105 protein-coding genes, 2 tRNA genes and 2 pseudogenes (1 of these 109 cut by a window edge) are annotated in these 111,493 nt (G+C 62.6%); 53 read left to right on the top strand and 56 right to left on the bottom strand.

Annotated features, from left to right (window positions below; genetic code table 11):
* The 5 genes from J2Y48_RS03910 to J2Y48_RS03890 form a co-directional block, all read right to left on the bottom strand.
* Positions 1 to 266: the 5' end (the start) of a sugar ABC transporter permease gene (locus J2Y48_RS03910; RefSeq protein ID WP_310413027.1), read on the bottom strand. The gene continues 601 nt to the left of window position 1, outside the view; 266 of the gene's 867 nt are visible here — the first part of the coding sequence; the start codon lies at positions 264 to 266; its stop codon lies beyond the left edge, outside the window.
* 3 nt (positions 267 to 269) lie between these two features.
* The gene (locus J2Y48_RS03905; RefSeq protein WP_310413024.1) at positions 270 to 1,340 is read right to left on the bottom strand and encodes an ABC transporter ATP-binding protein; all 1,071 of its coding nucleotides are present in this window, start codon (positions 1,338 to 1,340) and stop codon (positions 270 to 272) included.
* 10 nt (positions 1,341 to 1,350) lie between these two features.
* Complete coding sequence (locus J2Y48_RS03900) at positions 1,351 to 2,427, bottom strand: ABC transporter ATP-binding protein (RefSeq protein WP_310413021.1); 1,077 nt, start codon at positions 2,425 to 2,427, stop codon at positions 1,351 to 1,353.
* 38 nt (positions 2,428 to 2,465) lie between these two features.
* Positions 2,466 to 3,983 carry a glycerol-3-phosphate dehydrogenase gene (glpD, locus tag J2Y48_RS03895; RefSeq protein WP_310413018.1) on the bottom strand — a complete coding sequence of 506 codons (1,518 nt, stop codon included), beginning with the start codon at positions 3,981 to 3,983 and terminating at the stop codon, positions 2,466 to 2,468.
* Between the two features lie 109 nt (positions 3,984 to 4,092).
* Positions 4,093 to 4,872 carry a DeoR/GlpR family DNA-binding transcription regulator gene (locus J2Y48_RS03890; protein WP_310413015.1) on the bottom strand — a complete coding sequence of 260 codons (780 nt, stop codon included), beginning with the start codon at positions 4,870 to 4,872 and terminating at the stop codon, positions 4,093 to 4,095.
* Between the two features lie 149 nt (positions 4,873 to 5,021).
* Between J2Y48_RS03890 and J2Y48_RS03885 the strand changes: the two genes are divergently transcribed.
* Positions 5,022 to 5,792, top strand: a complete 771-nt coding sequence (locus J2Y48_RS03885) for an SDR family oxidoreductase (RefSeq protein ID WP_310413012.1) — start codon at positions 5,022 to 5,024, stop codon at positions 5,790 to 5,792.
* Positions 5,793 to 5,926: 134 nt separating this feature from the next.
* Positions 5,927 to 6,283: a metalloregulator ArsR/SmtB family transcription factor gene (locus J2Y48_RS03880; RefSeq protein ID WP_310413009.1), complete on the top strand. Its 357-nt coding sequence runs from the start codon at positions 5,927 to 5,929 to the stop codon at positions 6,281 to 6,283.
* A gap of 12 nt (positions 6,284 to 6,295) precedes the next feature.
* Here the strand turns inward: J2Y48_RS03880 and J2Y48_RS03875 are convergent, their stop codons facing one another.
* Entirely contained in the window at positions 6,296 to 7,291 is a 996-nt protein-coding gene (locus J2Y48_RS03875) for an MDR family oxidoreductase (RefSeq protein WP_310413006.1), read from the bottom strand.
* A 100-nt stretch (positions 7,292 to 7,391) separates the two neighbouring features.
* Between J2Y48_RS03875 and J2Y48_RS03870 the strand changes: the two genes are divergently transcribed.
* From J2Y48_RS03870 to J2Y48_RS03845, 6 genes are all read left to right on the top strand, one after another.
* Positions 7,392 to 8,288, top strand: a complete 897-nt coding sequence (locus tag J2Y48_RS03870; RefSeq protein ID WP_310413003.1) for a LysR family transcriptional regulator — start codon at positions 7,392 to 7,394, stop codon at positions 8,286 to 8,288.
* 179 nt (positions 8,289 to 8,467) lie between these two features.
* Positions 8,468 to 8,944 (top strand): formate dehydrogenase subunit gamma, encoded by a 477-nt coding sequence (locus J2Y48_RS03865; protein WP_310413000.1) that lies wholly within the window; start codon positions 8,468 to 8,470, stop codon positions 8,942 to 8,944.
* Positions 8,941 to 10,497, top strand: coding sequence for an NADH-quinone oxidoreductase subunit NuoF (locus J2Y48_RS03860; RefSeq protein WP_310412997.1), 1,557 nt, complete (start codon positions 8,941 to 8,943; stop codon positions 10,495 to 10,497). Before J2Y48_RS03865 ends, J2Y48_RS03860 begins: the two co-directional genes overlap by 4 nt.
* Positions 10,498 to 10,513: 16 nt before the next feature.
* Positions 10,514 to 13,393 (top strand): formate dehydrogenase subunit alpha, encoded by a 2,880-nt coding sequence (fdhF, locus tag J2Y48_RS03855; protein ID WP_310412993.1) that lies wholly within the window; start codon positions 10,514 to 10,516, stop codon positions 13,391 to 13,393.
* Between the two features lie 15 nt (positions 13,394 to 13,408).
* The gene (gene fdhD, locus J2Y48_RS03850) at positions 13,409 to 14,251 is read left to right on the top strand and encodes a formate dehydrogenase accessory sulfurtransferase FdhD (protein ID WP_310412990.1); all 843 of its coding nucleotides are present in this window, start codon (positions 13,409 to 13,411) and stop codon (positions 14,249 to 14,251) included.
* Between the two features lie 10 nt (positions 14,252 to 14,261).
* On the top strand, positions 14,262 to 14,516 hold the full coding sequence (locus tag J2Y48_RS03845; protein WP_310412987.1) for a formate dehydrogenase subunit delta: 255 nt from the start codon (positions 14,262 to 14,264) through the stop codon (positions 14,514 to 14,516).
* 17 nt (positions 14,517 to 14,533) lie between these two features.
* Here J2Y48_RS03845 and J2Y48_RS03840 read toward each other — a convergent pair whose 3' ends face one another.
* Positions 14,534 to 15,088 (bottom strand): isoprenylcysteine carboxylmethyltransferase family protein, encoded by a 555-nt coding sequence (locus J2Y48_RS03840; protein ID WP_310412984.1) that lies wholly within the window; start codon positions 15,086 to 15,088, stop codon positions 14,534 to 14,536.
* Between the two features lie 225 nt (positions 15,089 to 15,313).
* Here J2Y48_RS03840 and J2Y48_RS03835 point away from each other — a divergent pair, with 225 nt between their 5' ends.
* Positions 15,314 to 16,192: an alpha/beta hydrolase gene (locus J2Y48_RS03835; protein ID WP_310412981.1), complete on the top strand. Its 879-nt coding sequence runs from the start codon at positions 15,314 to 15,316 to the stop codon at positions 16,190 to 16,192.
* A gap of 145 nt (positions 16,193 to 16,337) precedes the next feature.
* Here the strand turns inward: J2Y48_RS03835 and J2Y48_RS03830 are convergent, their stop codons facing one another.
* The 3 genes from J2Y48_RS03830 to rocF form a co-directional block, all read right to left on the bottom strand.
* Positions 16,338 to 16,814: a chemotaxis protein CheW gene (locus J2Y48_RS03830; RefSeq protein ID WP_310412979.1), complete on the bottom strand. Its 477-nt coding sequence runs from the start codon at positions 16,812 to 16,814 to the stop codon at positions 16,338 to 16,340.
* Between the two features lie 153 nt (positions 16,815 to 16,967).
* Positions 16,968 to 18,173, bottom strand: a complete 1,206-nt coding sequence (gene rocD / locus J2Y48_RS03825) for an ornithine--oxo-acid transaminase (RefSeq protein ID WP_310412977.1) — start codon at positions 18,171 to 18,173, stop codon at positions 16,968 to 16,970.
* Between the two features lie 16 nt (positions 18,174 to 18,189).
* A complete protein-coding gene (gene rocF, locus J2Y48_RS03820) occupies positions 18,190 to 19,122 on the bottom strand; it encodes an arginase (protein ID WP_405030152.1) in 933 nt (310 codons plus the stop codon).
* Positions 19,123 to 19,270: 148 nt separating this feature from the next.
* Here rocF and J2Y48_RS03815 point away from each other — a divergent pair, with 148 nt between their 5' ends.
* A complete protein-coding gene (locus J2Y48_RS03815) occupies positions 19,271 to 19,711 on the top strand; it encodes an Lrp/AsnC family transcriptional regulator (protein WP_310412972.1) in 441 nt (146 codons plus the stop codon).
* Between the two features lie 48 nt (positions 19,712 to 19,759).
* Here J2Y48_RS03815 and J2Y48_RS03810 read toward each other — a convergent pair whose 3' ends face one another.
* The 3 genes from J2Y48_RS03810 to J2Y48_RS03800 form a co-directional block, all read right to left on the bottom strand.
* A complete protein-coding gene (locus J2Y48_RS03810; RefSeq protein ID WP_310412969.1) occupies positions 19,760 to 25,510 on the bottom strand; it encodes a translocation/assembly module TamB domain-containing protein in 5,751 nt (1,916 codons plus the stop codon).
* A gap of 80 nt (positions 25,511 to 25,590) precedes the next feature.
* A complete protein-coding gene (locus J2Y48_RS03805; RefSeq protein WP_310412966.1) occupies positions 25,591 to 27,510 on the bottom strand; it encodes an autotransporter assembly complex family protein in 1,920 nt (639 codons plus the stop codon).
* A 279-nt stretch (positions 27,511 to 27,789) separates the two neighbouring features.
* Positions 27,790 to 28,041, bottom strand: coding sequence for a glycine zipper domain-containing protein (locus J2Y48_RS03800; protein ID WP_310412963.1), 252 nt, complete (start codon positions 28,039 to 28,041; stop codon positions 27,790 to 27,792).
* A gap of 431 nt (positions 28,042 to 28,472) precedes the next feature.
* On the opposite strand from J2Y48_RS03800, the gene J2Y48_RS03795 reads away from it, so the two are divergent.
* From J2Y48_RS03795 to hemA, 4 genes are all read left to right on the top strand, one after another.
* Entirely contained in the window at positions 28,473 to 28,961 is a 489-nt protein-coding gene (locus J2Y48_RS03795; protein ID WP_310412960.1) for a 2Fe-2S iron-sulfur cluster-binding protein, read from the top strand.
* 132 nt (positions 28,962 to 29,093) lie between these two features.
* Positions 29,094 to 31,445 carry a xanthine dehydrogenase family protein molybdopterin-binding subunit gene (locus tag J2Y48_RS03790; protein WP_310412958.1) on the top strand — a complete coding sequence of 784 codons (2,352 nt, stop codon included), beginning with the start codon at positions 29,094 to 29,096 and terminating at the stop codon, positions 31,443 to 31,445.
* Positions 31,446 to 31,459: 14 nt separating this feature from the next.
* Complete coding sequence (locus tag J2Y48_RS03785) at positions 31,460 to 32,254, top strand: xanthine dehydrogenase family protein subunit M (RefSeq protein WP_310412955.1); 795 nt, start codon at positions 31,460 to 31,462, stop codon at positions 32,252 to 32,254.
* 251 nt (positions 32,255 to 32,505) lie between these two features.
* A complete protein-coding gene (gene hemA / locus J2Y48_RS03780; protein ID WP_310412952.1) occupies positions 32,506 to 33,720 on the top strand; it encodes a 5-aminolevulinate synthase in 1,215 nt (404 codons plus the stop codon).
* A gap of 40 nt (positions 33,721 to 33,760) precedes the next feature.
* Here hemA and dxr read toward each other — a convergent pair whose 3' ends face one another.
* The gene (dxr, locus tag J2Y48_RS03775; RefSeq protein ID WP_310412949.1) at positions 33,761 to 34,954 is read right to left on the bottom strand and encodes a 1-deoxy-D-xylulose-5-phosphate reductoisomerase; all 1,194 of its coding nucleotides are present in this window, start codon (positions 34,952 to 34,954) and stop codon (positions 33,761 to 33,763) included.
* 185 nt (positions 34,955 to 35,139) lie between these two features.
* Here dxr and J2Y48_RS03770 point away from each other — a divergent pair, with 185 nt between their 5' ends.
* Both J2Y48_RS03770 and J2Y48_RS03765 read left to right on the top strand, forming a co-directional pair.
* Positions 35,140 to 35,856, top strand: a complete 717-nt coding sequence (locus J2Y48_RS03770) for an META domain-containing protein (RefSeq protein WP_310412946.1) — start codon at positions 35,140 to 35,142, stop codon at positions 35,854 to 35,856.
* 55 nt (positions 35,857 to 35,911) lie between these two features.
* On the top strand, positions 35,912 to 36,292 hold the full coding sequence (locus J2Y48_RS03765; protein ID WP_310412943.1) for a CAP-Gly domain protein: 381 nt from the start codon (positions 35,912 to 35,914) through the stop codon (positions 36,290 to 36,292).
* 52 nt (positions 36,293 to 36,344) lie between these two features.
* Here the strand turns inward: J2Y48_RS03765 and J2Y48_RS03760 are convergent.
* Both J2Y48_RS03760 and J2Y48_RS03755 read right to left on the bottom strand, forming a co-directional pair.
* Positions 36,345 to 36,421: transfer RNA gene (locus J2Y48_RS03760), tRNA-Arg, on the bottom strand.
* 115 nt (positions 36,422 to 36,536) lie between these two features.
* Complete coding sequence (locus J2Y48_RS03755) at positions 36,537 to 37,697, bottom strand: M20 aminoacylase family protein (RefSeq protein WP_310412941.1); 1,161 nt, start codon at positions 37,695 to 37,697, stop codon at positions 36,537 to 36,539.
* A gap of 171 nt (positions 37,698 to 37,868) precedes the next feature.
* On the opposite strand from J2Y48_RS03755, the gene J2Y48_RS03750 reads away from it, so the two are divergent.
* Together J2Y48_RS03750 and J2Y48_RS03745 are read left to right on the top strand one after the other, a co-directional pair.
* Positions 37,869 to 38,939 (top strand): D-alanyl-D-alanine carboxypeptidase family protein, encoded by a 1,071-nt coding sequence (locus J2Y48_RS03750; protein ID WP_405030163.1) that lies wholly within the window; start codon positions 37,869 to 37,871, stop codon positions 38,937 to 38,939.
* A 13-nt stretch (positions 38,940 to 38,952) separates the two neighbouring features.
* A complete protein-coding gene (locus J2Y48_RS03745; protein ID WP_310412935.1) occupies positions 38,953 to 40,113 on the top strand; it encodes a GTP-binding protein in 1,161 nt (386 codons plus the stop codon).
* A gap of 55 nt (positions 40,114 to 40,168) precedes the next feature.
* Here the strand turns inward: J2Y48_RS03745 and J2Y48_RS03740 are convergent, their stop codons facing one another.
* The 6 genes from J2Y48_RS03740 to J2Y48_RS03715 all read right to left on the bottom strand — a co-directional run bounded on the left by J2Y48_RS03740 (position 40,169) and on the right by J2Y48_RS03715 (position 44,887).
* Positions 40,169 to 40,621: a GNAT family N-acetyltransferase gene (locus tag J2Y48_RS03740; protein ID WP_310412931.1), complete on the bottom strand. Its 453-nt coding sequence runs from the start codon at positions 40,619 to 40,621 to the stop codon at positions 40,169 to 40,171.
* Positions 40,622 to 40,783: 162 nt separating this feature from the next.
* The gene (locus tag J2Y48_RS03735) at positions 40,784 to 41,029 is read right to left on the bottom strand and encodes a sulfurtransferase TusA family protein (RefSeq protein ID WP_310412929.1); all 246 of its coding nucleotides are present in this window, start codon (positions 41,027 to 41,029) and stop codon (positions 40,784 to 40,786) included.
* The gene (locus J2Y48_RS03730; protein ID WP_310412926.1) at positions 41,026 to 42,558 is read right to left on the bottom strand and encodes a L,D-transpeptidase family protein; all 1,533 of its coding nucleotides are present in this window, start codon (positions 42,556 to 42,558) and stop codon (positions 41,026 to 41,028) included. Before J2Y48_RS03730 ends, J2Y48_RS03735 begins: the two co-directional genes overlap by 4 nt.
* A 200-nt stretch (positions 42,559 to 42,758) precedes the next feature.
* Positions 42,759 to 43,712 carry an acetyl-CoA carboxylase carboxyltransferase subunit alpha gene (locus J2Y48_RS03725; RefSeq protein WP_310412921.1) on the bottom strand — a complete coding sequence of 318 codons (954 nt, stop codon included), beginning with the start codon at positions 43,710 to 43,712 and terminating at the stop codon, positions 42,759 to 42,761.
* A 75-nt stretch (positions 43,713 to 43,787) separates the two neighbouring features.
* On the bottom strand, positions 43,788 to 44,741 hold the full coding sequence (xerD, locus tag J2Y48_RS03720; RefSeq protein WP_310412919.1) for a site-specific tyrosine recombinase XerD: 954 nt from the start codon (positions 44,739 to 44,741) through the stop codon (positions 43,788 to 43,790).
* Positions 44,738 to 44,887 carry a hypothetical protein gene (locus tag J2Y48_RS03715; RefSeq protein ID WP_310412916.1) on the bottom strand — a complete coding sequence of 50 codons (150 nt, stop codon included), beginning with the start codon at positions 44,885 to 44,887 and terminating at the stop codon, positions 44,738 to 44,740. Before J2Y48_RS03715 ends, xerD begins: the two co-directional genes overlap by 4 nt.
* Positions 44,888 to 45,018: 131 nt before the next feature.
* Here J2Y48_RS03715 and J2Y48_RS03710 point away from each other — a divergent pair, with 131 nt between their 5' ends.
* From J2Y48_RS03710 to J2Y48_RS03700, 3 genes and pseudogenes are all read left to right on the top strand, one after another.
* A complete protein-coding gene (locus tag J2Y48_RS03710; protein ID WP_310412913.1) occupies positions 45,019 to 45,600 on the top strand; it encodes a shikimate kinase in 582 nt (193 codons plus the stop codon).
* 5 nt (positions 45,601 to 45,605) lie between these two features.
* Positions 45,606 to 46,736, top strand: a complete 1,131-nt coding sequence (gene aroB / locus J2Y48_RS03705; RefSeq protein ID WP_310412910.1) for a 3-dehydroquinate synthase — start codon at positions 45,606 to 45,608, stop codon at positions 46,734 to 46,736.
* 137 nt (positions 46,737 to 46,873) lie between these two features.
* Positions 46,874 to 47,584, top strand: a pseudogene (locus J2Y48_RS03700) (transporter associated domain-containing protein); the annotation flags it as partial.
* A 1-nt stretch (position 47,585) separates the two neighbouring features.
* Here J2Y48_RS03700 and J2Y48_RS03695 read toward each other — a convergent pair.
* The gene (locus J2Y48_RS03695) at positions 47,586 to 47,867 is read right to left on the bottom strand and encodes a BolA family protein (protein WP_310412907.1); all 282 of its coding nucleotides are present in this window, start codon (positions 47,865 to 47,867) and stop codon (positions 47,586 to 47,588) included.
* A gap of 120 nt (positions 47,868 to 47,987) precedes the next feature.
* Between J2Y48_RS03695 and J2Y48_RS03690 the strand changes: the two genes are divergently transcribed.
* From J2Y48_RS03690 to J2Y48_RS03665, 6 genes are all read left to right on the top strand, one after another.
* Complete coding sequence (locus J2Y48_RS03690; RefSeq protein WP_405030151.1) at positions 47,988 to 48,611, top strand: J domain-containing protein; 624 nt, start codon at positions 47,988 to 47,990, stop codon at positions 48,609 to 48,611.
* 61 nt (positions 48,612 to 48,672) lie between these two features.
* On the top strand, positions 48,673 to 49,671 hold the full coding sequence (cobS, locus tag J2Y48_RS03685; protein ID WP_310412904.1) for a cobaltochelatase subunit CobS: 999 nt from the start codon (positions 48,673 to 48,675) through the stop codon (positions 49,669 to 49,671).
* 18 nt (positions 49,672 to 49,689) lie between these two features.
* Positions 49,690 to 51,591, top strand: coding sequence for a cobaltochelatase subunit CobT (gene cobT / locus J2Y48_RS03680; protein WP_310412901.1), 1,902 nt, complete (start codon positions 49,690 to 49,692; stop codon positions 51,589 to 51,591).
* Positions 51,592 to 51,639: 48 nt separating this feature from the next.
* Positions 51,640 to 52,653 carry an esterase-like activity of phytase family protein gene (locus tag J2Y48_RS03675; protein ID WP_310412898.1) on the top strand — a complete coding sequence of 338 codons (1,014 nt, stop codon included), beginning with the start codon at positions 51,640 to 51,642 and terminating at the stop codon, positions 52,651 to 52,653.
* Positions 52,654 to 52,826: 173 nt separating this feature from the next.
* Positions 52,827 to 53,129, top strand: coding sequence for an adenylate cyclase (locus J2Y48_RS03670; protein WP_310412895.1), 303 nt, complete (start codon positions 52,827 to 52,829; stop codon positions 53,127 to 53,129).
* Positions 53,130 to 53,274: 145 nt separating this feature from the next.
* On the top strand, positions 53,275 to 53,712 hold the full coding sequence (locus tag J2Y48_RS03665; protein WP_310412892.1) for a cytochrome c: 438 nt from the start codon (positions 53,275 to 53,277) through the stop codon (positions 53,710 to 53,712).
* Between the two features lie 25 nt (positions 53,713 to 53,737).
* On the opposite strand, the gene J2Y48_RS03660 is transcribed toward J2Y48_RS03665, so the two are convergent.
* The 3 genes from J2Y48_RS03660 to rpmB form a co-directional block, all read right to left on the bottom strand.
* Positions 53,738 to 55,411 carry a Na/Pi symporter gene (locus tag J2Y48_RS03660; protein ID WP_310412889.1) on the bottom strand — a complete coding sequence of 558 codons (1,674 nt, stop codon included), beginning with the start codon at positions 55,409 to 55,411 and terminating at the stop codon, positions 53,738 to 53,740.
* A 214-nt stretch (positions 55,412 to 55,625) separates the two neighbouring features.
* Positions 55,626 to 56,267, bottom strand: coding sequence for a queuosine precursor transporter (locus J2Y48_RS03655; RefSeq protein WP_310412887.1), 642 nt, complete (start codon positions 56,265 to 56,267; stop codon positions 55,626 to 55,628).
* A gap of 111 nt (positions 56,268 to 56,378) precedes the next feature.
* On the bottom strand, positions 56,379 to 56,663 hold the full coding sequence (gene rpmB, locus J2Y48_RS03650) for a 50S ribosomal protein L28 (RefSeq protein WP_310412884.1): 285 nt from the start codon (positions 56,661 to 56,663) through the stop codon (positions 56,379 to 56,381).
* Positions 56,664 to 56,942: 279 nt separating this feature from the next.
* On the opposite strand from rpmB, the gene J2Y48_RS03645 reads away from it, so the two are divergent.
* Both J2Y48_RS03645 and J2Y48_RS03640 read left to right on the top strand, forming a co-directional pair.
* On the top strand, positions 56,943 to 57,722 hold the full coding sequence (locus J2Y48_RS03645; protein WP_310412880.1) for a DUF3108 domain-containing protein: 780 nt from the start codon (positions 56,943 to 56,945) through the stop codon (positions 57,720 to 57,722).
* Between the two features lie 24 nt (positions 57,723 to 57,746).
* Complete coding sequence (locus J2Y48_RS03640) at positions 57,747 to 58,643, top strand: EamA family transporter (protein ID WP_310412877.1); 897 nt, start codon at positions 57,747 to 57,749, stop codon at positions 58,641 to 58,643.
* A 25-nt stretch (positions 58,644 to 58,668) separates the two neighbouring features.
* Here the strand turns inward: J2Y48_RS03640 and J2Y48_RS03635 are convergent, their stop codons facing one another.
* Positions 58,669 to 59,091, bottom strand: coding sequence for a cupin domain-containing protein (locus J2Y48_RS03635; protein WP_310412874.1), 423 nt, complete (start codon positions 59,089 to 59,091; stop codon positions 58,669 to 58,671).
* Entirely contained in the window at positions 59,091 to 59,861 is a 771-nt protein-coding gene (gene gloB / locus J2Y48_RS03630; RefSeq protein WP_310412871.1) for a hydroxyacylglutathione hydrolase, read from the bottom strand. Before gloB ends, J2Y48_RS03635 begins: the two co-directional genes overlap by 1 nt.
* 91 nt (positions 59,862 to 59,952) lie before the next feature.
* Between gloB and J2Y48_RS03625 the strand changes: the two genes are divergently transcribed.
* Positions 59,953 to 60,732 (top strand): class I SAM-dependent methyltransferase, encoded by a 780-nt coding sequence (locus tag J2Y48_RS03625; RefSeq protein WP_310412868.1) that lies wholly within the window; start codon positions 59,953 to 59,955, stop codon positions 60,730 to 60,732.
* An 87-nt stretch (positions 60,733 to 60,819) separates the two neighbouring features.
* The gene (locus J2Y48_RS03620; protein WP_310412865.1) at positions 60,820 to 61,749 is read left to right on the top strand and encodes a prephenate/arogenate dehydrogenase family protein; all 930 of its coding nucleotides are present in this window, start codon (positions 60,820 to 60,822) and stop codon (positions 61,747 to 61,749) included.
* Between the two features lie 21 nt (positions 61,750 to 61,770).
* Here J2Y48_RS03620 and J2Y48_RS03615 read toward each other — a convergent pair whose 3' ends face one another.
* Complete coding sequence (locus tag J2Y48_RS03615; protein ID WP_310412862.1) at positions 61,771 to 62,766, bottom strand: DUF2125 domain-containing protein; 996 nt, start codon at positions 62,764 to 62,766, stop codon at positions 61,771 to 61,773.
* A 147-nt stretch (positions 62,767 to 62,913) separates the two neighbouring features.
* Between J2Y48_RS03615 and J2Y48_RS03610 the strand changes: the two genes are divergently transcribed.
* Positions 62,914 to 63,411: a gamma-glutamylcyclotransferase gene (locus tag J2Y48_RS03610; RefSeq protein WP_405030162.1), complete on the top strand. Its 498-nt coding sequence runs from the start codon at positions 62,914 to 62,916 to the stop codon at positions 63,409 to 63,411.
* A 9-nt stretch (positions 63,412 to 63,420) separates the two neighbouring features.
* On the opposite strand, the gene J2Y48_RS03605 is transcribed toward J2Y48_RS03610, so the two are convergent.
* Positions 63,421 to 64,212: a 1-acyl-sn-glycerol-3-phosphate acyltransferase gene (locus J2Y48_RS03605; RefSeq protein WP_310412856.1), complete on the bottom strand. Its 792-nt coding sequence runs from the start codon at positions 64,210 to 64,212 to the stop codon at positions 63,421 to 63,423.
* A 372-nt stretch (positions 64,213 to 64,584) separates the two neighbouring features.
* Between J2Y48_RS03605 and J2Y48_RS03600 the strand changes: the two genes are divergently transcribed.
* The gene (locus J2Y48_RS03600; RefSeq protein WP_405030161.1) at positions 64,585 to 65,601 is read left to right on the top strand and encodes an Ldh family oxidoreductase; all 1,017 of its coding nucleotides are present in this window, start codon (positions 64,585 to 64,587) and stop codon (positions 65,599 to 65,601) included.
* Between the two features lie 60 nt (positions 65,602 to 65,661).
* Here J2Y48_RS03600 and J2Y48_RS03595 read toward each other — a convergent pair whose 3' ends face one another.
* The 3 genes from J2Y48_RS03595 to ftsE all read right to left on the bottom strand — a co-directional run bounded on the left by J2Y48_RS03595 (position 65,662) and on the right by ftsE (position 68,208).
* On the bottom strand, positions 65,662 to 66,375 hold the full coding sequence (locus J2Y48_RS03595) for a YdcF family protein (protein WP_310412849.1): 714 nt from the start codon (positions 66,373 to 66,375) through the stop codon (positions 65,662 to 65,664).
* Positions 66,376 to 66,548: 173 nt separating this feature from the next.
* Positions 66,549 to 67,556 (bottom strand): ABC transporter permease, encoded by a 1,008-nt coding sequence (locus tag J2Y48_RS03590; protein WP_310412847.1) that lies wholly within the window; start codon positions 67,554 to 67,556, stop codon positions 66,549 to 66,551.
* Positions 67,549 to 68,208: a cell division ATP-binding protein FtsE gene (gene ftsE, locus J2Y48_RS03585; RefSeq protein ID WP_310412844.1), complete on the bottom strand. Its 660-nt coding sequence runs from the start codon at positions 68,206 to 68,208 to the stop codon at positions 67,549 to 67,551. The genes J2Y48_RS03590 and ftsE overlap by 8 nt, the downstream gene beginning before the upstream one ends.
* A 187-nt stretch (positions 68,209 to 68,395) precedes the next feature.
* Here ftsE and J2Y48_RS03580 point away from each other — a divergent pair, with 187 nt between their 5' ends.
* From J2Y48_RS03580 to J2Y48_RS03570, 3 genes are all read left to right on the top strand, one after another.
* Positions 68,396 to 69,085: a hypothetical protein gene (locus J2Y48_RS03580; protein ID WP_310412842.1), complete on the top strand. Its 690-nt coding sequence runs from the start codon at positions 68,396 to 68,398 to the stop codon at positions 69,083 to 69,085.
* Positions 69,086 to 69,249: 164 nt separating this feature from the next.
* On the top strand, positions 69,250 to 69,795 hold the full coding sequence (gene hpt / locus J2Y48_RS03575; RefSeq protein WP_310412839.1) for a hypoxanthine phosphoribosyltransferase: 546 nt from the start codon (positions 69,250 to 69,252) through the stop codon (positions 69,793 to 69,795).
* A gap of 135 nt (positions 69,796 to 69,930) precedes the next feature.
* Positions 69,931 to 70,290 carry a response regulator gene (locus tag J2Y48_RS03570; protein WP_310412836.1) on the top strand — a complete coding sequence of 120 codons (360 nt, stop codon included), beginning with the start codon at positions 69,931 to 69,933 and terminating at the stop codon, positions 70,288 to 70,290.
* 78 nt (positions 70,291 to 70,368) lie between these two features.
* Here the strand turns inward: J2Y48_RS03570 and J2Y48_RS03565 are convergent, their stop codons facing one another.
* The 4 genes from J2Y48_RS03565 to argH form a co-directional block, all read right to left on the bottom strand.
* Positions 70,369 to 72,987: a TIGR02302 family protein gene (locus J2Y48_RS03565; RefSeq protein WP_405030160.1), complete on the bottom strand. Its 2,619-nt coding sequence runs from the start codon at positions 72,985 to 72,987 to the stop codon at positions 70,369 to 70,371.
* 145 nt (positions 72,988 to 73,132) lie between these two features.
* Positions 73,133 to 74,401 carry a diaminopimelate decarboxylase gene (gene lysA, locus J2Y48_RS03560; RefSeq protein ID WP_310412830.1) on the bottom strand — a complete coding sequence of 423 codons (1,269 nt, stop codon included), beginning with the start codon at positions 74,399 to 74,401 and terminating at the stop codon, positions 73,133 to 73,135.
* Between the two features lie 13 nt (positions 74,402 to 74,414).
* Entirely contained in the window at positions 74,415 to 74,603 is a 189-nt protein-coding gene (locus tag J2Y48_RS03555) for an LPS translocon maturation chaperone LptM (protein WP_310412827.1), read from the bottom strand.
* Positions 74,604 to 74,719: 116 nt separating this feature from the next.
* Entirely contained in the window at positions 74,720 to 76,123 is a 1,404-nt protein-coding gene (gene argH, locus J2Y48_RS03550) for an argininosuccinate lyase (protein WP_310412824.1), read from the bottom strand.
* Positions 76,124 to 76,148: 25 nt separating this feature from the next.
* Between argH and tlpA the strand changes: the two genes are divergently transcribed.
* Complete coding sequence (gene tlpA, locus J2Y48_RS03545; protein ID WP_310412821.1) at positions 76,149 to 76,829, top strand: thiol:disulfide interchange protein TlpA; 681 nt, start codon at positions 76,149 to 76,151, stop codon at positions 76,827 to 76,829.
* A gap of 211 nt (positions 76,830 to 77,040) precedes the next feature.
* Here tlpA and J2Y48_RS03540 read toward each other — a convergent pair whose 3' ends face one another.
* From J2Y48_RS03540 to J2Y48_RS03485, 12 genes are all read right to left on the bottom strand, one after another.
* The gene (locus J2Y48_RS03540) at positions 77,041 to 78,063 is read right to left on the bottom strand and encodes a sulfate/molybdate ABC transporter ATP-binding protein (protein ID WP_310412818.1); all 1,023 of its coding nucleotides are present in this window, start codon (positions 78,061 to 78,063) and stop codon (positions 77,041 to 77,043) included.
* A gap of 2 nt (positions 78,064 to 78,065) precedes the next feature.
* Positions 78,066 to 78,956, bottom strand: coding sequence for a sulfate ABC transporter permease subunit CysW (cysW, locus tag J2Y48_RS03535; RefSeq protein WP_310412815.1), 891 nt, complete (start codon positions 78,954 to 78,956; stop codon positions 78,066 to 78,068).
* Positions 78,957 to 78,960: 4 nt separating this feature from the next.
* A complete protein-coding gene (cysT, locus tag J2Y48_RS03530) occupies positions 78,961 to 79,782 on the bottom strand; it encodes a sulfate ABC transporter permease subunit CysT (RefSeq protein WP_310412812.1) in 822 nt (273 codons plus the stop codon).
* Positions 79,783 to 79,856: 74 nt separating this feature from the next.
* Positions 79,857 to 80,840, bottom strand: coding sequence for a thiosulfate ABC transporter substrate-binding protein CysP (gene cysP / locus J2Y48_RS03525; RefSeq protein WP_310412809.1), 984 nt, complete (start codon positions 80,838 to 80,840; stop codon positions 79,857 to 79,859).
* A gap of 104 nt (positions 80,841 to 80,944) precedes the next feature.
* Positions 80,945 to 82,423, bottom strand: coding sequence for a sulfatase-like hydrolase/transferase (locus J2Y48_RS03520; RefSeq protein WP_310412806.1), 1,479 nt, complete (start codon positions 82,421 to 82,423; stop codon positions 80,945 to 80,947).
* 82 nt (positions 82,424 to 82,505) lie between these two features.
* Positions 82,506 to 83,384 (bottom strand): 3-hydroxybutyryl-CoA dehydrogenase, encoded by an 879-nt coding sequence (locus J2Y48_RS03515; protein WP_310412803.1) that lies wholly within the window; start codon positions 83,382 to 83,384, stop codon positions 82,506 to 82,508.
* A gap of 152 nt (positions 83,385 to 83,536) precedes the next feature.
* The gene (locus J2Y48_RS03510) at positions 83,537 to 84,466 is read right to left on the bottom strand and encodes an electron transfer flavoprotein subunit alpha/FixB family protein (RefSeq protein WP_310412800.1); all 930 of its coding nucleotides are present in this window, start codon (positions 84,464 to 84,466) and stop codon (positions 83,537 to 83,539) included.
* A 24-nt stretch (positions 84,467 to 84,490) separates the two neighbouring features.
* Complete coding sequence (locus J2Y48_RS03505) at positions 84,491 to 85,240, bottom strand: electron transfer flavoprotein subunit beta/FixA family protein (protein WP_310412797.1); 750 nt, start codon at positions 85,238 to 85,240, stop codon at positions 84,491 to 84,493.
* A gap of 175 nt (positions 85,241 to 85,415) precedes the next feature.
* Complete coding sequence (locus tag J2Y48_RS03500) at positions 85,416 to 86,201, bottom strand: rhomboid family intramembrane serine protease (RefSeq protein ID WP_310414273.1); 786 nt, start codon at positions 86,199 to 86,201, stop codon at positions 85,416 to 85,418.
* Positions 86,202 to 86,230: 29 nt separating this feature from the next.
* Positions 86,231 to 86,809: a cob(I)yrinic acid a,c-diamide adenosyltransferase gene (locus J2Y48_RS03495; protein WP_310412794.1), complete on the bottom strand. Its 579-nt coding sequence runs from the start codon at positions 86,807 to 86,809 to the stop codon at positions 86,231 to 86,233.
* 13 nt (positions 86,810 to 86,822) lie between these two features.
* Positions 86,823 to 87,026, bottom strand: coding sequence for a twin transmembrane helix small protein (locus J2Y48_RS03490; protein ID WP_310412792.1), 204 nt, complete (start codon positions 87,024 to 87,026; stop codon positions 86,823 to 86,825).
* Positions 87,027 to 87,198: 172 nt separating this feature from the next.
* Positions 87,199 to 88,044: an SDR family oxidoreductase gene (locus J2Y48_RS03485; RefSeq protein WP_310412789.1), complete on the bottom strand. Its 846-nt coding sequence runs from the start codon at positions 88,042 to 88,044 to the stop codon at positions 87,199 to 87,201.
* A 110-nt stretch (positions 88,045 to 88,154) separates the two neighbouring features.
* On the opposite strand from J2Y48_RS03485, the gene J2Y48_RS03480 reads away from it, so the two are divergent.
* Entirely contained in the window at positions 88,155 to 89,099 is a 945-nt protein-coding gene (locus J2Y48_RS03480; protein ID WP_310412786.1) for a YihY/virulence factor BrkB family protein, read from the top strand.
* Here the strand turns inward: J2Y48_RS03480 and gluQRS are convergent.
* Complete coding sequence (gluQRS, locus tag J2Y48_RS03475; RefSeq protein WP_310412783.1) at positions 89,043 to 89,966, bottom strand: tRNA glutamyl-Q(34) synthetase GluQRS; 924 nt, start codon at positions 89,964 to 89,966, stop codon at positions 89,043 to 89,045. The genes J2Y48_RS03480 and gluQRS overlap by 57 nt on opposite strands.
* Before the next feature lie 86 nt (positions 89,967 to 90,052).
* Between gluQRS and J2Y48_RS03470 the strand changes: the two genes are divergently transcribed.
* Both J2Y48_RS03470 and J2Y48_RS03465 read left to right on the top strand, forming a co-directional pair.
* The gene (locus J2Y48_RS03470; protein ID WP_310414270.1) at positions 90,053 to 90,697 is read left to right on the top strand and encodes a DNA-3-methyladenine glycosylase; all 645 of its coding nucleotides are present in this window, start codon (positions 90,053 to 90,055) and stop codon (positions 90,695 to 90,697) included.
* 123 nt (positions 90,698 to 90,820) lie between these two features.
* Complete coding sequence (locus J2Y48_RS03465) at positions 90,821 to 91,378, top strand: HNH endonuclease (RefSeq protein ID WP_192251134.1); 558 nt, start codon at positions 90,821 to 90,823, stop codon at positions 91,376 to 91,378.
* Positions 91,379 to 91,426: 48 nt separating this feature from the next.
* Here J2Y48_RS03465 and J2Y48_RS03460 read toward each other — a convergent pair whose 3' ends face one another.
* Both J2Y48_RS03460 and J2Y48_RS03455 read right to left on the bottom strand, forming a co-directional pair.
* Positions 91,427 to 91,942, bottom strand: coding sequence for a disulfide bond formation protein B (locus tag J2Y48_RS03460; RefSeq protein WP_310412780.1), 516 nt, complete (start codon positions 91,940 to 91,942; stop codon positions 91,427 to 91,429).
* A 16-nt stretch (positions 91,943 to 91,958) separates the two neighbouring features.
* Entirely contained in the window at positions 91,959 to 92,546 is a 588-nt protein-coding gene (locus J2Y48_RS03455) for a YqaA family protein (protein WP_310412778.1), read from the bottom strand.
* Positions 92,547 to 92,704: 158 nt separating this feature from the next.
* Between J2Y48_RS03455 and J2Y48_RS03450 the strand changes: the two genes are divergently transcribed.
* The 10 genes from J2Y48_RS03450 (at position 92,705) to J2Y48_RS03405 (ending at position 101,494) form a co-directional block, all read left to right on the top strand.
* A tRNA-Leu gene (locus J2Y48_RS03450) sits at positions 92,705 to 92,789 on the top strand.
* Between the two features lie 87 nt (positions 92,790 to 92,876).
* On the top strand, positions 92,877 to 93,494 hold the full coding sequence (locus J2Y48_RS03445) for a sugar ABC transporter permease (protein WP_310412775.1): 618 nt from the start codon (positions 92,877 to 92,879) through the stop codon (positions 93,492 to 93,494).
* Positions 93,484 to 94,386, top strand: coding sequence for a carbohydrate ABC transporter permease (locus J2Y48_RS03440; protein WP_310412772.1), 903 nt, complete (start codon positions 93,484 to 93,486; stop codon positions 94,384 to 94,386). The genes J2Y48_RS03445 and J2Y48_RS03440 overlap by 11 nt, the downstream gene beginning before the upstream one ends.
* 43 nt (positions 94,387 to 94,429) lie before the next feature.
* Positions 94,430 to 95,314, top strand: coding sequence for a xanthine dehydrogenase family protein subunit M (locus J2Y48_RS03435; RefSeq protein ID WP_310414268.1), 885 nt, complete (start codon positions 94,430 to 94,432; stop codon positions 95,312 to 95,314).
* Positions 95,311 to 95,832: a 2Fe-2S iron-sulfur cluster-binding protein gene (locus J2Y48_RS03430; RefSeq protein WP_310412769.1), complete on the top strand. Its 522-nt coding sequence runs from the start codon at positions 95,311 to 95,313 to the stop codon at positions 95,830 to 95,832. Before J2Y48_RS03435 ends, J2Y48_RS03430 begins: the two co-directional genes overlap by 4 nt.
* Positions 95,829 to 98,213 carry a xanthine dehydrogenase family protein molybdopterin-binding subunit gene (locus J2Y48_RS03425; RefSeq protein ID WP_310412766.1) on the top strand — a complete coding sequence of 795 codons (2,385 nt, stop codon included), beginning with the start codon at positions 95,829 to 95,831 and terminating at the stop codon, positions 98,211 to 98,213. Before J2Y48_RS03430 ends, J2Y48_RS03425 begins: the two co-directional genes overlap by 4 nt.
* Before the next feature lie 191 nt (positions 98,214 to 98,404).
* The gene (locus tag J2Y48_RS03420; RefSeq protein ID WP_310412763.1) at positions 98,405 to 98,806 is read left to right on the top strand and encodes a RidA family protein; all 402 of its coding nucleotides are present in this window, start codon (positions 98,405 to 98,407) and stop codon (positions 98,804 to 98,806) included.
* Between the two features lie 130 nt (positions 98,807 to 98,936).
* Positions 98,937 to 99,989, top strand: a complete 1,053-nt coding sequence (locus J2Y48_RS03415; RefSeq protein WP_310412760.1) for a sn-glycerol-3-phosphate ABC transporter ATP-binding protein UgpC — start codon at positions 98,937 to 98,939, stop codon at positions 99,987 to 99,989.
* A 99-nt stretch (positions 99,990 to 100,088) separates the two neighbouring features.
* Positions 100,089 to 100,544 (top strand): carbon monoxide dehydrogenase subunit G, encoded by a 456-nt coding sequence (locus J2Y48_RS03410; protein ID WP_310412757.1) that lies wholly within the window; start codon positions 100,089 to 100,091, stop codon positions 100,542 to 100,544.
* Positions 100,545 to 100,570: 26 nt separating this feature from the next.
* A complete protein-coding gene (locus tag J2Y48_RS03405) occupies positions 100,571 to 101,494 on the top strand; it encodes an NAD(P)-dependent oxidoreductase (RefSeq protein WP_310412754.1) in 924 nt (307 codons plus the stop codon).
* An 86-nt stretch (positions 101,495 to 101,580) separates the two neighbouring features.
* Here J2Y48_RS03405 and J2Y48_RS03400 read toward each other — a convergent pair whose 3' ends face one another.
* Both J2Y48_RS03400 and J2Y48_RS03395 read right to left on the bottom strand, forming a co-directional pair.
* On the bottom strand, positions 101,581 to 102,129 hold the full coding sequence (locus tag J2Y48_RS03400) for a recombinase family protein (protein WP_310412751.1): 549 nt from the start codon (positions 102,127 to 102,129) through the stop codon (positions 101,581 to 101,583).
* Between the two features lie 326 nt (positions 102,130 to 102,455).
* Positions 102,456 to 102,782: a hypothetical protein gene (locus J2Y48_RS03395; protein ID WP_310412748.1), complete on the bottom strand. Its 327-nt coding sequence runs from the start codon at positions 102,780 to 102,782 to the stop codon at positions 102,456 to 102,458.
* 96 nt (positions 102,783 to 102,878) lie between these two features.
* Between J2Y48_RS03395 and J2Y48_RS03390 the strand changes: the two genes are divergently transcribed.
* Entirely contained in the window at positions 102,879 to 103,310 is a 432-nt protein-coding gene (locus J2Y48_RS03390; RefSeq protein ID WP_310412745.1) for an aspartyl protease family protein, read from the top strand.
* A 183-nt stretch (positions 103,311 to 103,493) separates the two neighbouring features.
* On the opposite strand, the gene J2Y48_RS03385 is transcribed toward J2Y48_RS03390, so the two are convergent.
* Complete coding sequence (locus tag J2Y48_RS03385) at positions 103,494 to 104,861, bottom strand: hypothetical protein (RefSeq protein ID WP_310412742.1); 1,368 nt, start codon at positions 104,859 to 104,861, stop codon at positions 103,494 to 103,496.
* A gap of 338 nt (positions 104,862 to 105,199) precedes the next feature.
* Between J2Y48_RS03385 and J2Y48_RS03380 the strand changes: the two genes are divergently transcribed.
* Positions 105,200 to 108,379 carry a metallophosphoesterase gene (locus tag J2Y48_RS03380; RefSeq protein ID WP_310412739.1) on the top strand — a complete coding sequence of 1,060 codons (3,180 nt, stop codon included), beginning with the start codon at positions 105,200 to 105,202 and terminating at the stop codon, positions 108,377 to 108,379.
* A gap of 245 nt (positions 108,380 to 108,624) precedes the next feature.
* Here J2Y48_RS03380 and J2Y48_RS03375 read toward each other — a convergent pair whose 3' ends face one another.
* Positions 108,625 to 109,800 (bottom strand): integrase arm-type DNA-binding domain-containing protein, encoded by a 1,176-nt coding sequence (locus J2Y48_RS03375; RefSeq protein WP_310412736.1) that lies wholly within the window; start codon positions 109,798 to 109,800, stop codon positions 108,625 to 108,627.
* Positions 109,801 to 110,892: 1,092 nt separating this feature from the next.
* Between J2Y48_RS03375 and J2Y48_RS03370 the strand changes: the two are divergent.
* Positions 110,893 to 111,493 (top strand): annotated as a pseudogene (locus J2Y48_RS03370) (hypothetical protein); the annotation flags it as partial.

The following is a 111,493-nucleotide window of genomic DNA, read 5'->3' as shown; positions in this document are numbered from 1 at the left end:
AGCGCGATCAGGATGCCGAGCGGGATCTCGATCGAAAGGATGATGGCGGAGAAGAGCAGGTTGCGGCCGAGCGCCTGCCAGAAGCGATCGGAGTGCAGGATCTCGACGAACCAGTCGGTGCCGGCCCAGAAGAACTGGTTGTTGCCGAAGGTGTCCTGAACCGAATAGTTCACCACCGTCATTAGCGGGATCACGGCCGAAAACGCCACCAGCAGCAACACCGGCAGCACCATGAACCAGGCCTTGTTATTCCAGGTCTTTTCCATGGATCAGGCCTCCCTGCCGACGTGCCAGGAATTGGCGTAGATGTTGATGGCGGACGGATCGAAGCTAACGCGCGGATCGGCCGGGATCTCGCCGTCCTCGGGAACGACGATCGAGATCGGGTTGCCGGCAAATTCGGCGCGGACGATCTTCTGCCGGCCAATGTCCTCGACCTTATTGACGCGGACATGCATGCCCTCGCGCCCAAGCCGGACGAACTCCGGGCGGATGCCGAGTTCCGTCGTCGCGTTGGCGGCGACCTGCGGACGGAAGTCGAGCGCGATCGTGTCGGTGCCGATCGTCACGTTGCTGCCGTCGATCGTCGCCGGCAGCACGTTCATGCCGGGCGAGCCGATGAAGTAGCCGACGAAGGTGTGGCTCGGGCGCTCGAACAACTCCGCCGGCGTTCCGATCTGCACGATCTGGCCGTCATACATGACGACGACCTTGTCGGCGAAGGTGAGCGCCTCGGTCTGGTCGTGGGTGACATAGACCATGGTGAAGCCGAACTGGCGGTGCAGCTTCTTCAACTGCGAGCGCAGCACCCACTTCATGTGCGGGTCGATGACGGTCAGCGGCTCGTCGAACAGGATGGCGTTGACGTCGCTGCGCACCAGTCCACGTCCGAGGGAAATTTTCTGCTTCTGGTCGGCAGTCAGCCCGCGCGCCTTCTTCTTCGCCCAGCCGCCAAGGCCGGTCATGTCGATGATCTCGCGCACGCGCCGGTCGACTTCCGCTTCCGGGACGCCGCGATTGCGCAGCGGAAAGGCGAGATTGTCGTAGACCGTCATCGTGTCGTAGATGACCGGGAACTGGAAGACCTGGGCGATGTTGCGCTGTTGCGTGGACAGGTTCGTGACATCTCTGCCGTCGAACAGGATCCTGCCTTCGGAGGGTTGAAGCAGGCCCGAGATGATGTTCAAGAGCGTGGTCTTGCCGCAGCCGGAAGGGCCGAGGAGCGCGTAGGCGCCGCCGTCGTTCCACTCGTGATGGACTTCCTTCAGCGCATAGTCGGCCTCCGACTTCGGCTTTTCGCCGTAAGCGTGGCGGATATGTTCGAGATTGATGCGCGCCATGGCTTCCTCCTCACGCCGTCGCCGAGCCGGCGATGGCCCTGCCGTCCGGAGCGAACGCCATCAGGTGGCGCGTGTCGACATAGACGGTGATCTGGGCATCGGGCTCGATGTCGTGGATGCCGGGTGCGAGCATCACCCAGCGCGTGTCGGCGAATTCGACGTGGATGAAGCTCTCCGAACCGGCAATCTCCGAGATCGCGGTACGGACCGGCACCGGCGCGGCCACGGGCGTCTGGGGCGTGAGGGCCAGGTGATGCGGCTGGAAGGCGACGGTGCACGGCCCATCCGGGATGCCGGCGAGGTGCGCCGGCACCGGCAGGACCGTCTCTCCCTCGAGCACGAAATGACCGTTTGCCTTGATCAGCGCAAACGTGTTCAGCGGCGGATCGGCGAAGGTTTCGGCCGTGATCAAATCGACCGGGCGGCGATAGATATCGATGGTGGGAGCAAACTGGGTGATGCGCCCTTCCGACAGCGTTGCCGTGTTGCCGCCGAGAAGAAGCGCTTCGGACGGCTCGGTCGTGGCGTAAACGAAGATCGCTCCGGAGGCGGCAAAAATCTTCGGCAGTTCCTCGCGCAGTTCCTCGCGCAGCTTGTAGTCGAGGTTGGCGAGCGGCTCGTCGAGCAGGACGAGGCTGGCGTTCTTGACGATCGCGCGCGCCAGCGCGGTACGCTGCTGCTGTCCGCCGGAGAGGTTGAGCGGGGTACGATCGAGATAGGGGGTGAGCTTGAGAAGGTCGGCCGCCTTGCGCACTTCGCGATCGATCGTGGCGCGGTCGGCACCCTTGATGCGCATCGGCGAGGCGATGTTCTCGTAGACCGACATCGCCGGGTAGTTGATGAACTGCTGGTAGACCATGGCGACGCTGCGATCCTGCACGCGCATGCCGGTCACGTCCTTGCCGTCGAACCAGACGGAGCCGAAGCTCGGCTTGTCCAGGCCCGCCATGAGGCGCATCAGCGAGGTCTTGCCGGACAGCGTCGGGCCGAGCAGCACGTTCAGCGAACCGCGCTCGAGCACGAGGTTGGTGGGATGGATGTGCGTCTCCCCGCCCGCGACCTTCGTGATGTCTCTAAGTTCAAGCATTCATGTCTCCAACGTTCCCCCTGCCATCGGAATGCGCACTAGTTTGGTGCCTGCTCTGCCTTCACCATGTAGCTTTCGAGCGCCTCCGCTTCGTCGGCGCTAAGCTGCAATCCCCGCTTGGTGCGGCGCCACAGCACATCCTCGGCGTGCCGCGCCCATTCTTCCCGCATTAGCCAGCGAACCTCAAGTTCGTAAAGGTCGCAGCCGAAATGCTGCCCGAGGTCTTCGATCGACCTTGCTTCGCCAAGCATCGCGGCGGCACGCGTGCCGTAGAGGCGCACCAGCCGTCTCGCATGCGAGGGAGACAGAAAGGGGTAGGCGCGCGACAGTTTGCCGACTTCGGCGTCGAACGCCTCGACGCCAAAATCCCCGCCCGGCAGCCGCGAGACGGCTGTCCACTTTCCGCCTTTTTCGCCGATGGCCTCGCCGATCTTGTCGAGGGCGGCCTCCGCAAGCCGCCGATAGGTGGTGAGTTTGCCGCCGAAGACGTTGAGCAGCGGCGCCTGGCTACCGTTTCCATCGACCTTCAGCACGTAGTCGCGCGTGGCTTCCTGCGCCTTGCCCGCGCCGTCGTCGAACAAGGGACGGACGCCGGAATAGGTCCAGACGATGTCAGCCCTTGTCACCGGCTCGACGAAATACTCGCTTGCGGAACGGCAGAGGTAGTCGATCTCCTCGTCGCTGATGCGGACATCGCGCGGATCGCCGTCATAGTCGCGGTCGGTGGTGCCGATCAGCGTGAAATCATCCTGGTAGGGAATGGCGAAGATGATGCGCCCGTCTGGATTCTGGAAGAAGTAGGCGCGCGGATCGGAAAACTTCTTGCGGACGACGACGTGGCTGCCCTGGACGAGGCGGACATTGTGCACGTTGTTCTGTCCCAGCGCGCCGGCAAGCACCTTGTCGACCCAGGGGCCGCTGGCGTTGACGAGCATCCGCGCCCTGACCGTCTCCCGGGCACCGGAGGCGACGTTTTCGGTTTCCACGTCCCAGTGCCCGTTTTCGCGCCGGGCCGAGACGACGCGTGTGCCGACGCGAATGTCGGCGCCACGATCGGCGGCGTCGCGGGCGTTCAGCACCACAAGGCGCGCATCGTCAACCCAGCCGTCGGAATACTCGAACGCCTTGGTGAAAAGTTTCTTCAGCGGTTGCCCGGACGGATCGTGACGCATGTCGAGGGTACGCGTCGCCGGCAGCAGCTTGCGTCCGCCGATATGATCGTACAGGAAGAGGCCAAGGCGGATCAGCCAGGCCGGCCGGATGCCTCCCTTGTGATAGGGCAGCACGAAGCGCATCGGCCGGATGACGTGCGGCGCCATGGCCCAGAGCACTTCACGCTCCATCAGTGCCTCGCGCACCAGGCGGAACTCATAGTGCTCCAGATAGCGCAAGCCGCCATGGATGAGCTTGGTGGAGGCGGAAGAGGTGCCGGCGGCCAGATCCTTCATTTCGGCCAGCACGACGGAGTAGCCACGGCCTGCGGCGTCGCGCGCGATGCCGCAGCCATTGATGCCCCCGCCAATGACAAAAATGTCGCTGACCACTTCGATCGCCAAACGTTTTCCCTCTCAATTTCGCAACGCACAAATATACGCACTTGCGAAAGCCAGGAAAGTTAAAACGAAAATTTTTCGAATGTCAAACGAATGTGGAAGGAAGATCCGATCAGCCGCTCGCGTCGCCGGCGGACGTCTCGATCAGCCGCACGTCCTGGCTGGCGCAGATGTCGCGGATGTTGTCGAGCGGACACCGGTCGGTGATGAAGGTGTGCACCTGCGAAAGGTGGCCGATTCGCACCGGCGCGGTCCGCTCGAACTTTGTCGAATCGGAGACCAGGATAACGTGGCGGGCATTGGCGATGATCGCCTGCGCCACCTTCACTTCGCGATAATCGAAGTCGAGCAGGGCGCCGTCCTGGTCGATCGCGGACACGCCGATTACCGCATAGTCGACCTTGAACTGGCGAATGAAATCGACGGTCGCCTCGCCGACAATGCCGCCATCCGCGCCGCGCACGACGCCGCCGGTGATGACTACCTCGATCGAGGGGAAGCCGCGCAATTTATTGGCAACATTGATGTTATTGGTAATGACCATCAGTTCCCTGTGGTCGAGCAAGGCCTCGCTGACGGCTTCCGTGGTCGTGCCGATGTTGATGAAGAGCGAGGAGTTGTCGGGAATCATCGCTGCGGCTGCCTTGCCGATCGCCTGCTTTTCCGGGGCGGCGATCGATCGGCGTGCCTCGTACTTGACGTTCTCGTTGCCGCTAGGAAACAGCGCGCCACCATGAATGCGGGTCAGGGCCTTGTTGTCGCACAGATCGTTCAGGTCCTTGCGTATGGTTTGGGGGGTGACGGAGAAGCGGGCGGCGAGGTCTTCCACCAGCACCCGGCCTTCCGTCCTTGCAAGGTCCAGGATCTCTGCCTGGCGACCTGTCAGATACATCGATTCTCTCCTGCGCTTTCGTTTTTGTTCATCATATGCAAAAACGAAAGCGCTGCAATTCTCCTGCCGCGCGTAGTTGGTGTGCGCAGAAATATTTGTGATACTGGTGCGGTCACGTCCGGGGACCGCACACCGATTGGGAGATCGCCATGTTTCATCCGGCCTTGTTCAAGGGTGTTAACGTCGTCGTCACCGGGGCCGGGCGAGGCATCGGTCTCGAGGTTGCGCGCCAGTTCCTGGATTGCGGAGCGCACGTGCTGCTGCACGGCGGACGCGAGCCGCTTGCGGCCGTTCCGGACTTTCTCGAGGAGGCGCTCGAGGAGGCGCGGGCGCACATTGTCCACGCCGATTTCCTGACGTCGCAGGGCGTTTCCGAGGTTGCCCGCTATGCCGACAACCTCTTCGAGCAGGTGGATGTGCTGATCAACAATGCCGGCACGATGGTCGGCCGTTTTGCCGCCGATGCCTTGACCGACGAGCAATACCAGGCCGTGGTGCGGCTCAACCAGACGTCCGTCGTCGAGATGACCCGGGCGATGCTGCCGGCGCTGCGTCGCGCGACCAATGCCGCGATCGTCAATACCGTCTCGATCTCGGCGCTGACCGGCGGCAGCCCGGGCTCGGCGGTCTATTCGGCAACCAAGGCCTTCGTCTCGACCTACTCGAAGGCCCTGGCGCGCGAGCTTGCACCCGACGGCATCCGGGTCAACTGTGTCTCGCCGGGAACGATAGCGACCGATTTCCATGCGCGCTACTCGACGCCAGAGAAGCTGGAGGCGACGCGCAAGTCGATACCTCTGCAGCGTCTCGGAATGGCTCAGGACTGCGCGCCGGCCTATCTGTTTCTCGCCTCGCCCACGCTTTCGGGGTACATTACCGGGCAGGTGCTGGAGGTAAACGGCGGCCAACTGATCTGCTGATGCCAAACCGCAACGCTGCCGCGAAAAAGTAGCTGCCCGCCACGCGCTTCCCCCTTGCGCCATATTTCGCGTGCACCAGATCAAGTTGCGCGGGCGCCGTGGTTGGACGTGCCGATTTCGGGTCAGGAGGGCAGATGAAGCAGTTCATGAACCCTGGGGCGGATGACATCGCAACCGTCGACCTGTTCTTCGATCAGGCAAAGAAGGCCAGCCGCTTTCTGAAGGCGCTTTCCCACGAGACGCGGCTTCTGATCCTGTGCCTGCTGACGGAAGGCGAGAGGGCGGTCGGTGAGATCGAGGCGATCCTCGGTCTGCCGCAGGCTGTCGTCTCGCAACAGCTCGCCCGCCTCCGTCAGGATCAGATCGTTGTCACCCGCCGCGATGGCCGCCAGGTGTTTTACAGCCTCGCCGACGAGAATGTCAGCGCGATCATGGGCGCGCTCTACGAGACTTTCTGCCGGCCGATGGCCGCGCGTGAACGGGGCGCATGAGCTTTTGAAGGTCTATTTGCGGACGTCGATCACCGCCCGTCCGCGGATCTTGCCTTCGAGAATAGCCGGGCCGAGGGTCGGCAGATCGGCCAGCCCATATTCGGTGACCATGTCGTCCAGCTTGTCATGCGGCAGGTCGGTGACGATGCGGCTCCAGGCGTCGATCCGTTCATCGCGCGGGCGCATCACCGAATCGATGCCAACCAGACAGACGCCGCGCAGGATGAAGGGGATCACGGTGAAAGAGGGCACCGCCGCGCTGGCCGCAAGCCCGATCGAGGCGACGGCGCCGTCGTATTTCACCTGCTTGAGCACGCGCATCAGCATCTCTCCGCCCACCGAATCGATGGCGCCGGCCCAGCGTTCGGATTCCAGCGGCTTTGCGGACGCTTCGGCCAGTTCGGCGCGGTCGATAATCGTCTCGGCGCCAAGCTCGCGCAGATAGGCGGCCGCTTCTGGCCGGCCGGTGACGGCCGCGACGCGATAGCCGAGGCGGGCGAGAATCGCCACCGCGACCGAGCCGACGCCGCCGGCGGCTCCCGTCACCAGGATCTCGCCCTTGGGCGGCGACAGGCCGGCCTTCTCCAGGGCCATCACGGCAAGCATCGAGGTCAGGCCGGCGGTGCCGATCGCCATGGCCTCGCGCGTCGTCAGCTCATCCGGAAGCGGCACCAGCCAGTCGCCTTTCACTCTGGCGCGGCTGGCATAGCCACCCCACCAGGATTCGCCCACGCGCCAACCGGTCAGCACCACCTTGTCGCCGGGGAGATAGCGAGGGTCGCCGGATGACACCACCGTGCCGGCGAAATCGACGCCAGGCACATGCGGGAAGCTGCGCACCAGTCCGCCCTTGCCCGTAATGCAGAGCCCGTCCTTGTAGTTCAGCGTCGAATATTCGACTGCGACGGTCACGTCGCCGTCCGGCAGGCGGTCGTCCTGCAGGTCTTGCACAGACGCCGAGATCGCGCCGTCCTCGGCCTTCTCAACCAGGAGTGCTCTAAAAGTCATTGCCAGTTCCTCCGCCTGCCTTCTTTCTATATCCCCATTGCTTGGTCGTGCCAGCGTTCTTTTGTATGAGGGCAGGGCGGCAAGGTAGGGACGAGCCCCGATGATCGACAAGCTGGAATACTTCATAGCGCTTGCCCGAGAGCGGCACTTCGCGAGGGCGGCTGATGAGCTCGGCATTTCCCAGCCGACGCTGTCGGCGGCCATCCGCCAGTTGGAGGACCAACTCGGCGTCGTGCTCGTCAATCGTGGCTCCCGCTTCCAGGGGCTCACGCCGGAAGGTCAGCGTGTGCTCGAATGGGCGCGGCGCATCGTTGGCGACGCGCGCACCATGCGCGAGGAGATGCGGGCGGCGCGCAAGGGGCTCTCCGGTCACATCCGCCTGGCCGCCATCCCCACGACGCTTGCCATGGTTCCGCGCATCACCGCCCCCTTCCAGGAGAAGCATCCCGACGTCACCTTTTCCGTGCTCTCCGCCAATTCGCTGCAGATCCTCAGCCTCCTGGAGAACCTGGAGATCGACGCAGGTCTGACCTACCTGGAAAACGAGCCGCTCGGGCGCGTGACCAGCGTGCCGCTGCATGCGGAGCACTATCACCTGATCACCGCAAAGAACGGTCCACTGGCCGATCGCGATAGCGTGACCTGGAAGGACGTGGCCGACGTTAGGCTTTGTCTATTGACTTCCGACATGCAGAACAGGCGTATCATCAATCGTCATTTTGCCGAGGTCGGCGTGACAGCGCAGCCAACGCTCGAGTCAAATTCGATGATCGTCCTGTTCTCGCATGTCCGAACCGGGCGTTGGTGCAGTATAATGCCGCGAAATGTCGCGCTTTCTTTCGGTTTTCACGACGAGATCAAAATAGTTTCGATCGTCGATCCCGCCCCGCATCATCTCGTCGGTCTGGTTGCGACGCATCGTGAGCCATTCACGCCACTGGTATCGGCTCTGTTGCATGAGGCGCGGATTCTGGCTGAGCATGGGCTGGAACAATAGAAAAAAACTATCAAGTGACGGGATAGCCTTATTGACCCCTCCAGCCTTCCCTGAGAAGCTGTTTCGATAAGGGGTGGAGATCGACAGGGTTCCGTTCTTCCCCTTCGGTTTCAAGGCATTGGGCCCGATTTTCCGCTGCTTGGCAGGCGGCAGGCCTTTGTCATTCGGGAGGTCTGCGCATGAATCTGCACGTTTCCGGCGATGTCGGGACGAGAACATCGGCCATCATCGGCGCACTCAGGGAGCTCGAGGGCCCGCTGCTGCCGATCCTGCACGAGATCCAGGCGGAGTTCGGCTATGTCCCGCAGGAAAGCCTGCCGGTGATCGCCCGCGAGCTGAACCTGTCGCGCGCCGAAGTGCATGGCGTCGTCACCTTCTATCACGATTTCCGCGAACGTCCCGCTGGCCGGCACGTGCTGAAGCTCTGTCGCGCCGAGGCCTGTCAGTCGATGGGAGGTGACGCGGTCGCCGAAAAGATCAAGGCACTGCTCGGCATCGATTTCCATCAGACGACGTTGGACGGTGCGGTGACGCTGGAGCCCGTCTACTGTCTCGGTCTCTGTTCCTGCGCGCCGTCGGCGATGCTCGACGGCGAGGTGCATGGCCGCCTTGACGCCGCCGCTGCCGCTGAGCTCGTTCAGGAGGCGCGTCGATGACCGTCAAGATCTACGTCCCCCGTGACACGGCCGCCCTTGGGCTCGGCGCAAACAAGGTGGTGGCGGCCATCGAAACCGAAGCCGCGGCGCGCGGCCTCGATGTCGCGATCGTGCGCAACGGCTCGCGCGGCATGCACTGGCTGGAGCCGCTGGTCGAGGTTGTCGTCGATGGCGAGCGGATTGCCTATGGTCCGGTGAAGGCCTCCGACGTGCCCTCCCTGTTTGACGCGGGTTTTGTCTCCGGTGCGGCGCATCCGCTGTGCCATGGCTCGACGAAGGACATACCTTTCCTGAAGCAGCAGACGCGCCTGACCTTCTCGCGCTGCGGCATTACCGATCCGCTCTCGCTCGATGACTATCGCCGGTTCCGCGGCCTGACGGGCCTGGAGAAGGCGGTCGCCATGGCGCCGGCCGATGTCGTCAAGGAAGTCACCGACAGCGGCCTGCGCGGTCGCGGCGGCGCCGGCTTCCCGACCGGCATCAAGTGGAAGACGGTTCTCGACGCCGCCGGCGATCGCAAATACATCGTCTGCAACGCCGACGAGGGCGACAGCGGTACCTTCGCCGACCGCATGATCATGGAGGGCGATCCCTTTGTGCTGATCGAGGGCATGGCGATCGCCGGGCTCGCGGCCGGCGCCACCAAGGGCTACATCTACACCCGCTCCGAATATCCGCATGCGATCGCCATCATGAGCGAGGCAATCGAGATCGCCCGCAAGGCCGGCGTCCTCGGCCCGTCGGTGCTCGGCTCGGGCCGCGCCTTCGACATGGAGGTGCGCACCGGCGCCGGCGCCTATGTCTGCGGCGAGGAAACGTCGCTGCTGAACAGCCTCGAGGGCAAGCGCGGCGTCGTTCGCGCCAAGCCGCCGCTGCCGGCCCACAAGGGCCTGTTCGACTGTCCGACCGTCATCAACAATGTCATCTCGCTCGCCTCCGTGCCGGTCATCCTCGACCAGGGCGCGGCCTTCTACCGCGATTTCGGCATGGGCCGGTCGCGCGGCACGATCCCGATCCAGATCGCCGGCAACGTCAAGCACGGCGGCCTCTACGAGACCGCCTTTGGCCTGTCGCTCGGGGAGATCGTCGATCACATCGCTGGCGGTACCGCGTCGGGGCGGCCGGTCAAGGCGGTGCAGGTCGGCGGGCCGCTCGGCGCCTACTTCCCGCGCGCGCTGTTCGACACGCCCTTCGACTACGAGGCTTTTGCCGCCAAGGACGGGCTGATCGGCCATGCCGGCATCGTCGTCTTCGACGACACTGCCGACATGCTGAACCAGGCGCGTTTCGCCATGGAGTTCTGCGCCATCGAAAGCTGCGGCAAGTGCACGCCCTGCCGCATCGGCTCGACGCGCGGCGTCGAGGTGGCCGACAATATCGCCCGCGGCATCGAACCGGAGAAGAACCGCGAACTGCTCGCCGACCTCTGCAACACCATGAAGTTCGGCTCGCTCTGCGCGCTCGGCGGCTTCACGCCTTACCCGGTGATGAGCGCCATGACCCATTTCCCGGAAGATTTTTCACCCGCACCTGTCGTGCAGGCGGCCGAGTGAGGGAGGAGAAAAGCCAATGAACCTTATCAAGGAAATCGACTTCGGTACGCCCGCCTCCAAGTCGGAAAAAATGGTGACGCTAACGATCGACGGGCGCGAGATCACCGTGCCGGAGGGCACCTCGATCATGCGCGCCTCGATGGATGCCGGGATCGAGATCCCGAAGCTCTGCGCCACCGACATGGTCGATGCCTTCGGCTCCTGCCGACTCTGCCTCGTCGAGATCCAGGGCCGTGGCGGCATGCCGGCCTCCTGCACCACTCCGGTCGCACCCGGGCTCGTCGTCTCGACCCAGACGCCGCGGCTGAAGGATGTCCGTCGCGGCGTGATGGAGCTCTATATCTCCGACCACCCGCTCGACTGTCTCACCTGTGCCGCCAACGGCGACTGCGAGCTGCAGGACATGGCGGGGGCAGTCGGCCTGCGCGACGTCCGCTATGGCTATGACGGCGAGAACCACGTCAAGGCCCGCACTGACGGCGCCATCAACATCAAGTGGCAGCCGAAGGACGAATCGAACCCGTATTTCACCTTCGATCCGGCCAAGTGCATCGTCTGTTCGCGCTGCGTGCGGGCCTGCGAGGAAGTCCAGGGCACCTTCGCGCTGACGATCGAGGGCCGGGGCTTCGACAGCCGGGTTTCCGCCGGTATGCATGAGGACTTCGTTTCCTCCGAATGCGTCTCCTGCGGCGCCTGCGTGCAGGCCTGCCCGACGGCGACCCTGACGGAAAAGTCCGTCATCGAGATCGGCCAGCCGGAGCACTCGGTGGTCACCACCTGCGCCTATTGCGGCGTCGGCTGCTCGTTCAAGGCGGAGATGCGCGGCGAGGAACTCGTGCGCATGGTGCCGTGGAAGGACGGTCAGGCGAACCGCGGTCATTCCTGCGTCAAGGGCCGTTTCGCCTACGGCTACTCGACCCATAAGGACCGCATTCTCAACCCGATGGTGCGCGAAAAGATCACCGATCCCTGGCGCGAAGTGAGCTGGGAAGAGGCCCTGTCGCATGTGGCGAGCGAGTTCCGCCGCATCCAGTACCAGTATGGCCGCGATTCCATTGGCGGCATCACCTCGTCGCGTTGCACGAACGAGGAAACCTTCCTCGTGCAGAAGCTGATCCGCGCCGGCTTCGGCAACAACAACGTCGACACCTGCGCCCGCGTCTGCCACTCGCCGACGGGCTACGGCCTCGGCCAGACCTTCGGCACCTCGGCCGGCACGCAGAATTTCGATTCGGTCGAGGAGACCGACGTCGTCATCGTCATCGGCGCCAACCCGACCGACGGTCACCCGGTCTTCGGCTCCCGCCTGAAGAAGCGGTTGCGCCAGGGGGCGAAGCTGATCGTCATCGATCCGCGCCGCATCGATCTCGTCAAGGGGCCGCATGTCGAGGCGAGCTACCACCTGCCGCTGAAGCCCGGCACGAACGTCGCCGTGGTGACGGCGCTTGCCCATGTCATCGTCACCGAAGGGCTCTTTGACGAGACGTTCATCCGCGAGCGCTGCGACTGGTCGGAATTCGAGGACTGGGCGTCCTTCGTCTCCGAGGAGCGGCACAGCCCGGAGGCAGTCGAGGCGCTCACCGGCGTTTCGGCCGACCTCGTTCGCGGCGCGGCGCGGCTGTTTGCCACCGGCGGCAACGGATCGATCTATTACGGCCTCGGCGTCACCGAACACAGCCAGGGCTCGACCACCGTCATGGCCATCGCCAACCTCGCCATGGCGACCGGCAACATCGGCCGTCCGGGCGTCGGCGTGAACCCCTTGCGCGGCCAGAACAACGTGCAGGGCTCCTGCGACATGGGCTCGTTCCCGCACGAGCTGCCGGGCTACCGCCACATCTCCGACGATGCGACGCGCGAGATCTTCGAAAAGCTCTGGGGCGTGAAGCTCAACGAAGAGCCGGGCCTGCGCATCCCGAACATGCTCGACGCCGCCGTGGAAGGCACGTTCAAGGGCATCTACATCCAGGGCGAGGACATCCTGCAGTCCGATCCCGATACCAAGCACGTCTCGGCTGGTCTCGCAGCGATGGAATGCGTCGTCGTGCAGGACCTGTTCCTGAACGAGACGGCGAACTATGCGCATGTCTTCCTGCCCGGCTCGACCTTCCTTGAGAAGGACGGCACCTTCACCAACGCCGAACGCCGCATCAATCGGGTGCGCCGGGTCATGACGCCGCGCAATGGCTATGCCGACTGGGAAGTCACCCAGAGGCTCGCCCAGGCGATGGGTCTTGCCTGGAACTACAAGCACCCCTCCGAGATCATGGACGAGATTGCCGCGACGACGCCGAGCTTCGCGCTGGTGTCCTACGACTATCTCGAAAAGATGGGCTCGGTGCAGTGGCCCTGCAATGAGAAGCACCCGCAGGGTTCGCCGATCATGCACGTGGACGGTTTCGTGCGCGGCAAGGGCAAGTTCATCCGCACCGAATATGTGGCGACGGACGAAAAGACAGGGCCGCGCTTCCCGCTGCTTCTGACCACCGGCCGTATTCTCAGCCAATACAATGTCGGTGCACAGACACGGCGTACGGAAAACGTCGTCTGGCACGACGAGGACCGGCTGGAGATTCATCCGCACGACGCCGAGAACCGCGGCCTCCGCGACGGCGACTGGGTGCGGCTCGCCAGCCGCGCCGGTGAAACGACGCTGCGCGCGCTGATCACCGATCGCGTGGCGACCGGCGTGGTCTATACGACCTTCCATCATCCGGACACGCAGGCGAACGTCATCACCACCGACTTCTCCGACTGGGCGACGAACTGCCCGGAGTACAAGGTGACCGCGGTGCAGGTCTCGCCCTCTAACGGCCCGTCCGAATGGCAGGTCGAGTACGGCGAGCAGGCCCGCCAGTCGCGGCGGATCGCCGGCAAGCTGGAGGCGGCGGAGTAGGGTCGGGATGTGTCGATGACGCAATTCAGCACGACCACCAGGGTTCCCGAGCTGGCCCGGCGCGCCGGGCGGCTTGAGGAGCGGGCGCGCACTGTTCCTGAAGAGGTTCCGGTCGCCTTCACCTATCATGGCTCGACCCATGCGGTGATGATGGCAACACCGGGGGATCTCGAGGACTTCGCGGTCGGCTTCAGCCTGACGGAGGGCATCATCGCTGGTGCCGACGAGATCGAGTTGGTCGAAGTCGTTGCGGAAGAGAAGGGCATCGACCTGCAGATCCGCCTCGCCGACGCACAAAGCACGGCGCTGACCGCCCGCCGTCGCCATATGGCGGGGCCGGTCGGCTGCGGACTGTGCGGCATCGAATCGATCGAGCAGGCCGTTCGGGTGACGCCGTCGGTGCGGACGTCGGCGCTGGTGCTGACGCAGAGCGAGGTCGTCGAGGCCGTGCGCCTTCTGAACGGCCAACAACCTCTGCACATGGAGACGCACGCCGTCCATGGTGCTGCCTTCTTCGTTCCGGGTGAGGGGCTGATTGGCGTGCGCGAGGACGTTGGCCGGCACAACGCGCTGGACAAGCTCGCCGGTGCGGCTGCCCGCGCCGGCTATCGCGGCAGCGCGGGGGCGGTCGTCGTTACGAGCCGAGTCTCCGTCGAAATGGTGCAGAAGACGGCCGTCGTCGGAAGTCCCTTCATCATTGCCATCTCGGCGCCCACCGCGCTTGCCATCCGCACGGCCGAAGAGGCCGGTGTGACGCTGATCGCGCTGGTGCGCGGTGACGAGTTCGAAATTTTTACAGGCGCCGAGCGCGTGGTGTCGTCTTCGGGCGATGCCGGACGCCGGGTCGTCAACAGGTAGGAAACAGTTCATGTCGAACGAAGCAAAGCTGGTCCGCATGGCCAATCAGATCGCCACCTTCTTCCATTCCCAGCCAGGAGAGGACGGGCCGAAGGGGGTCGCCACCCATATCAACAAGTTCTGGGAGCCGCGCATGCGCCGCCAGTTCTTTGCGATCGTGGAAAATCACCGTGGCGAAGGGCTGGATCAGATGGTGCTCGACGCCGTGCCGCTGATTCGCCGCCCTCCGCCGCCCTCAGTGGGCAGCAACGCCTCCGGCGGCTGACGTCCGTTCCTTCCGGTCTATGCCCGGACCAGCTTCGGGATCAGGAAACCGGTCCGGCGGCGATAGGCCTCGTACTCGATCGCCAGCGGCGTGGCGGCGAACTTGCTTTCCTCGCCTTTCGCCGCGACAACGTAGATGACCACGAAGGCGAGCACCGGAAGGGCGGCCCACAGGGTCCAGGTCGCAATCGCCCACCCGGTCCAGAAGATGATGTAGGACGTGTAGAACGGGTGCCGTACGAGACGATACGGCCCGATCGTGACGAGGCTGTCCGGCTTGTCGGGGTCGAAGGCAAAGCGCAGACGGGCCTTGCGGGAAGCCGAAATCGCCCACCAGAAGAGCACTGTGGCCGCAACTTCGAGACCAAGGCCGACCAGTTGCGCGGCAACCGGCTGCTGCCGGCTCCAGAGGAGATAAAGAAAACAGAGTGTCGTCAACGTCACCGCGGCCGACACGACCTTCATGCCGGCCGGCATGCGCGGCGATGAAAAATGTCCGCGCAAAGACCACGTGTAGAAGCCGACGACGATGACGCTCACGCAGGTGACTGCGATATCCAGTGCTGTTTCCATTCCCCTGTCGGCGCTGCCGACCCCCTCTTGTACGGTATCGAACCATATCCGCGCTCGGACGCTGCCGCAATGCGGCTCGAAGATATCCGTACCGCGTAATCGTCGCCGCACCTCGCGTTTGGCGGCACCGCCGCGCCGCCAGCCTTAGCGTCTCGTTCATGATCGACGTGTATCCTCCGGGAGCGATTCCGCGCGGCGCGCGGCGTTCTCATCGGGACTTGGATGATGGTGTTCAACATTCGGACGATCGTGACCCGTCACGGAGCCGTGCGCTACAGCGACACGGGTGGGTCCGGATTCCCGATCCTGCTGATCCATGGCTCCAGCTTCTCCCGGCGGGTGTTCGAGAAGCAGTTCGACAGCGGGCTCGCCGGGCGCTGGCGGCTGATCGCCGTTGATCTGCCGGGGCATGGCGATTCGGAGGACGCACGCGATCCAAGGTCCGCCTACGCGGTCACCGGCTTCGCCGACTGCCTGGAGGAAATTGCCGAAGCCCTCGACCTGAAGCGGCTTGCCATTTTCGGCTGGTCGCTCGGTGGCCATGCCGCAATCGAGTGGATGAGCCGCAGCACGCGCATTCGCGGGCTGATGCTTTGCGGCGCGCCGCCGATGCCACGGGGACTGATCGGCATGTTCCGGGCCTTCCATCCGTCGCGGGATCTTCTTCTGACCTCGAAGCAGACCTTCAGCGAGCGTGATGCCGCGCGCTTTTCCTCGCTGTGCTTCGGGTCGGTCAAACCCGCCCCTTACCAGGATCTCGTCCTGCGAGCGGACGGCCTGGTCCGGTCGGTCTTTGCACAGAGTCTTGCGCGAGGGGACGGCGCCGACCAGCGACGCGCAGTCGAGACGGCGTCGATTCCGATCGCCATCGTGGCCGGGGCCGACGATCCTTTCGTAAAGCTTGGCTATCTTTCCGGGATTCACCTTCCGGGCCACTTTTCCGACGAGACTATCGTCATCGACGGTGCCGGACATGCGCCCTTCTGGGAGCGGCCGGACGTCTTCAATCCCATCCTCGACCGTTTCCTCGACACCGTCGCCGCCGATACGGCGTCTGCCTGGCAGGCGCACGTCCGCCGCGTGACGGCGCGCGCAAGGGGATAGCATTCCTAGCCCAGCGTTTCGACGCAGGACGAACGAGGTCGGCGTGCGCCCCGAAAATCGAGTGCCCGGAGCCCGTCCAAAACCTCAAAAGCCGCCTGATCTTTCAATCGGGCGGCTTCGGCAGATCAGGCTTGTGCTTTCAGGCTCAGGCCGCCATTTCCTCGACGTCGCGCTCCTTGAACATGCGCGCCAGGTTGAGGAAGCAGATCATGCCGTTTTCGTGGGCGATGATGCCCTCGGCATAGACCTTGTCGAAGGAGGTCGTGACTTCCGGAACGGGCTGGATCTGGTCGGCACGAATGGTGAGGATGTCCGACACACGATCGACGACGAGGCCGACCACCATGTTGTGCACCTCGGCGACGACGATGGCGCTCCGCTCGTTGGCCTCGGTGCTCTTCATGCCGAGCTTGTGGGCAAGGTCGATGATCGGAATGACGGTGCCACGCAGGTTCATGACGCCGATGACGTCGGGAGGCGAATGCGGAATCGGGGTCGATGGTGCCCAGCCGCGGATCTCGCGGATCGTGGTCGTCTTGACGCAGAATTCCTGATCATGCAGCCGGAAGGCGATGATCTCGAGGGTTTCGCCGGCGAAGCCGGCCGTGTTGAAGGTCGTCATGGGAAGTCGTGCCTCATCTAACCGCGCTGTATGGCTTGCAGGCGATGAGGATAACCTCGGCGAGGTTAAGGATTGCTCAACCGGCACGCCGACCCGCACGGGGCGGGCCGGCGTCATGGCGGCGGGGGATCTGGCGGAGTCCCGCTGCCACAGTCAGTCGCGCAGCACGGCTGCGAATTGGGCGACGGCCCAGTCGACCTGGTCGGCGTTAATGACGAGCGGTGGGGCGATTCGGATCGTGTCGCCGTGGGTGTCCTTGGCGAGGATGCCGCGCTCCTTCAGCGCCTCGCAATACTTGCGCGCACCGCCTGCGGCCGGGTCGAGCTCGACGGCGAGCATCAGGCCGCGGCCGCGCACCTCCTTGATGATGTTGGAGCGGATCTCGGTGAGACCCTTCTGGAAGCGTTCGCCCATGCGGGCGGCGTTGCCGATCATGTCCTCCTCGGTCAACACGCGGAGCGCGGCGCGGGCGATGGCGCAGGCGAGCGGATTGCCGCCGAAGGTCGAGCCGTGCTGGCCGGGTTTCAGCACGCCCAGGACCTCGCTGTTGGAGAGCACCGCCGAGACTGGGTAGAAGCCGCCGGACAGCGCCTTGCCGACCAGCGTCACGTCGGCCTCGATCTTCTCGTGCTCTTCGGCGAGCAGTTTTCCGGTGCGCCCGAGGCCGGTCTGGATTTCGTCCAGGATCAGGGTGATGCCATGCTTGGTGCAGAGCTCGCGCGCGGCGGCGAAATAACCGGCCGGCGGGATCAGCACGCCGGCCTCGCCCTGGATCGGCTCCACCAGGAAGGCAACGGTGTTTTCGGTGATCGCCGCCCGGAACGCGTCGATATCGCCGAAGGGCACGTGCTTGAAGCCGGGGGCGAACGGGCCGAAGCCTTCGCGTGCGTCCGGATCGGTCGAGAAGCCGACGATCCCCATGGTGCGGCCATGGAAGTTGTCGTTGCAGACGATGATCTCGGCCTTGTCCCTGGCAACGCCCTTGACCTCGTAGCCCCATTTGCGGACGGCCTTGATCGCGGTTTCCACGGCTTCCGCGCCGGAGTTCATCGGGAGGACCTTGTGCGAGCCGGTGAGGGACGCGATCTCCTCATAGAAGTGCGCAAGCTGGTCGTTGCGGAAGGCGCGTGACGTCAGCGTCAGCTTCTTCGCCTGTTCCACCATCGCCGCGAGAATCTTCGGGTGGCAGTGGCCCTGGTTGACGGCCGAGTAGGCCGAGAGGCAGTCGAGATATCGGTTGCCGTCCACGTCCCAGACATAGACGCCTTCGCCGCGGGAAAGCACGACGTCGAGCGGCTTGTAGTTGTGGGCGCCGAGCCGGTGCTCGGTTTCGATCAGGCTTGCGGTCGTGGGTGTCATCGGTTCCTCCGGATTGTCAGGCGCTGCGTGTCGGTCGATCGAGCACGCGGCGACCAAAAAGGCTTGCGGTCAGTTCGACAAGGATGCGGGCGCTCTTGCCGCGGTCGTCGAGAAACGGGTTCAGTTCGACGAGATCCAGCGAGGCGACGAGGCCGCTGTCGCAGAGCATCTCCATGATCAGGTGCGCCTCGCGGAAGGTGGCGCCGCCCGGAACGGTGGTGCCGACTCCCGGCGCGATCTCGGGGTCGAGAAAGTCGACGTCGAGGCTGACGTGCAAGAGCCCGTCGGCGCGGCGAACGGTGTCGATGATCTCGTGCATGATGCCGGCCATGCCCGTCTCGTCTACGGCGCGCATGTCGTAGACATTGACGCCGTGCTCGGCGATCTCCTCGCGCTCGCGCTCATCGACGGAGCGGATACCGACTTGGAAGACGTTCTTCGGGTCCACCAGCGGCCGGCCCGCGGCAAGGATCGGTGCGAACTCGGCCTCGCCGCAGAAGAAGGCGACCGGCATGCCGTGCATGTTGCCGGACGGTGAGGTCTCGGGTGAGTTGAAGTCGGCATGCGCATCGAGCCACAGCACGAACAGCGGCTTTCCGACGTCCTTGGCATGGCGCGCCATGCCGGAGACGCTCCCCATCGAGAGCGCGTGATCGCCGCCTAGGATCAGCGGAAACCGTCCGGCCCGGGCAGCCTCGTGCACCGCAGCGTCGAGCGCGCGCGTAAAGCCAGCCACCGTCTGCAGGTTGTTGGCGCGCGGGTGACTAGCGAGGTCGCGGGCCGGCAGTGGCTGCAGGTCGCCCTCGTCGACGATGGCGTGGCCGAGCTCGCCCAGCGTGGTATCGATGCCGGCGATCCTCAGTGCTGTCGGTCCCATGGCGGCGCCGCGGCGGCCGGAGCCTTCCTCGAGCGGCGCGCCGATCAGCGCGATGGTTTGCTTCTGTGCCATCATGTCCAGTCCCCGCAGAGCGTGCGTTCGTTCTTTCCGGTCCGGCCGGATTTGGTGCGATTATTGCCCTTCACCGCGTTGGCAAAAAGGGGATAAACTGACAAATAGAAGGCCGAAAACTGCATAATGAAAAGCAGGTGAGAGCAGAATGATAAGTCTGGACGATCTCGATCACGCCCTCATCAGCGCGCTTCGTCACAATGCGCGCATGCCGGTCTCGTCGCTGGCGGCAATGACCGGCACGTCGCGGGCGACGGTGTCGGCGCGGATCGACCGCCTGGTGCAGTCGGGCACGATCGCGGCGTTCACGATCCGCACCGGCGCTGAACTCAGTGGCAGCGGCGTTCGCGCGATCGTGATGATCGAGGTACTGGGGAAAATGGCAGACCGCGTGGCGGCGCAACTGCGCGGGCTACCGCAGGTCCGCGCTCTTCATTCGACCAATGGTCGCTGGGATTTCATCGCCGAGTTGGAGGACAAGGACCTTGGCACCTTCGACGAGACGCTGCGGCGCATCCGCCTGATCGACGGCATCAACTCGACGGAGACGAACATTCTCTTGAAGACGACCAAGAGCGTGCTCGCGTAGCGGCCCAGATAACGGAGGGCCAACTGCTCGCTGGACGAAGGTGCGCCTTCAATACTCCTTCTCATAGAATATCCCGGCGGCGCCGGCGCCGTTGCTGCCGGCTTCGCCGCGCAACTTTACGCCCTTGCCGATGTCCAGGTTGATCGCCGCCTTGCCGCCGCCGGTCTCCGGATCCTGCTTCAGTTCCAGATAGGTGCGGTCGTTCAGGTATTTGCCAGCCGATACCTGGGCCCGTCCCTGGGCGTCGGTGGTGATGTCGAGGTCGTCGATCCCGAGCCTGCTGCGAAGTCCGTTGAGCAGCGAACCGCCACCGCCGCCGCCGGCGAGATCGGCGACCGCTGCCGCGAGCTGGGCGATCTGGAAGGCGGAGAGGTTGTTCATCGAACGGCCAAAGATCAGGCGTGCCAGGATCTCGTCCTGTGGAAGGGCCGGCGACGAGGTGAAGGTGACGGACGGATTGTTGGCCGGCCCGGCGATGTTGATGTTGATTGTCGTGGCGCTGACGCTGGAGGTCGCGACAAAATTGATCGTCGGGACGAGGCCGCCGGTGAAGCCGATGTGGCCGCTCGTGAAATCGAGCCGCTTGGCAAGGATTTCCAATCGTCCGCGCAGCAGATCGAAGCCGCCGGAAACGATGGGACTGAGTGAGGTGCCACGCAGGGTCAGACTGCCGCCGAGTTCTGCGTTGATGCCGCGGCCGCGCACGAAAATCCGGCTCGGCGCATCGATCCGCAGGTCCAGCCCGATACCGCGCACTTCTCCGGAGCCGCCCCCCTGATCACCGCGGAGCGCTGCCGCCATCGCCTTGACGTCGGCCGGCGCGTTGCGATGCTTGATGTCGATCTCGGCAAGCGACCCCGGCAGTTGCTGCGGGATGGTAATGTTGGCTCGCCGGATCTCGATGCGGCCGCCGAGAACGGGGCTGGCGAGCAACGGTCCTCTGACCGTCAGCTCACCGGTGAGGTTGGCCGTCACCAGCCGGCCGTCGACATAGGTGACGTCGTTCAGCCTGATCGCCAGATCGGCCGGGAAATCGGACCCCGGGACGATGCCGATGGAACCGGTCGCGGAGATCTGGCCGCCGGTTGCGACGCGGCCGGTCAACTGCTGGATCACCGCCTGCCGGCCGTCGAGCACCACGCGGGCCGTCAGGTTTTCGATCGAGACATTGCGCCTCACATCGACCAGTTGGCTGCCGGAGGTCGTGATCGTGCCGGTGACGGATGGGCTTTTCGCAGGCCCCCTGACGGCGAGGTCGACCGTGGCATTGCCGGTCAGCATGAAGCCCTGCTGGGCGAGTGGCCCCTGCAGGAGTGCGAAGGGCAAGGTGCCGGAGACAGTCAGGTCGAGGGTCATATCGCCCGTGACACCCGCGGTACCGCCGCCCCTGAAAGCGAGCCCGTTCGGACCGGTGAGCCTCGTTTGAACCTGCACGATGTTGTTGGCGAACTGCCCATCGGCGCCGATGGTCAGCGGGCCAACGCCGGCAGAGCGGGTCTGGGTTGTCGCCGCATTGCTCCAGGTCAGGGCGTAACTCACCTGTGGTGCCGCAGCCGTACCCTTGACGTTCACCGTGCCACCGATCGAGCCCTCCGCCCCGAGCCCAGCCGAGAAGGTGTTGGCCAGGCTGGCCGGCACGGCATTGACCCTGACGGCGAGGCTGAGGTTTTCACCCGCGGTGCCGCTGACCGCGATAGCGCCACTGCCGGTGCGGATCGTGAAGTCGTTCATCGAGACCGCATTGCCCCGGACTGTCAGGACCGCGGGCCGGTCGAGCCGAACCGCAATCCCCCGCGGGGTGGCCTGGAAAGCATCGAGCCCGATCGCCATGCCGCCCTGCTGTTGCTCCACCGAGCCTTTGACCGCAAGCGGCGCGCCATCGTAGCGGGCGTCGAGATCGAACAGAGTCTTGGCACCCTGCTGAGAGAAATTCAGTGCCAGCGCGTCCACTCGGTTGGTGGCGGAGGCAAACGTCTCGGCACGAACGCTGCCGGAGATGGCGAGCGAGCGAAGATCGTCGGTCTTCAGGTCGACGCGCGGCTGGACAATGCGGAACTGGTCCCGCGTGATGCCGGAGCCGGACGCCTGGACCGAGATTGCAGTCTTGCCGCCCACCGCGGTGATGCTGGCCGATCCGGCAAGGTCGCCCTTTGCCTGTTGGCCGGCCATCGCCGCCAGCAGGCCGATGTCGGGGAAATCAAACTTGACGGTGCCGTCCGGCAGGAAGTTCGTATCCAGTTTCAGGGCACCGGTCAGCACGTTCTCGCCGATGCGCGCGTCGATCGACGGAACGGAAATCCTGCCATTCTCGGAAACGACGCTGGACTTGACGTTGATCGCCTGGCCACCGATCGCGCCCGTCGCGGTGAGGTTTCCGGACGGCCTTGCCCGGTCGGCCGTGCCGTCGAGCGTGACGACGAGGTCACTCAGCGTGCGGCCGGCGAGTTCCGCGCCGCTTGCCTGCAGTTCGGCCTTCACGCCGAGTGCTGCAAGCGGCCCAGTCGCTGTCGCCTCAAAGGTTGCCTTGCCCTTGGCGTCGGCGAGCAGCTTTGAAAGATTGGGCAGCGTACCGGACAGCCTTGCTTCAAGAGTTTCTCCGGCAAGCTTCGCCGTTCCGTTCGCCGTGATCGTGCCGGAGGCAAGGTCGAAGGACTGGATGTTGATTGCACCATCCGCCCCGCGGACGATATCCGCCGTCAGTTGGAGAGGCGTGTCGAGGCGGGCGGACAGCGCGGGCGGCAGCGCCGTTGCCGCAACGCTTGCTTCAACCTTTGCCGCCGCCGATGCATCTTCCGTGACGAAGTGGCCATCGGCTTTGACGTTCAGGCCGGTACCGTCGATGGCAACGTCGTTGAAGTCGATGCGCTGCGGCGTGACCGAGAGCGATGCCGTTGCGTTGAGCGGCGCCTGGAGCAGCCGGTTGGCGTCAGCGTTCGAAAGGTCGACCATCGCGGCCGAGATGCCCGCTTTGAGGTTGCCTCGGCGGTTGATCAGGTCGAAAGCATCGCTAGTGACGACGACGTCGGCGCCCGACACCGACCCCTGCGGCGCCTGTGCCGATGCAACCGTTGCCGCAAGCGATATCGCCGCTGCTTTCAATTCACCGGAAAGCGTCAGCTGCGCCGTCTCGATGCGAGCGACCGCTTCGCCGTCCTCGGTGGGAACCCGGTACTCCGCGGGGCCCCCGTTGGCTCCGCTCAGGTTGATCGCAAGGCTGCTCTTGCCGGCCGGGTTGGCGGAACCGGAAATGGAGATGACGCCATCACCGGCATTGATCGCGAGATTGTCGAAGGAGATGTTGCCGTCGAGAATGGAGATCGAGGCCGCTTCCTTCAGCGACAGCGGCATGCCGGCGACCGCGGCATCCAGGGTCCTGAGCGCGATCACGGTCGTCGCATCCTGCCGGGCGACATCGCCCTTAAGCGCCAGCGGCGCGTTCTCGTAGCGTCCGGCAATGTCGAAGCCGGTAATGCTTCCCGAGTGCGTGAAGGTCACAATCGGGGCTTCCAGGTCGTTTTCGCCGACGCGGGCAAGATCGGCGCGGAGCGTACCGGAGACGGCCGCAGACCTCAGGTCCTCGATGGTGGCCTCGAGAACCGGCTTGAAGATTGCCGCGGTGTCGCGGCGGATCTCGGTTCCCGTCGCGGCGACCACCAGGGATCCCTTGCCGTTCGCGTTGGCAAAGGTCAGCGTGCCGGCGAGATCGCCGGTTGCGCTCTGGCCGGCGAGCGTCGCCAGCGTCGACAGGTCTGGGAAATCGAAGCGGATCGTGCCGTCCGGCAAAAGACCTTCGCCGAGCGTCAGCGCGCCGTTCAGCTTGTTGTTGCCCACAATCGCCTCGAGCGTCGGTACCGAAATTTGGCCGGCGTCGGAGACGACGCTGGACCGCACGTTGATCGGCTGGCCGTTCATGGAGGCAGTCAAGGTGAAGTCGCCGGCGGGCGCTGTCGCGGATGCCTTGCCGTTGAGATCGATGGCAATGCTGTCGAGTGTCCGGCCTGCAAGCCCCAACTGGGCGGACGTGATCTTCGCCTTTACGCTGGGCTCGATTACAGGGCCGCTCGCGGTTGCGTCGAAGGCGATCTCGCCGCTGCCGCCGGAGATGAAGGCGCCGGCATCGATCAGCCGCCCGACAAGCTTTGCCTGCAGGCTGCCCTTGCCAAGGCTCGCTTCTCCCGTCGCTTCCGCCACGTTCGACTTGAGCTGAAGGTTCGAGAGCGACAAGGCACCACCAGCTCCGAGCGCTGCCTCTCCCTTGAGTGCGATCGTTCCCTGCACCCGCGAAGCCATAGCGTCGGGCAGGACCTCCGGTAGCGCGAACAAATTGAAGGTAGCCGTTCCCGTCGATGGTGCCAGTTGATAGCTGCCGGTGATCTGGCCGCCGATGCTGCTGCTTTCGATGGCGACAGGGGCGAAGCTCACTTGCTCGGGGGAGAAGGCAACGGCCGCGTTGACCTTCAGTGGCGTGCCGACGAGCCGTTCGAGATTGGGGTCGGACATGGCCGATCGTTCGGCGATCAGCGTCACGTTCGCATGTCCTGTTTTCGTCGAGACGTTCGTATCGGCGCTGCTGGCCGTCAGAAGGACGCTCTCCAGCCGTCCCTGCGGCATCGTCGCGCTGGCGAGGTTGACGTTCAGGTTGACGGCGGTCGCTTCGGCGGGGCCGGAGGCTACCAGCTGAAGTCCGTAGAGATCGGCTGTGAAATCGCCATTGGCCATCGGCCAGCGGACCGGGATGGGCGTCGCGCTGTCGGCACCCGTCAGTCGGATGTTGAGGTTGTTTTCACCCGTAGTCTGCAGCGAGCCGGCCGCGTTCAGCGACAGCGCGCCCGTCGCCACGAGGCCACGCTCGATGCGCAGGAGGTCACGGCCGTTGGTCGCGGCGGCCACGTCGATTGCCGTCGTGCCGGCGAAGAGCGGCCGCAGGTGCGGCGGCAGCAACGCCTCGAACGTGCCGCCGCCCTTGAGGGCGACGGTGTGAAGGCCGCTGGTGGACTGGTCGTGGCGCGCGTCGAGGGCGAGCACTTCGGTTCCATCGAGCGCCGCCGTCAGCCGCCCGGCCCATGCCGACAGCGGTCCATCGCCGGTCAGGCGCACGGCCACGGCGGGTTCACCGGGTATGAGCAGCGCGCGGGCGAGCATGCCACCCGGCGGCTCGGTGATGTCCGCCTTCAGCAGGAGCTTGTCCTCGGCGGGATCGAACACCAGGTCCACCAGTGCGGAGATGCCGGGCTGGTCCTTCGCCGTCAGGGCAAGGTTCAGCGCAATGCTCTTGCGGTCGAAGCCACCGCTACCGGAAAGGCGCAGGCGCTGTTCAATGCCGGCCACATCTGCGGCCAAGTTGATGTTCGGAACCTCGATGCTGTCGACCTGCACGGTGACGGGCAGGGAAAACGCCTTGCCGCCGGATGCGGTGCTGGTTTCGCTTCCCTGAACCGGCCGGCGCGACATGAGCATATCGTTTGCGGTGAGGCGCTGGGCGTTGAACTGCAAGAACAGCAGATCGAGTGGCGACCAGTCGACGGCAACGTCGCGGATTTCCGCAAAGCTGCCTTCCCGATCGCTAAGCGTGATCGCGCCGGCGCGGAAGCGGCCCGTCAACAGACCGGACGGTTCGGTAATCGCAATCCGGGTGTCGGAATTGGCGGTTGCATCTTCAATGAAAGAGGCGGCGAGCCGGGCGCCGGCGTCGGTGAAGCCGACAAAGCCGATCACGCTCAGGAGGACCAGAACGAGGAGGGCGGCAACGTAGCCGACGTAGCGAAGCGCCTGCTGCAGGAATTTGAAGAACCGGCTCATGATTCAAGTCCTAAAGCATAACCCCGAAAACCGGAATCCCCGAACGGAAAGCACGCTTCAAAATGTGCTCGCGGCGTCAATTAAAAGGCCTGCCCCACGCCGGCGTAGATCCCGAAAGAGTCGCCGTCGGCGTAGGGGTTCAGAGGAACTGCGACATCGAGCCGGATCGGCCCGAAGGGCGTGGCGTATCGCAGGCCGATGCCGGCGCCGGCGCGGATGTCGCTGAAATCGGGGATCTCGTCGCGTGAAACCGTGCCCGCATCGATGAACGGCACGATGCCGATCTTTTCCGTGACGTTGACCCGGACCTCCGCCGAGGCGAGAACGTAGGAGCGGCCACCGATCGGGTCGCCGTCGCTGTTTCGCGGCGAGATATCCTGGAAGCCGTATCCGCGGACCGTACCGCCGCCGCCGAGATAAAAGCGGCGGGGAGCCGGGATGTCGGGCAGCGTCGACGCGCCGACGATCGTGCCCGCGCCAAGGCGGCCTGCTAGCACTACGCGTTCTTCGGCGCCGAGCGCCTGGTAGACCGATCCGGAGGTCTCGAAGCTCGAGAAGAACGTGCTGTGGTCGAATTCATAAGTCGGTTTGGCGTTGATCATCGCCCGATAGCCGGTCGTCGGGTTGAGCTTGTCGTCGCGCGTGTCGCGAACGTATTCGATCGGAACGGCGGCTGTCAGGTAGGTGTTGTCGCCGAATGGGTCGTTCACGCCCATCCAGGCGCCTTCGCCGCCGATGGACACCGTGTCGCGGTCCGTCAGCTCGAAGGTTGCGCCGACCGCCAATGTCAGGCTCTTCGCATAGTATGCGTCCGTGTCGGCAATCGCGGCCTTCAGGCTCGCGGTGAAGGTCGATGCCGGACCAAAGGCGCCGGGTTTGGCGAACAGGAACCCGGCGGAATAGCCGATGTCGTCGAAACCGCTGCCCTCGCCGATGCCGTTTACCGTCCCCTCGATCCGCAGCGACTCGGCGCGGCCGAACAGGTTGCGGTGGCCCCAGTAACCCTGGAGACCAAAACCGTCGATGGTCGAGAACTGCGCGCCAGCGCCGAAGTAGCGCTGCTTGCCTTCCGATACTTCGATCGTCATCGGCAGCGTGCCGTCGGGGGCGAGCGTCTCGGCTTCGCGGATGGTCACGCTGGAGAACACGCCAAGCTGGCGCAGCCGGTCAGCCGCTTTGGTCAACCGTTCCGGCGAGTATGGCTGGCCGGCATTGATGCGCGAATAGTATTTGACGAACCCGGGATCGACACCCTTGGCCCCGGCCACGGTCACATCGCCGACACTGGCGACCGGTCCGCCCTCGGCACCGATGACGACATCGACGGTGTTGGTCTTGTGGTCGGCAATCGCCTTCCGGTCGGTGAGTTTGGCCAGCGGCCGCCCCTCCGCCTTGAGGTCCGCCACCACCTTCTCACCGGCCTTGATGATGATGGTCGAATCCGCTCGGGCGCCGTGAACCAGCCCATAGTCCGCAGGCGAGCGCCCGGCGGCGTCCCCTGAAAGCGTCACGGTTCCGAAGGTGAAGGCCGGGCCGGGGCGCACCGTCACCGCAACGGGTACTTTGCCGGAGGGAAAATCGGGAAGGGGCGGCAACGAATCGAGCGGTGTGCCGTTGATGCGGATCTCGACCACGCCGCCGTAGCGGGCCTTTTCGTAGAGGGTGGCCAGGATTCGGTCGCGATCGTCGCGCGCCTTGATGACGAGGCCGAGATCGCCGGAGACCGGCTTTCCTTCGTCCTGCTTCAACAGGGTGCTTGCCTCGATCGCCTTCTTGAGTTCGTCGTCATCGGTGCCGGCATCGAAGGTCAGCGTGTAGTTGACCGGATCGATGACCTCCGCTTCCTCCGCGTCGCGCTCGAAGAAGCGCATGCCGAAGATCTTGAAGGCAAAGGCGGGCGTGGCGGCAGGCAGAATCACGAGTGCGGTCGCGATCGCTAGGCTCGTGCCAGCTCGCAAGAACGCAATACTCAATCTCGGCCGGTCGATACGCTGCCGCATCCGCTGTTGTTGCCTTTCCCGTTCCGACGATGGACCGGCTTCTGCCCGTCTCTCCTCAGATTGTGCGGCACTCGCAGTCCGAACGACGGTCTGTCACGCCACGCAGGCTGGCTTTGAGCCTAGCCTGTTAGCATTTCCCTAAGATTAACGGCGGTTCCAGCCGGTTGGGAAGAAAATTCGCAGTGTGGAGAGGATTTCCGCCGCGACCGTTGCATTAAGGCAAAAGACCCCGGACGATGCCGGGGTCTCGTGAAGCTTTTCGCTGTGTTCCGCTTTGGATCAGCAACGGTCGATGTAGCGACGGCCGTAGCGGTCGCGGTAGTAGCACTGGCCGGGCTGGTCGGTGACGTGGCCGATGACGGCACCGCTGACGCCGCCGATAGCAGCACCGACGGCTGCGCCGCGGACGTTACCGGTGACGGCGCCGCCGATGATTGCGCCGGTGGCTGCGCCGATGCCAGCCCCCTTCTCCGTCTGCGTGCAGCTTGCGACCGACAGGCCGATCAGCACAAGCGCGATGGCTTTCTTCATGCAAATCTCTCCAAGGTTGTGCCGGTGCAGGTAGGCGCCAGCTTCTCGAATGTCCCCCAAATCGGCGTTGCCGATTCGCATTTAGGCAATGTCACAAACGCGAACAATACGGCCGAAAATGGGGAAGTCTATGGGCGCAAAGTATTTTTTTGCTTCGTGAATAAAGGCATGGCGCCTGCCGTTCCTGTTCGTTTCAGCGTAAAAATTTCGATTGGCCGGCAAAGAAGCGGTTGATCACAGATTGAAAAGGACGAATGATGCGGTGGCTGCAGGGTCGGACGGCGAGGGGGCGTCACGGTCCGTCGGGCGGACTGATAAATGGTCCCGGTTGCAGCGCGGAATTTGCAGGTGTTTCGGTTTTTCGAATTCGCCGCCAAAGCCGATTTCGGATCCGGAATGCCTCGCGGGCGTGAACCACGAGGGAGGAACGAATGACGAAGGTAACGATGACGGTCAATGGCCGGCAGGTCAGCGGTGACGTGGAGGACCGCACGCTGCTCGTCCACTTCATCCGCGACAAGCTGGGCCTGACCGGGACGCATGTCGGCTGCGATACATCGCAATGCGGCGCCTGCGTCGTGCACATGGACGGCAAGTCGATCAAGAGCTGTTCCACCTTGGCGGTCCAGGCCGCCGGCGCCTCCATCACCACGATCGAAGGTCTCGCCCAGAATGGCGAACTGCATCCGGTGCAGGCGGCCTTCAAGGCGAACCACGGCCTGCAATGCGGCTTCTGCACGCCGGGCATGGTTATGACCGCGGTAGACATGATCAACCGCTACGGCGGCAAGCTGGATGAGAAGACGGTGCGCGAGAACCTGGAAGGCAACATCTGCCGTTGCACGGGCTACCACAACATCGTCAAGGCGATCCTCGCCGCCGCCGAGGAGATGAGCGCCGGCCGCCAGGCGGCCGAATAGCCTCGCGAATAGAGAACAGCCAATAGCCAGAAGGACAAGTCCGATGGTGTTGGTGGCCGGAAAAGGACTCTCTGTTCGTTGAATCCTCGGCTGCTTCCTATCGGCTCGACGTATCTCGGGAGGAGATGACTGATGGGTGTCGATGGTATCGGGGCGCGGGTGGCGCGCAAGGAAGACAAGCGGTTCCTGACGGGCAAGGGCCGCTATACGGACGACATGGTCGTGCCGGGCATGAAGCATGCCGTGTTCGTGCGCTCGCCGCACGCGCATGCGAAGATCAAGAGCATCGACACGTCGGCCGCGGAGAACATGCCGGGCGTGATCGGGATCCTGAACGGCCAGCAGATGCAGGCCGACGGAATCGGCAATCTCATCTGCGGCTGGATGATCCACTCCAAGGATGGCAGTCCGATGAAGATGGGCGCCTGGCGGCCGCTCGCGCATGAGACGGTGCGTTATGTCGGCGATGCCGTTGCCGTCGTCGTCGCCGACAGTGTCGGCGAGGCGCGGGATGCGGCCGAGCAGGTCGCCGTCGAGTACGAGGAACTGCCGGCGGTGACCGATGCGGTGACGGCGCTGCAAAGCGGCCAGCCGCAGCTCCACCCTGAGGCGTCCGGCAATCTCATCTACGACTGGGCGATCGGCACCAGCGAGGCCGACACGGACGCGGCGATCGCCGCTGCGGCCCATGTCACCGAGATGAAGATCCTCAACAATCGCCTGGCGCCGAACCCGATGGAGCCGCGCGCCGCACTCGGCATTTATGACAGCGCCGAGGATCACTACACCTGCTACACCACCAGCCAGAATCCGCATGTGGCGCGGCTGGTGATGAGCGCCTTCTACAACGTCGCGCCCGAGAACAAGCTTCGGGTGATCGCACCGGACGTCGGCGGCGGCTTCGGCTCGAAGATCTTCATCTACCCGGAGGAGATCGTCTGCCTATGGGCGTCCAAGCGCACCGGCGTTCCGGTCAAGTGGGCGGCCGACCGCACCGAAGCCTTCCTCACCGATGCGCATGGCCGCGACCATGTCTCGGCCGTGAAGATGGCCTTCGACAAGGACAACCGCATCACCGCGCTCAAGGTCGACACGATCGCCAACTTCGGCGCCTACATGTCGCTCTTCTCCTCGGCAGTGCCGACCTATCTCTATGCAACGCTGCTGTCCGGCCAGTACGACATTCCGGCGATCCATGCCAACGTCCGGGCGGTCTATACAAACACCTCGCCGGTCGATGCCTATCGCGGGGCAGGGCGGCCGGAGGCCACCTATCTCATCGAGCGTACGATGGAGACAGCGGCACGCGAACTTGGCGTCTCGCCGGCGGAGTTACGGCGGAAGAACTTCATCCGCTCCTTCCCCCACCAGACGCCGGTGATCATGAACTACGACGCCGGCGATTATGAAGCCTCGCTCGAGGCGGCGATGAAACAGGCAGACTGGGCCGGTTTTGCCGGGCGCAAGGCGGAGGCGGAAAAGCGCGGCAAGAAGCGCGGCATCGGCATGAGCTGCTACATCGAGGCCTGCGGGATCGCCCCGTCGGCTGCGGTCGGCTCGCTCGGCGCGGGCGTCGGCTTGTGGGAATCGGCGGAGGTGCGGGTGAACGCCGTCGGCACGGTCGAGGTCCTCACCGGTTCGCACAGCCACGGCCAGGGCCATGAGACGACGTTCGCCCAGCTCGTGTCCGACCGGTTCGGTGTGCCGATCGACAACGTCTCGATCGTCCACGGCGACACCGACAAGGTGCAGATGGGCATGGGCACCTATGGCTCGCGCTCCGGCGCGGTCGGAATGTCGGCGATCGTCAAGGCACTCGACAAGGTCGAGGCCAAGGCGAAGAAGATCGCAGCCCACCTGATGGAAGCCGACGAGAGCGACATCGTCATCGAGAATGGTGAGCTGAAGGTGGCGGGCACGGACAAGTCGGTGCCCTGGTTCCAGGTCGCGCTCGCCGCCTACACCGCCCACAACCTGCCCGCCGGGATGGAGCCGGGCCTGAAGGAAGGCGCCTTCTACGACCCGTCCAACTTCACCTTCCCGGCCGGCTGCTACATCTGTGAGGTCGAGGTCGATCCCGACACCGGCAAGACCGAGATCATCCAGTTCGTCGCCGCCGACGATTTTGGCAACATCATCAATCCGATGATCGTCGAGGGCCAGGTGCATGGTGGAATCGCGCAAGGGATCGGCCAGGCGCTGCTCGAGGGTGTCCACTACGACCCGCAGACCGGGCAACTGCTGACGGCGAGCTACATGGACTATGCCATGCCGCGCGCCGACGACCTACCGTCCTTCCAGGTCTCGCACCAGAACACCCCCTGCCCGAACAATCCGCTCGGCATCAAGGGCTGCGGCGAGGCCGGCGCCATCGGTTCGCCGCCGGCGCTGATGAATGCCATCACCGACGCGATCGGCAACAACGATCTCACCATGCCCGCCACGCCCCAGAAGGTCTGGGCGGCGGCCCATGCGGCCCATTGAGGGAGTGACAGGATATGTATGCAACGAACTATCATCGCGCATCCTCGGTCGCTGACGCTGTCCGGCTGAAGGGGGCATCGGACGACGGCAAATATGTCTCCGGAGGAATGACGCTGATTCCGACCATGAAGCAGCGTCTCGCAGCGCCCACCGATCTCATCGATCTCAGGCATGTGCCGGAGATGAAGGGGATCAGCGTCTCCGGCGACACGGTTCGCATCGGCGCGGGCACCACCCACGCCGAGGTCGCTACCTCCGCCGACCTGAAAGCCGCATGCCCGGCGCTGGCCCATCTCGCGTCCCTGATCGGCGACCCGCACGTGCGACACATGGGTACGATCGGCGGTTCGATCGCCAACAACGATCCGGCCGCGGACTATCCGTCTGCCATGCTGGCGCTGGGCGCGACCATCGAGACCGACAAGCGGAAGATTTCGGCCGACGACTTCTTCACCGGCCTGTTCGAAACGGCCCTGGAGGAGGGTGAAATCATCGTCGCCGTCAGTTTTTCAAAGCCGGACAAGGCCGCCTATTGCAAGTTCCCGAACCCGGCTTCGCGCTATGCGATGGCCGGCGTTTTCGTGACGAAGGGGGGCGGTGGCGTCCGCGTCGGGGTCACCGGTGCGGGTTCCAACGGGGTGTTCCGCCACGCGGCGATGGAGAAGGCCCTGTCTGCCAACTTCTCGTCCGGCGCGCTCGCCAACGTTACGACGGACCCGTCTGACCTCCTCTCGGACATCCACGGCAGTGCCGAGTACCGGGCAAACCTCGTCAACGTGATGGCAAAGCGTGCCGTCGCGGCGGCCTGATCGCTGCATGCACCTTGCCTGACAAGGCCTTGCGGGGCGGCGCGCGCCGCCCCGCAATCGTTCTTGCTTGACATGCATCAAGTTGGGATGGTTTTTGACCTTGTAGCCTAACTTGCAATGTTTCAAAGGTCGGTGCGGATTTGCCGCAGCGTCTTTGCGTTGCGAGTGGCCCGCCAGAGGTATAGGCGGAGGCGGCGAAGTGGGTGGCATACTCCGCCCGGATGTGCCGGGAAACCGGTCTGGAGACAGTGATGGACTTTGAGGCTTTCTTCAAAAACGAACTCAGCGGGCTGCATCAGGAAGGCCGCTATCGCGTCTTCGCTGAGCTGGAACGCCAGAAAGGCAGTTTCCCTAAGGCGACACGCCATACGGATTCGGGCGTGCAGGAAGTCACAGTCTGGTGCTCCAACGACTATCTCGGCATGGGGCAGCATCCGACCGTCACCGAGGCGATGAAGCTTGCCATCGACCAGTGTGGCGCCGGTGCTGGCGGCACCCGCAACATCTCCGGCACCAACCATTATCACGTGCTGCTGGAGCGCGAGCTTGCCGATCTGCACGGCAAGGAGGCAGCCCTTCTGTTCACCTCCGGCTATGTCTCCAACTGGGCCGCACTCGGCACGCTCTGTTCGAAGATCCCCGGCATCATCTGTTTCTCCGATGCCGGCAATCACGCCTCGATGATCGAGGGCATCCGCCATTCCAAGTGCGAACGCGTGATCTGGAAGCACAATGACCTGAAGGACCTGGAGGCGAAGCTCGCCGCCGCAGACCCGAAGGCGCCGAAGCTGATCGCCTTCGAATCGGTCTATTCGATGGATGGCGACATCGCCCCCATCAAGGAAATCTGCGACCTCGCCGACAAGTACGGCGCCATGACCTATCTCGACGAGGTCCATGCCGTCGGCATGTACGGCCCACGCGGCGGCGGTGTTGCCGAGCGCGAAGGGCTGATGCACCGTCTGACGGTGATCGAAGCCACGCTCGGCAAGGCGTTCGGCGTCATGGGCGGCTATATTGCCGCCTCTGCTGCACTTTGCGACTTCATCCGCTCGTTTGCTTCCGGCTTCATCTTCACGACCGCGCTGCCGCCGACGCTCGCCGCCGGCGCCTGCGCCGCAATCCGTCACCTCAAGGAAAGCCAGGTCGAACGCTTCGCCCATCAGGAGCGGGTGCGCCGGCTGCGTTCGCTGCTCGACAAGAACGGCATCCCGCACATGCCGAACCCGAGCCATATCGTTCCGGTGATGGTCGGCGACGCCGCCAAGTGCAAGTGGATCTCCGACCTGCTGCTGGACAATTATGGCATCTACGTCCAGCCGATCAACTATCCGACGGTCCCGAAGAAGACCGAGCGCCTCCGCATCACGCCGACGCCGTTGCACTCGGACGCGGATATCGACCATCTGGTGGGCGCGCTGCATGCACTATGGTCGCGTTGTGCGCTGGCTCGTGCCGTCGCCTGACAAAGGCGCCTGATCGACAGGAAACTCCAATGGCCGCGGCTTACGCGGCCATTTCTATTTTGGCGATCACCTCGTCGGCGCGTCGGCGTGCTTCCTCATCGACCGCAAAGACGTCCGCCATCGACGAAGCAGCACCCCAGTCCACCATGGCATCCATGACCACTTCGGCGACATCGGCCATTTGAAGAAAGCCGATGCGTGCACCGACGAAGGCTTGGAACGCGACCTCTTCGGCGGCATTCATCACCGCGCCCTGGAGTCCGCCGCGCTTCAGCGCCGTGCGTGCGAGCCGTAGCGCAGGGAAGCGCTCCTCGTCGGGTGCCTCAAAGTCCAACCGCGAGAGCTTGGCGAAGTCCAGCCGCTCGACATTGAGCGCCGGCCGCCTCGGATAGCTCAGAGCATAACCGATCGCTGTTCGCATGTCGGGGCAGCCGAGCTGCGCCAGCACCGATCCATCGCTGTAGCCGACCATCGAGTGAATCACCGATTGCGGATGTACGACCACCTCGATCTGATCGGGCCGGACGTCGAACAGATGCTTGGCCTCGATCATTTCCAGGGCCTTGTTGAACATCGAGGCGCTGCCGATCGAAATCTTCAGGCCCATCGACCAGTTCGGATGGGCACCGGCAGCGGCTGCCGTGACCCCGGCCATCTGTTCGCGCGACCAGGTGCGGAACGGACCGCCGGATGCCGTCAGCACGATGCGCTCGACCGCGTGGCGCTGGTCGGCCTCGAGCGTCTGGAACACGGCACTGTGCTCGCTGTCGACCGGGATCAGCCGCCCGCCGCCGGCGGCGACCGCTTCGACGAACAGATTTCCAGCGGTGACCAGGCATTCCTTGTTGGCAAGCGCAATGTCCGCACCGCGCTCGGCGGCGGCCAGCGTCGGCGCCAGGCCAGCGGTACCGACGATGGCCGCCATGACCCAGTCCGAGGGTGCGGTCGCAGCTTCCAGGAGGGCGCTGCGGCCGGCGCCCACGGCAATGCCGGTGCCGGACAGCGCGCTTTTGAGTTCGTCGTAGCGGCGCTCGTCGGCGGTAACGGCCAGACCGGCGCCGACGGCCTTTGCCTGTCTTGCCAGCAGTTCGATATTGGCGCTTCCGGTGACGGCGACCACCTCGAAGGCGTCACGTCCGCCAAGCTGTTCGATCACGTCCAATGTGTTCGTGCCGATCGAGCCGGTCGAACCGAGAATGGTGACGCGGCGCCTGTTCGCCTCGTTGGGGGCCATAATTGTCTTCCGCGATCATTTTATTGTCTAGTTGAGGCTCTACAGCCGATTGCCGCGCGCAACAAGCTGTTGATGCGCGCGTTCCTGGACACGTCGGTGTGCACAGGCTTGACGTTTTCAATGGAGCCGCCATAACGTCGCCACTGGCGAGCAATGGTTCGCCCAGGTGATTTTGGAGGTTGTTTGTGCGGTTCTCGGTAAATGCGCTCGCGGCTCTGCTGCTGTCTCTCGGCTCTGCGTCGAATGGCTTCGCCGCGGACACGCTGCCGCCGGGACTGAGCGCGACCTGGGTGGTCGAGGACCTCAACGGCAAGGGGGTTATTGACGACCTCCAGACGACGCTGGAAATCCGTACCGATGGGTCGTATGGCGGCAATGGCGGCTGCAACACCTATCGTGGCAACCTGAAGTTCGGCAATGAAGGTGAGGTAACCTTTGCGCCGGCCGCAGCCACCCGCAAGATGTGTGCCCCGGCGGTCATGGACCAGGAGCAGAAGTTCTTCGATGCGCTCGGCACCGTCAAGTCGTGGAAGCTCGAAAACGGACTGCTGCACCTCGCCGACAAGGACGGCGGTCATGCGATGCGATTGGCGATGCTGAGGAACACGACCGACATTGTCCTGCAGGTTCCGAACACCATAACGGTCGATCGGCAGACCGTTGCCTATGATTGTGATGGCGATCTCAAGGTGAGGGCGGACTACATCAATGCGGAGTCCGTCTCGCTGGCAATCCTCTCTTTCGGCGACAATTTCGTGATTGCCAGCAACGTGCTCTCCGGTTCCGGCGCGCGCTACGCGGGCGGGCAGTTCGAGTGGTGGACGAAGGGTGACGAAGGCACGCTGAAGGATCTCACCAAGGGCGCCGAAGCGCCCGGCATCGCCTGCCACAGGGCCCCCTGATACCACGAGCAATCACGGAAGCGGATCGCTTCCGTGCCCTTCCACGGAGACACCCATGGCTCATTTCCGCGTCGGACAGAAGGTCGTCTGCATCAACGATACCTTCAAGAACGTCTCGATCGACCAGGGAATTCGCAAGGGACAGATCTACACGGTCCGCTGGGTGGGCCAATACCGGCACTACGTCGACGGCGATTTCTACGGCATCAAGCTGATGGAGCTCTATCGCGGCAACGACGATGGCCCGGAGGGCTATGGCGCCGTGGACATGCCCTTCCGGGCGAGCCGCTTCCGCCCGCTGGTTTCCGACCGCATCAAGAGCATGCTGGGCATCAAGGCGCCGAGCCCGAAGGTCGAGGCGCGGCCGTCGATCGTGCCGTCGGTAAAGCCGAAGCCGCGCGTGACGACGCCGGAGAGGGAAGAGGAAAAGGTCTAGCGTTTCGCCGTTAGCTCATCATTCGGGATGGGGAAGATCGGCGCTCGACAGGTGGTGATCCCAGATGGATTCGAACCATCGGCCTCAGGATTAGGAATCCTGCGCTCTATCCTGCTGAGCTATGGGACCACTGACAGAACCCATACAAAAGCCGGCGCTTGAAGCCAAGCGATTTTAGCATTCTCTCGTCAGGAGCCGAGGCGGCAAACGGATACGGCAGCGCGATCCGTTTGCCGCTGCAGTTTCAGGCGGCGAGCCGCGTTTCTGCGAGCTTGACCCAATAGCTGACGCCATAGGGGATCACATCGTCGTTGAAGTCATAGGCCGGGTGGTGGAGGCCGGCCGTATCACCGTTGCCGACGAAGACGAAGGCGCCCGGGCGAGCAAGCAGCATGTAGGCAAAATCCTCGCCGCCCATCATCGGGTCGAGCGCACCGTTGACATTGCTGCCTCCCGCAATCTCGCCGGCGACAGCCAGTGCGTGTCCGGTCTCGGCATCGTGATTGACCACCACCGGATAGTTGCGCTGGTAGTGGACGCTGATTTCGGCGCCGTTTGCGCTCGCAAGTCCGGCGCAGACCTGGCGGATGCGGGCTTCGGCCTCCTCGCGCAGCGCAGGGCTGAGCGTGCGCACCGTTCCGCCCAGCCGCGCCTCCTCGGGAATGACGTTGTGGGCGAAGCCGGCATTGAACTTCGTCACCGAGACCACGAGCGAGGCGATGGGGTCGGTGTTGCGCGAGACGAGCGTCTGCAGCGTCGTGACGAGCTGCGCGCCGATGACGATCGGATCGATCGTCCTGTGGGGCTGGGCGGCATGACCGCCGCGTCCCTTGACCGTGATGTCGAACTCGTCGGTTGCGGCCATGATCGGGCCGGGGCGAGTGCCGAATTGGCCGACCGGCATGCCCGGCATGTTGTGCATGCCGTAGACCTCGTCGATGCGGAACCGCTCCATCATGCCGTCCTTGACCATCTCGTTGCCGCCGCCGCCGCCCTCTTCGGCCGGCTGGAAAATGACGGCGACGTTGCCCGCGAAATTGCGCGTCTCGGCGAGATACTTCGCAGCCCCCAGCAACATCGCCGTGTGACCGTCGTGGCCGCAGGCGTGCATCTTGCCCGGCACCGTCGAGGCCCAGGGCTTGCCGGTCGTCTCGGTGATCGGCAGGGCGTCCATGTCGGCGCGCAGCCCGATGGTCCGGCCCGGTCCCTTGCCCTTGATCAGGCCGACAACGCCGGTGCGCCCGATACCCGTCACGATCTCGTCCACGCCGAATTCTTTCAGCCTGTCGGCGACGAAGGCGGCGGTCTTCTCGACAGCGAACATCGTTTCCGGATGCTGATGGATCTGGCGGCGCCAGCCGGCGATTTCGTCCTGCAGTTCTGCGGCGCGGTTCAAAATGGGCATACGCTGTTCCTGTCACCGTTGCGGCCGAAAATCGGCCTTTCTTTAATCGAGGGCTTTGCCATGAGCCTGCCATATAGGCTAAATAGGCGGAGCATTCGAGACAACTCCCGATTTTCCGAGGACTGGCACTTGCAGATTGCTGAACGGTTCATGCGCCGCAGGATGGCGTGCATTGGAGCAACGCTTGCCGCCACCTTGCTGGCGAGCGCGGCGTTGGCAGACACGGGGCCGCGTCTGCTTGTCGACGTCAACACGCTCAAGGTGATCGAGCATCGCGATGCCTTTCGCAAATGGTACCCGGCTTCGCTGACCAAGCTGATGACCGCCTATACGGTCTTCCGGGCCATCAAGGCCGGCGAGATCACGCTTGAAACGCCGGTGGTGATGACGAAGAACGCCGCCGCCGAACCGCCAAGCAAGATGTACTTCAAGCCCGGCCAGTCCCTGACGCTCGACAGTGCGATCAAGATCATGATGGTCAAGTCGGCGAACGACGTGTCCGTCGCGATCGCGGAAGCCGTCGGCGGCTCCGAGCAGGGCTTCGTCGACCGAATGAATGCCGAGGCGGCGCGCATCGGCATGAGCTCATCACATTTCATTAATGCGAACGGTCTGCCCGGCAAGGGGCAATACACGACTGCCCGCGATCTCGCCGTGCTCGCCGTGACATTGAAGCGCGAGTTTCCGCAGCACGCTCCGTATTTCGCGCTGGAAGGCTTCACTACCGGCAAGAAGCAGTATCCGAACTTCAACATGCTGATCGGCCGGTTTGACGGCGCCGACGGCATGAAGACCGGCTTCATCTGCGCGTCGGGGTTCAACCAGGTTTCCTCGGCCACGCGCAACGGCCGCAGCGTCGTCTCGGTCGTCCTCGGCGAGGAGAGCCTTGGTGCGCGCGCCGACGAATCGGCGCGCATGCTGCAGAAAGGATTGACGGAACGCGGCGGCGGGCCGACGCTCGGCGGGCTTGCCCCCTACGGCAACACCGGAGAGGTCGCCGACATTTCCAAGGAGATCTGCAGCCAGTACGCCGCGAAGGTACGCAGCGAAGGGCGCGACGAAGCGGGCCGCCAAAAGCTGCTGTCGCCCTATATTCGCGAAATGAACCGACCGCCGCGGTTCGTTTTTGCCGGCCTGATCTCCGGCAGCACGGCGAAGGCCGGCGCAAACGAGCAAGCGTCGGTCGGCGACGTCGGCGACGCCGCGAACATCCCGATCCCGGTCCCCCGGCCGACCTTCTGACAGGAAAGCGCACATGTCAGCCGCTGATCGCACCGTGCCGGTTACCATCCTGACCGGCTTCCTCGGTGCCGGCAAGACGACCTTGCTGAACCGGCTGCTCAAGCATCCGGACCTCACCGACACGGCCGTCATCATCAACGAGTTCGGCGAGGTCGGGATCGACCACCTGCTGGTCGAACGCTCCGGCGACGGTATCATCGAGCTCTCCGATGGGTGCCTGTGCTGCACGATCCGCGGCGAACTGGTCGACACACTCGCCGATCTGATGGATCGGATGCAGACGGGGCGCATTCGACCGCTGAAACGCGTCGTTGTCGAAACCACCGGATTGGCGGATCCCGCGCCGGTGATCCAGGCCGTCATCGGCCATCCGGTCATCGCGCACTCCTTCCGGCTCGACGGGGTCGTCACCGTGGTCGATGCGGTGAACGGTCTGTCGACGCTTGCACAACACCCCGAATCGGTGAAGCAGGTCGCCGTGGCGGACCGCCTCGTCCTGACGAAGGCGGCGCTGGCAGGGGCCGGGGCGGTGGACCGGTTGACACCGGCGCTGGCTGAACTCAATCCGAGGGCTGCGATCTTTGATGGGGACGATCCTGCCGGGATCGCGCCTTCCGTGCTGGCCTGTGGACTCTACGATCCGGACTCCAAGATCGCCGACGTGGGGCGCTGGTTGAGCGACGAGGCGCATCATGATGCGCACGACCACCATCATCATGCGCATGATCACGACGATCATAATGCGCACGGTGAAGGCCTGCATGGCCATCAGCATGTCCATGACGTGACCCGTCATAGCGCGTCCATCCGGTCCTACTCGATCGTGCACGACCGCCCGATCGACCCGATGGCGCTCGACATGTTCGTCGATCTCCTGCGTTCCGCCCATGGCGAGAGGCTGTTGCGAATGAAGGCGATCGTCGCCTTGTCCGACAATCCGGAGCGCCCGCTGATCCTGCACGGCGTACAGGCCGTGTTCCACCCGCCGGAGCGGCTTTCCAACTGGCCGGATCCGTCCGACCGCCGCACGCGCATGGTGCTGATCACGAAGGATCTTCCGGAAGAGTTCGTGCGCGATCTCTTCGATGCCTTTGTCGGCAAGCCCCGCATCGACCGCCCGGATCGCGCGGCGCTGGAAGACAATCCGCTGGCTGTGCCGGGCCTCAGGCTCTGACATCGAAACTCGGTCTAATTTCGGACAGGGCGGCTTGGACCGCCCTGCCGAGTCGTCAGGCCATCAGTCGCATGCAGGCGTTCTCGAACGGCAGGCCTTCGTCGTCCTGCGCGCGCCGCGAGAGCTCTTCAAAACCGAGGCTTTTGTAGAAGCCGAGCGCCTGCGTATTGGCGGTATAGACCTCAAGGCATAGTTCCCCCTTCAGTCTCAGCGCGTGGGACACCAACGCCCGGCCGGCTCCGAGCCCCTGTCGTTCGGGGGCGACGAACAATGCGCCGATGAACGTATCCAGGAGGCTGATGAATCCGACCGGCTCGCCCCGATGGCAGGCGACCCAGGTCTCGGCTTTGGGGAGATAGATCGTCTCGACGGCGACCCGTTGCTCCTTCAAACGCTTCTCACCGATGAACGAATGTGCGCGAACAGATGCATCGAACCAGATGGCCGACAGTTTTTGGAGATCCGACGCCTCTTCATAGGCGCGGATGAAAAGATCCACATGTTTCATGATTTTCCGTAGAATAGAGTACACAGAATAGCGCCCACGGGACGCCATGCGCCACCGCGTCAAAAGCGGCTCTCAAGTTGGGCTTCTGCGCATCAATCTCCTTCTACCGATGCCGACCCTATAGGCGCTGCGGAGATGGGAGGCAAGAACGGCTGTCGATGCTCAGGACTTCTTCCGGATCAGGAAGCGGTGGCCGCCCTCGGTCTTTTCGTTGGCCTCGAGCGCATGGCCCTGCTCGCTGCAAAAATGCGGTATGTCGATGACGGCGAGCGGGTCGGTCGTCTCGATCCAGAGCGCGGCTCCTGCGGGAAGCTGTTCCAGCCGCTTCTTCGTCTTCAGGACCGGCAGCGGGCATTTCAGCCCCCTGAGGTCGTAAATCTCGGTCGCGCTAGTGGCGGCGCTGCTCATTGCTTCTTCCAGAACTTCCAGAACGGTGCCTTCTGGGTGGAGCTTGCATCGGCGGTGGTCTCGGCGGCAGGGGCCGTCAACGAAGTGCCGTCACCCGCGGCGCCGGTTTTCTGGGGAGGCTGAGCCTCCTCCGTCGGCTGCTGCTGCGTGGCCGCGGCTCCATTGGCGGCGGCAATATTCGCCTCGGCTGCTGCTGTGGCGGGTTGAGGTGGCTGCTGCGGAGCGGCAGGGACTGCCGTGGTGGCAGCGCTTCCTGCTGCGCCGGACGCGGCAGTGGTCGGGCTCGACCAGAGCTTCCAGAACGGCTTCTTTGCGGCATCGGCATCGGCCTGAGCGGAAGCAGGGCCGGGATTGCTCTGAGGTACGGCCACGCCGGTGCCTGTCGCCTGCTGGGCAGCCTTCTGCGACGCGACGTCGTCGGCGAGCTTCTGCAGTTCGGCTGCCTTGCGGGCTTCCTCCTCCTGCTTGGCTTTCTCCGCCATTTCGACCTTGCGCTGCGCTTCTTCCTCGGCTTTCTTCTTGTCGGCCTCGATCTGCCGCACGCTCATCAGCTTGCCGGCGTCGATCGAGTTGCCGGTCGGCGCATAGGCGAGCTCGCGCCCCTTGCGCTTGTCGGCAACGATCGCCTTGCGCTGGGCTTCCGACGGCTCGAGCCAGACGGTGCCGTCGTACTTCTTCATCGCCTTGGCATAGTCGGCGGCGTAGGTCTTGTCGTAGGCGGTGAGGGCAACCTGAAGCGAGGCCGGCGTCGACATGGCCGGGCATTGCGCGCTGGCGCTAAGGGCGCCGTCCGCAGCCTGCTGGTTGAAGACATACTTCTTGTCGCAGACGCCGATCTCCGGCGGGCGCTTGGTGACATGGAAATGGTCGTAGCCGACCTTCAGCATCTTCCAGAACTCGATGTTCGGATTGTCGCGGTGACGCGCCATGTTCTCCGCGGTCATGCGGAACGGGAAGGCCTGAAGCTGGATCGCCTTCTGCCCACCGTTGAAGGAATCGCGGGCGAACGCGAAGATCTCGACCATCTGTTCGTCGGTCATCGAATAGCAACCGGAGGACGAGCAGGCACCGTGGATCATCAGGTTGGTGCCGAAGAAGCCGTTCGCCTGGTCGTATCGGTTGGGGAAGCCGGTGTTGATCGCAAGATAATACTGCGAATTCGGGTTCATGTGCTGCGGGCCGAGCGGATAAAATCCTTCAGGCGCCTGACGGTCGCCTTCCTTCTGCTTCGGGCCGAGCTTGCCGGACCAGGCGCAGATATTATAGGTCTTGATCATCTGGAAGCGGTTGGATCGGTCGGCCTTCCAGACTTCCAGCGTTCCCTCTTCCTTGAAGATGCGGATCATCAACGGCGCGTTGCGGTCGATGTTCAGCGAGGCCATCTTGGAGACGACCTGGCCGGAGAGCTGGTACTGCGTCTTGTTGGAAACTTTTCTGACGTCAACGCCGACGCTGTCGAGCGTCTCGTTGGTGCAGCCGGCGGTGGCGACGGCGAGCAAGGAAACGGCGGCGAGTACCTTAAGGCGCATGCGTCAGTTCCAAAAAATCTGTCTACTTCATCCATACCGGCACGCCGGACACGGAATCATAGGTGTTTATACTTAATCAAGTGTTAGCCGGGAATCCTTCGCTCGATCTGTGGATACGCTGAAAACACGGGAATATGTCCAAGGTTTGGCCATATTCCCGTCAGCGGTGTGAAATCGGTGGGTTCGCGCAGCGTTTCCGCTCAGAGTTGCCGGCCGATGTTGAGATAGCGCTGACGCCGGTCACGGCGCAACTGGTCGCCCGGCTTGGCGGCAAGATCGCGCAGTGCATCGGCCACGACGTTGCCGGTCGCCGTGATGACGGCCTCCGGGTCGCGGTGAGCGCCGCCGAGGGGCTCGGAAATGATGCCGTCGATGATTCCAAGCGCCTTCAGGTCGTCGGCGGTAATCTTCATGTTGCTCGCGGCCTCCTTCGCGCGGGTGGCATCCCGCCAGAGAATGGAGGCAGCACCTTCCGGCGAGATCACGCTGTAGATCGCGTGCTGCAGCATGTAGACCCGGTCGCCGGTGGCGATCGCGATCGCGCCGCCGGAGCCGCCTTCACCGAGAACGACGGAAACGATCGGGACGCGCACGTTGAGGCACATCTCGGTCGAGCGTGCGATCGCCTCGGCCTGGCCGCGTTCTTCCGCGCCAATCCCCGGATAGGCGCCGGCGGTGTCGATCAGCGTGATGATCGGCAGACCGAAGCGGTCGGCCATTTCCATGACGCGGATCGCCTTGCGGTACCCTTCCGGCCGGGCGCTGCCGAAGTTGTGCTTCAGGCGCGACTTGGTGTCGTTGCCCTTTTCCTGGCCGATGATGGCCACGGACTGGCCGCGGAACCGGCCGAGGCCGGCCTGGATCGCCTCGTCCTCGGCAAACTTGCGGTCGCCGGCAAGCGGCGTGAATTCTTCGAACAGCTTTGCCGCGTAGTCGAGAAAATGCGGTCGCTGCGGGTGGCGGGCAACCTGCGTCTTCTGCCACGGCGTGAGCTTCGCATAGATGTCGACCATCGCCTCGCGGGCACGCCCCTCAAGCCGACTCACCTCGTCAGACGTGTCGATGCTCTGGTCCTCTTCGGCGAGTTTGCGCAACTCGTGAATCTTGCCTTCGAGGTCCGAGATGGGTTTTTCGAAGTCGAGGTAATTGTGCATGAGATGCGTTTCCGATCGTTTGCTCCAACTGTCCCGTCGACCTGCCTTTGGAGGCCTGGCGACGGAATGGGGGCTCTATTCCGGCTTTTTTGCCTGTTTGGCAAGGGGGTGGTGGTCCTGCACCAGCCGATGCAGGCGCTCTTCTAACACATGCGTGTAGATCTGTGTGGTCGAAATGTCCGAGTGACCGAGCAGCTCCTGGACCGCGCGCAGGTCGGCGCCGTTCTGCAGGAGATGGCTGGCGAAGGCGTGACGGAGCACGTGCGGCGAAAGCGTCGATGCGCGGATACCGGCGCGCGACGCCAGCCCCTTGAGGTCGCGTGCGAAGACCTGCCGCGGCAGAAAGCCCTCCTTGCTCGTGGAGGGAAAGAGATAAAGGCTTTCCCTTGCGTTCTCCTGGCTCGCCTGCTTGTCGGCAAGAACCGCACCATAAGCCTGCAGCGCCGCAATGGCGGAGCGCGACAGCGGAACCAGTCGTTCCTTGTTGCCCTTGCCCTTGACGACCAGAAACCTGCCGTTCTGAGCCAGCACCGTCGCTGGCAATGAGACAAGTTCGCTGACCCGCATGCCCGTCGCATACAGAAGTTCGATCAGCGCATGCATGCGCAGCCGGTTCAGGTGGTTCGCGCCCGGCGCCCTGGCTTCCTCCTCCGCAAGGCCGATAAGGCGCGTGACGTCGTCCACCGAAAGCGTCTTCGGCAGTGTCCGCTCCTTGCGCGGCGCGTCGAGGATTCCGGTTGGATCATCGCCGCGCAGGCCTTCGGCATAGAGGAACTTGTAGAACTGGCGAAGCGCGGAGAGCCGACGCGCCTGTGAGGATGCCTTAAAACCCTGGCGCGTCAGATGGCCGAGATAGGCGCGAAGATTGTCGGGAGTGGCCAAGGTCATCTGAACCTGCCGCTCAAGGAGAAAGGATCGCGCATCCTCCAGGTCCCGCTCATAGGAGGAGAGCGTGTTGGCGGCGGCACCCCGCTCGGCGCTCATCATTTCCAGAAAAGCCTCGATCTGGATCGCTGAACGGTTGGTCATGGCTGGGGGTTCACCCGATCCGAGGGGATGCGGATGGTGACCTCCCGCTCGCGCGGCTCGACGAAGGTGACGAGCGCGACCATCGTCCCGTAGATCATGCCGGCGACCACCGCGCAGAAGAACAGGAAACGGAAGAGTGTAGGCATTGCGCGCTCCTTGGGACTGAGGTCCTATATCGCTCCGAGGGGAGGCGAGCGCAAGACGTCACCGGCCTCGAACACTTGACGCTTCCGATGCTTTTGCAGATACCGAAATCAACAACAACCGGAACTCGCTGATGATCGGCCTGATGGAAACGTCCTCCCCGGAACTCGTGCAAAAAGCACGGATGGCGCTCGGCAAGCGCAACCTCGTTCTGGTCGGGCTGATGGGGGCTGGAAAGTCGGCGATCGGGCGGCTGGTGGCCCAGGCGCTGTCGGTGCCCTTCATCGATTCGGATCATGAGATCGAGCGGGTGTCACGCATGTCGATTTCGGATCTTTTCGCCGCTTACGGCGAGGAGGAATTCCGGGCCCTGGAAGCGCGGGTCATGAAGCGTTTGCTCAAGACCGGGCCGAGGGTCGTTTCCACCGGCGGTGGCGCCTTCATCAATGAACGCACCCGCAGGCATATCAAGCGTGGCGGCCTCACCGTCTGGCTGAAGGCCGATCTCGACGTGCTCTGGGAGCGGGTCAACAAGCGCGACTCCCGGCCGCTGCTGAAGACCGAGAATCCGAAGCAGACGCTCGAAAACCTGATGAACGCGCGCTATCCCATCTATGCAGAGGCGGACCTTACGGTCCACTCGCGCGACGTGAAGAAAGAAATGGTGGTCGAGGACGTGCTTGCCGCCATCGCCGCCTGGCCAATCAAGAAGTGATCCGCATGAACAACTCTCAATCCGCAATCCGACGCACCGTCCGTGTCGATCTCGGCGACCGCTCCTACGACATCCTCATCGGGCCGGGCTTGATTACCGCTGCCGGCGCAGAGATCAGCTCGCGCCTCAAGGGTCGTCGGGTTGCCGTGGTGACGGACGAACATGTCGCGCCGATTTACCTCGACCCCTTCATGCGTTCGCTGGCGCAAAGCGGCATCGAAGCCGTGCCGCAGATCCTGCCGGCCGGTGAGAAGACGAAGAGTTTTGAGCACCTGATGACGGTGTGCGACGGCGTGCTTGGCGCGCGTATCGAGCGCAACGATGCGGTTGTTGCGCTCGGCGGCGGCGTCATCGGCGATCTCACCGGGTTCGCGGCCGGCATCGTGCGGCGCGGTTCGCGTTTCATCCAGGTGCCGACGTCGCTGCTGGCGCAGGTCGACTCTTCGGTCGGCGGCAAGACCGGCATTAATTCGCGCCATGGCAAGAACTTGATCGGCGTGTTTCACCAGCCGGATCTCGTCCTGGCGGACACCGACGTGCTCGACACGCTTTCGCCGCGTGAGTTCCGTGCCGGTTATGCCGAGGTCGCCAAGTACGGGCTGATCGACAAGCCCGATTTCTTCGCCTGGCTGGAGAAGAACTGGAACGACATCTTTTCCGGTGGTCCCGCCCGCATCGAGGCGATTGCGACCAGTTGCCAGGCCAAGGCGGACGTGGTGGCCGCCGACGAGCGCGAGAACGGCCTGCGCGCGCTCCTCAACCTCGGCCACACCTTCGGCCATGCGCTGGAGGCGGCGACCGAATATGACAGCGCCCGTCTCGTTCACGGCGAAGGTGTCGCCATCGGCATGGTGCTGGCGCACCAGTTCTCCGCCCGTATGAACCTGGCCAGCCCCGACGACGCGCGCCGGGTCGAGGCGCACTTGGCTGAAGTCGGCCTGCCAATCTCCATGGATGCCATCCCCGGTGGCCTGCCGCCGGCGGAGGTGCTGATGGATGCAATCGCACAGGACAAGAAGGTCAAGGCGGGCAAGCTGACCTTCATTCTTACTCGCGGCATCGGCCAGTCCTTCGTTGCCGACGACGTGCCGGCCTCCGAAGTTCTCACCTTCCTGCAGGAGAAGCACCCGCGATGAGCACGGGCAATGGCATGCTGCGCCGGCTTCTCGGGCTTTTAGGCCTGACGCCTGTTCGGGATGTCACACTTCTGCCGTCACCCGGCGAGGGTCGCGTTGCCGCAGAGCTTACCACGCGCGATATCGCGACACGGCCCGACCGGTCGGGCGGCATGCTCGAATTCAGCGAACTCGAGGTGTCTGACGTAATGGTGCATCGGACGGCGATGCGTGGCCTCAATGCGGACGAGGCGCCGGAGGCGATCGTCCGGGCTGTCCTCGACAGTCCTTTCACGCGGATGCCGATCTGGCGTGGCTCGACGGACAATATTATCGGTATCGTTCACGCCAAGGAGCTCTTTCGCGCGCTTGCCGAGCCGGGGTGCGAGCCGTCGACGGTCGAGATCGCCAAGGTGGCCGACAAACCCTGGTTCGTTCCCGATACGACCGGCCTCAAGGATCAGCTGAACGCCTTCCTGCGCCGCAAGACGCACATGGCCATCGTTGTCGACGAATATGGCGAGGTCCAGGGGCTCGTGACGCTCGAGGACATCCTCGAAGAGATCGTCGGTGATATTTCCGACGAGCACGACATCGACATCCAGGGCGTCAGGCAGGAGGCGGACGGGTCCATCGTCGTGGACGGCAGTGTGCCGATTCGTGACCTGAACCGCGCCCTCGACTGGGCGTTGCCGGACGAGGAGGCGACGACGATCGCCGGCCTCGTGATTCACGAAACGAAATCAATCCCGGAGGAGCGTCAGGCCTTCACGTTCCACGGCAAGCGCTTCATCGTGATGAAGCGGGTCAAGAACCGTATCACCAAGCTGCGCATCCGCCCCGCCAACGGGGCAACGGCGCAGGGGTAACCTACCAGCGCACCGGCTCTCCGGGTGCCGCCGTCTCGATCGCCAGCGCGTGCAGGCCGGTGTCGAACTCGTCTTTGACCAGATCGTTGACCATCCGGTGCCGGGCGACTCGGCTTGCGCCGGCAAACTGCGCCGAGACGATGCGGATGCGCAGGTGCGTCTCGCCTGCGCCGGTGAAGCCGGGCTGGTGGCCGGCATGCATGTGGCTTTCGTTGATCACTTCGAGCCGCTCTGGCGAAAGAGCCTCGGTCAACCTAGATTCAATCCGGGATGTCACTGACATGCGATGTCCTGTAGCTGATGAAAGCCCCTGGCGCACGGCGCCAAATGGCCCCAAAAAGCCAGCAACAATCCGCTTTGTCAATTCTTGTTGTGACTCGCCGCGAGTCCCATAATTGGGCCCATGAAACTCGATTCCAAATACTTCGATCGGATCCGGACGCGCCGGCGCGTGGAGCGCCCGGAACCGGTTGCGCCGACCTGCCAATGGGACGGTTGCGACAAGCCCGGCCTCCATCGCGCGCCGGTCGGCCGCAACGCCGAAGGCCAGTTCTTCCTTTTTTGCTTCGAGCACGTGAAGGATTACAACAAGGGCTACAACTACTTCTCCGGCCTCTCCGATTCGGAGATCGCGCGCTACCAGAAGGAGGCGATCACCGGTCATCGCCCGACCTGGACAATGGGCGTCAACAAGACGGCAAAGGGCGGTCCGGCGCATGGAAACGTCCGATCGGGCACGGCAGGCGCCCAGCAACGCATCCGTGACCCGTTCGGATTCGTCAACGAGGGGCGCGGACGTGGACCGCGGATGGAGCCGCGCGCCAGAAAACTGAAGACGCTGGAGGCGAAGGCCTTCGACACGCTTGGCCTGCATGCCAATGCCACCTCCGGGGACATCAAGACGGCCTACAAAGCGCTTGTCAAAAAGCACCATCCGGATGCAAATGGCGGAGATAGGGGATCGGAAGAGCGTTTTCGGGCGGTCATCCAAGCATATCAATTGTTAAAGCAGGCCGGCTTCTGCTAGAGCATGCCGGCAGCAACAGGACATTAGGGCGGATGCGAGCGGCGTCTGCTGCGGAGACATTATGAGCAAGATGGATCTCGATATTTCCAACCTCCCGGATACCACGGTTTCTGTGCGGGAGGTTTTCGGCATTGATACGGATATTCGCGTCCCGGCCTATTCGAAGGCGGACGCCTATGTGCCGGATCTCGACCCCGACTACCTGTTCGATCGCCAGACCACGCTCGCCATCCTGGCCGGCTTTGCCCATAACCGCCGCGTCATGGTCTCCGGCTATCACGGCACCGGCAAGTCCACCCATATCGAGCAGGTCGCCGCCCGCCTCAACTGGCCCTGCGTCCGCGTCAACCTCGACAGTCACGTCAGCCGCATCGATCTCGTCGGCAAGGATGCGATCGTCGTCAAGGACGGCATGCAGGTCACCGAGTTCAAGGACGGCATCCTGCCCTGGGCCTACCAGCACAATGTCGCCCTCGTGTTCGACGAGTACGACGCCGGTCGCCCGGACGTGATGTTCGTGATCCAGCGCGTCCTGGAGTCTTCGGGCCGCCTGACCCTGCTCGACCAGAGCCGCGTCATCCGTCCGCACCCCGCCTTCCGCCTGTTTGCCACCGCCAACACCGTCGGTCTCGGCGACACGACCGGCCTCTATCACGGCACCCAGCAGATCAACCAGGCGCAGATGGACCGCTGGTCGATCGTCACCACGCTGAACTACCTGCCGCACGACAACGAAGTCGACATCGTCGCCGCCAAGGTGAAGACGCTGTCGGGCAAGAAGGATGGCCGCGAGACCATTTCGCGTATGGTGCGCGTCGCCGACCTGACACGCGCCGCCTTCATCAACGGCGATCTTTCCACCGTCATGAGCCCGCGCACCGTCATCACTTGGGCAGAGAACGCGGAGATCTTTGGCGACCTCGCCTTTGCCTTCCGGGTGACCTTCCTCAACAAGTGCGACGAGCTGGAACGGCCGCTGGTTGCCGAACACTACCAGCGCGCCTTCGGCGTCGAGCTCAAGGAGAGCGCCGCCAATATCGTCCTCGAGGCGACGGCCTGACGGCTGGACAGGTGAGACATGGCTGCTCGCGGTGACAATTCCAGGCCGAGACCCGGCGCCCCGGTCGACGTCGAGCCCTTCCGCAGGGCGCTGACCGGCTGTATCCGCTCGGTTGCCGGCGATGCCGAAGTCGAGGTGGTTTTCGCCAACGAGCGGCCCGGCATCGCCGGCGAGCGCATTCGCCTGCCGGAACTGTCCAAGCGCCCGACGCGCGACGAACTGGCCGTCACCCGCGGGCTCGGCGACTCCATGGCGTTGCGCAAGGCGTGCCACGACGCGCGCATTCACGCGACCATGTCGCCGCCGGGCACCGACGCCCGCGCCGTCTTCGATGCGGTGGAGCAGGCCCGAGTCGAGGCGATCGGCACCAACCGGATGCCGGGCATGGCGGCCAACATCAATTCCATGCTGTCGGAAAAATACGCCCGGGCCAATTTCGGCGCGATCACCCGCCAGGCCGACGCTCCGTTCGAAGAGGCGGTCGCGCTGCTGGTCCGCGAAAAGCTGACGGGGCAAAAGTCGCCCGAGTCCGCCGGCAAGGTGCTCGATCTCTGGCGCGGCTTCATCGAAGACAAGGCCGGCGGCGATCTTGGGGATCTTACGGCCGCGATGAACGACCAGCACGCTTTCGCCAAGGTGGTGCGGCATATGCTGGCCTCGATGAATGTCGCCGAGGACATCAGCGAGGAGGACACCGAGCCGGACGATCAGGACAGCGAGACCGACGAGGACCAGCCGCGCAGCAACGAGCAGGACGAAAGCGACTCGCAGGAAGAAGCCGGCGACGAGGCGGCTCCCGCCGACGAGAACCAGTCTGCCGAGGAGCAGATGGACGAAGGCGAGATGGACGGCGCGGAGATTTCCGACGACGACCTCGCCGACGAGGAAAACGAGGACAGCGAGACGCCCGGCGAAGTCCGCCACCCCGGCATCTTCGGCGACTTCAACGAAAAGGTCGACTATTCGGTCTTCACCGAGGAATTCGACGAGACCATCGCGGCCGAGGAGCTGTGCGACGAGGCGGAACTCGACCGGCTGCGGGCGTTCCTCGACAAGCAACTCGCCCACCTGCAAGGCGCAGTCGGCCGGCTCGCCAACCGCCTGCAGCGCCGCCTCATGGCGCAGCAGAACCGGTCCTGGGAGTTCGACCTGGAGGAGGGGTATCTGGATTCCGCTCGCCTGCAGCGCATCATCATCGATCCGATGCAGCCGCTCTCCTTCAAGCGCGAGAAGGACACGAACTTCCGTGATACGGTCGTCACGTTGCTGATCGACAATTCCGGCTCGATGCGCGGCCGGCCGATCACGGTTGCGGCCACCTGCGCCGACATCCTGGCCCGCACGCTGGAGCGCTGCGGCGTCAAGGTCGAGATTCTCGGCTTCACCACCAAGGCCTGGAAGGGCGGGCAGTCGCGCGAAAAATGGCTAGGCAGCGGCAAGCCGCAGGCACCGGGCCGCCTCAACGACCTGCGTCACATCATCTACAAGTCGGCGGATGCGCCGTGGCGGCGCGCCCGCCGCAATCTTGGCCTGATGATGCGCGAGGGCCTCCTGAAAGAGAACATCGACGGCGAGGCGCTGATCTGGGCGCACAACCGGCTGCTCGGCCGGCCCGAACAGCGCCGCATTCTGATGATGATCTCCGACGGCGCACCGGTCGACGATTCCACGCTGTCGGTCAATCCCGGCAACTATCTGGAGCGGCACCTGCGCGCGGTGATCGAGCAGATCGAGACACGCTCGCCGGTCGAGCTGCTGGCGATCGGCATCGGCCACGACGTGACGCGCTACTATCGCCGCGCGGTGACGATCGTCGATGCTGACGAGCTTGCGGGGGCCATGACCGAGCAGCTCGCTTCGCTCTTCGCTGATGAAACGACAGGCCGCAGACGGCCGGGCGGCCTGCGCCGCGCCGGCTGAACACCAACTGGAACCCAGGCGGCTGCGTTCGCTTGGCATGAGTAGCCGATGACGCGATTGCCCGCCCTGTTTGCCCTAGCTCTTGCCACGGCCGCCGCCGTGGCCGCCCCGAGCGCGGCCACCAGCGTCGCGATGGAGGCCAGCAGTCGGGTCATCTCGCATTTCGGCATCGGCTCCAGCGAACGCGCCTTCGGCAAGCTCGAATTCGTCGGCGGCATCACCTATTCCTCGCCCAACAATTTGCTCGGAGCCGTTTCCTCCATCCGGTTTCGACCCGATCAGGCGCATTTCGTCGCCGTGCTCGATACCGGCCACTGGTTGACCGGGCGGATCCAGCGCGATGGAGAAGGGGCGCTTTCGGGCCTCTCCGATCTCCATATAACCTCGATGCTGAATTCGGACGGCGAGGGCGAGAACGCCAAGGCAAAGATGGATGCGGAGGGTCTGGCATTGGCCCCGGGCGCCGCAATCGTCAGCTTCGAGCAGCGCCATCGCGTCGACATCTATCCCGATCCCGGCTTTGAGACCTCCCGCCCGTCCGGCAGCTACCCGATCCCGTTTCCTCGCTCGGAACTCCGCGGCAATCGCGGCTTCGAGACCCTGGTCGTCGCGCCCGCGGACGGACCGCTTGCCGGTGCGCCGGTGATCATCGCCGAGCGCAGCCTGGACGAACAGGGAAACCTGCTTGCGGCGATCCTCGACGGGCCAATGAAGGGCACCTTCTCCGTTGTGCGCAACGATCCGTATGATGCCACCGACGGCGCCTTCCTGCCGAACGGCGACCTCCTGCTGCTCGAGCGCCGCTTCCGCCTGTCCGACGGTGTCGGCATGCGCATCCGCCGCATCAAGGGTGCAGACATCAGGCCGGGTGCAGTCGTCGATGGCGAGGTGCTGATCGACGCCGACATGAGCCACCAGATCGACAACATGGAAGGCCTCGACGTGGTGCAGATGCCGGACGGCGACATCCGCATCATCATTGTCTCCGACGACAACCACTCGATCCTGCAGCGCAACCTCATGCTCGAATTCCGCCTGACCGGCGGCCTGCGACCCTCCTGACGAACAGGCCGTCACGGTGTTGCGGCCAGTTTTGCGCCAATCGCGGACATGGCTGCGCGGCCGGACGCGAGCCAAAGGGCAGGGTGCAGGGTGAAAGAATGAAAGTGCCGGAATAAATCGCAGGCCTCGGGTGTCTCCTCCTCGCAGCGTAGACGCTTTTGGGAGAGCGCACCATGAAACATCTCGTCACGCCGATATTGCTAGGCGCATCCTTTCTCCTAGCCTCCACTGGCTTGGTTCTGGCCGGCAATGTCCACGCGGTAACAGGGACGACTGGTCAGCCCAACCAGACGATTGGAACCTCTCAGACGGGGATTGCCACGCCGGGCCACGCCAGCACTGCCCCGGGTTCAGCCTTCAACCCAGATGGGAACGCGGGAACACACTACGCGGGCGAGCAGCCGCAGAACTCCAAGAATCCGAAGAGCGTATCTCAGTACGATGTGGCTGGCTTCCAGCAGTCCCATAAACATTAGGTGACGGAATTGCACAGAGCGGAGTTGTCCGCAGTGACCGCGCCCGCTTTGGACCAAGAGCGGTCATCAAACAGTATGTCGCTGCCAATTGTTGGAGCTTCTTCCGACGAGTGATCAGTCCAAACCGCAATAGAGAGAGGTGCTCATGAGAACGCTCATTCTGGCCATCGCCGCATTCGCGCTTACCGCCTCCGCCGCCTTCGCTGACCCAATTGCAGATCGCAAGGCTATCATGAAGGAGCGCGGTAAACTGGCCGGTACCCTCGCTCCCATGATCAAGGGAGAAAAGCCGTTTGACGCTGCCCTTGCCATGACCGCCCTCAATGGCCTCAGCGAGAATGCGCAAAACGTCAACGTGGACATATTGTTTCCCGCTGGTAGTGACACCGGAGATACGGCTGCCTTGCCGGCAATTTGGCAAGACATGCCCGCGTTCAAGGCGGCCACCGAGAAATTCCGGGTGGATACGGCCGCTGCCGTAGCTGCGAACCCGCAGGATCTCGACGCATTGAAGGTTCAGTTCAATGCGGTTACCGCAAATTGCGGCGGATGCCATGAAAAATTCCGGATGAAGAAACAGTAGCCGCTTCAGGCATACGCGTCCCGCTTCATTGCTCTCCGGTGCCTGGGTCTTCGTGGGCGCCGAGGCCGAGGAGGTGTGCCGCCGAACGCCAGGCGTGATGGACGATCCGGTCGAGTCGCCTGGCGGCGTCGATCCGCGCGAAGGCATCCGCGGCGGTCAGCTTTCCCGATGCGACCGAGGCGAGGGTCGTGGCCCGATGGCCGCGCTGCAGGGCGGCGAGCCTCTTTGCAGCGTCCTCCACCTCGGCGAGAGCCTTGGCAACCTCGGGCGAAGCGCTCCAGCCGATGGGGGCAGCCTGTGGGCTGAGGGCGGATTCCGAAGTTATCGAATCGCCAACCACCTGTGCGGCGCGCATGGCCTCCTTGCAGAGTTCGGCGACGTGGAGGTCATGAGAGGCTGCGGCCGGCGGTCCAGGGAAGTTGCCCTCCGCCACGGCTTCCACGAGACGCGCGGCGTGATCGAGTGCGTGGAGGATGCTCGTCAAGCGGAGCCGCTCGGCCTCGGTCTCGGGCGGCTCCTTCAGTTCGGACAGAAAATCCCGCACCTCGTCGAGCGCGGCGGCAGCCGCGGCTCCCTGCGACGGGGGGGCAGCCACGCCCGAAAGCGCTGCGGAAGCCGAGACGGCGGTCTTGGTGAGGATGTCCGCCACGACCCGCCGGGCAGCCTCGACCGCGAGCACCGGACTGGCAAGCGCGCTCGGATCGAGCGCGCGCTGGAGCGGCGTCTCCTTGGAGGGCAGGAGCCGCTCGACGATACGGGTGAACCACTGCGTCGCCGGAAGCAGCACCGCCACGCCGACGACGTTATAGGCCGTGTGGTAGGCGGCCAGCAGCGTCATCCCGTCGACAGACGCGGATAGGGTCTTCATCAGCGCGGCCGTGAGCGGAAAGGCGACGATGGCGATGAGCGCGGCTATGACCTTGAACAGCACATAGGCGAGGGCGAGGCGCTTGGCCGTCGCACTGGCGCCGATTGCCGCCAGTGCGGAGCTCGTCGCCGTGCCGATATTCTGGCCGATGATCAGTGCCGCGCCTTGCTCCAGGCCTATCGCCCCGGCGTAGTAGGCCGAAATGGTGACGGCAATGGCGGCCGTCGAGGATTGCATGACCGCGGTCATCGCCAGGCCGGCGACGATCAGGGTCAGGAGACCGACCGACCCCGCGATCCAGCCAACCCCGGGCGCCCCGAGAACGTCCGGCAGGTCGGACGGATGCAGGGTCTCCGCAAGGCCTCCCATGCCCTGCTGGAGGGTCGTCAGTCCGTAGAGCACCAGCGCGAAGCCGGCGAGCGCGCCGCCCGCTGCCGCGATCCGCGGGCTGCCGAGCAACTTGGCCAGCGCGCCAACGAAGATCATCGGAAGCGCGTAGGCCGAAAGCGAAACGCGCACACCGATCAGTGCGATGAGCCAGCCCGTGCCCGTCGTGCCGACATTGGCGCCGAACACGAGGCCGAGCCCTTGCGGAAATGTCAGAAGGCCGGCGCTGACGAGCCCGATCGTCGTCATCGTCACCGCGCTCGAAGATTGCACGAGCAGCGTGACGATCGCGCCCCAGAAGGCGCCGGAGAGCGGCGTCGCTGCCGCCTTGCCAAGCACGGTGCGCAGGGCGGAACCCGCCAGCGCCTTCAGGCCGCCGGTCATGACGGTCATGCCGAGCAAAAACAGCCCGACGCCGCCGAGAATGGCAATCGCTGTCGACATGCACGCCTCGTCCCGCCCGCGTCGGCCTTGAGGTCTTTGCAGTCATAGCATCAGCGGGGGCCGATGCCGATAGCTTGCCGCGCCGACGCCTCAGGTTCGAACGGCGAGACCTCCTAACCGCTCGTACCCGGATCAACGAGGCGGCTGCCGTGGTGTCGTCATCCAAGGCGGTCCAGACGGGGCCGGCGTTCAGGCTGGAGCCTGAGGAGGGCGGTCAGGCTGCGGCCTTCTCGACGCCCGGCATCGGCCTGAGCGTGCTCATCAGCGCGCCGTAGGGAAGCAGCATTACCAGCCCCATCAGCACCTTCACGCCGAAATCGGTGAGCGCCCAGGAAACCCAGCGCTGTGCCTCGGCGGCAAAAACGCCGAGGATCGGCGCGTTCTCGATCGCAAACGGTTCGTTCGGACCGAAGACGACGAAGACCGGAGCGAAGGCGACGGAGAAGAAGATCAGGGTGTCGAGTGCCGAGCCGATCAGCGAGCCGACCAGCGGTGCTCGCCACCAGGCCTGGCGACGCAGCGTGTTGAACACCGAGATGTCGAGCAATTGGCCGAGCAGGAAGGCCGAGCCCGACGCGATGGCGATGCGCGGTGAGGCGACGGCGAAGGAGAACAGGACCGCGACGGCAAAGCCGGCGACCACGACCTTCCGTGCGGTCTTAGGACCGAACTGGCGGTTGGTCAGGTCGGTGACGAGGAAGGCCACCGGATAGCTGAAGGCGCCGAAGGTCAGGATGTCGCCAAGGTTGATCCCGAAGAGGGTCCATGGCAGCGGGTACTGAACGAGGATGTTGGAGGCGACGACGACGAGCGTCATCATCAGGACGTAGATCAGGGTCGTGCGATTCGCTTGCATTTTTTTATCCTGGGTGATGCCACCAGTTGGAGACGACGATGTATTCAACGAAACGAGGCCTGCCCGGATGCCCGGCCAAGCCTCGAAGCAATCAGAAGGAACTGCGCCGGATCAGGCGGCGGTCTTCTTGGCGATCTGGCGGCGCAGCAGGCGGGCGCGCATCGACAGCTCGTTCTCGTCCGACTTCAGCAGGAAGGCGTCGAGGCCGCCGCGGTGTTCGACCGAGCGGAGCGCTGCTGCGGAAACGCGCAGGCGGAAGCGCTGGCCAAGGCTGTCGGAGATCAGCGTGACGTTGCACAGGTTCGGCAGGAACTTGCGCTTGGTCTTGTTGTTGGCGTGGCTCACATTGTGGCCCGACTGGACGCCCTTGCCGGTCAATTCGCAACTACGGGACATGGATGCACCTATTCTTCTTTGGGTTCGGACAATACGATTCCGGCGCCGTGTCCGGCCGCAGTCCGTCTGGCCTTATTGGAAAGTCGCGGTTCTATAGTCACCCGCAGCGATGGCGTCAAGCCAAACCTTGCCGCATTCGGGGAAAACGGTTGCAAATCGCCGCGGTTTGCGGCCAATAGCCGGACTGGTTCCGCTCATTCCATCGTCTCAAGGGATAGCAGCGGCGTAGAATTGCCGCAAAGGATTTTATAGTCGATACGGGTCAAGGAGCGCAGGAAAATGAGCTGGCGGGCTTGGTTTGCAGCAGCGGCCGTTCCGGCGGTGTTGGTGGGGTCCCCCGCTGCCGCTCCGGCTGCCAATATCAGTCACATTACCGACTACAGCATTCGCTTGTCCGGTTTTCCGGTCGCGACCGCGAGTTTCCGTTCTGACTTTGATGGGCGCAGATACACGATCTCCGGCCGGATGGATTCCGCCGGTCTGGCCGAAATTCTATCCAGCACGCATGGCACGACCTCGGTGTCCGGCACCCTGATGGACGGCAAGCTGAGGGCGACCAACTATTCGATGTCCTACCGCAGCGGCAAGAAGGCGCGGGCGATCGACGTCGCGTTCCGCAACGGCGACGTGATCCGGGCATCCATCCGCCCGGAGCGCAAGCGTCCGCCGAAAAACTGGGTGCCGGTCAAGGCGAGCGACATGCGTTCCGTCCTCGATCCGATCTCGGGGCTGATCATACCGGCCACCACGAATGTCTGCTCCAAGACCTTGCCGATCTTCGATGGTGAGTCGCGCATGGACATAGAACTCTCCGACAAAGGCACGCGGTCGTTCTCGACGAGAGGCTTCGAGGGGGAGGTGAAGGTCTGCGGCGTGCGTTTCGTGCCGCGCGCGGGTTATCGCAAGGGGCGCCGGGACGTCGAGTATCTGCGCAAGCTCGCGTCGATGGAAATCTGGTTTGCCAAAGCCGAAGCAGTCGATATGTATGCCCCCGTATTCGTCCGGATTCCGACCGCGCTCGGTCCGGTTACGGTGTCGGCAACCCGTTTCGGTGGCTGAGGGCAACATTCAACGGCAAGGGCAGTGAATTTGAAGGCGACGCTTATTGGTTTTTCGGCGATCCTGATGTGGTCGCTGCTGGCCCTGTTTACCGCTGCTTCCGGCCAGATGCCCCCGTTCCAGCTCTCCGCGATCTGCTTCCTGATCGGCAGCCTGCCAGGCATTGCCGTGCTGGTGGCCCGGCCCGAACGGCTCAAGCTGCTGCGCCAGCCGGCGAAGGTCTGGATCGTCGGCATCGCCGGCCTCTTCGGCTACCACTTCCTCTATTTCACGGCGCTGCGGAATGCGCCGGCCGTCGAGGCAGGCCTGATTGCCTACCTGTGGCCGCTGCTGATCGTCGTCGGCTCGGCGATGCTGCCCGGCGAACGGTTGCGCTGGTATCATGTCGCGGGTGCCTTTGCGGGGCTTGCAGGAACGGTGCTGATCGTCGCCCGCAACGGCGTTGCTTTTGACGGCGCCTACACGCTGGGCTACGGCGCCGCCTTCCTCTGCGCCTTCACCTGGTCAGGCTATTCGCTGCTGACCCGGCGCTTCGACGCGGTCTCGACGGACGTCGTGACCGGTTTTTGCCTCGCCACGTCGTTTCTGTCCTTCCTGTGCCACCTGGCGCTGGAGACGACCGTGTGGCCAGCGACCGGCTTCGAATGGTTTGCCGTTCTTGGCCTCGGGCTCCTGCCGGTCGGTGCCGCCTTTTATGCCTGGGACCATGGCGTCAAGAATGGGGACATCCAGATTCTCGGTGCCGCAAGCTATGCCGCGCCGGTTCTCTCGACGCTGATGCTGGTTGTCACCGGATTCGCCGAACCGTCTTGGCGGATCGCCCTGGCGTGCGCGCTCGTCACCGGCGGGGCGATCCTGGCTGCGAAGGATATGATCTTCCGTCGCAAAAAGCTCGCCGTCGCCCAAGGGGCGAAGGCTTAACGTCCAGCCCTTGGCTGACCTCCATCTATCCTCCCGGCCGCCAGCCAGGCGGCGCCAGTTCGAAAGCGTCGAAGGAAAAGCCCGGCGCGACCGTGCAGCCGACGAGGGTCCATTCCCCGAGCGGTTCGGCCGATTGCCACCAGTTGGCAGGCACGAGCACCTGTGGCCGCTCGCCCTTGGCCAGATTAGGGCCGAGCACATGGATCTGGTTGGCGACACCGTCGTTCGACAGCGAGAGCGCAATCGGTTCGCCGGCATAGTGGTGCCAGATCTCCGTGGCATCCCGGACCCGGTGCCAATGCGACCGTTCCCCCCGTTCAAGCAGATAGTAGATGCAGGTGGAATGCCCGCGAGCACCACCCTCCGGATCGCGAAACGTCTGGACGTACCAGCCACCCTCGGGGTGGCGCTCCATGCCGAGCGTCGCAATGATCTCCTGCGGTGTCATCAGAAGCGATCCTTGCGGGCCCGGATCTCGGCGAAGACCTCGGCATCGGTTGCGTTGGGCATGCCGAGCACCTTGCGGATGCCAGGGTCGGCGGTGCGGAGGAACGGGTTGGTCGCCTTTTCCTGCCCGATGGTCGTCGGTGCCGTGAAGCGCCCCGCAGCGCGCATGCGCTCGATCTCTGCGGCCCGCTCCCTCAGAGCGGCATTGTCCGGATCGACGGTGAGCGCAAACCGGGCGTTGGAGAGCGTATATTCATGGCCGAAATATACGGAGGTCTCCTCGGGCAGTGCGGCAAGCTTCGATAGCGATTTCCACATTTGCGCGGCGGTCCCTTCGAACAGCCTGCCGCAGCCGAGCGCGAAAAGCGTGTCGGCGGCAAAGAGCAGGCCATTGTCGGGCAGGTGGTAGCAGATGTGGCCGGCCGTGTGGCCGGGCGTCCAGATGACCTCAACGGGGTGGCCGGCGAAGTCGAACCGGTCGCCGTCGTCCACGGTCTGGTCGATGCCGGGAATGCGATCGGCCTCCCGCGCGGGGCCGATGATCGTTGCGCCGAAGCGTGATTTCAGCGCCAGGTTCGCTTCCACGTGATCGCCATGGTGGTGGGTGGTGAGGATGTGGGTCAACCGCCAGCCGCGCCGCGCCAGCGCCTCCAGGATCGGTTTCTCCTCCGGAGCGTCGATGCTGGCGGTCGCTCCGCTCGCCGGGTCGTGCAGGAGCACCCCGAAATTGTCACTCCGGCAGCCAAAGAGTTCGATATCGAGCGGCTTCATTGTTGGTCCTTTCCCGTGGCATTTCGCGCGCACGCCCGAATGTAGGCACGTGGGCCTTGAAGTCCATCACGCGGTCGCTAACATCTTGCCCATGCACGCAGATATCGTCGACCTCCGCGAATTCTACCACTCCCCCCTCGGTCACCTCGCGGAGCATTCGATCACCATGGCGCTTGCCTCGATCTGGGCGCGACTGCCCGAGGAGCGGCTCGTGGGCCTCGGATACGCCGTTCCGTACCTCGAGCGCTTCCGGGCGGATACCGAGCGCACCTTCGCCTTCATGCCGGCGGGGCAGGGGGCGGTGAACTGGCCGGTTGGCGAGGCCTCGGCGACGGCCCTCGTGTTCGACGAGGAGTTGCCGCTGCCCGATTCGTCCGTCGACCGCGTTCTGATGGTGCATTCGCTCGAATTCGCCGAGAACCCGCGCGAGACGATGAAGGAACTCTGGCGCGTGCTTGCACCGGGCGGACGGCTCGTCATCGTCGTGCCGAACCGGCGCGGTGTCTGGGCGCGCATGGAGCACACCCCGTTCGGCTCCGGGCGCCCCTATTCGCGCGGCCAGCTCACCCATCTGTTGCGCGAAACCAACTTTACCCCCGGCGCCAGTGCCGAATCGCTGTTCTTCCCGCCGTCGAAGCACAGAAGCGTCCTGAAACTTCACGGCGCCTTCGAGCGACTTGGGCGTTGGCTGTGGCCGATGTTCTCCGGCGTGCTTGTCGTGGAGGCGCAGAAGCGCCTTTATCAGGGGTTGCCGGTGGCCGTCCGCGCGTCGCGTCGCGTCTTTGTGCCGGTGCTGGCGCCCTCCGGCGTGCCGAGCACGCGCGGCGGGCTCAACTATCGCCCCCTCGACAATCGTCCGTCACGCCGGTAATGGCTGGCGCAGCCATTCCGGCCGAAGACGCCTGGGCGGTGGAGGGGTAACGGGCGCGCATGCGCCCCTGTGCAAAGAGGCGGCAGCATGTCGGAGCAGCAGTTTGACAAGATCACGCTGATCGGTATCGGGCTCATCGGCTCGTCGATTGCGCGCGCGGTCAAGGAGAAGGGGCTCGCGGGCTCGGTGGCGATCGCAACCCGAAGCGCAGAGACGCTGCAGCGGGCGCGCGAACTGGACCTCGGCACCGACTATTATCTCGACACCGCCGAGGCCGTGCGCGACGCCGATCTCGTCATCGTCTCCGTTCCCGTCGGCGCTTCTGGCAGCGTGGCCCAGGAGATCGCACCGAATCTCAAGCAGGGCGCGATCGTCACCGATGTCGGCTCCACCAAGGGGTCCGTCGTCGCGCAGATGCTGCCGCACATCCCGAAAGGGGTCCATTTCATCCCCGGCCATCCGCTCGCCGGTACGGAGCATTCCGGTCCCGACGCCGGCTTTGCGGAGTTGTTTCGCGGACGCTGGTGCATCCTGACCCCGGTTCACGGCACCGACAAGGTGGCCAAGAAGCGTCTTGCGACCTTCTGGGAGACGCTCGGCTCGAAGGTGGATGAAATGGACACCGAGCACCACGACAAGGTGCTGGCCATCGTGTCCCACCTGCCGCACATCATCGCCTACAACATCGTCGGCACGGCCGACGATCTGGAGACGGTGACCGAATCCGAGGTCATCAAATATTCAGCTTCGGGTTTTCGCGATTTCACCCGCCTCGCGGCCTCCGATCCGACCATGTGGCGCGATGTCTGCCTGCACAACAAGGACGCAATCCTCGAGATGCTGTCGCGTTTCTCGGAGGATCTCGCCTATCTGCAACGCGCGATCCGCTGGGGCGACGGCGAAAAATTGTTCGACCTCTTCACGCGCACCCGCACGATCCGCCGCTCGATCATCGATGCCGGCCAGGATACGGCGGCGGCGAACTTCGGTCGTCCCGGCGCGACGCCGCCAAACTAATCTCCGCTCTTTCCGGCGGCCTCAGAGAGGCCCGATGGATGCGATCGGGATGATGCCGAGATAGACGACGCCGTTCTTTGCCCGCAGTTTCACGCGGGCATCCTCACGGCCACCCGAAAGGCCCCGGATCGTGTCGGCAACGCTTGTCGCCGTGTCGGCGATTTCCGGAAATGCCTCCGCGACAATATCGCGAACGGTATCGATGCCGTTGATCTCCAGCTCGAACTTGCCGGAGAGGAGCCCTTCGGCATTGATTTCATAGGAACCGGAGAGCGCGGCAGCATTTCCGTTGCCGAAGTCGAGGCCAAGTCTGCGCAGATCGCCTCGCGTTCCGCGCGGCGCGTTGGCCGGCATGCCATCTTTCAGCCAGTTGGCTGCGTCGGCGACCGTCACGTCGGCCGTGACGTTTACTTTCGGAACACGGGTCTCGGTCACCGTGAGTTCGAGCCCGTCCATTGACAGGGCAGCATCGAGAGCCGTCCCGTTCGTGCGGGTATGGATCTCGCCATGGCTGGCGGCAAAACCGATTTTTACGTCACGCATGCCTGCGACGAAGGTTCCCTTCAGGGCATCGTAGGCAACCGATGCGCGATCCAGTCCGCGGATGCCTGCAACGCCGCTGGCATGCAGGAGGTTCCAGTCGGCCGTCAACACGATGTCGGGCGAAACGCGGACGACGGCGGGCCCGTCGAGTTCGACAATGGCATGGCCGGGGTTGTACACCTGGGCTGCCGATCGCAGCGCGCCGAAACTCGCCGATGTCCCCGTGCGCTCATCGTCGACGCCGATGGCATCGCAATAGACACCGATGCGGAAGGGATAGCCCTTCACATCGAGGCCGGTACAGGCCACCGATACGGACGAACCGGAAAGCCGATCGCGGACGAGGTTCCTTAGTCGGTCGGCGCCGAAAAACCACGCTCCGCTATAGAGCGCCACGAACACGATGATGCCGAGGCCAAGAAGCCAGAATTTGCGGCTGGTGCCGCGGCGCGTGGCGCCATTTGACGTTGTCATCATGCTCTCCGTTGTGACGGAAGAAAATTGATTTGCATAGCTTGTGCTGACGCCGGCAAAGAGCCATCAATTGCGGCGGCTTTCAGGTGGAAATGGTATCGCGCAGTGGACAGGGATGATTTTTGGGTCTTCGGCTACGGTTCGCTGATGTGGAATCCTGGTTTCGAAGTCGAGGAGAGCCGGCCTGCGCGCCTGCATGGCTTTCGCCGGGCGCTCTGCGTTCGTTCCTGGGTCCATCGGGGCACGCCGGACCATCCGGGCCTTGTCCTCGGCCTCGATCGTGGTGGATCCTGCTGGGGCATGGCGTTTCGTGTTGCGCCGGAGCGCCGGAACGCCGTGCTTGATTATTTACGGGAGCGCGAACTCGTCACCCACGTCTACAAGGAGCGCACGCTGCCCGTCACTCTTCAGGACGGCATCCGCACCCCGGCGCTCGCCTACGTGATCGACCGCGCCCACCACCAATACGCCGGCGCTCTTTCGGTCGAGGAGGCAGCAGCGACCGTCAGTACGGCAAGGGGAAAGTCCGGGCCGAACACCGAATACGTCGCCAATACGCTCACGCACCTGCGGGAGATGGGCATACGCGATCACTGGCTCGAAGAAGTCGGCCGCACGGTCGAGCGCTTCACAAACGGCCGCTGACGATCCGCATCAATTGCCGCGTCCATGCAGTTCGGCGACCCGCTTCGCGGCGGTGGGCGGAAGCGGCACGTGCGGATTGGCCTCGACCGTTTCCAGCAGCAGCTTGTCGCTTGCCGTCTCCATCACGTCGACCAGATGGGCGAGGAAATCGTCCGGTTCCAGACCTGCGGGGATCGGCGGCAGGATGCGGACCTTGAAATGACCGGGGTAGCGAAGGAACTTGCGACGCGGCCAGAACAGGCCGGGGTGCATGACGACAGGCAGCACCGGCACCTGCAGATCGCGATAGAGGCGGGCGATGCCGTATTTGTACTCCGGCGGCGCGCCGGGCGGCCGGCGGGTGCCCTCGGGATAAATGATCAACTGGCGGCCGGACTTCATTTCGGCCTTCGCCCGCTCCATCACCGCGGCCATGACCCTGCCACGCGCGCCGCGGTCAACCGGCACCATTCGCTGTTTCAGGATGTACCAACCGAAAAGCGGGATCCAGGTCAGCTCGCGCTTGAGGATAAAAAAGGGATCGTCCTGCCAGGGCAGCAGCGCATAGGTGTCCCAGAGCGACTGATGCTTCGGCGCGAGGATGTAGCCTTGTCCCTTGGGAATGTTCTCCAGGCCCTCGATCTCGAAAGTGGTTCCCACAATCTTGTCAAACAGCCAGTGATTGCTGCGAGCCCAATTCTTGGGCACCATCATGGCCTTCTTGCGTGGCAGCAGGAAGTAGGCTGGCGACAGCAGGACCATCTGCCCGATCAGATTGATGTAGAAGGCTAGGTTGAACAGAATGGAACGCAGGACGATCATCAGCCGGAAGGTCTCCTTGCGCGTCCGATCGGACGCGCCGCACAGCAATGAGCAAAAGGTGTGCCTGCCTACACGATAATTCGGGCGGCGGAAACCGGCTAGCAGTCGAGCCGCCTCCTGTTAGGACGAAATAGCTCCACCGGAGCCACTTCTTGCGAGCCGGCTAACGCGTTGCCTGGCGGTGAAGGTCCGGTTGCCAGCGTTCCGATCGACAGTGTAGCCGTATCGAGGTGGTCCATGGTGACGCGCAGGTCGGCTGGCAAAGATTTCTCAAGACGTGTATACTGTATGTATACGACATGTAATCAATGCATTAGCTGCGTTGAACGGATATCAACCGGTACGGGAGACGTCGATTTGAACTTGCAGGACGTGTGCGACGAGGTTGTCCTCTCGCTGGAGGAGGTGATTGACCTCTCCATGAAGGTGTTGACGCTGAACGGGCTCTCCCATGCCCAGGCTCAACCGCTGGCGCGCGCAATGGCTTTGGCCGAGCGGGACGATTGCCGGTCGCACGGACTGCAACGGCTGCCGGGCTGTTTGGACACCATAAGTCATCCGAGGTTCAACAGGAATGCGGATCCGAAACCTGAGGAGGTCTCCGCTGCGGTCACGAGGATCGACGCCGACTTCGGGTACTCCCTTCTCGCATTCGAGCGTGGACTGGAGGTCCTGGTCCCGAAGGCCAAGGCGATGGGCGTTTCCATCCTGGCAATCAACAACTGCTTTCATTCAACCGCCCTGTGGCCGGAAGTCGAAGCCATTACCGCGCATGGTCTCGCAGCCCTGATCATGAACCCCAGCCATAGCTGGGTTGCGCCCGCGGGCGGCTCCACCCCGGTACTCGGGACCAACCCGATCGCATTCGGCTGGCCGCGCAAGGATCATCCGCCTTACGTGTTCGATTTCGCCACGAGCGCGGCCGCACGAGCCGAGATCGCTCGCCATCGCAAGGAAAACCAGCCGATACCGATGGGGTGGGGGGTCGATTCCGAGGGCCGGCCGACCACCGATCCGGCGGCCGTTCTGTCCGGTGCGATGCTGACGTTTGGAGGCCACAAGGGGTCGGCGCTCGCCACCATGGTGGAATTGCTGGCGGGCCCGCTGATCGGGGGGCTGACAAGCATGCAGTCGATGGCATTCGATGCGGATGCCAAGGCAGCGCCCTGCCATGCCGAGCTTGTCATCGCCTTCGATCCCGCCCTGCTGGGAGGCGGGAACATCGAAAGCAATCATGAGGCCGCGGAGGCGCTTTTCGCCGCGATTGCAGGCCAAGGGGCAAGGCTGCCGTCCGAGAGGCGGTTTCTCGCGCGGCAGCGAAGCGAAAGCGAGGGCATCAAAGTCTCGCGGGAGCTCTACGATCGCATCGTCTTGCTCGCCAACGCGTGATCACCCCAGTCGTGCCACTGCGCAGCAGTCTGGAAGCCCGCCTTGCGACGTGACGCTCGGCTACATCAATGAGGCCTGCACCGGCTCGTCACGGCGCAGGCCGCTTGCGGTTCCGGCGCCGACCACATCGCGCAGCAGGGCCACGGAGTATTTCACGTATTCCGAAAGGATCGTTTTCACGACCATCGGCTGGCCGAGCCAGTTGCCGTTCTTCAGGTCAGAGTTGATGACCGGATAGGAGAGAAATTCGGTTTTCGCGTCGCTGCGGCGCAACTCGAACAGGCTGCGCGGCATGTGATAGTTGTTGGTAACGACCAGTACGGTTCGGTAGCCGTGGTCGCTGATCCATCGCGCCGTCTCGTTGGCGTTACCGATCGTGTCCATCGCGTCGTGGCCGATGTCGACGCAGCATTCGAACAGACTCGATGAGCTTTGCGTGAATCTGCGGATCTGATTGCCGCTCGTCGTCGGATTGACGCCCGAAATCAGAAGGCGTTCTCCCGCGCCCTGCCTGAGCAGTTCGAGGGCCTGGTCGATGCGTTGAAAGCCGCCTGTCAGGACGACGATCGCGTCCGCTTTCGGGTGCTGTGGTGTTTCCAGGGACGCCACGGTTTCGGCGAAATACAGGAAACCAGCAAGCAGAACGCCGCAGACCAACAGCATCAGCACGAGAAAAAGACGCACGAAACGACGTATCGGGCGGATCCGCCAGCGTCGTGCTGGTGGCTGCCGGCCCTCCACAATCGCGTTTTTCGACTCGTCCATTGCGGCCATGATTCTCTCTCATAGCTGGCGATTGCGGCAAGCACGAGTCGGTTGCGTCAGATTGGCGCGGCTTTCGCCCGAAGCGCAGAGCGGTCCTTCAGGCGCGCTTGCTGCATCTCAGATTTTTGTTTTCGCATGCGCTTCTCCGAAACCGGCTCCAGGTTTCGGCGACCATGCTTGCTTCAGCTACTTGGCACACCGTCGGTTCGCGCCGGGTCGGAGCGGATGCGATCGATCTCGAAAATCGTGCGCATCACGGTGAAACGTGCCGTCAGCGTCGTCAAAAGGGCGATGATGAGCATCGTCGCGGCGATGCCGAGGTAACCGCTGAGACCGACGGAGAAGGTGCCGAACAACGCCGTTGCCTGATCGCTCTCCGGCGTGGCGAGAGACCTGCTCTGCCAGTAGCCGGCGATGGCGAAGACGAGGGCGGCCAGCGCGCCGCCGGCAAACGAACCCTTCAGGCTGATCTTGAGGAAATGCTTCTGGAACTCGCTTGCCACGAAGCCCGCCTCGGCGCCGACGAAATGCAGCACCTCGATGATGTGACGATTGCCGGAGAGCGCGCCGCGTGTCGCGAAGATCACCGTCAGCACCATGGCGGTGAAGACGAGAACGAGAACGGCGGTGCCGATCCAGGCGGTTGTTTCCGCCATGGCCACCAGCCGGTTCACCCAGGTGCGGTGATCGTCGAGGAAAGCCTGCGGGATCGTTTCGGTCAGGGCCTGCCGCATGGCGGCGAAATCGGGCGGGTTGCGCTCGTCGATCGTGATGATGACCAGCCGCGGAACCGGTAGTTCGTCGAGGTCGAGCCCTTCGCCAAGCCAAGGCTCCAGCAGTCTCGCAGTTGCCGCGCGATCGACGATCTGGCCGTCCTTGGTGCCGGAAAAGGTAAGGGCGAGATCGCGCGCATCGCGCAAGGCCGCCTCCATGTCGAGCTTGTCGTCCGGTTTGATCTGGATGGTGATCTCGCGCGAGATCTGGCTCTGCCAGCTGGCCGCCGTCGCCCGCACCATGCTCACCGCGCCGTAGGTCAGACAGGCCAGGAATGCCATGATGGCGATGACGCACATCAGCGCGTTGCCGGAAACGTTCGCGGGCGGCACGATCGGTGCGGTTGGCCGGACCTGCATCTCCGGTCGCTTCTGCGGGGCGCGGTCCTGCGCATTGCGTTCGGTGGTCTCATTCATAGATATCGAGCCGACCTTGCGAGAGGATCATGCGCCGCGCCTCGACCTGATCCATCAACGACAGGTCGTGCGTGGCGATCACAACCGCCGTGCCCAGGCGGTTCAGTTCGAGGAACAGGCTGAGCAGCCGCCGCGCCATCGGCGGATCGACGTTGCCGGTCGGTTCGTCCGCCAGCAGCAACTCCGGTTGGTCGATGAGGGCGCGCGCGATCGCCGCGCGCTGCTTCTCGCCACCGGACAAGACCGGCGGAAGCACGTTGATCCGCTCTCCGAGCCCCACCCATTTCAAGAGTTCCAGCACGTCGGCGCGATAGGAGGACTCCTCCTTGCCGCGCACCCGCAGCGGCAGGGCGACGTTCTCAAAGGTCGTCAGGTGGTCGAGCAGGCGGAAATCCTGGAAGACGATGCCAATGCGGCGCCTGAGCATCGGCAACTCGTCACGCGGGATGGTAGCGATGTCGCGGTCGAATGTGCGCACAAGGCCGCGGGTCGGCTGCAGGGAGAGAAACAACAGCCGCAACAGCGTCGACTTGCCGGCCCCGGAGGGACCGGTGAGGAACTGGAAGGACCGGTGCGGAATGTCGAAGGTCAGGTCGCGGAGGATTTCCGGACCCATCCCATATCGCAGACCAACATTCTCGAAATGTATCAAAGGGGTTACCCGGTTCCGTCTGGCGCGACGCGCGTTTCACTCGCGAATCGCATGAAATCAAGGCCCATCCAAGGCCGGTTTCCGAAGCATTAACCAGTATGGTTTACGTTTCGTAAGGATTTGGTTCAATGCCCGACTTTTTTGCGGGTGAGGCCTATTGCCCGAAGCAACGACAAGGAGAACCGTCATGAGTGCATTCGGCGCACGGCGCGAACGAAGCGCTTCGATCGATCTCCTGCCGCCGGAGCCCGGCATCCGCAAGCGCGTTGCGCCAAGGGCCCGGCATGAGGCCGCCGTCGATGCCCACTTCATTGTCCTTCCGGCCGATACACCGGCGGCTCGCACACCGGTCTGCAACGACAATCGGTCGCGTTCCCCATCGCCGAGCACTGTCATCGCCGCGCGGGCGGTCCGTCTTGCTTTCCTGGCTCTTGTCTGGGCGACGCGCTGTGCCGAGCGGCTTCTCCAGCTTCTGCCGCAACGCGCCTTTGGCGCCATGGTTGCGGGTTGCGTTGTCGCCATGTTCTTCTTTGCCGGCGGCCTTTCGGCTTTGGCAACGGTTTTCACCAGCACCGGGCGGGGCGACGGAGTGGAAATTGCGAGTGTCTCATCGTCGCTCGACGACCGCGACGGCATGAAAGTGCTCTCGGTGTACGGTACGGTTGAAAACCACTCCCACGGCACGCGTGCGGTGCCGGCAATCGTCGTGGACGTCATCGCGGGCGGGAAATCGATCGCGCGTCATCGGATCGAGCCGGGTGCGGATAGCCTGCCGCCCGGTGCTACGGATGCATTCTCGCTGAAGCTGCCTCACGGCGGCTCAACCCTGCCGAAAATTGCGCTTTCGCTCGAACCGGCGGGTGCGCCCTTGCATTGAGTGTGCTATGCGGCTGGGGTGCGGTACAGCCCCGCGCGTGCATGGCCTCCGGGATCGGAACGGATTCCTGGAAGATCCGTGCGTGAACCACATGTAGTGCGTCCCTTGCGCGTCCGATCGGAGGCGCGGCGCCGTCGAGCCACGCCATATGGAGCCACATCGCAATGCAGGTAGTGCGCGGAAAGAAGATCGAGACCCTCTACAGCGCCGAGCAGATTGCCAAGCGCAACGCCGAGATGGCCGCCGAGATCAAGGCTGGTCCGACCTGTGATCTCCTTGTCATCTCGATCCTGAAGGGCTCGTTCATCTTCGCCGCCGACCTGATTCGCGCCATGCATGCCACCGGCCTTGCGCCTGAGGTCGAATTCGTGACCCTCTCCAGCTACGGCAAGGGCACCAAGTCGCAGGGCGTGAAGATCGTCAAGGACATCGACAGCGACGTCCACGGGCGCGACATCCTCCTGATCGACGACATTCTCGAATCGGGTCGCACCCTGCGTTTCGCCAAGGACCTGTTGCTTGAGCGTGGCGCGCGCCATGTCACGGTCGCGGTGCTGCTCGACAAGAGCGTCAAGCGGGAAACCGATCTGGAGGCCGACTATGTCGGCTTCGAGTGCCCCGATCACTTCGTGGTCGGTTACGGGATGGATGCGGCTTACGCATTCCGCGAACTGCCCTTCGTCGGCGTCGTCACGGGCGACGCCGAGTAGGCGAAATCCGCTTTTGCCTCTCTGCCGTTTACCGATCGCAAACGAAACTCTGGTCATGTCTGAGCCGCAACAACGGCATCCGTGCCGCCACAACGCCGCGCGGACAAAGTCGATGGGCGGCTTGAAGAGGACATCATGGCGAGAATTCTGATCACCGAAGACGAGGATTCGCTTCGCATTTTCGTGGCGCGGGCGCTCCGGCTCGACGGGCATGAAACGGTCGAAGCCGCCGACGGGGCGCAGGGGCTCGAAACCCTCTCCGAGGGGGAATTCGACCTGCTCCTGTCCGATATCCGCATGCCGGTGATGGATGGAATCGAGCTCGCCCACAGGGCCGCCGACGCCCATCCGAACCTGAAGATCCTGCTGATGACCGGCTATGCCGAACAACGCGAACGCGCAGACGACCTCGCCGAGAAAATCATCGACGTAGTCGCCAAGCCGTTCAGCCTGCCCGACATCCGCACCGCCGTTGCGCGGGCGCTGGCGGCATAAGGGAAGTAAGCCCGGATAGACCGCCTTGCCGGACGGCGGCGATGATCTCTGACGCCGCTTGGAACGATCGAACGGAAATTACTCGATGCCGAGCAGCCGCTCGAGATAGTTGCGCTCCGTGACCGGCGCATTGCCAGTGCCAAGCCGGCGGCGGATTTCGTCGAGGATCTCGCGGGCCCGCTGGATATCGATCTCTTCCGGCACCCGCGTGCGACCGTCATAGTCAGGGCCTTGTGCAGTGTCCGGGCGCTCCCGACCAAGCGGGTCGCGGCCCGTCCGCTCCATTTGCGGCTGGCCCTCGCCCGGCCCGCCCGGGCCCATGGCCTGCATCTGGCTCATCATGTCCTGCGCACCCTGGCGCAGCGCCTCCAGCGCCCGGCCCTGGCTGCCGACGGCAGGTTCACCTTCTCCTTTGCCGAGTGCATCGGAGGCCCCCTTCATCTCGCGGCCGGCCTCGCCGAAGCCCTTGCCGGGTTCGATGCCCATTTCCTTAAGGCTTTTCTGCAGTTCGCCGAGTTGTTTACCGAGAGCGTCCTGCTGGGCCTTCAGGTCCTTCAGCGCCTGGCGCAGTTCGTCGGCAGTCATCTGGTCGGTCGGTGAGTTGCCCGGCTGTTGTTCGTTGCCCTGATCGCCAGGTTGACCGAACAACTCGTCCTCACCGGGCAGGGGATCACCGCTCTGCAGACGATCCTGCAGGGCCTGGTCGAAGTTGAAGGTCTTGTCCATCAGCTTCTGCTGATCCTGCAGCAGCTTGCCGAGCTTGTCCATTTGCTGGCGCATCGCGTCCGATTGCTGGCCCTGCTGCTGTTGCGGGCGCCCGGCCTGCAGGTTGTTCAGCATGCGCTGCATCTCGGCAAGAAGCTGGCGAGCCTGATCTTTCGCTCCGGAACGAGCCAGGTTCTCGATCTGGTCCATCATTCGCTCCAGATCCTGCTGGCGCAGGATCTGCCCCTGTTGCTGGGCATTCTGTTGCATCTGGCCGTTCTTCTCGGCCTGGCGCGCCAGTTCCTGCATGTAGGCTTGCATGGCCTGGCGCAGTTCCTGCATCAGCTTGGCGATTTCCTCGTCCGGAGCGTTGCGTTCGAGCGCATCCGACAGCGCCTGCTGCGCCTCGCGCAGGCGACGGTCGGCGAGTGAGAGGTTGCCGTCCTCGATCCCAAGGGCGATTTCCCACAGGTAGTCTGCCGTCTCCCGTAACTGGTCGTCATTGCGCGCGAGCTTCATGCGCTCCTGTGCCGACCTGATCAGCAGGAAATGCGTGGGATTGGGAATGGTCTCCTCCGGCCGCACCATCAGCGCCTCGCTGAGGGTGATCGCGCGCGGCAACTGATTGGCATCCAGCGCGAATGTCTGTCGCTGTTCGGCAACCGCCGCGGCAAGCGGCTCGAAGAACGCCTTTGCCGGCAGGATCATTTCCTGCGGTTGGCTGCGCCCCTCCTGGCCGGCGGCATCGCGCGCGACCAGCGTTATGCGCACCCTTTTTCCTGCAAGCGGATGTTCGGTGAGATTGCGGCTCGTCGTGCCCTTCGCGTCACGGGCGTTGCGCCGCGGCAGATCCAATCGGTATTCCGGCGGCGGATAGAGTGGCCGTGCGTCCTTCGCCGGCGGTTCGACCGGCACGATTTCCGCATGCGCCTCCTGTATGCCGTAGTCATCCTTGGCGACGAAGCGGACTTCCAGGGCCGAAGCGGCGGTCTTGCGCGGCACGCCGTCAAAGGCAATTTCCGGAACGCGGTCGGGGATGATGTCGAAGGCCCATTGGTGGCCATCGAGCGACAGCGAGCCGCTCTTGACGATCTTGTAGTGCAGCGTCGTGGGGCTGGGCGTGGCGGATGGCGGTGTGTCCTGTCTGGCGCCTGGCTCCGCCGTGTCGGCGCCCTGCTTCGGTTTGTCTGGCCGGATCGCCGTCGCTTTCTCCCCGGTCGGGGTGTAGGAAACCGCACCGTCGGCATCGTCGGCAACGCCACCGGTGATGCGTACCGTCAGTTCGCTGAACTGCGGCACGCGCAGCGTCCCCTCGATCGGCTCCTCTGTTCCGGTCAGGAAGACCGGAGCCCGGCCGGTGTGGGCGGGCGGGGTTACCCAGGCGTCAATGCGGATGTCCGGCTTGTCCTCGGTCAGCTGGCGGACCGTGACGACATCGGACAGCAGTCCCGCCCGATTGGAGTAGGAAAAGGCGAAGGCAACGGCCAGGAGCAGCAGCGGGACGGCGCGCAGGCCATGGCGGTCGTGGCGCGCGATGTCAGGGCGCGGAAACCCGGTCTGAAGGGCGCCGATCATGCGGGCCATGCGCGCCTGGTGCTCGCGCCAGAGCGCGTCTGCCACCGGCCCACCGCGGACGGGTCGGTCCGCCTGCACCTGGATCGCTTGATGTACGAGATCGTTGCGTTCTTCCAGCATGCGATCGGCCCGGTCGACCTGCGGCCAGACCGCGTGCCTCAAGCGCACGGCCAGAAGCAGGAAGCCGAGCCCGAAGGCGGCAAGCGTGGCCACATGCAGCCAGGCGGGGACATGGCGGAAATAGCCGAACCAGGTCAGTGCGAGCAGACTCGCGGCGATGAGGATCAGCGGAAGCAGCTTTGGTAGAATGCCTTCGGCAAAGAGAACCGCGCGTGCCAGCGCGCGCTTGCGATTCAGCCGCGCCGAGAGATCATTGCCCTGTCCCTTGCCGGAGGCGTTTTTCGCGTCTTCGTGCATCAGTCCTCGCATGCCTGCAGGCCCCTCGCGACGCCCACCTGCCGCAAGGATAACATTCTTTGTGGCCAAGGCGAGGGCGCGCTCGAAAACGTGATCGTTTTCCAGCTTTCGACTTTTCCCGGGGGTAGGGCGAACCGGCTGCCGCTCAGGCGAGCCAGTCGGGCACGGAGTCGAGACCCATCAGGTCCTCGTAGGTCGGGCGGGGCCGCACCACGTGGAATTGGCCGCCGTTGACCAGGACCTCCGGCACCAGCAGGCGCGAATTGTAGGTACCGGCCTGGACCGCCCCATAGGCGCCCGCCGAACCGACCGCAATCAGGTCACCCGGTTTCGGCATCGCCATCTCGCGGTCCAGTGCCAGATAGTCGCCGGTTTCGCAGACCGGGCCGACGACGTCGGCGCGGATGCGCGGCGCGTTGGCGGCCGAGATCACCACCGGGCTGACCTCGTGCCAGGCTTCGTAGAGCGTCGGGCGGATCAGGTCGTTCATCGCCGCATCGACGATGACGAAGGTCTTCTCGCCGCCGTCCTTCACATAGATGACTTCGGTGACGAGAATGCCGGCGTTGCCGACGATCAGCCGGCCCGGCTCGGTAATGATCTTGCAGTCGAGGTCTTTCAGCTCGTTCTTGACGATCTCGGCATAGGCGTCCGGCAGGGGCGGCGGGGAATTGTCACTCTTGTAGGGGATGCCGAGGCCACCGCCGACGTCGACGTGGTCGATCGTGTGGCCGTCGGCGCGCAGCGTGTGCACGAGTTCGCGCAGGAGCCGGAAGGCGTCCTCGAACGGCTGCAACTCGGTGATCTGGCTGCCGATATGCATGTCGATGCCGGTCACCTTGATGCCCGGCAGCTTGGCGGCATGGGCGTAGACGGCGCGGGCGCGCTCCCAGGAGATGCCGAACTTGTTCTCCTTCTTGCCGGTCGAGATCTTCGCGTGCGTGCGGGCGTCGACGTCCGGGTTGATGCGGAAGGAGACGTGCGCCTGCTTTCCGGCCTTCACCGCGCGCGTGTTCAGCACTTCGAGCTCCGGCTCGGATTCGACGTTGAAGCAGTAAATGCCGGCCTCGATGCCGAGATCCATTTCGCGGGCCGTCTTGCCGACGCCGGAGAACATGATGCGCGAAGCCGGGACGCCGGCGGCAAGCGCACGCCGCAGTTCGCCTTCGGAGACCACGTCGACACCCGCGCCGAGCCGCGCAAGCGTCTTCAGCACCGCCTGGTTCGAATTCGCCTTCATCGCATAGCAGACGAGCCCGTCGACGCCGTCGAAGGCCTTGGAAAAGACCTTGTAGTGACGTTCGAGTGTTGCCGTCGAGTAGCAGTAGAATGGCGTGCCGACCGCCTTGGCGATCTCGGGAACGGCCACGTCTTCGGCAAAGAGAACGCCGTCGCGATATTCGAAGTGGTTCACAGTGTCTTGTCCGTCAGAGGAGGGCGTCGAGAATGAAAGGCTTGTCCTCGACGGCCTGTTTCTTTGCATCCGGGCCGACGATCGCCTTTGTCGTCGTCGCCGGGCCCGGCGGATCGAGGTCGCCCTTGCGGCCGCAAGCCGCCATCACCGTCGCCGAAAGAACAAGAATGAGGGCCAGCCTGGCAGTGGTCTTCAGTGTCATGCGGGTTCGCGGCTCCGAAAGCGATCGATGGTTGTAAAACACTTAGCAGAAGCGGGTGCGTCTTGTGCACCCCGATTCTTCTGATGCTTCATGCAAGGCGATTGATCGGTCGCCTGTCAATTGCGGGTGCGCCACCAGGCGATCTGCTGACGCACACCCGAAGGCGCCGTTCCGCCAAACGAGGTGCGGCTTGCGACGGAGGCCTCGACCGTCAGCACGCCGTAGACCTTGTCGGTGATGGCCGGGTTGATCGCCTGCAGGTCGGCGAGCGGCAGTTCGGCCAATTCACAGCCCTTCTGCTCGGCGAGCGCCACGGCGCGACCGGTGACATGATGGGCGTCGCGGAAGGGAAGGCCGGCCTCGCGCACCAACCAGTCGGCGAGGTCGGTCGCGGTCGAATAGCCGGAACCGGCGGCCGCTTTCATGCGGTCGGTGCGGATCGTCATGTCGCGCACCATGCCGGTCATCGCCGCAATCGCCAGTTCCAGGCTCTCGGCGGCGTCGAAGACCTGTTCCTTGTCCTCTTGCATATCCTTGGAATAGGCGAGCGGCAGGCCCTTCATCACCGTCAGCAGCGCGATCAGCGAGCCATTGATGCGGCCGGTCTTGGCGCGCACCAGTTCGGCGGCGTCCGGGTTCTTCTTCTGCGGCATGATCGAGGAGCCGGTCGAAAATGCATCCGACAGCCGGATGAAGCCGAACTGCGCCGTCGACCAGATGACGATCTCCTCGGCGAGGCGCGACAGGTGCGTGGCAGCGATCGCCGCGATCGACAGGAACTCCAGCGCGAAGTCGCGGTCCGAGACGGTATCGATCGAGTTGCGGGTCGGTTCGCGGAAGCCGAGTGCCTTCGCCGTCATGTGGCGATCGATCGGGAAGCCGGTGCCGGCCAGCGCGGCGGCGCCGATCGGACTTTCGTCCAGATGCTCGATCGCGTGGCGGACGCGCTGGCGGTCGCGACCGAACATCTCGACATAGGCCATGCAGTGGTGGCCGAACGTCACCGGCTGCGCCGTCTGCAGGTGGGTGAAGCCCGGCATCACGGTGTCGGCATGTTCTTCGGCGCGATCGAGGAAGGCGGCGATCAGCGCGGTGAGCATTTGCTCGGTTTTCTGCAGCTCTTCCTTGACCCAGAGGCGGAAATCGAGCGCGACCTGGTCGTTACGCGAGCGCGCGGTGTGCAGTCGGCCGGCGGCCGGACCGATCAGGTTCGCAAGCCGGGCCTCCACGTTCATGTGGATGTCCTCGAGCTCGCGGGAGAATTCAAAGGCACCGCTTTCGATTTCCTTCAAGACCGTTTCCAAGCCTGCGACAATCTTGTCCTTGTCTTCGGAGGAAATGATGCCTTGATGGGCGAGCATGGTCGCGTGTGCGATCGAGCCGCGGATGTCCTGGGCGTAGAGCTTCTTGTCGAAGTCGATGGAGGCATTTATCTCCTCCATGATAGCATCCGGACCCGAAGCGAAGCGGCCGCCCCACATCTGGTTCGAGGACTGGGTCTCAGATTTTGCGTCAGCCATGGGATTGCCTATCCTGGAGAATGAAATGACAGTCGAGAAGAAGCCGGGCCGCCCGGCCGCCAAGCTGCTTGCAGTGGCCGCGCTTGCCGGCATCCTTGCCGGTGCGGCAGGGGTATACGTGATGGAGAGCCGGTCTGGCAATGGCGGCGGTGCCGTGGCCTCGGCCGGTGGCCAATGCGACGCGGCAAAGGAAAAGGCAGCGTCGCTGACGCCGTTCCTGACAGGGCAGGTCGCCGCCATGCAGGCTGCGGACCAGCCGCGCCCGCTGCCGGCGCTTGCCTTCAACGGGCCGGACGGGAAGCCGCTTACGGTCGCCGACTTCTCCGGCAAGACCCTGCTCGTCAATCTGTGGGCGACCTGGTGCTTCCCCTGCCGGGAGGAGATGCCGGCGCTGAACGCGCTGCAGAAGGAACTTGGCAGCGATCGCTTCGAGGTGGTGGCGATCAACATCGACACGGGTACCGACGAGAAGCCCAAGGCCTTTCTCGACGAGACCGGCGTGCACGACCTCGCCTACTATCGCGACAGTTCGATGGGCGTCTTCAACGCCCTGAAGAAGGAAGGCCTCGCCTTCGGCCTGCCGGTGACGCTTCTGATGGACGACAAGGGCTGCCTCATCGGTGCCATGAATGGCCCGGCCGTCTGGGACAGCGAGGATGCGAAGGCGCTGATCAAGGCCGCCGTTTCGGCCGCGCCGGGGATGTAATTTTGTAGGACTTCGGGACACTAGAGGAGCGCGGATACACCGCTGCCCCTCATCCGCCTGCCGCGCCGTCTCGGCCCCACAGCTCTGGAGGAGAGGCACGTCCCCTCTCCCCGCCTGCGGGGAGAGGGTTAGGGTGAGGGGGCAATCGACGGCACCCAGTCTGTTGGTAGGTCCGGCGGTGTCCTGGGGCTTTAGGCCCGCCTTCCGGATCTCACGTGGTCGCGTAGACGCGCGGACGGCGGATGGCGAGAAAACCCTGTTCGCCCTTCTTGTGCGGAAACTCCGGCGCAGTGTCGAACTCGATCGACTGGCCGCCGGTGGTCCTTGCCAGCACGCGGCGCGAATCCGGCCGGTCGAGCACGCGCAGGATCTGGGCCGGCACGCCGTCGCCGCTGTCGCGCCAGGCGACATCGGCCGGGCGGAACAGCAGGTCGGCCGGACCGTCCTTCAGATCCGGGGCGTCGAAGGCGACGTCTTGCACATAGGCCTTGCCGTCGCGCACCGTCGCCGGCAGCGCGTTGGCGTCGCCGAGGAATTTCATCACAAAGGCGTTTTCCGGGCTGCGGCAGACCTCCTCCGGCGTCCCCTCCTGCACGATATTGCCCTTGTCGAGGATGACGACGCGGTCGGCGAGGTCGAGCGCCTCCTCCTGGTCGTGGGTAACGAAGAGGGTGGTGATGCCGAGTTCGTCGTGGATCTTGCGCAGCCAGCGGCGCAGGTCGCGCCGCACATTCGCGTCGAGGGCGCCGAACGGTTCGTCAAGCAGCAGCACACGCGGATCGACGGCGAGCGCGCGGGCAAGTGCCACGCGCTGCCGCTGCCCGCCGGAGATCTGCCCCGGGAAGCGTTCGCCGAGGCCGGAAAGCTGCACCAGTGCCAAGAGTTCCTCGACCCGGTCGCGGATCGCCTCGGGCGAGCGCTTCACCTTCGACACCTTCATGCCGAAGGCGATGTTTTCCGCCACGGTCATATGCGGGAACAGCGCGTAGTGCTGGAAGACGAAGCCGACGCCGCGGTCGCGTACCGGGATGTCGGTGGCGTCCTCGTCGCCGAAATAAATGTGCCCGTAGTCGGCATATTCGAGGCCGGCGACCATGCGCAGGATCGTCGTCTTGCCGGAGCCGGAGGGGCCGAGCAGCGCCACCAGTTCGCCGCTCTGGATCTCCAGCGACACGCCGTGCACGGCGCGGAAGGTGTCGAAGGTCTTGACGACATCGTTGAGGCGGATTTTCAAGGCTAGACCTCCGAGATTGTATCGTTGCCGGCGAGTGTCGCCGGACGGTTACGGCGGCCGGCGCCCTGGCGCTCCAGCGCCACCTTGACGACCAGCGTGACCAGCGCCAGCGTGGCGAGGATCGAGGCGGCGGCAAAGGAGCCGACAGCATCGTAGTCGTGGTAGAGCAGTTCGATGTGCAGTGGCAGCGTGTTGGTCTGGCCGCGGATGTTGCCGGAAACGACGGAGACCGCCCCGAACTCGCCCATCACCCGTGAATTGCAGAGCACGACGCCATAGAGCAGCGCCCATTTTATGTTGGGCAGCGTCACCGAGAAGAAGGTGCGCCAGGCACTGGCGCCGAGCGAGGTCGCCGCCTCCTCCAGGTCGCGCCCCTGCGCCTGCATCAGCGGGATCAGTTCGCGCGCCACGAAGGGGGCGGTGACGAACATGCTGGCCAGCACGATGCCCGGCAGCGCGAACATGACCTTGATCTCGGCGCTCTCCAGCGCTGGCCCGAACAGGCCTTGCAGGCCGTAGACGAACAGGTATGCGACGCCCGCCACAATCGGCGAGACGGAGAAGGGGATCTCGATGAGGATCGTCAGCAGCCGCTTGCCGACGAAATCGTGCTTGGTGATCGCCCAGGCGGCGGCGACGCCGAAGGCGGTGTTGACGGGCACGGCGATCAGCGCCGTCAGCACGGTGAGCATGATCGCGTGCAGGGTATCTGGTTCGGCGATGGAGGCCGCGAAGTAGGGGAGGCCCTTGGAAAAGGCGTGGACGCCGATGACCGCCAGCGGCGCGACGATGATGACGGCGACGAAAAACAGCACGACGCCGAGCAGGATGCGACGGAACAATGGGGCGTCGCCGATGCGGGGCGGCCGGCGGCCAGAATGATGCGGTTTCATCGGCTTAGTTTCTCACGGTGTAGCGAAGCGCGCGCGCCTGCATGAGGTTGGTGACCGCGAGCATGACGAAGGCGGTGATCAGCATGACGGAAGCGATCGCGGCGGAGGCCGGGTAGTCGTACTCCTCGAGGCGGATGAAGGCGAGCAGCGCGGTGATCTCCGTCGAGAAGGGCTGGTTGCCGGCGATGAAGATGATCGCGCCGAATTCGCCGAGGCTGCGGGCGAAAGACAGCGACAGGCCGGCGAGCAGCGCTGGCGTCAGCAGCGGCAGGACGACGCGCCGGAAGATCGACAGATCGCTGCCGCCGAGCGTCTGCGCCGCCTCTTCCAGCGCCGGGTCGAGTTCCTCGAGCACCGGTTGCACCGTGCGCACGACGAAGGGCAGGCTGGTGAAGGCCATGGCGATCATGATGCCGAGCGGCGTGTAGGCGACCTTGATGCCGAGTTGGGAAAGCGGCGCGCCGAACCATCCATTCGTCGCAAACAGCGTCGTCAGCGAAATGCCGGCAACTGCGGTCGGCAGCGCAAAGGGCAGGTCGACCAGCGCGTCGATGATGCGGCGGCCGGGAAAGCGATAGCGCACCAGCACCCAGGCGAGCGCCAGCCCGAATAGCAGGTTGAAGACCGTCGCGGCCAGCGCGCAGGAGACGGTAACGACGTAGCTGGCGACGGCGCGGTCGGACGAAACGATGCGCCAGTAGTCGGCCGGCCCGAGGCTTGCGGCCTTGAACACGAGCGCTGCCAGCGGCAGCACGATGATGATCGCCGCATAGATCAGCGTGATCCCGAGGGAGAGGGGCAGGCCCGGCAAAACGCGCCGTTTCAATATGCTCGTCCTTTTCTGCAACAGAAGGACCGGCGGGACTTTCTCCCGCCGGTCCGCTGTGGATGTGTCAGGCGTTACCGGTTGCCGTAAATCGTGTCGAGGACACCGCCTTCGGCGAAGTGCTCCTTGGAGACCTGTCCCCAGCCGCCGAAGACGTCTTCGACCTTTACCAGGCGAATGTCAGGGAACTGGTCCTTGTACTCGGCGGCGACCGTCTCGTCATGGACGCGGTGGCCGAACTCGGCGGCGATCTTCTGGCCCTCCGGCGCGTACAGGAAGTCGAGATAGCTCTTCGCCAGTTCCTGGCTGCCCTGCTTCTCGGCGACCTTGTCAACGACGGCGACCGGGAATTCCGCCAGCAGGCTGACCGAGGGCACGACCTGCTCGAACTTGTCGGTGCCGTACTGCTTGGCGATCGCCTTGGTTTCGGCCTCGAAGGTGATGATGACGTCGCCGATCTCGCGCTCGACGAAGGTGGTGGTGGCGGCGCGGCCGCCGGTGTCGAAGACCGGCACGTTGTCGAAGATCTTGGTGACGAACTCCTTCACCTTCGCCTCGTCGCCCTCGAACTTCTCCTTCGCGTAAGCCGTCGCGGCGAGATAGGTGTAGCGGGCGTTACCGGAGGTCTTCGGGTTCGGGAAGATCACCTTGACGTCGTCACGGGCGAGATCGTCCCAGTCCTTGACGCCCTTCGGGTTGCCGGCACGCACCAGGAACGAGGGGAAGGAGTAGAAGGGCGAGGCGTTGTTCGCGAACTTCGTCTGCCAGTCTTCGGCGACGAAGCCGTTCTTGACGAGGAAATCGATGTCGGTCACCTGGTTGAAGGTCACCACGTCGGCTTCAAGACCCTCGACGATGGCGCGCGCCTGCTTGGAGGTGCCGCCGTGCGACTGGTCGACGGTGACGCCGGGATGGGCCTTGACGAAGGCTTCGTTCTCGGCGGCGAAAAGCTCGCGGGCGACGTCATAGGACGCGTTCAGGAGCTTGTCGGCGGCGTTGGCCGAAAGGGGGGCCGCCAGCGCCGCGATGGCGGCACCGATCAGAAGAAGGCGCTTCATGTGATTGTCTCCCGGAAGCAAGTGCGTTGTCTGCCCGGACCATAATGGCCGGCCGAGCTCAATCCGAGGCACGTCGGACCAATCCCAGACTGCTCGGGAAAAAATTAGTCCTGCTTGGCGGAGTTCTGCAGAAAATTTGTGGAAATGGTTATGCTTGGGTGCGCGATCCCGTTCGTACGGATTTCACCGGTGCGAAGGGGAATATCTTTCCATCGTGCGGCAAGCTGCTGTTCACGCATCCTTCCGCTGCTACGCAAAAAATACCAGTCGACCGCTCCAAGGATGAATCGCTTTTTCGCGTCGCGCTCCCAAAGCGGGGTGTGGTGGTCGCCAACCACCAATATGTCGGTCGGAGGCAATTCCGGATCGGCTGTGATGGACGCCACGGACTTAAACACATCGCCCCACAATTCGGTCAGTTCGCATGTCGTCCGGTTGGTGATCGCCGCTTCCTCCGTGCCGCAGCGAAGTTTGCCGTTCGGCTTGGCAACGAAGGGGACGTGGGAATTCAACGTCAGCCAGTAGACAAGCTTGGGGCGCTTGTCCGATGTCAGTAACTCGGCGCGCACGGCATTCGCCACTTCGGTGTCACAAAGACCTTCGAAGACGCTGCCACATCGGTTTGGAACGAGCTTCGGAACATCCCTGACCAACTCGTCAGCGAAATGGAGGTCCTCGAAGCCAATCTTCGGATACCAGATGTTCCGCGCGAACATCGCCGAACTGTAACCATGGTAGGCCGAGGTCGCATATCCGCGCTCCGCCAACTGCCGCGGGAGACAATCGAACGGGCCATCCTGATTGATATAGTCGAGGTGATCGCCCCAGCGACCGCACAATTCCCGCGATTCGGCCGCCGTTGTCGACCCGGAGTAGCGCGTCGTTCCGCGGGTAAGCGTGTAGTTTCCGCTCGCAGCCGCCCGCTCAAGTTCTGCCGAGAGCAGGGCTTTGTCGTTTGCGTCTGCGATCGCGCCGAGTCCTTCGACCAATACCACGAGCAGATTGTTGCCGCGTGCTGCTACCGCGTCAGCCGTCAGTCCGTTCTGTGTCATTGCGCTGTCGAATTCGGGCTCCCCCTTGGTGGCATATGGCAGATTGAAGCACAGGTCGGCGCCAACAAGGACAAAGGCGAGAAGCGCGGCGGGGACGGGCGAGGCGAGGCGGACCTCTTCGCGGTGGCGATTCAAGAGCCACGCGGCCAGCAGGGGCATGGCGAAGGTGAGGGTGACGGTGGTCACATAGAAGGCCGATGCGGTGACATCGATCGTGCTCAGGAACCTGATGGAGTCCAGCGCGGTGTGGAGAGGCAGGTGGAAGGCGATGGATATGATCAGGCCGAGATCGATTGCGGCGACTAGGAGGAACAGGATGTAGGCGCAGAACGGCGGGAGAAACAATGCCGCGGCCGTCGCGAGCAGATAGAGCAGGGGCGTGATCAGCCGTTGGGCAATGAAGAACGGCATCGCGATCAGAAAGATGCCGTTCGGTACCAGTCCGGCGATCAGCATCAACCGCAAGGCCGCCCGGTCAAAAAGCCGCGATTTCAAGAAGGGTATCTTCGATTCCAGCGAAAACGCGCTCATGTGCCCGCCGTGAAATGATTCCGCGATATGTTTTGATATCGCGGAATCTTTCAAAAGAGCTTAATGCGCGCCCGCTCGACCGTCAGCGGGTGGGAACAGGAATCTCGCCGCGGTAGTCGTAGAAACCACGGCCGGATTTGCGCCCGAGCCAGCCGGCTTCCACGTATTTGACCAGCAGCGGGCAAGGGCGATACTTCGAATCCGCCAGGCCTTCATAAAGAACCTGCATGATTGACAGGCAGGTATCGAGGCCGATGAAGTCGGCAAGCTGCAGCGGTCCCATCGGATGGTTGGCGCCGAGCTTCATCGCCGTGTCGATCGCGTCGACCGTGCCTACACCCTCGTAGAGCGTGTAGATCGCCTCGTTGATCATCGGCAGCAGGATGCGGTTGACGATGAAGGCCGGGAAATCCTCGGCGACCGTTACCGTCTTGTCGAGGGTGGCGACGAATTGCTTGGCCGTGGCGAAGGTGTCTTCCTCGGTGGCGATACCGCGCACCAGTTCCACCAGCTTCATCACCGGCACCGGGTTCATGAAATGGATGCCCATGAAGCGCTCGGCGCGGTCGGTGGCCGAGGCCAGCCGTGTGATCGAAAGGGAGGAGGTGTTGGTCGCCAGGATCGCGTCGGCCTTCAGCACCGGGCAGACCTGCCCGTAGATCTTGCGCTTGACCGTCTCATCCTCGGTCGCTGCTTCGATCACCAGGTCAGCCTGGGACAGATCGTTGACGTCGTTCGATCCCTTGATTCGCGCCAGCGCGTTCTTGCGCTCGTCGTCGGTCATCTTGCCGGATGCGACCTGGCGCGCCAGATTGCCGTGGATAGTGGCAAGCCCGGCCTCGATCCTCTCGGCTGACAGATCGTAGATCTGGACCTTGTAGTCGGCGACGGCGCAGACCTGCGCGATGCCGCAGCCCATCTGACCTGCTCCGACGATACCGACATTCCTGATCGTGCTCATTGCCTTGCCCACTGAATAACGACGTCGCTGACGCAACCGGCCGCGAGTCAAAAACGAAACCGGGCCGGAAAATCCCAGCCCGGTGAAGTGATAATGCGGTGCGGCATTTTTTTCCAGCGTTTAATGATCGCGCCAGTGCCGCCCGGTTGCATTCAGAGCGCCTTTTCCAGCTCCGGCAGGACCTCGAAGAGGTCGGCGACGAGGCCGTAGTCGGCGACCTGGAAAATCGGCGCCTCCTCGTCCTTGTTGATGGCGACGATCACCTTGCTGTCCTTCATGCCGGCGAGGTGCTGGATCGCACCGGAGATGCCGCAGGCGATGTAGAGCTGCGGCGCGACGACCTTGCCGGTCTGGCCGACCTGCCAGTCGTTCGGCGCGTAGCCGGCATCGACGGCGGCACGCGAGGCGCCGACCGCGGCGCCGAGCTTGTCGGCGACCGGCAGGATCACCTCCTGGAACTTCTCCGCCGAGCCGAGCGCGCGGCCGCCAGAGATGATGATCTTGGCCGAGGTCAGTTCGGGGCGGTCGGACGACGACAGCGCGTCGGCGACGAAGGAGGAGACGCCCGGGTTGGTGCCGGCGGAAACCGTCTCGATCGGCGCGTTGCCGCCTTCGGCCGCTGCGGCGAACGAGGCCGTGCGCACCGTGATCACCTTCTTGGCGTCGGTCGCCTGCACCGTCTGGATGGCGTTGCCGGCATAGATCGGCCGCTTGAAGGTGTCGGCTGAGACGACCTCGATGATCTCCGAGACCTGGGCTACGTCGAGCAGGGCTGCGACGCGCGGCATGACGTTCTTGCCGACCGAGGTCGCCGCGGCGATGATCGTGTCGTAGTTCCCGGCGAGCGCGACGATCGTCGCCGCCAAGGGCTCGGCCAGGTTGTTCGCGAGCGCGGCGTCGTCGGCCACGAGCACCTTGGCAACGCCGGACAGCTTCGCCGCCTGCTCGGCGACGGCCTTGGCGTTCGAGCCGGCGACGAGCACGTGCACGTCGGAGCCGATCTTTTGCGCCGCCGTCAACGCCTTGGCGGTCTGGTCGGAAAGGTGGTTCTTGTCGTGATCAGCCAGAAGAAGAATGGCCATGATGATATCTCCCTTTCCAGTCCCTTAGAGCACGCCGGCTTCGGTCTTGAGCTTTTCGACCAACTCGGCGACCGACTTGACCTTGACGCCCGCCTTGCGGCCGGACGGTTCCTCGGTGTTCAGCACCTTCAGGCGGGCGGCGGTGGAGACGCCGAAGTCGGCCGGGCTCTTCTTGTCGAGCGGCTTCTTCTTCGCCTTCATGATGTTCGGCAGCGAGGCATAGCGCGGCTCGTTGAGGCGCAGGTCGGTGGTGACCACCGCCGGCAGCTTGATCTCGATCGTCTGCAGGCCGCCATCGACCTCGCGCGTCACCTTGGCCTTGCCGTCACCGATCTCGACCTTCGAGGCAAAGGTGCCCTGGGCCCAGCCCAACAGCGCCGACAGCATCTGGCCGGTCTGGTTGGAGTCGTCGTCGATCGCCTGCTTGCCGACGATGATCAGGCCGGGGGCCTCGGCCTCGGCCACGCCCTTCAGGATCTTGGCCACGGCGAGCGGCTCGGCCGCGTCGTCGGTTTCCACCAGAATCGCCCGGTCGGCGCCCATGGCGAGTGCGGTGCGCAGCGTCTCCTCCGCCTTCGCCGGTCCGATCGACACGACCACCACTTCCTCGGCCTTGCCAGCCTCCTTCAGCCGCAACGCCTCTTCGACGGAAATCTCGTCGAACGGGTTCATCGACATCTTGACGTTCGCAAGCTCGACCCCCGTGCCGTCCGGCTTTACCCGGATCTTCACGTTGTAGTCGACGACCCGCTTGACGGGGACCAAGATCTTCATGGGTTCTCCTTCCAATGCCCGCGTGGGAAAATGCGCCATCCAAGCGCAGCCCGATTGTCGGTTGGCGACATCGATACGCGTTTTTTTTCCAATTTCAATGATCGGTCGGCCGTTGTGTGCGAAAACTGTCGCCACTCAGATGACGTGAACGTCGACGTATGCCGATCCGGAGCGATTACCGCCCCCAACGGATGGGCGAAGCCGGGGGCGCTTTGGAGCTGTCAGTCTGATCGTCCGGCGTCGCTTCCTTATGTCGCACCGCCACAGGTGTCGTGATGGTGCGGTCGAACAGCGGCACGTCGCGCCGCCGCAAGACGAGCACCAGGGTCGCCCCGGCGAGTATGCCGCCCACATGAGCGCCCCAGGAGACGTTCCCGTCGGGTTCCAAAGCCAGCATATAAAACTGCTGGGCCACCCAGAGGACCAGCGGAACAACGGCCGGCAAGGGTAGCGGGATGCGAAAGAACACGAGTACCCATACGCGCACTTTCGGATGCAGCAGCAAATAGGCGGCAACGACGCCGGAGATTGCGCCGGATGCGCCGATCAGTGGCGCTTCCGAAGCCGGCTGAACGATACCGTGGACGAAGGCACCTGCCGCGGCACAGGCGAGATAGAAGATGAGAAAGCGCAAGTGCCCAAGCGCGTCTTCCACATTGTCACCGAACACCCAGAGGAACAGCATGTTTGTCGCAAGGTGCAGAAAGTCGGTGTGGATGAAGGCATAGGTGATGTAGGTCGCATCCGGCGGAACGAGCACTAGGCCCGGCTCGAGTTCGGCAAAATCGAACACGACCGCCGGAATATATCCGAGGCCGACCACGGCCTCGTCGGAAAAGGTCTGGCTCGCCAGGATTCCGGCTACGAGCCACACGGCGACATTGGCGACGATGATGCCGATCGTGACGTACTGGACCTTGATGTACTTCAGGGAATTCGCATCGTGCAGCGGTATGAACATGAACATCCGTTCCCCCGGTTGCGGCGCGATTACCTGTTCTGTCCTGGAACCCAGAGAACGTCCAAAGCCCCCTTGTCGTTCGCCCACCGGGCCGCAACGAAGAGAAAATCGGACAACCGGTTGATGAAGGCGACCGCCTCCCGCGACACGGTTTCTCCCTCGAGCGCGGCGAGTTCGACGATGCGCCTCTCGGCCCGGCGCGCGACAGCGCGGGCGACATGGAGTGCCGCCGCCGCCGCTGTTCCACCCGGCAGGACGAAGGATCGCAGCGGGGAAAGTTCGGCGTTCAGCGTGTCGATCTCCGCTTCCAGCCGGGCCACCTGTGCCGGGACGATACGCAAGGGCTCGTATTGCGGCTTTTCGCCTGTCTCGGGTGTCGCAAGGTCGGCGCCGAGATCGAACAGGTCGTTCTGGATCCGCATCAACATCTGATCGAGGGGGGGAAGCGTCGCCGTGTGCTGGCGCGCCAGTCCGACCATGGAATTGGTCTCGTCGACATCGCCGTAGGCTGCGACACGCGCATCGTGTTTCATGCGGCGCGGACCGGCGACGAGACCGGTCGTGCCGCCATCGCCGGTGCGGGTATAGATCTTGTTCAGCTTGACCATCGTTCTTTCGTTCTCATGCAGGCCGTCCGCCGCCGGCGAACCAAAGCGTCAGCATGATGAGGACAATCGCAGCCGCCTGCAAGACGATACGCATCTGCATCAACTGGTTGGACTTGTTGCCGCTGCCGCCCTTGGCCATGTTGATCAGGCCGCGGATCAAGACAATTGCGACAAGACCCATGACGACGAGCGAGACGTAAGTGAGGATGGTGGACATGTTCGCAATCCGTTGTTCGGTTCGTTCCTGAGTGTATTACACTAATGCATTTGCTCGTGAAGCGGAACTCAATTCGGGGCGGATAATCCATAGTTTCAAAGTGTTAGTCGGCAAGTCTCTTGGGCGTGCCTGCAAGTGCGGCCGGGCCGGTCACCCTCAGCCCTAGGCGGCATCATTCGAAGCGGCCGATAATACGATAAAAGAGATCTGCCGGCAGAAGCTTCTTCAGAAGTGCGCCCTTTTTCGCCGGCGACGTGACGACATAGTGCGGCCGGGGCGCGGCGGAATTCAGCGCATGCTTGAGCACATGATAGACCGCCTCCGGCCCGAGCTTTCCGGGCGCGGGCCTGCTTTCACCGCGCAGCCGTCGCATCTGCCTGCGATATTCTTCCGCGTGTACCGAATGCTCCAGATCGATGTGCTTTTCGATGTGCGGGATGGCGTTGGCCATAAAGCGCGACACGATCGGTCCGGGTTCGATCAGGCTGACGTGGATGCCGGAGCCGGCAAGTTCCATGCGCAGCGTCAGAGACAGGCCCTCGAGGGCAAACTTCGAGGCGTTGTAGGCTCCGCGCCAGCGATAGGGAACGATGCCGAGGATGGAGGAGCACTGCACGATCCGACCGTGGCCCTGCCGCCGCATGGCCGGGATGAGCCGGCAGGTCAGGTCGTGCCAGCCGAAAACATTGGTCTCGAACTGCTGCCGCAGCGCCTCGACGGGCAGGTCTTCGACCGCTCCTGCCTGGCCATAGGCGCCGTTGTTGAATAGCGCATCGATCCGGCCTCCGGTACGCGACAGGACGTTCTCCGCAAGGGTCGCAATCGTCTCGGGCTTCGTGTAATCCATCAGCAGCGCCTCGATGCCGTCCGCTTCCAGCGGGGCTAGGTCGGCTTCCTTTCGGACGGTGGCAAACACGCGCCAGCCGTCCATTTTCAAGGCCCTGGCGCAATGGGCGCCGATGCCGGAGGAGCAACCGGTGACGATGATCGTTCTTCCAGGGGAAACCGGACCAGGCATGCGCATTTCCTGTACAAATACAGTTTCGTTTCCCATATTCACCGGGCGCTGACAATCGCGCCAGAACCAAATGCCTCGCAGACGAGGTTGCCCAGGAACGGGACACGGACATGCCGACCGCTCTACGCCTCCTCTACAAGGTCGTTTACGACGCGATCTTGCACTTCACCCTGGACGACGGCTGGGCGATGGCAAGTCACGTGGCACTCTCGACCTTGCTTGCAGTCTTCCCGTTCCTCATCTTCGGTACCGCGCTTGGTTCCTTCCTCGGTGCCGACCAGTTCGCCGATACCGCCGTCCATCTGATTTTCGACACCTGGCCGGAATCGATCGCCGCGCCGATCTCGCGCGAGGTGGTGGCGGTGCTGACGATCCCGCGCGGCGGGCTTGCGACGATCTCCGTGCTCGCCGCCGCCTATTTCGCCTCCAACGGCGTCGAGGCGCTGCGGGCGTCCCTCAACCGTGCCTATCGTGTTGCCGAAACGCGCTGGTGGTATGTCACCCGGCTGACCAGCCTCGGCTTCGTCATTCTCGGCGTGGTCGCGCTTGCCGCCATCAGTATCGTGCTTGTCGCGGCCCCCCTTGCGGTGCGCGCGACCGATCAGTGGATGCCTTGGCTCGGCTATGTCTACTCACTGGTTCTTGATTGGGGCATCCTCGGCACGCTGATCGTGCTGTTCCTCGGACTGCTGATCGCCCACCTTTGGCTTCCCGCCGGCCATCGGCGCATCGCCGACGTGCTGCCGGGCATCGTGCTGACGCTGGTGGCCTGGAGTATCGGCGCCTATCTGTTTGCGTCCTACCTCGCCGCCTTCTCCACCTATGTGAAGACCTATGCCGGATTGGCCTCGATCATGATCGCGCTGGTCTTCCTCTACATCATCGGCGTGATCTTCATTCTCGGCGCGGAAATCAACGCGGCGATGATGAAGTTCCGCGTCAAGCGACTGATCCTGGAGCGTCTGCGCGGGAGCAAGCCTTTGCCGGAGGTGCCCGCCTCAATCGAGGACGAGGCCATCGCGCGCGAACAGGGCGCGGAGGTCCGCCGGGGATAGTCCTTTTTCCCGGTAGGCTAAAATCCCCGTATCCTGGTTGCTCTTCGACAATTTGCGCCCGTCGGCGCTGAGCACCAGCCCGTGGTGGCGATATTGCGGTTGGGGCAAGTCCAACAAGACCTGCAGCAACCGATGAACGGAGGTGGCGTGAAACAGGTCCCTTCCGCGCACGACATGGGTCACGCCCTGCGCAGCGTCATCGAGCGTCACCGAGAGATGGTAACTCGACGGCGCGTCCGGACGTGAGAGGATGACGTCGCCCCAGTGTTCCGGCTGCGCCGACACGAGGCCCGTCTCGCCGTCCGGCCCCATACCTGTTTCGCTCCAATCGAGGCTGCGGCCGGCCAATTTCTCGTTGGCAGCTTCGAGTGCCTTATCCATGTCGAGCCGCCAGGCATGCTGGCGTCCCTCGGCAATCCAGCCGCCCGCAAGGCCGCGGTCCAGATCGCGCTCCTCGGTCGGGTAGCAGGGTGCGTCATCGGGGTCGCGCGGCCATGTTCCGCCGACCGCCTCGAACGCTGCCACCCGGTCGCGTACCTCTGCACGGCTGAGAAAGGCGGGGTAGGCAAGGCTGCGGGCAATCAGTTCGTCGAGCGCCCGCTGGTAGAACGGAAAATGCTCCGACTGCCGTCGCACCGGACGTCCCCACTCGATGCCGAGCCAATGGAGGTCGCGATAGATCGCCTCTTCATACTCCGGCCGGCAACGGACCGTATCAATGTCCTCGATCCTCAGCAGGAAGCGCCCGCCCGCCGCCATGGCGAGATTGTGGTTGAGCATCGCCGAATAGGCATGTCCAAGGTGCAGGAGCCCGTTGGGGCTCGGGGCGAAGCGAAAGACGGCTGGCTTTGACAAGGGCGAATCCATCCGGTTTTCTTACACGAAACCGGCGCGGTGGCCACGGCCGCCGAAATCCCGGAAGGCCTCGCCGGGCCATGGGAACATTTATGCAATTGCACATGATCAGAACGCAGGCGGATGTCGCCGCCGGTCTCGTCGACCTGGCCCTGCTCGATGCCCGCCTCTTCGCCGTGATCGACAAGGCCGGCCCGGTGCCGCTGCGCCTTCACGATCCCGGCTACCGCGGCATGGCCGGCATTATCGTCTCGCAAATGGTGTCGCGTGCCAGCGCTGATGCCATCTGGCGGCGGCTGGAGGAGGTCGCCGGCGAAGTGACGCCGCATCACGTTCTCAACCTCACCGATGCCGACTGCCGCGCGGTCGGCCTTTCCCGCGCAAAGGCGGAAACGCTGCGTCGCGTTGCCGAGGCGGTGGATCGCGGCTCGGTCGATCTCGATGCGATCTGTCATATGGAGGCGGGCGCGGCGATCCAGGCGCTGACGGCGATCAAGGGGATCGGGCGCTGGACGGCGGAGGTTTACCTGCTCTTTTGTGCCGGACACCCCGACATCTTCCCCTCCGGCGACGTCGCCTTGCAAAATGCCGTGGCTCATGGGCTGGGGTTGTCTGTGCGGCCCTCGCAAGCGGAACTCGACGAGATCGCAGCGACCTGGTCGCCCTGGCGAGGCGTCTCTGCCCGACTGTTCTGGGCCTACTACGCCCGTGCGATGCGCCGCGAAGGTGCACCGCTTGCCTGACGCTTGCGCGACGGGGTTGCAAAGCGGCGAAACCGTGCTCCGACATTTCCTTTCCGGCTTCACAATGCTGTAACAACGGTCCTAATATAGAGGGGCAGATGCCGAATCGATCAGGAGAATCACTTGACGATTTCAGTTTCACCACAGGCCCTGCCAGCGCTCGTCTTGAACGCTGACTATCGGCCGCTGAGCTACTATCCCTTGTCGCTGTGGTCCTGGCAGGACGCGATCAAGGCCGTCTTTCTTGACCGCGTGAACATCATCGCCGAATACGAGCACTCGGTTTCCTCACCGAGCTTCACCATGCGCCTGCCGAGCGTCGTCTGCCTCAAGACTTATGTCCAGCCGTCGCGCTATCCGGCCTTCACCCGCTTCAACGTCTTTCTGCGCGACAAGTTCGAATGTCAGTATTGCGGCACGTCCGACGACCTCACCTTTGATCATGTTGTCCCGCGTGCCCATGGCGGCGAGACGACCTGGTGCAATGTCGTCGCGGCCTGCTCGCCGTGCAACCTGCGGAAAGGCAGCAAGCTGCCGAAACAGGCCGGCATGTTCCCGAGCCAGAACCCCTACCAGCCAACAGTGCAGGATCTGCACAACAACGGCCGGCTCTTCCCGCCGAACTATCTGCACGAAAGCTGGATGGACTATCTTTACTGGGACGTCGAACTGCAGCCCTGACCGGCGCCGGCCACCGGCTGGCCGCGCTGCTCCCGCGCCTCTCCCGCCTCAGACCTTTCTCGCCCGCACGCCGGCAAACGCGATCGCCGCGAAGAGAAGGCTTGCAATCACGTTCCAGCCGGCAAAGGACAACCCGAGGACGCGCAGCGAGGCTTCCGTGCAGGACGGCGGCTTCTTGGCATCGAGGTCGCCCAGCAGGTCGCCGGCATTCTGGGTCACGGCCTGGGCCGAGGTCGCGCAGGTAGAAGGCCCTTCCCAGAAGCCCCACTCTGCGCCGGCGTGATAAACGCCCATCCCGGCGCCGACCAGCATCATGATGCCGACGATCAGCAGCAGGCCGCGCGTCAGCCAGGCGGGGCCGCCAAGTGCCGCCGATACGACTGCCAGGCCCGCGACCGGAATACCGTAATAATAGGGCAGCCGCTCCAGGAGGCAGAGCGCGCAAGGAATGTAGCCGCCGATGTGTTCGAAACCGAGCGCGCTGCCGACCGTCGCGGCAAGGCCGAAGGTCAGCAGCAGGGCGTAGGGGAGGGCGGCTTTACGGTTCTGCAGGACGGCCGACATGGGCGCGCGCTCCTTTTCAGGCGATGTAACGATAGGCGGCGTAGAGAGCAATCAGCAGGGCCGCGCCGACGCCGGCGATGAGCCCGAGCTGCTTTTCGATGAAATGCCGGATCGGCTCGCCGTAGCGGCGAAGCAGCCAGGCGAGGAAGAAGAAGCGCGCGCCACGCGCCAGGATCGCCGAGACGATGAAAAGGCCGAGATTGATATTGGCGGCCCCGGAGAGGATGGTCACCACCTTGATCGGCGGCAGGTGCGCCAATCCGGACGTGACCAGCAGCAGAAGGAGGGTTTCATAGCCGACGGAGGCGCGCATCTCCTCGAAGGCATCAAGCTTTCCATAGAAGGCCAGGACCGGCTTGGCGATCGCCTCGAAGGCATAATGGCCGAGATACCAGCCGGCGATACCGCCCAGGACGGAGGCCACGGTCGCCACGAGCGCATAGCGCCACAGCCGCTCCGGGCGGGCAAGGCCCATCGGCAGGAACAGCACGTCGGCGGGGATGAGAAAGACCGAGCTTTCGACGAAGGCGATGATTGCGAGCCAGGCTTCCGCCGATTTGCGCGCCGCAAGCGACATGGTCCAGTCATAAAGGCGTCGAAGCATGGATGCGTCCCGATTGAAAGATCAGCCGCTTTTTACCAGCCCCCTTGTCTTTGTAAATCGCTGCACGGATTCGTGATTGCGTCGGGCAACTGTATTTGTCGGTTGACCCACCCAAAATCCTTCGTGTAAACGGCGATGACTGTTGTCGCAGGTCCCGTGCCCCATTGGCGGAACTGGTAGACGCGCTCGACTCAAAATCGAGTTCCGAAAGGAGTGCTGGTTCGATTCCGGCATGGGGCACCATTACTGAGAATAAATGGCATTATTTTCAATACCTTAAAGTCAATTCAACGCCGCCGATCCCCTTATTGATCCACCTTTGCGGGGTCGGTGCTGCATATCCTCGGTCATGCGAGCCGCCTGCCCGCCTTGCCGCTGGTGCTGCTTCCTTGGGCCGTTCCCGGCGTTATCGCCGGCGTCATTTGGCGCTGGATGTTCAACAACAATTACGGGGCGATCAATACCATACTGCACGCCCTCGGCATTATCGACCAGTATGTCTACTGGCTCAGTAAGCCAACCCTGGCGCTCCTGGCTGCGTGCATTGCGCAGACCTGGTCGCTGTTGCCCCTGTCAATCATCCTGATCATGGCGGCGCTGCAGAATATTCCGGAAGAGCAATACGAAGCGGCTCGGCTGGACGGTGCCAACAGCCTGCAGCTCTATCGATACGTGACGTTTCCGCACATTCGTACCTCGGTGGTGATCGTCGCTCTCTACAACAGTCTGATGGGGCTGACCGCATACGATATCGTCTACACATTGACGGCCGGAGGTCCCGGCACGGCTACCTCCGTGATCAGCTATTTTACCTGGACGATCTCTTTCACCCATTTGAACATCGGTCAGGGTGCAGCCCTCGCCACGATCATCGCGCTAGTCTCCATCGTCTTTATCGTTGGGATTCTAAGGGCACTGCCAAAGGGAGCGCTGAGCGATGTCGACTAGCATGCGAGAGCGCCTCGAAGCTGCGGTTCGCTATCTTTGGATAGCCATCCTGCTCGTTTTCGTCCTGACGCCCTTCCTCGTGACGTTGCTTGCGAGCCTGACGCCGGACAAGGCGATCATCTCCCAGCCGGCCCGGTGGTTCACCAGCGGATTTAATATAGACAACTATGTGTACATCCTAACGGGCAAGCTTCCCTCTCAATACGAGGTCGAAGCTGGCCAGCGAACGATGAGCATGGTGAGCCAGGAAATCCGATTCCTGCCTACGGCCATGTTGCATAGCATCATCGTTTCCCTTCTGGTCATGGCCTTCGACCTGATACTGGGTGCTCCGGCCGCCTATGCGCTAGTGAAGATGCGTATCCGGGGCAAGGGCGTAGTTTTGAACTTCATCCTTGGTACTCGTCTAATCCCGCTCGTGGCAGTGGCGATTCCCTATTACGAACTGATGCAACTGTTCAAACTGACCAACACGTTGACGTCGCTGGTCATCATGTATGTAGGCCTGACCTTGCCTTTTGTGATTTTGATCCTGTGCGTCGCATTTCGCCAGATCGACCGGGCGATCGAAGAGGCGGCGCAAGTCGACGGATTAAACCCGCTGCAAACGCTGGTCAGGATCGTCGTGCCTGTGGCAGCCCCTTCAATAGTCGGCGCGGGTCTGTTCGCCTTTATGCTTTCCTACTGTGAGTTCCTGTTCGGCCTGCTGCTGGCGACCAACCAGAGTGTGCGAACCATGCCGGTAACGATGGCAAGTGTGTCCGTGAACCCTGATGTCTCGCTGGGACTGACATGTGCAGGGATCATACTCGGCGTCCTGCCGGCGCTGATCGTGATCGTCCCGGTGTGGCGATACATGATCCGTGGTCTTGCTGAGGGAGCGACAAAGTGACGGTCGAGCCACTCCTTCATCTCGTAACAAGCGAGGAAAACCAATGAAACCTGCGCCCTTCGTCTATCATGCTCCCACCAGCCTTGAGAAAGCTGTGCAACTGCTCGATGAACTCGAGGGAGACGTTAAAATAACCGCCGGCGGGCAAAGCCTTCTGCCGATGATGAACCTCCGCATCGCGCGCCCGGATCATCTCGTGGATCTAAGGTTCTTGGACTCTCTGTCCGGCGTGAAGCTGACCGACACCCATTTGGTCGTGGGTGCGACGACTACACACCGCACAATCGAGACGAGCCCCGTCGTTCGCCGCGTAGCCCCGCTGCTGAGCGAAATGGCGTCGAACATCGGTCACATTCCCATCCGTGAGCGAGGCACCATCGGCGGCTCGGTGTCGCTCGCCGACCCGACAGCCGAGTTTCCCCTGGCTTCGGTCATGCTCGACGCGGAGATGACGCTGAGCAGCGTACGTGGGACACGCACCGTCAAGGCCGATCAGTTTTTCCATTCCGCGCTGCAAACCGAACTCGCCGAAGACGAAATTCTGACCAGCCTGGCTTTCCCGCTGGCCGACCGACATAGCGGCTCCGCCTTCATGGAGTTCTCGCGCCGCAAGGGTGATTTCTGCATCGTGGGCGTTGCAGCTTTGGTCAGCGTCAGGGACGGCCGCTTCGATACGGCCCGAATCGGACTGTGTGGCGTTTCGGATCGGCCATTCCTATCGAAGGTTGCCGAGCAGCTTTCCGGAGAGCCGGCAAACGAAGCGACGATGACCCGGATCGCCGATGCGATCTCTGCTGAAATCGAACCGATGACGGACGGGCGAGCCGAAATAGCGGATCGCCGCGACATTGCAAGGGCGCTTATCAAGCGAACCCTGCCGCTGGCCCACGAACGGGCGTTCGTCGCTGCGCAAGGAGGGAGCCAATGACAAGTGCGGACTCAAGAAAGGTGGAAATGGTGGTCAACGGGGAAACCGTTGTGGGCTCCGTACCGGACAGAAAGCTGCTGTGCGACTTCCTGCGGGAAGACCTATCATTGACCGGAACCCATGTCGGCTGCGAGCAGGGTGTGTGTGGTGCCTGCACCGTGCTAGTCGACGGCCGTCCGGCGCGTTCGTGCCTAATGCTCGCCGTTCAGGCACACGGCCGAACCATCACCACCATCGAGGGTGTATCCCGGCCCGACGGCTCCCTGCACCCGGTGCAGCGTGCCTTTCATGAGCAGCACGCGCTGCAATGCGGGTTCTGCACGCCCGGCTTCGTTATAAGCACGATTGCCTATCTCGATGAACGTGGCCCCGATGCGGGACCGTTGAGCGAGGATGAGGTCCGCGAGCATCTCTCGGGGTCTGTCTGCCGCTGTACCGGCTACACCAACATCGTTCGCGCGGTACACCAGGCCGCATCTGAGCTTGGCGCCCTGCAGGCGGAAGGAGGTGAATTGTGAGCAATTCCGCGAATATGGAGGCCAGGACGGCAACTCCCGAAGAGCCGAAATTCATCGGCCAAAGCACTCCGCGCAAGGAAGATCGCCGGTTCGTCCGCGGCAAGGGGTGCTTCACCGACGATATGGTTTTCCCGGGTATGTTGCACGCGGCGTTCGTACGCAGCCCCCATGCTCATGCCAGGATCAAATCGATCGACGCGGAGGCGGCGCTGAAGCTTCCAGGCGTCATTGCCGTGGTTACAGGGCGTGAGCTGGCCGAATTCACAACTCCATTCGTTTGTCGCCAGGAGGGCGCGCCACCGATGGAGATGGACGCCTTGCCGGTGGACAAGGTGCGCTTTGCTGGCGATCCCGTCGCATGCGTCGTGGCGGTCGACCGCTATGTCGCAGAGGACGGCGTCGATCTGGTCGAGGTGGACTGGGAAGTATTGCCGCCCGTTCTCGACATGTATCATGCTGCCGACGCGGGCATGCCTCTTGTGGATGAGAAACTCCCATCGAATATGCACACGCACGAAACGCGCCGATATGGCGACGTTGAAGCGGCCTTCGCCAAGGCCGATCGGGTCGTTACGGCGAAGTTCAGGACGCAGCGCCTCACTCACGTTCCCATCGAAACACGGTCGGTTGTGGCGGTTTGGGATGACGGTCGTGAGGAACTGACCTACTACGGTGCGGCGCAGACAGCCCATATCCTGCGAACCACGCTTGCCTCCCGTCTCGGCCTTTCCGAGAACAAGGTGAGGGTTATCTCGCCTGACGTGGGCGGAGGCTTCGGGCTGAAGCTTCCGCTTTTCCGGGAAGAATTCACGGTCTCGGCCATGTCGATGCGGCTGAAAAGGCCGATCAAGTGGGTGGAGGACCGGCTCGAGAATCTCACGGCTTCCAATCACGCCCGCGATGATGCGGTCTCCGTCGAGGTCGCAGTACTAAATGACGGTACCATTCTTGGCGTCCGCGCAGATCTGTGGGCGGACTTCGGTGCTTACGCCTTCTATCCGCCCAGCTACATTATCCACGTTGTGGGTTGGCTTCTGCTCGGAGCCTATAAGATCGATCACTACGAATACACGATCAATGTTGCCATAACAAACAAATGTCCAGCCGGTACACTTCGCGCACCGATGGCCATCGTTACCTGGGCAACGGACGGCATGATGCACCGGGTTGGGGAAGAGCTTGGGCTGGATCCTTTCGAGGTCAGGCGCAAGAACATGATTGCGCTGGACGACCAGCCTTACCAGTCCGCGCCCGGCTATCTGTACGAGGCCCTGACGCTGCGTGAAGGCTTTGACCAGACATTGGCTGAATTCGACGTGAAAGCATTTCGCGACGAACAGGCGCGCGCCGCCGAAAAGGGCCGCCTCCTAGGCTTGGGTATCGCAAGCGTGGTCGAACCCACAACTTACGGCTCGGCCTGGTACAAAGCCTCGGGCGACGATGGCAGCGGCCACGAGGCCGCGACCGTGAAGATCGAGCCCACCGGCACGATCAACGTGATGGCGGGCATCGTGGCGACGGGCCAGGGTTACGAGACTTCGGTAGCACAGGTAGTTGCCGAAGCGCTCGGCAGCGACCCAGCAAATGTCGATGTGCGGCTCGGCGACACGCATATCGCGCCTTACGGAATGGGCAGCCGCGGTTCTCGCGGTGCGGCGGCGGGGCACGGGGTCGCTTATCTGGCGGCAATGGAACTCCGGGAAAAAGTCCTCAAGATCGCGGCGCACCTGTTGCAGCGACCTGCGGAGAGCCTGCGCATCGTGAAGGATACGGTGGTCGCCACTGACAATCCGACTGTCTCCCTCCCGGTGAGCGAAATTGCTCGGATTGCCTACAACGATCCGACCAGCCTGCCGGAAGGGACGCCGCCGGGTCTGGAGGTCCACAGCACATATGATCCTCCCTTCATGACGTTCTCCAATGCGACGCATCTTTGCCGGGTGGAGATCGATGCGGAGACCGGTGGGGTGGAAATCATGAAATATCAGGTGCTCGAAGATGCCGGGACCTTAATCAACCCTATGATCGTAGATGGACAGGTTCATGGCGGAGTCGCCCTGGGTATCGGCCAGGTGCTGCTGGAGGAAATTCACTACGACGAGCAGGGCATGAATGTGAGCGCGACGCTTGCGGACTATCTCCTTCCCACCATGGACACCGTGCCGAGGATCGAGGTCACGCACGTCGAGACCCGGAACCCGAACACGCCCAACGGGATCAAGGGAATGGCGGAGGGACCGGTGCAAGGCGCGGTCGCAAGCGTGGCACTTGCGGTGCAGGATGCACTGGCGCAGGTTGGCGCTCGGTTGGACCAACTGCCGATGACACCCTCGCGAGTGCTGGCGGCCCTTCGCGCCGCGCATTCTCACGCAAATTCATGAAAACTGCGCCGGGCAATGCCGGATGCGCCGAGATTAGGCGCATCGATGACGCCCCGTCGCTCGGCTATGGCGGCCTCGTGCGAGTTCCGTCTCGGCGTTTCGCCGGGCGCTAACAGATTGAAGTCCAGGCGCACGCGCACAAACCGGAGAGTCCGGAGAGTGGCTGCTCCACAACCAGTGAAAGGAACAAGATGAGCACTTCGACCCAGCGCACCCCAATCAACGCCGAAGGCATCGTCGACTGGGGATTGCCCTACCCTCATGCGGTGAAATTCGGGAATCTCGTCTTTCTGTCGGGCCAACTGGCCCAGGATGAAGCCACCGGGCAACCCGTGGAAGGAGGCATCCAGCCGCAAACCCGTAAAGTCCTCGAGAACATCAAGGCTGTGCTCGAAGCAGCCGGAACCTCGATGGACATGGTCCTGAAAACGTCGTGCTTCCTTATGGATCGCAATGACTTCGATGATTTCAACGTCGTTTATCGCGAATTCTTCCCCAAGGGCAAGGAGCCCGCACGCTCGACCTTCCAGGTGGCCAAGCTTGCTCCGGGTTACATCATCGAGATCGAAGTCATCGCCGGTATTCCGGATTGACATCCTGCCTGAAGCCAACACGCAGTTGGCTTCAGGCACAGGCTTTCGTTGTGAGTTGCCTCGCATAATTCGCGAGAAGCCGGGCGGCAACCCATCGACGTGTTTCACAGATCCCTACAAGAGGGTTGATATGGCAAGCGTCTCCATCAGGAATATCAGAAAATTCTACGGTCAAGTTGAGACCCTAAAAGACCTGTCGGTTGATATCGACGATGGAGAATTTGTTATATTGGTCGGCCCTTCCGGATGCGGGAAGTCGACATTGTTGCGCATGATCGCGGGTCTGGAACGTACGAACGCAGGAGAAATCCGCATCGACGACACCATCGTCAATGAATTGCCTCCGAAAGCTCGGGATATCGCGATGGTCTTCCAGAACTATGCGCTTTACCCCCACATGACAGTCTCCAAAAACATGAGCTTTTCTTTGCGGCTGGCAGGCCTGCCGAAAGCGGAAATCGATAGGAAGGTCGACGCGGCTGCCCAGATTCTCGGGCTCCACGAACTGCTTGATCGCTTACCCAAGCAACTGTCGGGCGGACAGAGGCAGAGGGTTGCGATGGGGCGTGCCATCGTGCGCGACCCCAAGGTTTTCCTCTTCGATGAGCCGCTGTCAAACCTCGACGCGAAACTGCGCGTCCAGATGCGCTCGGAGATCAAGGACCTGCACCGCCGCCTCGGGAGCACGATCATCTACGTTACGCACGATCAGATAGAAGCGATGACCATGGCGGACAAGATCGTCGTCATGCATGCCGGCCTGATCGAGCAGATCGGATCTCCTCTCGAACTGTATGACCGACCAAAGACTCGTTTCGTAGCCGGTTTCATCGGGTCGCCATCCATGAATTTCATCGAAGGTACGCTGACGAAGTCCGGATTCAGAACGGCTGAGGGACTGCTGCTTCCGGTGGTGGCCAGGGATTTGCCTGCCAAGGACGTGCCGGCATCCTACGGGATACGTCCTGAGCATTTGACGCTGGCCGATAGCGGAATACCGGCCACTGTCGAGCAGGTAGAGCCAACGGGCGCCGAGACGCATGTCATTCTGAAACTAGGCGGCCAGCAGATCGTAGGGGCGTTCCGCGAACGCCTGTCCCTTGGCTATGGAGATCAGGTTTTCATCGTTCCAGACATTGAAAAGGTTCATCTTTTCGAAACTTCCGGGCGACGCATTAACTAGCTTCCCCATGTCTGGGCCGAGGATCATCCCGGCTACGACTTTCGCCAGCTTTGTCGAGTCAGGCTCCTCTACCGGAGCATTCTAAAATGGAGATTCGGGATGCAAATGAAGGATTCGGTGGCGATCCCAGCGGATCGTCGGTTGGTTTGGGAGGCGCTCAACAATCCGGAGATTTTGCGCCAGTGCATTCCAGGCTGCGAGGAACTGGAAATGATTTCCCAAACCGAGCTACGCGCGCAAGTGCTGCTCAAGATCGGGCCGATCAAGGCTCGCTTTGCCGGCGAGGTGACGTTGAGCGACCTCGATCCACCAAACGGCTATGTCTTGAGCGGAGAGGGAAAGGGAGGGGTCGCGGGCATGGCTAAGGGCGCAGCCCACCTGAAGCTCAGGGAAGAGCCCGTTGGCCATACCATTCTCGAGTATGAGGCGCGTGTCGACGTTGGCGGCAAGATAGCCCAGCTTGGAGCGAGATTACTCGATACGACGGCGACAAAGCTGACAAGGAAATTCTTCGAGGATTTCAGCCAGCTCGTTTCGAATAAAAGCGATAACTAGTAGTTCATATATTTGAAGGCGCGACTATGACTTCATCTGGCAATGCGCAACCGAAGGTGGGCTTCATCGGGCTCGGCAATATGGGCCGGTACATGGCCGGCCATATCCTTGCCACTGGCTGTGAGCTCCACATCCATAGCCGTACGCAGTCCAGGGCTCTGCCCCTCATTGAAGCCGGTGCAATCTGGCACGATCACCCTGGGGCTGTCGCAGCGGTCAGCGATGTCCTGATCACCATCGTCGGCTATCCCGCCGACGTAGAAGCCATCTATCTCGGAGCGGACGGAATTGTCGACAGAGCCCGGCCTGGCACAGTGCTCATCGACATGACCACTTCAAGCCCGGCTTTGGCGGTGCGCATCGCAGACGCCGCATCAAAGCGTGGAATCGCCGCACTAGATGCGCCGGTCTCGGGTGGGGATATCGGCGCGCGGGATGCCAAGCTCGCAGTTATGGTCGGCGGTGACGAGACAGCGTTCGACCAGGTTTTGCCGCTGCTGCAGGCGATCGGGAGCAACATCGTTCGGATGGGGGCGGCTGGTACCGGCCAACACACTAAGATGGCAAATCAGATAGCAATCGCATCGACAATGGTCGCTGTGGCGGAGAGCGTTACCTATGCCAATCGGGCCGGCCTGAATCCTGATCTTGTGTTGGAGGTCATAGGAACCGGGGCTGCATCGAGTTTTCTGTTGAACGGACTGGGGCGGAAGATGATCCGCGAAGACTTCGCGGCGGGTTTCTTCGTCCATCATTTCGCCAAAGACATGAAGATCGCGCTGGATGAGGCTGCGCGTATGGGGCTTGATCTGCCAGGCTTGGCGCTGGCCCACGCTCTTTACGATAAGCTCATGGAAGGCGGCTTCGGAGAAGAAGGTACCCAAGCACTATGTCGTGTCTACTATATGCTTCATTTGGACAGCCATGTGACCCGAGCCCCTCCAACTTGAGAGGGTTTTAATTCTGGCCTTATGAGTGCTTGGACTCCCCAATTCCGCAACCATACCTGATAAAGGACTGCTTTTGAAAAGCTTTGCTACTTGATTGATCGCAATATGCGATAGACCTGCATTCGAGAGCAATAGGCTGCTTTGGCGATTTCAGATGGGCCGACGCCATCGGAGTAAAGGCGCCGGATTAGCTCGTGGTCCAGTCGAGCCTTCGCACCCTTGTAAGCGCCCGCAGCCTTGGCCTTCTCGATACCTTCACGCTGGCGTTCCTTAATGAAGCGCCGCTCCATCTGGGCGACCATCCCGAGCACGGTCAAAACGATATGACCCATCTCCCCGCGTGTCGAAACATGCGGGTCAAGGACTGTTACGAATGCCCCGCGCTGCTGGCATTCATGCACGATATTCAGAACGTCGCGCGTGTCGCGTCCCAGCCGGTCCAGCCTCGTCACCAGAAGCTCGTCGCCGGCGCGCAGAAACTCAATCACCGTAGCGAGTTCGGCGCGCCCCTCGCGGCTGCCGCCCGATATTTTTTCGGAACGGATGATGTCGCACCTCTCTGCGCGAAGGCGATCAAGTTGAATCTGCAAATCCTGATCAGCCGTGCTGACGCGTGCGTAACCGATGCGTGCCATGTGTAACCTCAAGCTTTAGGCCCGAAGCTACCCTGTCACAAATAGCCGCTGTCAACCCAGATGTTACATAGCGCCTGTAACCCCGCCGCGTGTCACGGCAGGGTATACCCTCAAGGGACAGCGCGGCTGCGAATGAGGCAAACGGCGGCATTGCGCAAATTACGGTTCCTAAGCGTTTATGAAAGCCGGTTCCGACCGAAATCGCGGCCCGCAGTTAACGCGGAGAATCAACGTAGGTGAAGGAGGGGTGGCCCCCAAGAAAGCCGTTCCCGGACTCGCCGCGCCAAGTTCAGAAGCGGTCGCTCACGATCCAACGGTGATGGCGGCTAAAAGCCGAGCAAGCTCACCCGTCGTTGTTGATCCTCCGGCGACACCACGTAGTGAACAAAAGCGGGGCATTCTTTTATCGATCGGCCAATCAAGCGGATCAGCGTTTCGAGGCCGCGCTTCTGTCGATCACTGAAAGTCGCTTTTGCCCCGGCGAGATCGGTCGACGAGTTTCGATGCACAAAGTCAAAGAATTTCCCGAGAAGGCCAGCCATCGCGTCGGACACCTGCACCCATGAGCGGTCCTTCGAGTCAACAAACGAAAATTTCGAAGAGGAGCGGCGCCGTCGACCTCCTCGAATGTGACGCTCGCCGACGCGATCCATCGTGAGACCGAACACCAAACGAGCTGATGTATGCGTTCAGTTGTCCCGCACGCTAAACCGTGCAAATTTGTCGGCACTCAGCCACAGGGGGACTTGATGAGAATACCTTTGCAGTTGGAGACTCGTGATGAAGGTTTTATGCGCTTCCCGATGATGAGCGTAGATTTTGGCTTTGGAAGTAGGGGATACCACGCGAAAGCCCTAATAGACACCGGAGCTGATCTGCAGGCTTTAGATGAAACGTTACTGCAGAACCTTGGTTGTCCCCGAACCGGCGAGATGCACCGTGTTCGCACGGTTCATGGCGAGAAGAATTTTCACCGCTACCGGGTGATCATCGAGTTTCCCGTCATTCAGGCTGCGTCAGAGATTGAGGTCACCGGGATCGACTTAAGTGGAAGAACCTATCAAGCAATACTCGGTGTACCCCTGCTTGAGTTGGGTATTCTGCACCTGAACCCGCGAAACGAGAGCTATTTCGAGTTGTTCGCAGATCGAGTTGCATCACCGCCCACGTCCTCGTCATAGCTTCCAAAAGCTACCAGTCAGAAAACCAAGGCGTGCGACCTTCCAGTTTCGCGGCGCGCGACGGCAGCTGCGAACTGGCAATGGAAACGCGGTCTGGGACCCCTGTTCGGAGCCCGATCATGGAAGGCTTCAAGATTTGAGATTTTCAATGAGTCTCAGAGATCGCGTAGACAGCCTTTAGCTTCAGGCGAAGAAAAAGCTGAAGGCTTTTATCCCGATTTCAATTATCCCGTACAGAGTAGTGAGCACGCCCGCTGCCTTCACCAGATGGTTTGCCTCTAGATTGCCGACAATCTTGGGAGCATTTTTTATGGCCAAAACCATTCGAGCAGCCCGACCGACGACCCGTACAATCTCATCGTGACCGAATCCATCACGTCGGCTCACGCCACCTAATTGACCATCATACTCTGCAAGAATGGCGATATCGTCCTGCATTTGCAGTTGGAGTTCGCCTTCGGTGATGGCTTCCAGAACCGGAGCAGCTTTGATGATCGTTTGGACGTTCTCGTTCGAGAGCTTGTTTAGATCGGCGGATTGCAGGATCCTTCGATTTTCCGCAATGTTCGAATCTGTCGCCCGAATCCCCCGCGCTGCGTCGTCGAGGGCGTATAGTAGATCTTCAATCGCTTCAGAACGTGGCAGCTCCTCCTTGCGGATCTTTGCGGAGATGCTTCTATGGACGGAGGTCACATCCATCTCAATGCGTTGAGGGTTCTCCGCATAACTTGCGAGCATGCGGCGAAGCTTCCGGACTTCGTGATCGTGCTCTGCCAAACCGTTAGATTGCAATGCCACACAATCATCGAGGGCGTCACGAATCTGAACAAGGGTCGCCTTCAGTAGATCCTGTTTGGCGGCTAAGGTCGCTACGGCTCGGAATGCACCTGTCTCTTCGTTCAGAACAAGGCGTTCCGCCAATGGCAGGTGACGGTCGAGTCTGGAGGCTAATCTAACGATGCGTTCTTCAGCAGATTCCGTCGTCTGTCTGGGCGACCACTCGTATGTGCCATCTTCGTCAACAATAGTCTGAGCTATCGCTTCGATAGATTCGAAGCTGAAGGCAGAATCAAATTCTTCTTGGAGCGCCTCTAACGGCGAATATGGCCCCCCGTTCACCCACTGGTAGCCACCATCGGCTGAAGAATAAGGGAGGGAATTTGCTGGATCTTCGTAGTTGGCGTGGAACCACTCTCTCATCTCCCGCGCGTCAGCAGCGGAAACTGATGATGGTACATTGTCGAAAACGTAGTCGTCGGGATCGGGATCTGGTTCGTCATAGGCGATCTCAAAGCTAAAATCATTTCGAAGAACGTGCCCGTTTACATCGGCTTCGGGTGTGCCCGATATCGCGCCTTCCGGATACTCCGTAAGTGACCATGTTAGTTCACCAAGTTCATCGTGATAAACACGAGCAACCCAAAGGACCTCCGGTCCCATGTCTCGCTCATAAGTATCCATATCCTCCCACTGGATATCGCCATTTGGTATCTCGTAGATCCGGCCGCTGTCGCGATGCTCGATTACGGCCGTTCCGGAAGTCTGGATCATAACTCACCTGATGGATGGCATTTGTGCGTCCTATAAGGACAGCTTCTATCGGAAGAAAGCCTGAAAAACCGTTATGGCAAAACAGGCCGCATGCGGAGAGGTCGAGACTGTGTTCAACCTGAGTTCAATAACTACCTTTCCTCACAGGCGGCGAATTTCGTTGTTGGCAACTGATGATTGCTGGATCGTAATATTGACAGGTGATGTGGGCATGCAGAACATGTGAAGAACATTTTTTGGTCAGTCCACGTCTTCTAATCGCGCGTCGGGCAGTATTGCGCCCGTACGCGGTCCTTGAAAGGGCCGCCGATATGAGTGACATAAAGTACGGAAAACGCATGGCATCGCCGGAACGCATTACCATCCTTCATGTTAGTGACTTTCATTTCTCCGCGAAGCGCAAGCGAGACCAAGAGATGGTGGTCAGGGCGCTCCTAGATGATCTAAAGACCCTCTGCATCGGGCACAGAAAGCCCGATATTGTAGTTTTTGGCGGAGATCTTACGCAGGCGCCGCCGAGCGACAGTCACGCGGAAGCCTACGATTTTCTGTTGGAGCCACTGCAGAAAGTTACGAACACCTCACACGAGCGAATGTTTATTGTCCCCGGCAACCACGACGTGGAACGTGACGCGATCGATAATTTTCTCGATAGCCACCTAACATGGCAGTCGCAGTCAAATAATCTTGACGAAATAAACGCTGCATATGACGCAGGAAACTTTACTACGGCTCATAAAGCAAAGTTCGATAGTTATCTCGAACTTGAAGACTATCTGTCGAAAAGCTCGCTCGTATTTCAGAATATATTCTGCGCGGTATACCACATTGAAGCTTTGAATACCGACGTTGTCATCTTCAATTCATCTATTCTCTCGACTGGCGGTCACAAGTCATTTGATCGAGACGAAGGAAAGATGGTGATATCCGAGTTCGCGGTAGCGGAAGCTATGGATAAATTGAAGCCCGGCTCGTTCCGAATATTCACGACGCACCACCCTCTGGAGGTATTTTCGGAAAGTGGGAGAGCGTTCATGACACGGATGGTCGAGCGAAACGCCAATCTATTTCTCTTTGGCCATATGCATGATCCGACGTCCAAGCATATTGTTGGATTTGAAGGAAATGTTTTCTCCAATCAGGCAGGGGCGATATTCACTCACCGTAAAGACTATTATATCGGATACGGGCTTATATGTATCGAGAAGGAAAAAGGTTACTACGAGGCCATTCTCCGGAGCTATTATCCAGATAGGAACTGCTTTGACGATGCCATCGACAAGGTGAGGGGAGGGCGCTTTTACAACTCACAGGACGCAAGGCAATACTGGAGGAGTCTGTCGAGCCCGGTGGACGACGCAGCGTTTCGTAAGCAGTTGAGTGGTCCCGCATATAATAGCGTTGTCGCGGAACTGGTTGAGTTGGGCGTCCTGGACGCGGGTGGACGTCAGAATTTTGTCGCCCCGCGCCTTAACAAAATTGAAGTGGCGTCATCAAAAGAGAATGCTGCTCGTTTTGACACTCCTTTGCCGTTCGAGAAACTTGTAACAGATCCTGCGAATTTCATCGTCTACAGTCCGCAAGAATATGGGCGGACAACTGTTTTGCGCGAGTTGCAGCTCGAACTTTTGGCCAAGGCTGAGAGTCACGAGCTCGCCCGCCTGCCAATCATGATCTCGTTCGACGAAGTAGCGCAGAACGCAGCGCACCTGACACGCGTTGTGAAAAGTCGATCGCATATGGATAGCCAAGTGATCGATACCGAGGTCCTACTTAGACTTGGCTCGGTTTGCCTGCTAATTGACGATGTCGATTTCTCAGACCGCCGCAGGATGGCCATTATCAGGGACTTCATCTCCGCGTTCCCCAAGTGCCGCTATATACTCTCAAGCCTAAAGTCTTCCGCAGCGCCGTACGGTGCGCACGTTGTGCCTGAAGTGCCTGTCCGGTTTGAGTTTGTCGAACTTTGCGAGTTAAAGCGCAAGGAAATGCGGCAGTTGATCAAGCTAAAACTCGCCAACTCCGGAGATGTAGAGGCTATACTTGATCGTCTGCATTCTGAAATATCGGGAATTAATCTTCCATTCACCGCCGCGAATGGAACTATATTAATGACTATCTATGAACAAAACAGCAATTTTCGACCGATTAACCGCTCAGTGGTTATAGAGCAATTCGTGGATGCGACTCTCCGAAAAAGCTCGGCTGATCAAAGTCAGAGAGAGACTTTCGACTACTCCAACAAGACCGCATTGCTCGCCCATGTTGCTGGCTGGATGGCTAAAGAAAATTGCTACACACCCCAATTTGAGCGGTTTCGCGGGGCGATGAAAGCTTATGTGGACAAGGTTGGGCTAGTGGCAGATCTCGACCTACTGGCCGCCGAGTTCTTCGAGGCTAGAATCATGCGGCGACAGAGTGATGGCGGCGTCGCGTTTCGGTATCGCGCTGTTCTCGAGTACTTCATTGCCATTCAGATGATTGCCGAGCCGGATTTCAAGTTGTGGGTCCTCGATGACAGTCGCTACCTCTCTTTCATCAATGAAATTCAGTACTATGCCGGTAAAATTCGTAACGACGCGAAGGTTGTGGACCTGATTTCCGAACGATTCGCGCGGAACATCGACGAAGTGGCGGAAATTCTTGGTACTCCTTTCGACCCCGCGCAACTAGCTACGCTAGAACTCCCAAGAAAGGGAGATTCGGCTTCGCTGAGCCAGCTTTCAACGCATTTGATGGGGCAGCCGTTATCTCGTGAGGAGCGCGATGAGGCGCTTGAGGCGGAAATCCCTCGCGATGACGAAGATCGTCAGGTCGTATTCAGGCCGAGAATTGAGCACCCCGGACATAAGTTACTTGTCGGTCTTCTCCTATTCTCTGGCTTGGTTAAGAATATGGAGACAATTGATAGTTCGGATAAGCAAAGACATCTTAGGCTTGCGTGGAAGGGCTGGTCTTTGATGCTTAAATCGTCGTTGTCACTTGTTGAGGAGCTAGCTAAACACCGCCAGATGCGAATTAATGGAGTCTTGTATGAAATTCATGCTCCGCGAGCTATGCCTAACGAGGAGCTTGGCCGCCAGATCGCACTGGTTATGCCGACCAGCATAACCAGACTGATCTCTGCCGCGATGGGCACAGAAAAGCTTCAACTCCAATTGACAGAGCCTGAGCTCGACGATTCAGGTGAGCCTCTCGTTTACGAGTTTCTGCGCTCCTGCCTCATTGCAGACCTCAAGTTACCTGTGACGCCCAGCGTATTGAAGAATTTGATCAAGAAATTGGCCGCGAGCGAATATCTATCGGAAGCGCTTATATGGAAAATCATTGAACTAAGGAAAATGGACCAAATCTCCTCGCAACATTTCGAAGCTCTTCAGAGTGATGTTGCCGGTGCCATCGTGCGGCTACACGGCGGAAAGCCGTCGGACCTACACAGGGACAAATCGAAGCAGATTGAGAAGCTTCGGCGGGAGAGCCTCATGCTAAAAATCGCCCGTCAAAAGGAGGAGGTATGATGTTCTCCTTTGGCTGTAACGGGTGTCGGGTATGCGATAAGCCTGCGGTTTGGCGTAAAGCCGGGAAAGTTTTAGACATCCGGTCTGACTAGAAGCATTGTTGCTACGCAGTTGCTACGTTTCCTATTTTTTATCAAAACATTGAATATAAACAATTGCGTAGGTTGTTTTTAAAGGGTGCAGCCAGCCCTTGAACCAGCGGGGCATGGCTCGTTCATGATCGGCGCACTCACGCCTAGACGAAATTAACCAGCATTCGGGGGTGTGGACACGAGCTTTGCCCACTCCTCCAGTAAGTTGCGACGCTGCTCCAGGAAGTCAGTGCGACGATAGGCGCGCTCCACTTTGCCGCCAACCATATGCCCCAACGTCGTCTCTGCGACCTCGTACGGAGTGCTTGTCGCCTCTGCGATCCAATCGCGTAGGCTGGAGCGAAAACCATGTGGGCGGGCCGCCATCCCTCGACGCTCCATAAGCCGCGCCATGGTCGCATCAGAGATCACGCCCTTTTTGGAGTTGGCAAAGAGGTATCCGTCGCGAGCAAAGGCCTTTGCCTGTTCAATGATCGCAAGCGCTTCCGTCACAAGAGGCACACGGAAATCAGGCGTCTTATCCTTGCGCCCTTTTTGCTTTTCGCCGGGAATGGTCCAAACATCGTCATCGATTTGCTCTAGGCGCAAAAATCGCAACGGCGCGGAGCGCACGCCCGTGAGGATCAAAAGCCGCAATGCGAGGTGGGTCGTCGTGCCGTCTGAAAGAGAAGCATAGAAGGCCGCCACTTCCGGCCAAGGTAGCGCGGGTATGTTCTCTGGCTTGTGCCTCTGCTGGCCTAGAAGCGCTCTCGCCTTTTCGGTCGCCTGCAAATCGACCTCGTGACCCAAGGCGGCTGCATGGCGCATGCAGATGGCGAGGCGGTTCAACGCTTTTCGCGCGGTCTCTGCTTTTGAATGCCATATCGGAGAGAGGGTATCGCGGATGGCGATCTGATCGATGTCGCTCACAGGCTTCTTGCCAAGTTTTGGCAGCACATGGATTTCCAGTGGGCTGAACCAGCGCCCCGATTTTCCGTCGTTCTTCAGTTCCGCCTTGCGGCTCTCAAACGCATCAATCGCCACGTCTTCCAACAGGTGAAGGCGCCTTTCGGCCTGCCGCCGCTCGCGTTCCCGTTCGCTCATCGGATCAAGGCCCTTGGTCAGCACGCTGCGCCATTTGTCCGCAGCTTCACGAGCGTCTTTCAATGACACGTCTTGGACAGAGCCCAGTCCCATTTCTCGACGCCGGCTGTGCATCGTATAGCGGAGCACCCATTGCCCCGGGCCGTATTCTCGCTTGTACAGCCAGAGACCGCCCCCGTCCGAATGCTTGCCGGGGCCGGCATTCTTCACCGCCAACGCTGAAAGCTTGTTCAATGCCCTCGCCATTCTGATCCCCCTTTTGATCCCCCTTTCGCTTTTGGCTTTGGGTGAGCAAAGGCGTACTACGATGGATACATAATGGCAAGAAATCGTAGGAAAATCAGCGAGTCTATGATCGTATTGAGCAAAAATGTACCTTGTTGGACAAGTATTCAATGCCGGCATGGGGCACCATCTTCCACAGTAGACGCGCCGATTTCAAAAACTTCTTATCTGGTGGATGGCAACTCCTGCTTTTGATCCATCTTTAAGGCGGGCCTGGCGAACAGCCTGTTAGAGTTGTTGGGACGGGTTACTCTATCCTGAGTGTCCACACGCATATGCGGGATTTGCCGACCTGAGCCACGCACGTCCGACCTGCGATCAAGACCCGCAATGACATTTCGGATCGATGTGATCTTTCAGTACGAAGGTAGGCAACCTTCTCCTTCTGAGAAAGCTGACACCTGGCACGGGGGGCGTCGTCCGACTATGCCGCGGTAGCAACGTGCAGGCTTCTTTATAGACGCTGGCCGCTCGCGGGCGCATATCAACCGACCCGTCGACCGTGCGCGGTGCAGACGCTGGCCGAATCAGTGGGCTCCGCCCTTTGATTCGGGTTGAGTGATAGGGAAGAGTCCCCGGCAAGCGCGAAACCGTTCGACAAATTTGAGGTTGCTCGCCTCCAAATGCCGAGCTTCCGGTTGTAAAATTGCGATATTCACAGATTTTTCCTGATTTTCGCCTGCCGCGCGAAATTTTTGTATCTCGCGGCCCGCATCTTTCAGAAAACGCTAATGTTTTCAGTGGGCGCTCATGGGATTCAGTTGTATCGATAAGTTGCCGCAGGCAATTCGCACCGGGTTGTTGCCCCAATTTGGGCAAACCGGATTTCTGCAACTATTTCAAAAAACAGTTCTCCGATCATCCGGATAATGTGGCAGCAATGAGGCCATTTTTCTCAGTTCTTTTATTGGGTTAGTGCTGTTGCGCCTCCGAAAACGCTGAACTATTAGTCCCGCCGTACCGCCGGAATAACCAAAACTATTATCCGGCACCCATAGAAGTAGTAACCACCGTCTCCAAAGGGTTTAGGGTGGGGAGAAAGGCTAAGAAGCAGTGACAAGCAACATTCGCGATGTAACCAAAGCCGGAGTCCAGGCTGAAACGACGCTCGTCGACCTCATCGGCAATGCCATCAACGAAAACAGCCAGACTGCGGCTCTGACGCTTGAGAAGATTTTCGATCGTCTGTCGAAGATCACCGACCACAACAACGACGCCGGCAACAGCTTTGCCGACCGTCTCAGCACAGCCCTCGACAAGCTGCGGTCCGCCCATGACAGCGACAAGGGCTGGAACGGCTCGTCGTCGTCCGACAAGTCGGAAACCACGTCCACGAAGGGCGATCTGGATTCGACGACGGACCTCGCCTCGACGAAGCCGGGTTCGGTGACCGACACCGTATCCGCGCCGACCGTATCCGACACGCAGGACGAAACGGCCTTGATCACTCCGGCGAAGCCCGTCGCTGATGCTCCGGCCGCCGCTGCTGCCGCCGCTGCCGCCTCGACGGTCACCGGCTTCCCGGATGCCTCGAACACCGGCATTGCCGCCGGCTCGACCATGACCAAGTTCACCGGCACCTACCGGGTCACCCAGGACAACGCGGTGATCAGCAACCTGGAAGTCTACGGCGCCATCATCATCGACGCCAAGA

Origin of the sequence: Mycoplana sp. BE70 (genome assembly GCF_031455855.1) — a bacterium.
In the GTDB taxonomy this organism is placed as follows: Bacteria; Pseudomonadota; Alphaproteobacteria; order Rhizobiales; family Rhizobiaceae; genus Mycoplana.
Note: the sequence above shows the minus strand (reverse complement) of the source record. Positions and strands in the feature narration are given on the sequence as shown.

What these genes read in the sequence shown, in the direction of transcription:
- J2Y48_RS03870 (WP_310413003.1), top strand. Translation starts at nt 7,392, where the DNA reads ATGATCGACAAGCTGGAATACTTCATAGCGCTTGCCCGAGAGCGGCAC.
- J2Y48_RS03670 (WP_310412895.1), top strand. Translation starts at nt 52,827, where the DNA reads ATGAAACATCTCGTCACGCCGATATTGCTAGGCGCATCCTTTCTCCTA.
- dxr (WP_310412949.1), bottom strand. Translation starts at nt 34,954, where the DNA reads ATGGCCCCCAACGAGGCGAACAGGCGCCGCGTCACCATTCTCGGTTCG.
- J2Y48_RS03690 (WP_405030151.1), top strand. Translation starts at nt 47,988, where the DNA reads ATGAAACTCGATTCCAAATACTTCGATCGGATCCGGACGCGCCGGCGC.
- J2Y48_RS03405 (WP_310412754.1), top strand. Translation starts at nt 100,571, where the DNA reads ATGACTTCATCTGGCAATGCGCAACCGAAGGTGGGCTTCATCGGGCTC.
- J2Y48_RS03520 (WP_310412806.1), bottom strand. Translation starts at nt 82,423, where the DNA reads ATGAGCGCGTTTTCGCTGGAATCGAAGATACCCTTCTTGAAATCGCGG.
- J2Y48_RS03840 (WP_310412984.1), bottom strand. Translation starts at nt 15,088, where the DNA reads ATGGAAACAGCACTGGATATCGCAGTCACCTGCGTGAGCGTCATCGTC.
- J2Y48_RS03620 (WP_310412865.1), top strand. Translation starts at nt 60,820, where the DNA reads ATGTCGGAGCAGCAGTTTGACAAGATCACGCTGATCGGTATCGGGCTC.
- J2Y48_RS03665 (WP_310412892.1), top strand. Translation starts at nt 53,275, where the DNA reads ATGAGAACGCTCATTCTGGCCATCGCCGCATTCGCGCTTACCGCCTCC.
- J2Y48_RS03885 (WP_310413012.1), top strand. Translation starts at nt 5,022, where the DNA reads ATGTTTCATCCGGCCTTGTTCAAGGGTGTTAACGTCGTCGTCACCGGG.
- fdhF (WP_310412993.1), top strand. Translation starts at nt 10,514, where the DNA reads ATGAACCTTATCAAGGAAATCGACTTCGGTACGCCCGCCTCCAAGTCG.
- J2Y48_RS03595 (WP_310412849.1), bottom strand. Translation starts at nt 66,375, where the DNA reads ATGGCCGCAATGGACGAGTCGAAAAACGCGATTGTGGAGGGCCGGCAG.
- J2Y48_RS03625 (WP_310412868.1), top strand. Translation starts at nt 59,953, where the DNA reads ATGCACGCAGATATCGTCGACCTCCGCGAATTCTACCACTCCCCCCTC.
- rocF (WP_405030152.1), bottom strand. Translation starts at nt 19,122, where the DNA reads ATGGCACAGAAGCAAACCATCGCGCTGATCGGCGCGCCGCTCGAGGAA.
- J2Y48_RS03555 (WP_310412827.1), bottom strand. Translation starts at nt 74,603, where the DNA reads ATGACACTGAAGACCACTGCCAGGCTGGCCCTCATTCTTGTTCTTTCG.
- cysW (WP_310412815.1), bottom strand. Translation starts at nt 78,956, where the DNA reads ATGAAACCGCATCATTCTGGCCGCCGGCCGCCCCGCATCGGCGACGCC.
- J2Y48_RS03765 (WP_310412943.1), top strand. Translation starts at nt 35,912, where the DNA reads ATGGCTCATTTCCGCGTCGGACAGAAGGTCGTCTGCATCAACGATACC.
- cobT (WP_310412901.1), top strand. Translation starts at nt 49,690, where the DNA reads ATGGCTGCTCGCGGTGACAATTCCAGGCCGAGACCCGGCGCCCCGGTC.
- J2Y48_RS03570 (WP_310412836.1), top strand. Translation starts at nt 69,931, where the DNA reads ATGGCGAGAATTCTGATCACCGAAGACGAGGATTCGCTTCGCATTTTC.
- J2Y48_RS03800 (WP_310412963.1), bottom strand. Translation starts at nt 28,041, where the DNA reads ATGAAGAAAGCCATCGCGCTTGTGCTGATCGGCCTGTCGGTCGCAAGC.
- J2Y48_RS03645 (WP_310412880.1), top strand. Translation starts at nt 56,943, where the DNA reads ATGAGCTGGCGGGCTTGGTTTGCAGCAGCGGCCGTTCCGGCGGTGTTG.
- J2Y48_RS03505 (WP_310412797.1), bottom strand. Translation starts at nt 85,240, where the DNA reads ATGAAGATCTTGGTCCCCGTCAAGCGGGTCGTCGACTACAACGTGAAG.
- J2Y48_RS03440 (WP_310412772.1), top strand. Translation starts at nt 93,484, where the DNA reads ATGTCGACTAGCATGCGAGAGCGCCTCGAAGCTGCGGTTCGCTATCTT.
- J2Y48_RS03635 (WP_310412874.1), bottom strand. Translation starts at nt 59,091, where the DNA reads ATGACACCGCAGGAGATCATTGCGACGCTCGGCATGGAGCGCCACCCC.
- J2Y48_RS03500 (WP_310414273.1), bottom strand. Translation starts at nt 86,201, where the DNA reads ATGTTCATACCGCTGCACGATGCGAATTCCCTGAAGTACATCAAGGTC.
- J2Y48_RS03580 (WP_310412842.1), top strand. Translation starts at nt 68,396, where the DNA reads ATGAGTGCATTCGGCGCACGGCGCGAACGAAGCGCTTCGATCGATCTC.
- J2Y48_RS03430 (WP_310412769.1), top strand. Translation starts at nt 95,311, where the DNA reads ATGACAAGTGCGGACTCAAGAAAGGTGGAAATGGTGGTCAACGGGGAA.
- J2Y48_RS03590 (WP_310412847.1), bottom strand. Translation starts at nt 67,556, where the DNA reads ATGAATGAGACCACCGAACGCAATGCGCAGGACCGCGCCCCGCAGAAG.
- J2Y48_RS03795 (WP_310412960.1), top strand. Translation starts at nt 28,473, where the DNA reads ATGACGAAGGTAACGATGACGGTCAATGGCCGGCAGGTCAGCGGTGAC.
- J2Y48_RS03905 (WP_310413024.1), bottom strand. Translation starts at nt 1,340, where the DNA reads ATGGCGCGCATCAATCTCGAACATATCCGCCACGCTTACGGCGAAAAG.
- J2Y48_RS03415 (WP_310412760.1), top strand. Translation starts at nt 98,937, where the DNA reads ATGGCAAGCGTCTCCATCAGGAATATCAGAAAATTCTACGGTCAAGTT.
- J2Y48_RS03660 (WP_310412889.1), bottom strand. Translation starts at nt 55,411, where the DNA reads ATGTCGACAGCGATTGCCATTCTCGGCGGCGTCGGGCTGTTTTTGCTC.
- J2Y48_RS03830 (WP_310412979.1), bottom strand. Translation starts at nt 16,814, where the DNA reads ATGACGACCTTCAACACGGCCGGCTTCGCCGGCGAAACCCTCGAGATC.
- J2Y48_RS03710 (WP_310412913.1), top strand. Translation starts at nt 45,019, where the DNA reads ATGATCGGCCTGATGGAAACGTCCTCCCCGGAACTCGTGCAAAAAGCA.
- J2Y48_RS03715 (WP_310412916.1), bottom strand. Translation starts at nt 44,887, where the DNA reads ATGCCTACACTCTTCCGTTTCCTGTTCTTCTGCGCGGTGGTCGCCGGC.
- J2Y48_RS03565 (WP_405030160.1), bottom strand. Translation starts at nt 72,987, where the DNA reads ATGCACGAAGACGCGAAAAACGCCTCCGGCAAGGGACAGGGCAATGAT.
- J2Y48_RS03745 (WP_310412935.1), top strand. Translation starts at nt 38,953, where the DNA reads ATGTCAGCCGCTGATCGCACCGTGCCGGTTACCATCCTGACCGGCTTC.
- J2Y48_RS03420 (WP_310412763.1), top strand. Translation starts at nt 98,405, where the DNA reads ATGAGCACTTCGACCCAGCGCACCCCAATCAACGCCGAAGGCATCGTC.
- J2Y48_RS03610 (WP_405030162.1), top strand. Translation starts at nt 62,914, where the DNA reads ATGTGGAATCCTGGTTTCGAAGTCGAGGAGAGCCGGCCTGCGCGCCTG.
- J2Y48_RS03785 (WP_310412955.1), top strand. Translation starts at nt 31,460, where the DNA reads ATGTATGCAACGAACTATCATCGCGCATCCTCGGTCGCTGACGCTGTC.
- J2Y48_RS03725 (WP_310412921.1), bottom strand. Translation starts at nt 43,712, where the DNA reads ATGCACAATTACCTCGACTTCGAAAAACCCATCTCGGACCTCGAAGGC.
- hemA (WP_310412952.1), top strand. Translation starts at nt 32,506, where the DNA reads ATGGACTTTGAGGCTTTCTTCAAAAACGAACTCAGCGGGCTGCATCAG.
- J2Y48_RS03890 (WP_310413015.1), bottom strand. Translation starts at nt 4,872, where the DNA reads ATGTATCTGACAGGTCGCCAGGCAGAGATCCTGGACCTTGCAAGGACG.
- J2Y48_RS03740 (WP_310412931.1), bottom strand. Translation starts at nt 40,621, where the DNA reads ATGAAACATGTGGATCTTTTCATCCGCGCCTATGAAGAGGCGTCGGAT.
- J2Y48_RS03390 (WP_310412745.1), top strand. Translation starts at nt 102,879, where the DNA reads ATGAGAATACCTTTGCAGTTGGAGACTCGTGATGAAGGTTTTATGCGC.
- J2Y48_RS03455 (WP_310412778.1), bottom strand. Translation starts at nt 92,546, where the DNA reads ATGCTTCGACGCCTTTATGACTGGACCATGTCGCTTGCGGCGCGCAAA.
- J2Y48_RS03395 (WP_310412748.1), bottom strand. Translation starts at nt 102,782, where the DNA reads ATGGATCGCGTCGGCGAGCGTCACATTCGAGGAGGTCGACGGCGCCGC.
- J2Y48_RS03865 (WP_310413000.1), top strand. Translation starts at nt 8,468, where the DNA reads ATGAATCTGCACGTTTCCGGCGATGTCGGGACGAGAACATCGGCCATC.
- J2Y48_RS03490 (WP_310412792.1), bottom strand. Translation starts at nt 87,026, where the DNA reads ATGTCCACCATCCTCACTTACGTCTCGCTCGTCGTCATGGGTCTTGTC.
- J2Y48_RS03375 (WP_310412736.1), bottom strand. Translation starts at nt 109,800, where the DNA reads ATGGCGAGGGCATTGAACAAGCTTTCAGCGTTGGCGGTGAAGAATGCC.
- J2Y48_RS03435 (WP_310414268.1), top strand. Translation starts at nt 94,430, where the DNA reads ATGAAACCTGCGCCCTTCGTCTATCATGCTCCCACCAGCCTTGAGAAA.
- fdhD (WP_310412990.1), top strand. Translation starts at nt 13,409, where the DNA reads ATGACGCAATTCAGCACGACCACCAGGGTTCCCGAGCTGGCCCGGCGC.
- J2Y48_RS03615 (WP_310412862.1), bottom strand. Translation starts at nt 62,766, where the DNA reads ATGACAACGTCAAATGGCGCCACGCGCCGCGGCACCAGCCGCAAATTC.
- J2Y48_RS03515 (WP_310412803.1), bottom strand. Translation starts at nt 83,384, where the DNA reads ATGAGCACGATCAGGAATGTCGGTATCGTCGGAGCAGGTCAGATGGGC.
- J2Y48_RS03510 (WP_310412800.1), bottom strand. Translation starts at nt 84,466, where the DNA reads ATGGCCATTCTTCTTCTGGCTGATCACGACAAGAACCACCTTTCCGAC.
- J2Y48_RS03480 (WP_310412786.1), top strand. Translation starts at nt 88,155, where the DNA reads ATGCCGACCGCTCTACGCCTCCTCTACAAGGTCGTTTACGACGCGATC.
- J2Y48_RS03900 (WP_310413021.1), bottom strand. Translation starts at nt 2,427, where the DNA reads ATGCTTGAACTTAGAGACATCACGAAGGTCGCGGGCGGGGAGACGCAC.
- J2Y48_RS03460 (WP_310412780.1), bottom strand. Translation starts at nt 91,942, where the DNA reads ATGTCGGCCGTCCTGCAGAACCGTAAAGCCGCCCTCCCCTACGCCCTG.
- J2Y48_RS03875 (WP_310413006.1), bottom strand. Translation starts at nt 7,291, where the DNA reads ATGACTTTTAGAGCACTCCTGGTTGAGAAGGCCGAGGACGGCGCGATC.
- J2Y48_RS03695 (WP_310412907.1), bottom strand. Translation starts at nt 47,867, where the DNA reads ATGTCAGTGACATCCCGGATTGAATCTAGGTTGACCGAGGCTCTTTCG.
- J2Y48_RS03655 (WP_310412887.1), bottom strand. Translation starts at nt 56,267, where the DNA reads ATGCAAGCGAATCGCACGACCCTGATCTACGTCCTGATGATGACGCTC.
- J2Y48_RS03860 (WP_310412997.1), top strand. Translation starts at nt 8,941, where the DNA reads ATGACCGTCAAGATCTACGTCCCCCGTGACACGGCCGCCCTTGGGCTC.
- J2Y48_RS03735 (WP_310412929.1), bottom strand. Translation starts at nt 41,029, where the DNA reads ATGAGCAGCGCCGCCACTAGCGCGACCGAGATTTACGACCTCAGGGGG.
- xerD (WP_310412919.1), bottom strand. Translation starts at nt 44,741, where the DNA reads ATGACCAACCGTTCAGCGATCCAGATCGAGGCTTTTCTGGAAATGATG.
- J2Y48_RS03730 (WP_310412926.1), bottom strand. Translation starts at nt 42,558, where the DNA reads ATGCGCCTTAAGGTACTCGCCGCCGTTTCCTTGCTCGCCGTCGCCACC.
- J2Y48_RS03880 (WP_310413009.1), top strand. Translation starts at nt 5,927, where the DNA reads ATGAAGCAGTTCATGAACCCTGGGGCGGATGACATCGCAACCGTCGAC.
- J2Y48_RS03675 (WP_310412898.1), top strand. Translation starts at nt 51,640, where the DNA reads ATGACGCGATTGCCCGCCCTGTTTGCCCTAGCTCTTGCCACGGCCGCC.
- gluQRS (WP_310412783.1), bottom strand. Translation starts at nt 89,966, where the DNA reads ATGGATTCGCCCTTGTCAAAGCCAGCCGTCTTTCGCTTCGCCCCGAGC.
- J2Y48_RS03400 (WP_310412751.1), bottom strand. Translation starts at nt 102,129, where the DNA reads ATGGCACGCATCGGTTACGCACGCGTCAGCACGGCTGATCAGGATTTG.
- J2Y48_RS03485 (WP_310412789.1), bottom strand. Translation starts at nt 88,044, where the DNA reads ATGCCTGGTCCGGTTTCCCCTGGAAGAACGATCATCGTCACCGGTTGC.
- rocD (WP_310412977.1), bottom strand. Translation starts at nt 18,173, where the DNA reads ATGACACCCACGACCGCAAGCCTGATCGAAACCGAGCACCGGCTCGGC.
- J2Y48_RS03605 (WP_310412856.1), bottom strand. Translation starts at nt 64,212, where the DNA reads ATGATCGTCCTGCGTTCCATTCTGTTCAACCTAGCCTTCTACATCAAT.
- J2Y48_RS03815 (WP_310412972.1), top strand. Translation starts at nt 19,271, where the DNA reads ATGATAAGTCTGGACGATCTCGATCACGCCCTCATCAGCGCGCTTCGT.
- J2Y48_RS03495 (WP_310412794.1), bottom strand. Translation starts at nt 86,809, where the DNA reads ATGGTCAAGCTGAACAAGATCTATACCCGCACCGGCGATGGCGGCACG.
- aroB (WP_310412910.1), top strand. Translation starts at nt 45,606, where the DNA reads ATGAACAACTCTCAATCCGCAATCCGACGCACCGTCCGTGTCGATCTC.
- J2Y48_RS03810 (WP_310412969.1), bottom strand. Translation starts at nt 25,510, where the DNA reads ATGAGCCGGTTCTTCAAATTCCTGCAGCAGGCGCTTCGCTACGTCGGC.
- cysP (WP_310412809.1), bottom strand. Translation starts at nt 80,840, where the DNA reads ATGAAGCGCCTTCTTCTGATCGGTGCCGCCATCGCGGCGCTGGCGGCC.
- J2Y48_RS03385 (WP_310412742.1), bottom strand. Translation starts at nt 104,861, where the DNA reads ATGATCCAGACTTCCGGAACGGCCGTAATCGAGCATCGCGACAGCGGC.
- J2Y48_RS03845 (WP_310412987.1), top strand. Translation starts at nt 14,262, where the DNA reads ATGTCGAACGAAGCAAAGCTGGTCCGCATGGCCAATCAGATCGCCACC.
- J2Y48_RS03380 (WP_310412739.1), top strand. Translation starts at nt 105,200, where the DNA reads ATGGCATCGCCGGAACGCATTACCATCCTTCATGTTAGTGACTTTCAT.
- argH (WP_310412824.1), bottom strand. Translation starts at nt 76,123, where the DNA reads ATGGCTGACGCAAAATCTGAGACCCAGTCCTCGAACCAGATGTGGGGC.
- J2Y48_RS03755 (WP_310412941.1), bottom strand. Translation starts at nt 37,697, where the DNA reads ATGCCCATTTTGAACCGCGCCGCAGAACTGCAGGACGAAATCGCCGGC.
- J2Y48_RS03410 (WP_310412757.1), top strand. Translation starts at nt 100,089, where the DNA reads ATGCAAATGAAGGATTCGGTGGCGATCCCAGCGGATCGTCGGTTGGTT.
- J2Y48_RS03835 (WP_310412981.1), top strand. Translation starts at nt 15,314, where the DNA reads ATGGTGTTCAACATTCGGACGATCGTGACCCGTCACGGAGCCGTGCGC.
- hpt (WP_310412839.1), top strand. Translation starts at nt 69,250, where the DNA reads ATGCAGGTAGTGCGCGGAAAGAAGATCGAGACCCTCTACAGCGCCGAG.
- J2Y48_RS03790 (WP_310412958.1), top strand. Translation starts at nt 29,094, where the DNA reads ATGGGTGTCGATGGTATCGGGGCGCGGGTGGCGCGCAAGGAAGACAAG.
- cobS (WP_310412904.1), top strand. Translation starts at nt 48,673, where the DNA reads ATGAGCAAGATGGATCTCGATATTTCCAACCTCCCGGATACCACGGTT.
- rpmB (WP_310412884.1), bottom strand. Translation starts at nt 56,663, where the DNA reads ATGTCCCGTAGTTGCGAATTGACCGGCAAGGGCGTCCAGTCGGGCCAC.
- tlpA (WP_310412821.1), top strand. Translation starts at nt 76,149, where the DNA reads ATGACAGTCGAGAAGAAGCCGGGCCGCCCGGCCGCCAAGCTGCTTGCA.
- J2Y48_RS03805 (WP_310412966.1), bottom strand. Translation starts at nt 27,510, where the DNA reads ATGCGGCAGCGTATCGACCGGCCGAGATTGAGTATTGCGTTCTTGCGA.
- gloB (WP_310412871.1), bottom strand. Translation starts at nt 59,861, where the DNA reads ATGAAGCCGCTCGATATCGAACTCTTTGGCTGCCGGAGTGACAATTTC.